The 90970-nt window shown below is 60.6% G+C and carries 92 protein-coding genes, 1 pseudogene and 1 riboswitch (1 of these 94 running past the window's edge); of the genes and pseudogenes, 32 read left to right on the forward strand and 61 right to left on the reverse strand.

The features are described 5' to 3' along the window. From LCM4573_RS10330 to LCM4573_RS10360, 7 genes are all read right to left on the reverse strand, one after another. Nucleotides 1-430, reverse strand: the 5' end (the start) of a protein-coding gene (locus tag LCM4573_RS10330; protein ID WP_407071724.1) for an acyl-CoA synthetase. The gene continues 1208 nt to the left of window position 1, outside the view; the window shows 430 of its 1638 coding nt (coding positions 1-430); it begins with the start codon at nucleotides 428-430; its stop codon lies beyond the left edge, outside the window. Then, on the reverse strand, nucleotides 427-1596 hold the full coding sequence (locus LCM4573_RS10335; RefSeq protein WP_071006185.1) for an acetyl-CoA acetyltransferase: 1170 nt from the start codon (nucleotides 1594-1596) through the stop codon (nucleotides 427-429). The genes LCM4573_RS10330 and LCM4573_RS10335 overlap by 4 nt, the downstream gene beginning before the upstream one ends. Nucleotides 1597-1615: 19 nt before the next feature. Next, nucleotides 1616-2497, reverse strand: coding sequence for an IclR family transcriptional regulator (locus tag LCM4573_RS10340; RefSeq protein WP_071006186.1), 882 nt, complete (start codon nucleotides 2495-2497; stop codon nucleotides 1616-1618). Between the two features lie 30 nt (nucleotides 2498-2527). Beyond that, nucleotides 2528-3547 (reverse strand): TRAP transporter substrate-binding protein, encoded by a 1020-nt coding sequence (locus LCM4573_RS10345; RefSeq protein ID WP_071006187.1) that lies wholly within the window; start codon nucleotides 3545-3547, stop codon nucleotides 2528-2530. Nucleotides 3548-3604: 57 nt separating this feature from the next. After that, nucleotides 3605-5446, reverse strand: coding sequence for a TRAP transporter large permease subunit (locus LCM4573_RS10350; RefSeq protein WP_116285435.1), 1842 nt, complete (start codon nucleotides 5444-5446; stop codon nucleotides 3605-3607). A gap of 333 nt (nucleotides 5447-5779) precedes the next feature. After that, entirely contained in the window at nucleotides 5780-6583 is an 804-nt protein-coding gene (locus tag LCM4573_RS10355) for an SDR family NAD(P)-dependent oxidoreductase (protein ID WP_116285419.1), read from the reverse strand. Between the two features lie 134 nt (nucleotides 6584-6717). After that, nucleotides 6718-8196, reverse strand: coding sequence for a S10 family peptidase (locus tag LCM4573_RS10360; RefSeq protein WP_071006288.1), 1479 nt, complete (start codon nucleotides 8194-8196; stop codon nucleotides 6718-6720). A 263-nt stretch (nucleotides 8197-8459) separates the two neighbouring features. On the opposite strand from LCM4573_RS10360, the gene LCM4573_RS10365 reads away from it, so the two are divergent. The 4 genes from LCM4573_RS10365 (at nucleotide 8460) to LCM4573_RS10380 (ending at nucleotide 12291) form a co-directional block, all read left to right on the forward strand. After that, the gene (locus LCM4573_RS10365; RefSeq protein ID WP_071006188.1) at nucleotides 8460-9371 is read left to right on the forward strand and encodes an ABC transporter substrate-binding protein; all 912 of its coding nucleotides are present in this window, start codon (nucleotides 8460-8462) and stop codon (nucleotides 9369-9371) included. 81 nt (nucleotides 9372-9452) lie between these two features. Continuing rightward, entirely contained in the window at nucleotides 9453-10616 is a 1164-nt protein-coding gene (locus LCM4573_RS10370; protein ID WP_071006189.1) for an ABC transporter permease, read from the forward strand. Further along, on the forward strand, nucleotides 10613-11551 hold the full coding sequence (locus LCM4573_RS10375; RefSeq protein ID WP_071006190.1) for an ABC transporter ATP-binding protein: 939 nt from the start codon (nucleotides 10613-10615) through the stop codon (nucleotides 11549-11551). The genes LCM4573_RS10370 and LCM4573_RS10375 overlap by 4 nt, the downstream gene beginning before the upstream one ends. Beyond that, nucleotides 11548-12291 carry an ABC transporter permease gene (locus LCM4573_RS10380; protein WP_071006191.1) on the forward strand — a complete coding sequence of 248 codons (744 nt, stop codon included), beginning with the start codon at nucleotides 11548-11550 and terminating at the stop codon, nucleotides 12289-12291. Before LCM4573_RS10375 ends, LCM4573_RS10380 begins: the two co-directional genes overlap by 4 nt. Nucleotides 12292-12310: 19 nt before the next feature. Here the strand turns inward: LCM4573_RS10380 and LCM4573_RS10385 are convergent, their stop codons facing one another. Further along, nucleotides 12311-13234: a pseudouridine-5'-phosphate glycosidase gene (locus LCM4573_RS10385; RefSeq protein WP_071006192.1), complete on the reverse strand. Its 924-nt coding sequence runs from the start codon at nucleotides 13232-13234 to the stop codon at nucleotides 12311-12313. A gap of 158 nt (nucleotides 13235-13392) precedes the next feature. Here LCM4573_RS10385 and LCM4573_RS10390 point away from each other — a divergent pair, with 158 nt between their 5' ends. Then, on the forward strand, nucleotides 13393-14004 hold the full coding sequence (locus tag LCM4573_RS10390) for a LysE family translocator (protein WP_071006193.1): 612 nt from the start codon (nucleotides 13393-13395) through the stop codon (nucleotides 14002-14004). Between the two features lie 39 nt (nucleotides 14005-14043). Here the strand turns inward: LCM4573_RS10390 and cml are convergent, their stop codons facing one another. Then, entirely contained in the window at nucleotides 14044-15231 is a 1188-nt protein-coding gene (gene cml, locus LCM4573_RS10395) for a CmlA/FloR family chloramphenicol efflux MFS transporter (protein ID WP_071006194.1), read from the reverse strand. Between the two features lie 345 nt (nucleotides 15232-15576). Between cml and LCM4573_RS10400 the strand changes: the two genes are divergently transcribed. Beyond that, the gene (locus LCM4573_RS10400; protein WP_071006289.1) at nucleotides 15577-16128 is read left to right on the forward strand and encodes a DUF922 domain-containing Zn-dependent protease; all 552 of its coding nucleotides are present in this window, start codon (nucleotides 15577-15579) and stop codon (nucleotides 16126-16128) included. 164 nt (nucleotides 16129-16292) lie between these two features. On the opposite strand, the gene LCM4573_RS10405 is transcribed toward LCM4573_RS10400, so the two are convergent. Continuing rightward, on the reverse strand, nucleotides 16293-17108 hold the full coding sequence (locus LCM4573_RS10405; protein WP_071006195.1) for an AraC family transcriptional regulator: 816 nt from the start codon (nucleotides 17106-17108) through the stop codon (nucleotides 16293-16295). A 202-nt stretch (nucleotides 17109-17310) separates the two neighbouring features. Between LCM4573_RS10405 and LCM4573_RS10410 the strand changes: the two genes are divergently transcribed. From LCM4573_RS10410 to LCM4573_RS10425, 4 genes are all read left to right on the forward strand, one after another. Continuing rightward, complete coding sequence (locus LCM4573_RS10410; protein ID WP_071006290.1) at nucleotides 17311-18003, forward strand: GntR family transcriptional regulator; 693 nt, start codon at nucleotides 17311-17313, stop codon at nucleotides 18001-18003. Nucleotides 18004-18156: 153 nt separating this feature from the next. After that, nucleotides 18157-19569 carry an aminomethyltransferase family protein gene (locus LCM4573_RS10415; protein ID WP_071006196.1) on the forward strand — a complete coding sequence of 471 codons (1413 nt, stop codon included), beginning with the start codon at nucleotides 18157-18159 and terminating at the stop codon, nucleotides 19567-19569. A gap of 89 nt (nucleotides 19570-19658) precedes the next feature. Beyond that, nucleotides 19659-20579 (forward strand): 5,10-methylenetetrahydrofolate reductase, encoded by a 921-nt coding sequence (locus tag LCM4573_RS10420; protein ID WP_071006197.1) that lies wholly within the window; start codon nucleotides 19659-19661, stop codon nucleotides 20577-20579. Nucleotides 20580-20668: 89 nt separating this feature from the next. Beyond that, on the forward strand, nucleotides 20669-21148 hold the full coding sequence (locus tag LCM4573_RS10425; protein WP_071006198.1) for a GNAT family N-acetyltransferase: 480 nt from the start codon (nucleotides 20669-20671) through the stop codon (nucleotides 21146-21148). A gap of 2 nt (nucleotides 21149-21150) precedes the next feature. On the opposite strand, the gene LCM4573_RS10430 is transcribed toward LCM4573_RS10425, so the two are convergent. The 11 genes from LCM4573_RS10430 to pcaD form a co-directional block, all read right to left on the reverse strand. Next, nucleotides 21151-22536 carry a M20/M25/M40 family metallo-hydrolase gene (locus LCM4573_RS10430; protein WP_071006199.1) on the reverse strand — a complete coding sequence of 462 codons (1386 nt, stop codon included), beginning with the start codon at nucleotides 22534-22536 and terminating at the stop codon, nucleotides 21151-21153. Between the two features lie 85 nt (nucleotides 22537-22621). After that, on the reverse strand, nucleotides 22622-23338 hold the full coding sequence (locus LCM4573_RS10435) for an ABC transporter ATP-binding protein (RefSeq protein WP_071006200.1): 717 nt from the start codon (nucleotides 23336-23338) through the stop codon (nucleotides 22622-22624). Beyond that, on the reverse strand, nucleotides 23319-24083 hold the full coding sequence (locus tag LCM4573_RS10440) for an ABC transporter ATP-binding protein (RefSeq protein WP_071006201.1): 765 nt from the start codon (nucleotides 24081-24083) through the stop codon (nucleotides 23319-23321). Before LCM4573_RS10440 ends, LCM4573_RS10435 begins: the two co-directional genes overlap by 20 nt. Further along, nucleotides 24080-25087: a branched-chain amino acid ABC transporter permease gene (locus LCM4573_RS10445; RefSeq protein ID WP_071006202.1), complete on the reverse strand. Its 1008-nt coding sequence runs from the start codon at nucleotides 25085-25087 to the stop codon at nucleotides 24080-24082. The genes LCM4573_RS10440 and LCM4573_RS10445 overlap by 4 nt, the downstream gene beginning before the upstream one ends. Then, nucleotides 25087-25950 carry a branched-chain amino acid ABC transporter permease gene (locus LCM4573_RS10450; protein WP_071006203.1) on the reverse strand — a complete coding sequence of 288 codons (864 nt, stop codon included), beginning with the start codon at nucleotides 25948-25950 and terminating at the stop codon, nucleotides 25087-25089. Before LCM4573_RS10450 ends, LCM4573_RS10445 begins: the two co-directional genes overlap by 1 nt. Nucleotides 25951-26018: 68 nt before the next feature. Beyond that, nucleotides 26019-27194, reverse strand: a complete 1176-nt coding sequence (locus tag LCM4573_RS10455) for an ABC transporter substrate-binding protein (RefSeq protein WP_071006204.1) — start codon at nucleotides 27192-27194, stop codon at nucleotides 26019-26021. 121 nt (nucleotides 27195-27315) lie between these two features. Next, the gene (locus LCM4573_RS10460) at nucleotides 27316-28386 is read right to left on the reverse strand and encodes a 3-carboxy-cis,cis-muconate cycloisomerase (protein WP_071006205.1); all 1071 of its coding nucleotides are present in this window, start codon (nucleotides 28384-28386) and stop codon (nucleotides 27316-27318) included. A gap of 6 nt (nucleotides 28387-28392) precedes the next feature. Then, entirely contained in the window at nucleotides 28393-29010 is a 618-nt protein-coding gene (gene pcaG, locus LCM4573_RS10465) for a protocatechuate 3,4-dioxygenase subunit alpha (protein WP_071006206.1), read from the reverse strand. A 1-nt stretch (nucleotide 29011) separates the two neighbouring features. Next, nucleotides 29012-29752, reverse strand: coding sequence for a protocatechuate 3,4-dioxygenase subunit beta (gene pcaH / locus LCM4573_RS10470; RefSeq protein ID WP_071006207.1), 741 nt, complete (start codon nucleotides 29750-29752; stop codon nucleotides 29012-29014). Next, entirely contained in the window at nucleotides 29749-30180 is a 432-nt protein-coding gene (gene pcaC, locus LCM4573_RS10475) for a 4-carboxymuconolactone decarboxylase (protein ID WP_071006208.1), read from the reverse strand. Before pcaC ends, pcaH begins: the two co-directional genes overlap by 4 nt. A gap of 10 nt (nucleotides 30181-30190) precedes the next feature. Continuing rightward, nucleotides 30191-30982: a 3-oxoadipate enol-lactonase gene (gene pcaD, locus LCM4573_RS10480; protein ID WP_071006209.1), complete on the reverse strand. Its 792-nt coding sequence runs from the start codon at nucleotides 30980-30982 to the stop codon at nucleotides 30191-30193. Nucleotides 30983-31075: 93 nt separating this feature from the next. Here pcaD and pcaQ point away from each other — a divergent pair, with 93 nt between their 5' ends. Beyond that, nucleotides 31076-32002, forward strand: coding sequence for a pca operon transcription factor PcaQ (pcaQ, locus tag LCM4573_RS10485; RefSeq protein WP_071006210.1), 927 nt, complete (start codon nucleotides 31076-31078; stop codon nucleotides 32000-32002). Nucleotides 32003-32010: 8 nt separating this feature from the next. Here the strand turns inward: pcaQ and LCM4573_RS10490 are convergent, their stop codons facing one another. Continuing rightward, nucleotides 32011-32343 (reverse strand): hypothetical protein, encoded by a 333-nt coding sequence (locus LCM4573_RS10490; protein ID WP_071006211.1) that lies wholly within the window; start codon nucleotides 32341-32343, stop codon nucleotides 32011-32013. A 145-nt stretch (nucleotides 32344-32488) separates the two neighbouring features. On the opposite strand from LCM4573_RS10490, the gene LCM4573_RS10495 reads away from it, so the two are divergent. Then, complete coding sequence (locus LCM4573_RS10495; RefSeq protein ID WP_071006212.1) at nucleotides 32489-33745, forward strand: glycerate kinase; 1257 nt, start codon at nucleotides 32489-32491, stop codon at nucleotides 33743-33745. A 31-nt stretch (nucleotides 33746-33776) separates the two neighbouring features. On the opposite strand, the gene LCM4573_RS10500 is transcribed toward LCM4573_RS10495, so the two are convergent. The 3 genes from LCM4573_RS10500 to LCM4573_RS10510 all read right to left on the reverse strand — a co-directional run bounded on the left by LCM4573_RS10500 (nucleotide 33777) and on the right by LCM4573_RS10510 (nucleotide 36656). Then, nucleotides 33777-34682, reverse strand: a complete 906-nt coding sequence (locus LCM4573_RS10500; protein WP_071006213.1) for a S1C family serine protease — start codon at nucleotides 34680-34682, stop codon at nucleotides 33777-33779. A gap of 202 nt (nucleotides 34683-34884) precedes the next feature. Then, nucleotides 34885-35418, reverse strand: a complete 534-nt coding sequence (locus tag LCM4573_RS10505) for a DUF992 domain-containing protein (RefSeq protein WP_071006214.1) — start codon at nucleotides 35416-35418, stop codon at nucleotides 34885-34887. Nucleotides 35419-35564: 146 nt separating this feature from the next. Continuing rightward, a complete protein-coding gene (locus tag LCM4573_RS10510; protein WP_338012580.1) occupies nucleotides 35565-36656 on the reverse strand; it encodes a helix-turn-helix domain-containing protein in 1092 nt (363 codons plus the stop codon). Between LCM4573_RS10510 and pobA the strand changes: the two genes are divergently transcribed. Continuing rightward, entirely contained in the window at nucleotides 36571-37740 is a 1170-nt protein-coding gene (gene pobA, locus LCM4573_RS10515; RefSeq protein WP_071006216.1) for a 4-hydroxybenzoate 3-monooxygenase, read from the forward strand. The genes LCM4573_RS10510 and pobA overlap by 86 nt on opposite strands. A gap of 9 nt (nucleotides 37741-37749) precedes the next feature. On the opposite strand, the gene LCM4573_RS10520 is transcribed toward pobA, so the two are convergent. After that, complete coding sequence (locus tag LCM4573_RS10520; RefSeq protein ID WP_071006217.1) at nucleotides 37750-38160, reverse strand: TIGR02588 family protein; 411 nt, start codon at nucleotides 38158-38160, stop codon at nucleotides 37750-37752. Nucleotides 38161-38172: 12 nt separating this feature from the next. Further along, entirely contained in the window at nucleotides 38173-39063 is an 891-nt protein-coding gene (locus LCM4573_RS10525; RefSeq protein WP_407071726.1) for a TIGR02587 family membrane protein, read from the reverse strand. Nucleotides 39064-39264: 201 nt separating this feature from the next. On the opposite strand from LCM4573_RS10525, the gene LCM4573_RS10530 reads away from it, so the two are divergent. Further along, nucleotides 39265-39831 carry a DUF1003 domain-containing protein gene (locus LCM4573_RS10530; RefSeq protein WP_083347387.1) on the forward strand — a complete coding sequence of 189 codons (567 nt, stop codon included), beginning with the start codon at nucleotides 39265-39267 and terminating at the stop codon, nucleotides 39829-39831. Nucleotides 39832-39840: 9 nt separating this feature from the next. Here LCM4573_RS10530 and LCM4573_RS10535 read toward each other — a convergent pair whose 3' ends face one another. The 8 genes from LCM4573_RS10535 to LCM4573_RS10570 all read right to left on the reverse strand — a co-directional run bounded on the left by LCM4573_RS10535 (nucleotide 39841) and on the right by LCM4573_RS10570 (nucleotide 47811). Further along, entirely contained in the window at nucleotides 39841-40611 is a 771-nt protein-coding gene (locus tag LCM4573_RS10535) for a DUF1194 domain-containing protein (RefSeq protein WP_071006219.1), read from the reverse strand. A gap of 149 nt (nucleotides 40612-40760) precedes the next feature. Beyond that, entirely contained in the window at nucleotides 40761-40919 is a 159-nt protein-coding gene (locus LCM4573_RS10540; RefSeq protein ID WP_071006220.1) for a YqaE/Pmp3 family membrane protein, read from the reverse strand. An 88-nt stretch (nucleotides 40920-41007) separates the two neighbouring features. Continuing rightward, nucleotides 41008-41514: a hypothetical protein gene (locus LCM4573_RS10545; RefSeq protein ID WP_071006221.1), complete on the reverse strand. Its 507-nt coding sequence runs from the start codon at nucleotides 41512-41514 to the stop codon at nucleotides 41008-41010. Nucleotides 41515-41597: 83 nt separating this feature from the next. Further along, nucleotides 41598-42395: a bifunctional hydroxymethylpyrimidine kinase/phosphomethylpyrimidine kinase gene (gene thiD, locus LCM4573_RS10550; RefSeq protein ID WP_071006222.1), complete on the reverse strand. Its 798-nt coding sequence runs from the start codon at nucleotides 42393-42395 to the stop codon at nucleotides 41598-41600. Beyond that, nucleotides 42392-43030 carry a thiamine phosphate synthase gene (thiE, locus tag LCM4573_RS10555; protein ID WP_071006223.1) on the reverse strand — a complete coding sequence of 213 codons (639 nt, stop codon included), beginning with the start codon at nucleotides 43028-43030 and terminating at the stop codon, nucleotides 42392-42394. Before thiE ends, thiD begins: the two co-directional genes overlap by 4 nt. Beyond that, complete coding sequence (thiM, locus tag LCM4573_RS10560) at nucleotides 43027-43833, reverse strand: hydroxyethylthiazole kinase (protein WP_071006224.1); 807 nt, start codon at nucleotides 43831-43833, stop codon at nucleotides 43027-43029. Before thiM ends, thiE begins: the two co-directional genes overlap by 4 nt. A gap of 52 nt (nucleotides 43834-43885) precedes the next feature. After that, nucleotides 43886-43981: riboswitch (TPP riboswitch) on the reverse strand. A gap of 71 nt (nucleotides 43982-44052) precedes the next feature. Further along, nucleotides 44053-46035, reverse strand: coding sequence for a malto-oligosyltrehalose trehalohydrolase (gene treZ, locus LCM4573_RS10565; protein WP_071006225.1), 1983 nt, complete (start codon nucleotides 46033-46035; stop codon nucleotides 44053-44055). Between the two features lie 75 nt (nucleotides 46036-46110). Continuing rightward, the gene (locus LCM4573_RS10570) at nucleotides 46111-47811 is read right to left on the reverse strand and encodes an alpha-glucosidase (RefSeq protein ID WP_071006226.1); all 1701 of its coding nucleotides are present in this window, start codon (nucleotides 47809-47811) and stop codon (nucleotides 46111-46113) included. A 124-nt stretch (nucleotides 47812-47935) separates the two neighbouring features. Between LCM4573_RS10570 and LCM4573_RS10575 the strand changes: the two genes are divergently transcribed. Together LCM4573_RS10575 and LCM4573_RS10580 are read left to right on the forward strand one after the other, a co-directional pair. Continuing rightward, a complete protein-coding gene (locus LCM4573_RS10575) occupies nucleotides 47936-48118 on the forward strand; it encodes a hypothetical protein (protein ID WP_071006227.1) in 183 nt (60 codons plus the stop codon). 10 nt (nucleotides 48119-48128) lie between these two features. Beyond that, nucleotides 48129-48341, forward strand: a complete 213-nt coding sequence (locus LCM4573_RS10580) for a hypothetical protein (RefSeq protein WP_071006228.1) — start codon at nucleotides 48129-48131, stop codon at nucleotides 48339-48341. 190 nt (nucleotides 48342-48531) lie between these two features. Here the strand turns inward: LCM4573_RS10580 and LCM4573_RS10585 are convergent, their stop codons facing one another. From LCM4573_RS10585 to LCM4573_RS10600, 4 genes are all read right to left on the reverse strand, one after another. Further along, the gene (locus tag LCM4573_RS10585; protein WP_071006229.1) at nucleotides 48532-49602 is read right to left on the reverse strand and encodes an HlyD family secretion protein; all 1071 of its coding nucleotides are present in this window, start codon (nucleotides 49600-49602) and stop codon (nucleotides 48532-48534) included. A 39-nt stretch (nucleotides 49603-49641) separates the two neighbouring features. Continuing rightward, nucleotides 49642-51351, reverse strand: a complete 1710-nt coding sequence (locus LCM4573_RS10590) for an MFS transporter (protein ID WP_083347388.1) — start codon at nucleotides 51349-51351, stop codon at nucleotides 49642-49644. Next, the gene (locus LCM4573_RS10595) at nucleotides 51338-51802 is read right to left on the reverse strand and encodes a MarR family winged helix-turn-helix transcriptional regulator (protein WP_083347389.1); all 465 of its coding nucleotides are present in this window, start codon (nucleotides 51800-51802) and stop codon (nucleotides 51338-51340) included. Before LCM4573_RS10595 ends, LCM4573_RS10590 begins: the two co-directional genes overlap by 14 nt. Nucleotides 51803-51945: 143 nt before the next feature. Beyond that, nucleotides 51946-52206, reverse strand: a complete 261-nt coding sequence (locus LCM4573_RS10600; protein ID WP_071006230.1) for a pentapeptide MXKDX repeat protein — start codon at nucleotides 52204-52206, stop codon at nucleotides 51946-51948. 187 nt (nucleotides 52207-52393) lie between these two features. Here LCM4573_RS10600 and LCM4573_RS10605 point away from each other — a divergent pair. From LCM4573_RS10605 to LCM4573_RS10620, 4 genes and pseudogenes are all read left to right on the forward strand, one after another. Further along, a pseudogene (locus tag LCM4573_RS10605) lies at nucleotides 52394-52943 on the forward strand (sigma-70 family RNA polymerase sigma factor). Nucleotides 52944-52957: 14 nt separating this feature from the next. Then, complete coding sequence (locus LCM4573_RS10610; protein ID WP_407071727.1) at nucleotides 52958-53584, forward strand: DUF1109 domain-containing protein; 627 nt, start codon at nucleotides 52958-52960, stop codon at nucleotides 53582-53584. Nucleotides 53585-53676: 92 nt separating this feature from the next. Then, nucleotides 53677-54909 (forward strand): peptidase T, encoded by a 1233-nt coding sequence (gene pepT, locus LCM4573_RS10615; protein WP_071006232.1) that lies wholly within the window; start codon nucleotides 53677-53679, stop codon nucleotides 54907-54909. A gap of 138 nt (nucleotides 54910-55047) precedes the next feature. Further along, nucleotides 55048-56637 carry an ABC-F family ATP-binding cassette domain-containing protein gene (locus tag LCM4573_RS10620; RefSeq protein ID WP_071006233.1) on the forward strand — a complete coding sequence of 530 codons (1590 nt, stop codon included), beginning with the start codon at nucleotides 55048-55050 and terminating at the stop codon, nucleotides 56635-56637. Here LCM4573_RS10620 and LCM4573_RS10625 read toward each other — a convergent pair. From LCM4573_RS10625 to LCM4573_RS10675, 11 genes are all read right to left on the reverse strand, one after another. Beyond that, nucleotides 56630-57190 carry an isochorismatase family protein gene (locus LCM4573_RS10625; RefSeq protein ID WP_071006234.1) on the reverse strand — a complete coding sequence of 187 codons (561 nt, stop codon included), beginning with the start codon at nucleotides 57188-57190 and terminating at the stop codon, nucleotides 56630-56632. The genes LCM4573_RS10620 and LCM4573_RS10625 overlap by 8 nt on opposite strands. Nucleotides 57191-57251: 61 nt before the next feature. Then, complete coding sequence (locus LCM4573_RS10630; RefSeq protein WP_071006235.1) at nucleotides 57252-58031, reverse strand: SDR family NAD(P)-dependent oxidoreductase; 780 nt, start codon at nucleotides 58029-58031, stop codon at nucleotides 57252-57254. Nucleotides 58032-58090: 59 nt separating this feature from the next. After that, entirely contained in the window at nucleotides 58091-58519 is a 429-nt protein-coding gene (locus LCM4573_RS10635; RefSeq protein ID WP_071006294.1) for an HD domain-containing protein, read from the reverse strand. A gap of 4 nt (nucleotides 58520-58523) precedes the next feature. Continuing rightward, nucleotides 58524-58898 carry a GFA family protein gene (locus LCM4573_RS10640; RefSeq protein ID WP_046796117.1) on the reverse strand — a complete coding sequence of 125 codons (375 nt, stop codon included), beginning with the start codon at nucleotides 58896-58898 and terminating at the stop codon, nucleotides 58524-58526. Next, the gene (locus tag LCM4573_RS10645; protein ID WP_071006236.1) at nucleotides 58895-61216 is read right to left on the reverse strand and encodes an FdhF/YdeP family oxidoreductase; all 2322 of its coding nucleotides are present in this window, start codon (nucleotides 61214-61216) and stop codon (nucleotides 58895-58897) included. Before LCM4573_RS10645 ends, LCM4573_RS10640 begins: the two co-directional genes overlap by 4 nt. A 114-nt stretch (nucleotides 61217-61330) precedes the next feature. Beyond that, nucleotides 61331-62050 (reverse strand): ABC transporter ATP-binding protein, encoded by a 720-nt coding sequence (locus LCM4573_RS10650; RefSeq protein ID WP_071006237.1) that lies wholly within the window; start codon nucleotides 62048-62050, stop codon nucleotides 61331-61333. Further along, nucleotides 62047-62796, reverse strand: a complete 750-nt coding sequence (locus tag LCM4573_RS10655) for an ABC transporter ATP-binding protein (protein WP_071006238.1) — start codon at nucleotides 62794-62796, stop codon at nucleotides 62047-62049. The genes LCM4573_RS10650 and LCM4573_RS10655 overlap by 4 nt, the downstream gene beginning before the upstream one ends. Then, entirely contained in the window at nucleotides 62793-63803 is a 1011-nt protein-coding gene (locus LCM4573_RS10660) for a branched-chain amino acid ABC transporter permease (RefSeq protein WP_244505297.1), read from the reverse strand. The genes LCM4573_RS10655 and LCM4573_RS10660 overlap by 4 nt, the downstream gene beginning before the upstream one ends. Before the next feature lie 26 nt (nucleotides 63804-63829). Then, nucleotides 63830-64690, reverse strand: a complete 861-nt coding sequence (locus LCM4573_RS10665; RefSeq protein ID WP_071006239.1) for a branched-chain amino acid ABC transporter permease — start codon at nucleotides 64688-64690, stop codon at nucleotides 63830-63832. 143 nt (nucleotides 64691-64833) lie between these two features. Then, nucleotides 64834-66009, reverse strand: coding sequence for an ABC transporter substrate-binding protein (locus LCM4573_RS10670; protein WP_071006240.1), 1176 nt, complete (start codon nucleotides 66007-66009; stop codon nucleotides 64834-64836). A gap of 305 nt (nucleotides 66010-66314) precedes the next feature. Beyond that, nucleotides 66315-67484 carry an ABC transporter substrate-binding protein gene (locus LCM4573_RS10675; RefSeq protein ID WP_071006241.1) on the reverse strand — a complete coding sequence of 390 codons (1170 nt, stop codon included), beginning with the start codon at nucleotides 67482-67484 and terminating at the stop codon, nucleotides 66315-66317. A gap of 483 nt (nucleotides 67485-67967) precedes the next feature. On the opposite strand from LCM4573_RS10675, the gene LCM4573_RS10680 reads away from it, so the two are divergent. The 5 genes from LCM4573_RS10680 (at nucleotide 67968) to LCM4573_RS10700 (ending at nucleotide 71600) form a co-directional block, all read left to right on the forward strand. After that, complete coding sequence (locus LCM4573_RS10680; RefSeq protein WP_071006242.1) at nucleotides 67968-68987, forward strand: LacI family DNA-binding transcriptional regulator; 1020 nt, start codon at nucleotides 67968-67970, stop codon at nucleotides 68985-68987. 73 nt (nucleotides 68988-69060) lie between these two features. Next, nucleotides 69061-70119, forward strand: coding sequence for an AI-2E family transporter (locus LCM4573_RS10685; RefSeq protein WP_071006296.1), 1059 nt, complete (start codon nucleotides 69061-69063; stop codon nucleotides 70117-70119). 82 nt (nucleotides 70120-70201) lie between these two features. Then, nucleotides 70202-70642, forward strand: coding sequence for a DUF2267 domain-containing protein (locus LCM4573_RS10690; protein WP_071006243.1), 441 nt, complete (start codon nucleotides 70202-70204; stop codon nucleotides 70640-70642). 24 nt (nucleotides 70643-70666) lie between these two features. Next, nucleotides 70667-71131 (forward strand): YbhB/YbcL family Raf kinase inhibitor-like protein, encoded by a 465-nt coding sequence (locus tag LCM4573_RS10695; protein ID WP_071006244.1) that lies wholly within the window; start codon nucleotides 70667-70669, stop codon nucleotides 71129-71131. A 43-nt stretch (nucleotides 71132-71174) separates the two neighbouring features. Further along, nucleotides 71175-71600, forward strand: coding sequence for a CBS domain-containing protein (locus tag LCM4573_RS10700; protein ID WP_071006245.1), 426 nt, complete (start codon nucleotides 71175-71177; stop codon nucleotides 71598-71600). 71 nt (nucleotides 71601-71671) lie between these two features. Here LCM4573_RS10700 and LCM4573_RS10705 read toward each other — a convergent pair whose 3' ends face one another. The 9 genes from LCM4573_RS10705 to LCM4573_RS10745 form a co-directional block, all read right to left on the reverse strand. Next, nucleotides 71672-73396: an ABC transporter substrate-binding protein gene (locus tag LCM4573_RS10705; RefSeq protein WP_071006246.1), complete on the reverse strand. Its 1725-nt coding sequence runs from the start codon at nucleotides 73394-73396 to the stop codon at nucleotides 71672-71674. 77 nt (nucleotides 73397-73473) lie between these two features. After that, a complete protein-coding gene (locus LCM4573_RS27210) occupies nucleotides 73474-73893 on the reverse strand; it encodes a DUF2160 domain-containing protein (protein WP_083347391.1) in 420 nt (139 codons plus the stop codon). Beyond that, nucleotides 73893-74708, reverse strand: coding sequence for a carbohydrate ABC transporter permease (locus LCM4573_RS10715; protein ID WP_071006247.1), 816 nt, complete (start codon nucleotides 74706-74708; stop codon nucleotides 73893-73895). Before LCM4573_RS10715 ends, LCM4573_RS27210 begins: the two co-directional genes overlap by 1 nt. 8 nt (nucleotides 74709-74716) lie before the next feature. Next, nucleotides 74717-75586, reverse strand: coding sequence for a carbohydrate ABC transporter permease (locus LCM4573_RS10720; protein WP_071006248.1), 870 nt, complete (start codon nucleotides 75584-75586; stop codon nucleotides 74717-74719). Between the two features lies 1 nt (nucleotide 75587). Continuing rightward, on the reverse strand, nucleotides 75588-76658 hold the full coding sequence (locus LCM4573_RS10725) for an ABC transporter ATP-binding protein (RefSeq protein ID WP_071006249.1): 1071 nt from the start codon (nucleotides 76656-76658) through the stop codon (nucleotides 75588-75590). 8 nt (nucleotides 76659-76666) lie between these two features. Continuing rightward, on the reverse strand, nucleotides 76667-77746 hold the full coding sequence (locus tag LCM4573_RS10730) for an ABC transporter ATP-binding protein (RefSeq protein ID WP_071006250.1): 1080 nt from the start codon (nucleotides 77744-77746) through the stop codon (nucleotides 76667-76669). Nucleotides 77747-77798: 52 nt separating this feature from the next. Next, the gene (glpD, locus tag LCM4573_RS10735) at nucleotides 77799-79352 is read right to left on the reverse strand and encodes a glycerol-3-phosphate dehydrogenase (protein WP_071006251.1); all 1554 of its coding nucleotides are present in this window, start codon (nucleotides 79350-79352) and stop codon (nucleotides 77799-77801) included. 43 nt (nucleotides 79353-79395) lie between these two features. Beyond that, complete coding sequence (locus tag LCM4573_RS10740; protein WP_071006252.1) at nucleotides 79396-80172, reverse strand: DeoR/GlpR family DNA-binding transcription regulator; 777 nt, start codon at nucleotides 80170-80172, stop codon at nucleotides 79396-79398. A gap of 109 nt (nucleotides 80173-80281) precedes the next feature. Beyond that, nucleotides 80282-80914 (reverse strand): LysE family translocator, encoded by a 633-nt coding sequence (locus LCM4573_RS10745; RefSeq protein WP_071006253.1) that lies wholly within the window; start codon nucleotides 80912-80914, stop codon nucleotides 80282-80284. 195 nt (nucleotides 80915-81109) lie between these two features. On the opposite strand from LCM4573_RS10745, the gene LCM4573_RS10750 reads away from it, so the two are divergent. Then, nucleotides 81110-82255 (forward strand): helix-turn-helix transcriptional regulator, encoded by a 1146-nt coding sequence (locus tag LCM4573_RS10750; RefSeq protein WP_071006254.1) that lies wholly within the window; start codon nucleotides 81110-81112, stop codon nucleotides 82253-82255. 44 nt (nucleotides 82256-82299) lie between these two features. Here LCM4573_RS10750 and LCM4573_RS10755 read toward each other — a convergent pair whose 3' ends face one another. Further along, entirely contained in the window at nucleotides 82300-83535 is a 1236-nt protein-coding gene (locus tag LCM4573_RS10755) for a Gfo/Idh/MocA family protein (RefSeq protein WP_071006255.1), read from the reverse strand. A 260-nt stretch (nucleotides 83536-83795) separates the two neighbouring features. Continuing rightward, nucleotides 83796-84461 carry a TetR/AcrR family transcriptional regulator gene (locus LCM4573_RS10760; RefSeq protein ID WP_071006256.1) on the reverse strand — a complete coding sequence of 222 codons (666 nt, stop codon included), beginning with the start codon at nucleotides 84459-84461 and terminating at the stop codon, nucleotides 83796-83798. Nucleotides 84462-84613: 152 nt separating this feature from the next. Between LCM4573_RS10760 and LCM4573_RS10765 the strand changes: the two genes are divergently transcribed. The 6 genes from LCM4573_RS10765 (at nucleotide 84614) to LCM4573_RS10790 (ending at nucleotide 90925) form a co-directional block, all read left to right on the forward strand. Beyond that, entirely contained in the window at nucleotides 84614-85903 is a 1290-nt protein-coding gene (locus LCM4573_RS10765; protein ID WP_071006257.1) for an ABC transporter substrate-binding protein, read from the forward strand. A gap of 71 nt (nucleotides 85904-85974) precedes the next feature. Continuing rightward, on the forward strand, nucleotides 85975-86862 hold the full coding sequence (locus tag LCM4573_RS10770) for a carbohydrate ABC transporter permease (RefSeq protein WP_116285421.1): 888 nt from the start codon (nucleotides 85975-85977) through the stop codon (nucleotides 86860-86862). Further along, entirely contained in the window at nucleotides 86855-87727 is an 873-nt protein-coding gene (locus tag LCM4573_RS10775) for a carbohydrate ABC transporter permease (RefSeq protein WP_071006259.1), read from the forward strand. Before LCM4573_RS10770 ends, LCM4573_RS10775 begins: the two co-directional genes overlap by 8 nt. Before the next feature lie 17 nt (nucleotides 87728-87744). Then, nucleotides 87745-88758: a Gfo/Idh/MocA family protein gene (locus LCM4573_RS10780; protein ID WP_071006260.1), complete on the forward strand. Its 1014-nt coding sequence runs from the start codon at nucleotides 87745-87747 to the stop codon at nucleotides 88756-88758. Then, a complete protein-coding gene (locus LCM4573_RS10785; RefSeq protein ID WP_071006261.1) occupies nucleotides 88751-89818 on the forward strand; it encodes a Gfo/Idh/MocA family protein in 1068 nt (355 codons plus the stop codon). The genes LCM4573_RS10780 and LCM4573_RS10785 overlap by 8 nt, the downstream gene beginning before the upstream one ends. Before the next feature lie 30 nt (nucleotides 89819-89848). After that, nucleotides 89849-90925, forward strand: coding sequence for an ABC transporter ATP-binding protein (locus LCM4573_RS10790; protein WP_071006262.1), 1077 nt, complete (start codon nucleotides 89849-89851; stop codon nucleotides 90923-90925). Nucleotides 90926-90970 lie beyond the last annotated feature (45 nt).

Consider the following 90970-nt stretch of genomic DNA (forward strand, 5'->3'; position numbering starts at 1 on the left):
TGAGAACCGCCTCCGCATGCTGCGGAAAGGATGCATTGCAGATCATGCCCGTCGCACCGCTTGCCTTGGCAAGATAAGCGACCTCCTCCGGCGTCTGCCGAAAATTGGTGGGCACCCAGACGGCGCCGATCCGGAAGCAGGCGAACATGGATTCGAACATCTGATTGCAGTTCTGCGACTGCACCAGAACGCGATCGCCCTTGGAAACCCCGAAACGCTCCTGCAATACGGTCGCCATGGCATCGATGCGCGCGTCGAATTCCGCCCAGGTCCAGGTCTTCTCCCCCCAGACGAAAGCAATGCCCTGCGGATCGCGTCGCATGGACTGGGTGACGAAGCGGGCGAGATTCATGACCCGGGTGGAGCGCGGCAAAAGTCCACCCTTCGGTTCCGCCTTACTCTCCACGCTGGCCGAGGCAATCATGTTCATTTCGCTCGCTCTAGGATCGAGACGTAGTTGGCGACCGCAGCACCACCCATGTTGAAGACACCGGCAAGCGAGGCTTTCGGCACCTGCATTTCGCCCGCTTCGCCGCAGAGCTGCATGGCCGCCATTACATGCATGGAAACGCCGGTCGCACCGACCGGATGCCCCTTGGATTTCAAGCCRCCGGAAGGATTGACTGGCAACCTGCCATTCTTTGCGGTGATGCCTTCCCGTATGACACGATGCCCCTCGCCGGGCTTAGCAAGCCCCATTGCCTCGTATTCGATGAGCTCGGCGATCGTGAAGCAGTCATGCGTCTCCACGAAGCTCAGGTCATAAAGCGACACGCCGRCCTCCTCCAGCGATTTCTGCCAAGCCAGGCGTGCACCGTCGAAAGCAATCGGGTCGCGACGCGACATCGCCAGGATATCGTTGACATGGTTGCGCGCCCGAAAAGCCACCGCCCGGTTCATGCCGGCCGCGACATCCGGATGCGCGAGCACGAGGGCCGCCGCACCGTCCGACACCAGCGAGCAGTCCGTGCGCCGAAGCGGCGGTGCGACATAGGGGTTCTTGTCGGAAACCGTATTGCAGAACTCGAAGGAGAAATCCCGCTGCATGTGGGCATAGGGGTTCTTTACTCCATTCGCATGGTTCTTCGCGGCGATCATCGCCAGTTCCTCGGAACGGTCGCCGTAGCGTTGGAAGTAATTGCTCGCGATCCGGCCGAACAGGCCGGCAAAGCCGCCCTCCACATCCGCTTCCTCTGCACGGAATGAAGCGGAAAGCAGTACGTCACCGGTTTCCTTGGTCGGTAGCGACGTCATCTTTTCCGCTCCGACGACGAGCGCGATCTTGCCGCGACCGGAAGCGATGAGGTCGAGTGCCGAATAAATCGCTGCCGATCCGGTAGCGCAGGCATTTTCCACCCGCATGGCAGGCGTATGAGTAAAACCATCTGCCGCCATGGCGACCAGCGCGCCCTGGAAATCCTGCTTGGTGAAGCCGTTGTTGAAAACCCCGACGAAAATGCCGTCGACATCCTTGGCGTCGATGCCCGCATGGGCGAGAGCCGGATTGACGACCTCCGCCATGAGTTCACGGGTGGTGGGCGCTTCGGATTTCCCGAATTTCGAATGGGCCCAACCGACGATCTGTGCCTGTGTCATGACCTTGTCTCCTTTTCGGCTAAACGCGTTCGGGCACTTTCCGTGCCGGCTGYCGCGACAATCTTCCGGCCGTAGCTCTCTCTGAATTGAACAAAGCCTTCAGCTTCCCCTGGATACGGTCGACCTCTATCCGCAGCAGGTCGGCAAGCTCGGCTTGCCTCGCAGGCCCCATGCGGCTGTCGATAGCGGCGATCGACAGCGCTCCGGCAAGACGGCCGTCGGGAAGCAGGATCGCCATACCGATCCCCCAGGAATTCGCAACCACGCGGCCCGGGTTGATCGCGTAGCCTGCCTCACGGGTACGGGCGACATCCTCAAGAAGAATAGCCGGCGAATAACCAGGATATTGCCGCGTTATGATTTCCTGGGTTCGTTCGATGATCGCCTTCACCTCAGCATCCGAAAGTGCCGCCAGCATGGCGAGCGACCCGGCTCCCACGCCGAGCGGGTTCTGGTCACCGGTGAGCAGCGCATGAGTCCGCACCGGGTACGTTCCCTCCTCACGATGCAGGCACACGGCATAATCATCGCGCCGCATCGAGACAAAGCTGGTATCCGCAGTGACCGACGAAAGCCGTTTCAGGCTCTCGCCGGCCATCTCCAGGAGACCGTGCCGACGCGAAGCCAGCATGCCGAGCACATAGAGTTCCCCGCCGAGATAGTAGCGGCGGGTCATCTCGTCCTGCTCGACAAGACGGGAGCGCATCAGGGCCATCAGCAATCGCCTCGCCGTGGGCTTGTTGAGGCCGCTGCCGACCACCACCTCGCCCAGCGTGACGCCGGTCTCGGCGCCACGCCCGACRATCGCCAGAAGCTGCAACGCTCTTTCGACGGCCTGCGCTCCCGAACCGGAAGCGATAGTACCCCTGACAGCCGACAGCTCTTCTATGCTGGCCTCCATATGCGCTTCCCGCGGTAATCGTCTTTCCGGTCACCCGAGCGACTTGCCGATCGCACCTTCCAGGATCGCCCAGGCTTCGTCGCCATATTTCGACTTCCAGTCGGCGTAGAAATTCGCCTCTTTCAACTTCTCCTGGAAAAGGCTGCCGTCCGGCGTGTTGAACGTCATTCCCTTGCCCTCGAGCTCCTTCTGGACCGAGGCATTCAGCCCCATGACATCCTTGCGCTGCAGTTCGGCAGCGGCATTGAAGTGCTTGGCGACGATCCCCTGCAGATCTTCCGGCAAGGCCTGCCATGCCCGGCGGTTCAGAAGAATCCAGAACCCGTCCCACATGTGGTTTGTCATCGAGACATATTTCTGGACTTCGTAGAGCTTGGCGGTGGTGAGGATCGCCAGCGGGTTTTCCTGACCATCGACGATACCTGTCTGCAGCGCCGTATAGGTCTCGGCGAAATTGATGCTGGCCGGTGCCGAGCCGAAGGCGGTGAACATGGAGGTCCAGAGCGGGCTTACCGGCACGCGGATCTTGAAGCCCTCGAGGTCCTTGGGTGTCTCGATCGGCCCCTTGGAGGAGGTGATCTGACGGAAGCCATTGTCCCAGATCTTATCGAGCGTCAGCAGTCCCTTCTTCTCGATTTCGCCGCGCACGTATTTTCCGAGTTCGCCGTCCATTGCCGGCCAGACCTGCTCATAGCTCGGAAACGCGAAGCCGACGCCGTTGAGAGAGGCATTGGGAACGAGCGTCGACAGGATGATCGGCGAAAGGCTGAACATTTCAACGCCGCCTGCACGCACCTGGTTCAGCATGTCGGTATCGGCGCCGAGCTGGCTCGAGGGGAAGATGTTGATCGCCATGCGGCCGCCGCTCTCCTCCTGGATCTTCGCGACGGCTTCCTGCGCCCGCACGTTCATGGGATGGGTAAGCGCCTGGTTGTTGGYGAATTTGTAGGTGAATTCGGCCGCATTGGCCGGCCGCGTGCGGATCGAAAATGTCGTGGCCACGCCTGTCGCGGCCGCGCCCATGAGTAGTGTTCTACGGTTGACGTTCATGAAATCCTCCTCCGATTTCAGTTGATTGGATTGACGTATGAAGCCTCGCGTTCCCCCTCACAAAAGGAACGTCGAGAAATAGGGAACGGCCGCGATCACCACGAGACCGATCATCAGCGCGCCGATATAGGGCCAGATCGCCTTCATGGCCTCGTCGGGCGAAACGTTTCCGATCTTGCAGGCGATATAGAACCCGATGCCGATCGGCGGAGCCATGAGGCCTATGTTCATAGCGGTCACCACGACCATGGAATAATGGATGTCGTTGATGCCGACCGAGCGGGCGACCGGGAACATGATGGGCGCCATCAGAACGATCGCCGGCAGACCTTCCAGCACGCAGCCGAGCACCATGAAGATCAGGATGGTGACGCCCATGAAGGTCATCCAGCCACCCGGAAGGCCTTGCACCGCCGCTACCAACTGCGCCGCGAAACCCGTTTGCGTGAGCGCCCAGGCCATGGCGGAGGCCGCACCCAGAATCATCAGGATCGCGCCGGAAAGAGCAGCCGTCTCAACCAGCATGGACCAGATCCGCCCACGGCTGATGCCGCCATAAAGTACGGCTCCTATGATCATGGCGTAAAGAACGGCGATCGTGGAAACTTCGGTCGCCGTTGCGATGCCTTCGCCGACGGCCGTACGGATGAGGAAGGGCAAAACAAGCGCGGGTGCCGCGACAAGGAAAACCTTCCAGATCAGCGAAAGAGGTGCACGTTTCACCCCGGCCATGGATTCGTGCCGGGATTTGAAGCGGGCGAGAACCGCGAGCACGAGAAGCAGCACCATGGCGATGGCAAAGCCGGCGGTGAAGAGACCGGCGATTGAAACGCCTGCCGCCGAACCCAGCACGATCAGCACGATCGACGGCGGTACCGTCTCGGCCATCGCCGCGCCGGTGGCGAGCAGCGCGATCATCTCCGGCGGCTTGTGGCCGCGCCGCTTCATTTCCGGAAAYAGCGCCGGAGCCACCGTCGCCATGTCGGAGACCTTGGAGCCGGAAATGYCGGACACCAAGAAGAGCGAACCGAGCAGCACGTAAGACATGCCGGCRCGTACATGCCCGAGCAGAGAGGCCAGGAATTCCACGATCGCCTTGCCCATGCCGGTGGCATCGAGAATGCAGCCGAGCAGCACGAAAATCGGTACCGAGAGCAGGATGATGCTCGACATGCCTTCATCCATGCGGCCGATCATCACGAAGATCGGCACCGATGTGCTGAAGGAGAGAAAGGCCAAGGTTCCCAACCCGAAACAGAAGGCGATCGGCACGCCGAGGACCAGGAAGAGGGCAACGAACCCAACCAGGAAGATTGGTATGTTCCAATTGCCGATCTGCTTGAGGGTGGGCGACCCCACCCACAGCAGTGCCGTCACTGCGGCGATCACCGCAACCGAAGTCAGGATCCGCTGGAAACTCGCACCGCGAAGAGCGTGGACGAGCGCCAGGATCAGCATCAGCGTGACGCCCACCGGAAGGGCCGAGGCACGCCAGCTCATCGGAATGTTGAGCGCGGCGGAGGTGATATAGGATTCCTCCATCGCATATTCGAAGGCCGGTCGAAGCATGGCGCCGAGAAAGACCGCGACCAGCAGCATGGAGAGCGTGCCCGCGAATTTCTGCATCCGCTCCGGAAACATGCCCACAAAGAGCGTCAGGCGAAGGTGTTCGCTCCGATCGACTGCCATTGCGGCGCCGAGCATGGCGAGCCAGAGGAAGGAAATCGACGCCACCTCGTCGATCCAGACGATCGGCAGCGAGAAGACGTAGCGCGAGATCACGCCCGTGAAGAGAAGCGCGATGATCGCCACCAGCAGCACCGCTGCGACCGCTTCCACCGGCCGCATCCATACGGAGCCGGTCTGCTGCGGCRCAATCCCCTCGAGCCCCGCCAGCATCGCCGCATCTTCGAACGGGTCGATCGTATTGTTGGCTGCCGTCACCTGCATATCCTCCTTGACGCGCATTTCTCACGCGCAGTGCAGGAAGACGTTCGACGGAATGGCATCGCCGATGGCGATGAACGCGTCACATGCCCTCCTCGGCACGCTCCGCCTTATCCTGCCCGACGTCCGGCTCCTCCTGCCGTCCGCTTGGTCCACGATATGGATCTTCTCTTCGCTCAGACATCGCAACTGTGCGCAACAGTGCGCTACATGGCAAGTCGGAAAATATCCTGGACGACAAAAAGTTTCAAAATCGATCCATATCGTGGAATTCTTTGAAAGACCTCAGCCAAGGCTACCGGAAACGGTAACATGCAGCCCGCCATCCACCGGCAATTCGATGCCCGTGATGTACTTCGCTTCATCGGATGCGAGAAAAACCGAGGCCCAGGCGATGTCCCACCCATCTCCCTGACGTTTCATGGGGGAAAGCGCATCGCGTTTCGCCTTCATCTCGTCCGCGGTGCCGTAATAGCCGCTGATCTGTTTCTGGATATGCGGAGTGTCCATTACCCCGGGAAGGATGGCGTTGGCACGGATGCCCTTGGCGGCATATTCCACCGCAATGGCGCGCGTGAAGTGGTTAAGCGCCGCCTTTGATGCATAATATGAAACGTAGGGATAGCCGGTCCAACGTATGGCAGCCAGCGACGAGATATTGATGATCGCACCGCCGCCTTGCCGCTCCATGATCGGCAAAACCGCCTTGCAGGTCAGGAACGCGCTCGTGAGATTGACGTCCATCACCCGCCGCCAGCTTTCCTCGGTCGCTTCCGCAGCACCGCCCGGCGCGTTGATGCCGACATTGTTGTGAAGCACATCGATGCGGCCGAAACGCTGCATTGTCGCTTCGATCACGGATGCTATCTCCTGCGACTTCGTGACGTCCGCTACGAGCGCAAGTCCTTCCCCGCTTTCGGATTCAATCACCTCCAGCGTATTGCGTGCCGCTTCGTGGTTGACGTCGACGCAGACGACCTTGCCGCCCTCGCGCGCATAGGCGACCGCCGCCGCCTTGCCGTTTCCCCAGCCGGGGCCAACCGAGCCCGCGCCGAATACCAGGACAACCTTGTCCTTCATGCGATCCATTTCGATGTCTCCTCCCATGCGTCCGGACAAGCCGGATCGGCGAGGAGCTTAGAAGTGCTCCTCGGGAGGGTCCATGCTCAATCCTGAACAGGCTTTGTTCGAAAACGATCAGATCGGTGCTGCGGTCGGCTTCCTCAATCCGTTGCCCTGGCCTCGTAGAACAGTCGCGCATCCACCGCAAAACTGCGGCGGGAAGCCGGATCGGTGTAGAACATATGGCCGCCGCGATAGACCTTGAGTTCGGCCCGTCCAGCCGCGAGATCGGACGGCAGGTGATCGATCACGTAGCGGCTCACGCCATAGGGTGTCAGGGCATCGCTGTAACCGTGCACCACCATTATCCGGAACGAAGGAATGACCGAGAGCAGGTCGCGCAGGTCTCCTGAAGCGCTCGCCATTGCCCGGCTGTCTCCACCCCGCCCACCGTTCCATTCCCAGCGGCGGTTCACCTCCTCATTGAGGAGCGTGTAGGTCACTTCGCTCGGAAAAACCAATTCATGGCGGGCGTAGTTGGCAAAGGCGGCGCCATAGGCGCGGGTGTAGCCATCCAGGATGGGATCGTCGTTCCGATTGTAGCCGGCTTCGGGATAGGCATCGGGAGCGCTGTAGGCCGCGTCGTAGGAGCTTGCAATCTGTCCGCTACCGGCTGCCTGCTTGGCATAAATATCGCCGACAAAGCCGCGTGTTCGAGCGACATCCTCTTTCGGAATGCCGGTGAGTTCCGAGATCCGGCTGTAGAAGCCGTCCGCGGCCGCTCCGGAAAGAGCAGGGCCCGCGAGTGAAACTAGATAATCGCCCATCGCGAAGCGCTCGGCCTCGCCTATTCTTTCCGGATTAAAGGCATTGGTGCGCTCCAGCTCGGCTGCCGCAAGGGAGGGCAGTTGGAGGGCCGCGGCCAGCGGATCATCCCCCGCGCTCGCAAGAAACYGGCCTTCGACCATGGGTGAGACCATGATCACGCCGCTGGTGAGAATGCCCTGAATGTTCTTCAAAGCCGTCGCGACCTTGGCCGCACGAAACCCGCCATAGCTCTCGCCGAGCAGGTATTTTGGCGCATCCAATCGGTTGTTCTTTTGAAGATAGAGGGCGATCACCTTGGCGAGGCTCTCGGCATCCTGTGTCACGCCGTAGAAGCTGCCCGCCGCATCATTGCTCGCCGCGCGGCTYCAGCCGGTGCCTACGGGATCAATCAGCACCAGGTCCGTGAAGGCAAGCCAGCTATCAGGGTTGTCCGATAGCTGCGGAGTGGTGCCGTCGTTTTGAGAGGGCCCGAAGTCCAGCACCCGAGGACCGACAAGGCCAAGATGCAGATAGGCGGAAGCCGCCCCCGGGCCGCCGTTGAACACAAAGGTGAGCGGACGGCCTGGTGACCGGTCCCTTGCGACATAGGCCGTGTAGAAAACCTTTGCGGTGCGGTTGCCATCCTGCCCGAAGAGATCGAGCGTGCCGGCCGTAGCCGTATAGGGCAGGTCGCCGGAAGCGATCTTCAGCACGTGATCCGTGGTGGAATCGGAAGGGATAAGATCGAAAATTCCGCTTGAAGCATTTCCCCGCTGTGGCTGCTCGCGCGCCTCCTGGGCCATTGCAGGCGGGATCACGAGAGCCAGCAACATGGCGGCGAGCGATAGGATACGGTGGAACTGCAAGCTCAACTCCTTTTCGGTATCAGCGCCTCCATAGCAATCTAGGGCGCCAAAGCGCCTCCGGAAAATTCAACTCCTATTGATCGGCGGATGAACAATCGGAAAGGAACTTAGCCATCAATCGCCAGAAACCCCTTTTCCTTTTCCCGAACCCCGCCACATATAGCAATTCATGCCCCGCAGGTGCCGAGGTCGCCAGGTCATAATGGGGAACGACAACGGAGGGTTCATCAATGATTTTAAAGACGAAGTTCATCGCTGCCGCCGTGGTTTTCGCCTTTTCCGTCGGCATGGCGAATGCCCAGGTCGTGGTCTCCTCGAAGATCGACACGGAAGGTGGCGTGCTTGGCAACATCATCCTGTCGGTGCTGAACGCCAACAATATTAAGACCACCGATCGCATCCAGCTTGGCGCCACGCCGGTGGTTCGCCAGGCGATCATCGCCGGCGAGATCGATATTTATCCGGAATATACCGGAAACGGCGCCTTCTTCTTCGAAAAGGCCGACAATCCCGCATGGAAGAACGCTGCGCAGGCTTACGAGACGGTCAAGACACTTGATTACGACGCCAACAAGATAGTCTGGCTGACGCCCTCGCCTGCCAACAATACCTGGGCGATCGCCATCCGCAAGGATGTAGCCGATGCCAACAGTTTGAAGACACTCACCGATTTCGGCAAATTCGTTGCCGGTGGCGGCGAGGTGAAGCTTGCCGCATCCTCGGAGTTCGTCAATTCCGCAGCGGCCCTTCCAGCCTTCCAGACGACATACGGCTTCRCCTTGAAACCCGAGCAGCTCATCACGCTTTCGGGTGGCGATACGGCGGCCACGATCGCGGCAGCCGCCAACCAGACGAACGGCACCAATGCCGCGATGGTCTATGGCACGGATGGGGGGATCGCTCCCTCCGGCCTCGTCGTCCTGGAAGACGACAAGGGCGTGCAGCCGGTCTATCAGCCGGCGCCGATCATCCGCGAAGCCGTTTTGAAGGAACATCCGGATATCGAAACCGTATTGAAACCGGTCTTCGAGAAGCTCGACCTCGTGACGCTGCAGGAACTCAATGGCCGCGTGCAGGTGGGCGGCGAACCGGCAAAGGCCGTCGCCGAGGATTTCCTGAAACAGAACGGTTTCCTGAAATAATTCTTTTCGACTTCACTTCACGCCGGGATAGGCCGGGACTATGAAAATACCCGGCCCACTTTCGACGTCAGAGGCAGCGGTTTGAAAGTCCCGTTCGACAAACTCGGCATCGTGATCGCTCTTCTGGCCGCCTACGGGGCGCTTGCGGCACCTTTTGCGACACTGAAGCCGAATCGCATCGTGCAGGGCGAAGCAAAGGCAATTCTCTCGGCGCTGCCGGGATGGGCGGGATGGGGCCTCGCCTTGCTCCTCCTCGCCGCCACCCTGATCGCGGTCCTGCGGACACCGATCCGGTCGAGGTTTTTTGCCGCCGCAGCGGTCCTCGTTGCCTTGGCGCTATCTATCGGGCTGGCCGCGACTTTTCTGACCCCGGAAGGCAACAGCTATGCACGCGTCTCGCCGGCCTCTGGTTTCTGGATACTCATCTTCGCCTTCGCGCTTCTGGCCACCGATGCGATCGCCCGGATGCAACCCCGGCCGCTGACGCGGGTTCTGGTCCTCATCATGGCCGCGATCGCGGTTACCGCGCTGCTTATGTCCGGAAGCTGGAACGGCCTGTCGATCATGAAGGAATATGCAAACCGCGCCGATGTCTTCTGGATCGAGGCCAGCCGCCATGTAACGCTGGCGATCGGCTCGTTGATTGCCGCGGTTGTCATCGGCTTGCCCCTTGGCATTCTCTGCCATCGTGTCGAGCCGCTGCGAGCCGCCGTCCTCAATACGCTGAACCTCATCCAGACCATTCCATCCATCGCCCTCTTCGGCATATTGATCGCGCCGCTCGGATGGATCGCCGCCAATGTTCCGGGAGCTGCCGCGATCGGCATTCGCGGCATYGGCGTGGCGCCCGCATTCGTCGCCCTCTTCCTTTATTCGCTGCTGCCGGTAGTGGCCAATACGGTCGTCGGTCTCGCCGGCGTGCCGCGCGAGGCGAACGAGGCGGCGCGCGGGATCGGCATGACCGATCAGCAGCGCCTATTCCAGATCGAGCTTCCGCTTGCGCTGCCCGTCATCCTCACCGGCATCCGCATCGTGCTCGTCCAGAACATCGGGCTCGCGACCATCGCGGCTCTCATAGGCGGCGGAGGCTTCGGCGTCTTCGTCTTTCAAGGTATCGGCCAGACGGCCATGGACCTCGTTCTGCTCGGCGCCGTCCCAACGGTGGCTCTCGCCTTCGCCGCCGCGGTCGTGCTCGACGCGCTGATTGAAATGAACAGCCGCATACCGAAAGGAAGGCCGGCATGATCGAGATCGAAGGCATCACCAAACGCTACGACGGCACCGCCGTGGTCGATGACGTCTCGATGGTGATCGAACCCCGCACGATTACCGTGGTCGTCGGCACATCCGGTTCCGGCAAGACGACACTTCTCAGGATGGTCAACCGCCTGGTGGAGCCGACTTCGGGCACGATCCGCATCGACGGCGAAGACAATAGGGCGATTCCCGGCCATGAACTGCGCCGCCGGATCGGCTATGCCATTCAGGGGCACGGGCTCTTCCCGCATCGAACAGTCGCGGAGAATATCGCCACAGTGCCGACCTTGCTCGGCTGGGAAAGAGCAAGGATCGACGCAAAGGTTGAAGAACTGCTCACGCTTTTCCAGCTTGATCCCGAAACGTTCGGACCACGCTATCCTCACGAGCTTTCCGGCGGGCAGCAGCAGCGCGTCGGCGTTGGCCGCGCGCTTGCCGCCGAACCGAATATCCTCCTGATGGACGAGCCCTTCGGCGCGCTCGATCCAGTGATCCGCTCGAAGGCGCAGGACGACCTGCTCGCGATTCAGAAACATTTCCGCACGACCGTGATTCTCGTCACCCACGACATGGACGAGGCCTTCCGCCTGGCGACAAGGATTGCGGTGATGGACAAGGGTAAAGTGGTGCAATATGGCGAGCCGGCCGAACTCATCCGGTCGCCGGCCACGCCCTTCGTCGAAACGCTGATCGGCGAGACACAAAGACCTTTCCGGCTGCTCTCCATCGCAACGGCAAGCGATGCGGCCGAGCCCGGCGAGGTCGAAGGCCCCGCAATCTCCGGAGAAACGAGCCAACAGGATGCGCTCGGAGAGCTCATCTGGACCGGCCGTGATGCGCTTCCCGTCGTCTCCGCAGGCGGCATTCCGATCGGTAAGGTAACCCTCGGCGGTCTGTTGAAGCGCGCAGCGAGGCTGCGATGAAACAGTGGCTGCCGACGATCCTGCGGGGGCTTCTGCTTCTCCTGCTGATCGCCTTCCTGGTGACGCCGGGAAGCTTCGAGCCGTTGCTGAAGCCGCTGACCCAGACCAACGCACCCGCCATCTACAATCAGGGCAGTCTGCTTTTGCTGACGATCCAGCATCTCCGCACCGTCTTCATCGCCACATTGGCGGCCATGGTTGTCGCCGTAATGCTGGCTATCCTGGTCACTCGCCCTTTCGGCTCGGAGTTCCTGCCTCTTTCGCGCAGCCTGGTGAACATCGGCCAGACATTCCCCCCCGTCGCGGTTCTGGCCCTGGCCGTCCCCGCTGTCGGCTTCGGCGAAAAACCGACGCTGATCGCGCTTTTCCTTTACGGCCTTCTGYCGATCTTCGAGAACACCCTGACGGCGCTCACCAATCTGCCGCGCTCCGTGATGGAGGCTGCGCGCGGCGCAGGCATGACCGACCTGCAGCGGCTTGCAAAGATCGAGCTGCCTCTATCGATTCCGGTCATTCTCGCAGGCATCCGGCTTTCGGTGGTCATCAGCCTCGCGACCGCCACGATCGGTTCGACGGTTGCGGCAAGGACGCTCGGGGAGGTCATCATTGCCGGGCTGCAATCGAACAATCTCGCCTTCGTGCTGCAGGGCGGCCTGATCGTCGGCGCACTTGCCGTCTTGATCTATGACGCACTGTCCGCGCTCGAGCGCCTGCTCGCGCGCCGGATGGGCTCCGCCTGAACAATCAGAACCGGTGATATCAGCCCTTCTTCAATGCCGAATAGGCGACGGCCATCTTCGCGGCGARCATCGCATTGTTCTTCACGAGTTCGATATTCGCCTTCAGGCTCTCCCCCTTGGAAAGCTCATTGATGCGGGCGAGCAGGAAGGGCGTCAGTTCCTTGCRGCCGATGCCACGTTCATCGGCCTCGCGCACCGCATCAGCTATCGTGCCATCAATGAATTCCGGCGCCAACGCGGCCTCTTGCGGGATCGGGTTGGCAATCAGCAGACCGGTGCCGGTACCGAGCCCATGATGCAGGTGCATGGCACGTGCGATCTCCTCCGGCGTGTCCAGCCGGTGATCCGCCTTATAGCCGCTTGAGCGGGTGAAGAAGGCCGGAAACTCATCGGTGCCGTAGGCGATCACCGGCACGCGTTGGGTTTCCAGATATTCGAGCGTCTTGGCGATATCGAGAATGGACTTCACACCAGCGCAGACGACTGCGGTGCTGGTGCGGCCGAGTTCGGTAAGATCGGCGGAGATATCGAAGGTCTGCTCCGCGCCGCGATGCACGCCGCCAACRCCGCCGGTCGCAAAGATATCTATGCCCGCCAGATCAGCGAGCAGCATGGTGGCGGAAACGGTCGTGCCGGCCGATTGCCTGCGTACCATCGCAACCGCCAGATCGCGGCCGGAAGCCTTGACCACATCCTTCGCCCGGGCGAGCGATTCCAGCTCGGCGCTCTCCAGGCCCGCTCTCAGCTCGCCTTCCACCACGGCCATGGTTGCCGGGACCGCGCCGTTCTCGCGCACCACCGCCTCGACCGCCAGCGCGGTTTCGAGATTGGCGGGATAGGGCATGCCGTGAGTGATGATCGTCGATTCGAGCGCCACGACCGGACCTCCGGCAGCAAGCGTTTCGGCGACTTCACGGCTGAGCTTCGGTTTCAGGAGGGTCATTCTCGATATTCCTTCGTCGTTTCGGCAGCCTGATAGCATGCCTGGGCGGCAAATGCGACGTGCATTCCCCAAGAGAGGGCCGCCTGCAATTTCGTTCAAGACCATTAGAGCTACGGCAACATATCGAGGAAGGAGTCGGCTACCAAAGGATCGTTGCTATGAGCCCTGAATTTCTCCTCACTTCTTTCATCGTCGTCGCCTCGCCGGGTACGGGCGTTCTCGTCACGCTGGCCGCCGGCCTTTCGCGCGGCGTACGCGCCGGCATTATCGCGGCGCTCGGCTGCACGCTCGGCATCGTGCCGCACATGATAGCCGCGGTCTCGGGGCTTGCCGCCCTGCTTCATGCAAGCGCGCTTGCCTTTCAGACGATCAAATATCTCGGCGTCGCCTACCTGCTTTTCATGGCTTGGCAGGTATTGAAGGAGAAGGGCGCCCTTTCGGTGGATGAGGAAACGGCTCCTCATTCGGCACGCCAGGTGATCGTCTCGGCAATTTTCGTCAATCTCCTGAACCCCAAGCTCTCGATTTTCTTCTTTGCCTTCCTGCCTCAGTTCATAGGACAGGACGAAACCGCTCCGCTGACGCGCATGACCGAACTCAGCCTGATCTTCATGCTGATGACTTTTGTGGTCTTCGTGGCATATGGTCTGTTTGCAGCGGCCATTCGCAGCCGGCTCCTGTCACGGCCGTACATCCTGACCTGGATGCGGCGAATCTTTGCCGGCGCTTTCGTGRCACTCGGCGCCCGGCTGGCATTTTCCGAGCGATGATTGGCGAACGGGCCGGCGCGAGGCCGACCCGGACAGTTCCTATCGTCTCGAAAGACGCGCCAAAGCGGCCAGTGTGATAAGCGCCATGACAGCGCAATAGCCGGCGAGYGGCCATACCGTATCACCGCCGAGCAGTACCACTGACAAAGTCCCGGCCACGCCGACGATTACGCTCTGTATGCAGAAGTAAAGCGCGACCGCCGTACCGGCCACGCTGCCGAACTCCCGAAGAGCGCCATTGGCCGCAACCGAGGTTGCAAAGACGATCCCGACAGCGATGATCCACATCGGCGGCAGGAAGCTCCAGAATGAAGGTTCTGCCAAACCTTGCCCGATGCCGAGAAGCAAGGCGCCGAGAAGAAGCAGCAGCATCCCGCGGGCAAGACTTCCCGCAACGCCCCATCTGCCGACAAAGCGCTTCGCGAAGCGGCTTGTCAGGATCATGACGAAAGCGGCGGTGGCGAAGGCCAGGCTGAAGCCGATTTCGGAAAAGCCCACTCGTCCGATCAGCAGTCGCGGCGCCGTCGAGAAGAACACGAAGAAGGAACCCATGGCCGCGCTGAAGCCCAGTGTATAGGTCCAGAAGGAGGCATTCGTGAGAATCCTCGCGAACGCCACGGTTTCCATGCCTTCACGCTTCGGCCGCGTCTCCGGCCAGTTGGGCAAGGCATTGAGCAGCGCGACTATTCCCAACAGGCCAAGGGTGGTGAAGATAGCCTGCCATCCGAACCGCTCGGCGATCAGCGCGCCGGCGATCGGCCCGAGAGCCGGGACGAAGGCCAGCATCGAACCCAGCAGGCTATAGATCACCGCGCCCTCCGGCCGTTCGGCATAGACGTCCCGCACGGTGGCGAAAGTCGCAACCAGGGCTGCCGAGGCGCCGATCGCCTGCAGGATGCGCAAGCCGAGGAACGTCGCGCCGGATGAGGTCATGGCCAGCAGAAAGGAGGCGAGAATGAAGAGAGCCGCCCCACCGAGCACGACCGGCCGTCGGCCGATCCGGTCGGAGAGCGGTCCGAAGACGATCTGGCCGAAGCCGAGCATGAGCATATAGAGGCTCAATGTGAGCTGCACGACGGTCGGAGAGGTGTGAAGCATGCCTGGCATGGCCGGCACGACAGGCAGGTAGATATCCATGGCAAGCGAGGCCAGAATATCGAACGGCGCTAACAGCAGGAGTGCTGCCGGCAGGGTATGATTCCAGGTTTGCGATTGTAAATTGGACACGATGGGAGATCCGCTTGAATGAATTTCATCCCGCGGCGATCTGCCACTTCATCGATAATTGGATATGAACCGGACAGAAGGCCGCAACAACAAGGAACTGTTGCTGCGGCTTATCTGTCTGACGACTTGGCACCCATTGAATGGCTCACATATCTAATAAAGCGACCGTTGCTTAGCAGTTCGGGCAGCCTTCGCCAACCCCGCGCATGAGTGGAGATCCCGTTACCTGACCGATTGAAGCAAGCCGGCGAGCCCGGTAATCTCCGCGCACGAAAATAGCCATTGGGGAAAATCCGCGTGACGCCTGCCTTTCCATTTCGCCTGCTCGTCGCCGGCTTTCTATTCATGCCGTCTCTCGCGGAGGCGCAGTGGCAGGCGGTGGAAAAGGTCAGCGCCTATGCGATCAAAGGTCAATCGGGAGCCGAACTCTATGCATCGATAGGCGAGCGCGGTCCGAATGTCGGAGTAGGCCGAGCGATCGCCCATACGAATTTCAAGCTCACATGGTCGAGGAAATACGAACCGCAGGATGATGAATCCTGCATCCTGGTCTCGGCGCGGCCGAACCTGATCATCACCTACACGCTGCCGAAAGCTCCTGGAAAACTGCCCGCGGCAGTACGCCAGAACTGGGAAACCTTCATCACCGGCGTTACGGCCCACGAGAAAGTGCACGGCGAATTCATCATCGACATGGTGCGGCAGATAGAGGCCGTCAGTGTCGGCCTGAGGGCCGAGGCAGATCCGGATTGCAAAAAGATCAGAACCGAACTCACCAAGCGGCTCGGCGAGCTTTCCGTTGCACAACGGCAGCGCAGCCGCGATTTCGACAAGGTCGAACTCAGCGAAGGCGGCAATGTCCACCAGCTTATCTTGCGGCTGGTGAACGGGTATTGAAGTGAGCAGGGCCTGACGAGGCTCGCGATCCCCAGCCCGAAACCCGGATGCGAGCCTCTGACCGCCGTCATGGCGGCTTCCGAAAGCCTAGGAAGGGCCGGCATGAAGGGTCAAATGAACAATTGGTAAGGTTCAGATCGACCAGTGCTCTGACGAGATGAACATCACCGCACCGCGTCAGCATAATTGCCCGGCGAAATCCCATAGGTGCGCTTGAAAATACGGGTCATATGGCTCTGGTCGGAAAAACCGCTTTCGGCGGCCGCCTGCGCAAGCGGCACCCCGCCGGCGATCAATCTGCGGGCAAGGGAAACCCGGCGCTGGATCAGATAGGCGTGCGGCGTAAGCCCCGTCGCCCGAGAAAAGGCACGCAGGAACTGGAATTGCGAAAGCCCACTGATGGCAGCGAGATGCGGCAGCGTTACCGGCCCGGCAGGGTCATCGTTCAGCTTTTCGAGCGCGATCGCGACGGCGGCGGGAAAGGCCGGCATAGGGTTCGATTTCTCTTGCATCACTCCGGCCAGCAGAGTGAGCAATAGTTCCTGTCGGCGCAGGCCGGCCGCAGCCGCCTCCTGACTGGTAACGGCTGCAAACAGCAGTCGGAAACCCTCCGCGGCTCGGCTGATACGCAGCACCGGATCGGGGAACTCGACAAGGGATTTCTTACCCTCGGTGATCTCCGTGGCCGCGTTCGCTATCAGGTTCGGTTCGAAATAGAGCATCCGCCAGGAGCGTCCGCGATCGCCGATCGGCGCTCCATCGTGAACCTCTCCGGGATTGACGGTGATCGTATCGCCCGGACCCGCCTCGACCTGACCGCGGCCGCTGGCGGAAACCTGCGCGCCGTGCTCGATCACTCCGATTCCGAACTGATCATGCGTATGCCGGGAAAAACGATGGTCCGACACCGCAGCCACCGCCTRCACACCGGTGATCACGCTTCGGAACAATCGAAATTCGCCTCGTTTCCCTGCCGGCATTCTGCGTATCCGTTTTCAGCCAGTATCGCAGCCGTGGGCGCCGTCCGCAATCTGCTTGCTGAGGACCGGTGCACACCTCCCTTCTCTGTATACATGCCGCTTGGCATTTGATGAGATACGGCTAAGATTCACTTGGACAGAACTGCCGGGAGTACGGGCATTGGACGATACGGCACGAACCACGCAGACGCTGCGGGCGCTGATGGAGCTGCGCAAGAAGATCATCAGCGGCGATTTCCCTGGTGGGACACGGCTTTTCGAAGTGCCGCTTGCCGAAGCGCTGCAAATTTCCCGCACTCCGGTTCGCGAGGTCCTGTCGCGGCTTGCCGAGGAGGGCCTGCTCGACAGGCTGGCAAATGGCGGCTTCGTGGTGCGCAGCTTCACCTTCGCGGATGTCGTGGATTCGATCGAGCTGCGCGGCGTGCTTGAAGGTACCGCGGCCCGCCTTGCCGCGGAACGCGGCGTCTCGGCGGGCGGGCTCGACCAGCTTCGGGAGGTTGAAGCCCGGCTTGAGGAATGCTTTGGTGATGAACCCGGCGATGTCGATTTCGAAGCCTATTCCGAACTGAACGCCAGGTTTCACACTTGCCTCGTGGAACTTTCGGGCAGCACCGTCCTCCAGCGCGAGATCGAGCGTGCCACCCGGCTGCCTTTCGCCTCGCCTTCGGCCTTTCTTTCGATTAGCCCCGAAGTTATGGCCTTCCGCAAGTCGCTTCACATCGCACAGGAGCAGCATCGGGCGCTGGTTTCGGCGATCTCCGCCCGTGAGGGAACCCGCGCGGAATTCATCGCGCGCGAACATGCCCGCATCGCCCGCAAGAACCTGGAATATGTCATGTTCGAGGATCCCGAACTGATCCTCCAGGTGCCGGGCCTCGTTCTCGTCAATACCTGACTCTGTCACCGGCATCACCTCTTAGCACTGTCTCGCCGATAGCGCCGACATCACGAACCGATCGTGATCGGCGCGCTCGATATTTGCTCTTGAAATTTCTCCCTTGATGGCGTCATGTATACATAGAGGAGTTTTTTTGGAGGAGGAGATATCGTGACGAGATCCAGTCTTTCCGAGATTATCGGGCAAAAAGGCAATGTCGTGCAGATGCTGCGAAACTCCCGCATCGGCATGTATGTATACCCGGTCGTTGCCCCGGAATTCACCAATTGGCGTGACGAGCAGCGCGCATGGCGCGAATCGGCTGTCCTATTCGATCAGTCGCATCACATGGACGAGGTGATTGTCGAAGGACCGGACGCCGCTTCGTTCCTCGATCATGTCGGCATCAACAGCTTCACGAATTTCGATCTCAATCGCGCCAAGCATTTCGTGCCGGTCACGCCGGCAGGCCATGTGATCGGCGATATGATCATCTTCCGCGAGCGGGAAGACAAGTTCGTGCTCGTCGGCCGCGCGCCGACCGCCAACTGGGTGCAGTTCCAGCAGGCGATCGGCAAGTGGAACGTGCGTATCCACCGCGACCCGCGCTCGCCCTCTCGCCCGGACGGCAAGGCGGTCTATCGCACCCATTACCGTTTCCAGATCCAGGGTCCGGATGCGCCAAAAATCTTCGAAAAGATGAACGGCGGCCCGGTTCCGGATATCAAGTTCTTCCATGTCGACTGGATCAAAGTGGGGTCGAAGCGCGTGCAGGCGCTGCGCCACGGCATGGCAGGAGCGCCCGGGCTCGAAATCTGGGGGCCATATGCGGATCTGGAATACATCCGAAGCGTCATTCTGGAATCGGCCCGCGAGGCGGGCGTCGATCTCCATCAGGTCGGCAGCCGCGCCTATTCTACCAATACGTTGGAATCCGGCTGGATACCTTCGCCCCTGCCGGGCATCTATACCGGCGACGGCATGATGAAGGAATATCGCAACTGGTTGGGAGCCGACAGCTATGAAGCAACGGGCGCCATCGGCGGCAGCTTCGTCTCCGATAAGATCGAGGACTATTACGTCAATCCGTTCGAACTCGGCTACGGCTTCTACATCGACTGGAAATCCGAATTCATCGGCAAACCGGCTCTGGAAAAGCTGAAGGGTGCTAAGAACCGCAAGAAGGTGACTTTCGAGTGGAATGCCGAGGATGTGGTCAACGTCATCGCATCCGCCTTCCGTCCGGGCGAGGATCACTACAAGTGGATCGATTTCCCGCAACCGAACTATGCTTCGACCAGCGCCGACATGATACTGCGCGATGGAAAGATGGTCGGCATGTCGATGTTCAACGGCTACAGCTACAATGAGCGCTGCATGCTGTCGCTCGGCGTGGTCGATGACGACGTCCAGATCGGTGACGTTCTGACGCTCGTCTGGGGTGAGCCGAACGGCGGCACCGAGAAGACTTCCACCGAAAAGCACAAGCAGGCGGAAATCAGGGTACGCGTTTCGCCGACGCCCTATGCCCGCGAGGCCCGTGAAAGCTACGCCGAAAGCTGGCGCACGAGGAAGGCAGGCTAGCCGACCACGGCGCGCGGGAAGCGTCTTGCGCGCCGCTCTGCCCGGTGTCTTCGGGCGGATCCTCCACGACTGGTCAACAGGGGTATCGCATGGGAATGACAAGTCTCTTCCGCAGCGAGGGTGACGCTGCGCCGAAGGCCGGTGATCTTTGTGCCTTTCTGGCCGGTTATTCGATCGAGGTCATGCCTCGCACCGCAGCCAGGATCGAGGACTTTCGCCAGCTGCTTCCAGCCGGCACCCGCGTCTATATCGCCCACATCGCCGATACGCCGATCGACGACATGGTCGCTACCGCAAGGCGACTGACGGACGAAGGTTTTCATCCGATGCCGCATTTCCCGGCGCGCAACATACCGGATACCGGCACACTGGAAACCTGGATTCGACGCTACCGGGAAGAAGCAGGCRTGGAACAAGCGCTGCTCCTCGGCGGCGGATCGGCCGAACCGGTTGGCATGCTCGACAGTTCGATCGCCATGATCAAGACGGGACTTTTCGATCGTTACGGGTTCAGACGCCTGCATGTCGCAGGCCATCCGGAAGGTAATCGGGATATCGATAAGGGTGGCGGCACCGCCGGGACGGATGCCGCACTGCGCTGGAAGCAGGCCTTTTCCGGGGAGACAGCGGCCAGCATGGCGATCGTTACTCAGTTCGCTTTCGACGCCAGGCCCGTCATCGCCTGGGCCGAGCGGATCGCGGCCGCAGGCATACGCCTCCCGATCCATGTCGGCGTCGCAGGACCGACCAAGCTTCAGACGCTTATCAAATTCGCCATCTCCTGCGGTGTGGGCCCGTCGCTCGGCGTCCTTCAAAAACGCGCACTCGATTTCCGCAAGCTGCTGCTTCCTTATGGGCCGACCGATTTCCTGAACGACCTCGCCAGCTACCGCGCGTCCAACCCCGCAAGCCTGATCGAGCAGGTCCATGTTTTTCCCTTGGGCGGCATCCAAGCAAGCGCCGAATGGATGAACGAACATGCGGCTGCGGCGAGAAGAATGGCGTTATGAAAGAGGGCCGCATACGGGGCCCAAAGATGTCTTGACAGCCGCCGACACCTTTCGCATGACCTCTGGCGATCCAGCTAAGCGGAGGCATCATGGCACTTATCATACGCGAAGCCGTTCCGGCCGACGCCGCGACCATCCTGCGTTTCATCCGCGAACTCGCAATCTATGAAAAGGCCGAGCACGAGGTTGCCGCGACGCTTGAGACTGTGACGTCATCCATCTTCGGCGAAGGCTCGGTGACGCGCGCGCTTATCTGCGAGAGTGATGGTGAACCTATCGGAATGGCGGTCTGGTTTTTCAGCTATTCCACCTGGCAGGCAAGGAACGGGCTTTATCTCGAGGACCTCTATGTCACGCCGGATGCTCGCGGTCTCGGGGCCGGCAAGGCTTTGCTTAAAAAGCTGGCGCAGATCGCGCTCGATAACGAATGCGGCCGCTTCGAATGGAGCGTGCTGGATTGGAACGAGCCGGCGATCCGTGTCTACGAGGCGATCGGCGCCGAGCCGATGAGCGAATGGATACGCTACCGACTCTCCGGCGAAACCCTGGAAGCATTCGCGAACACCTGAGATCACTTGCCGCCCCCGGAGGACCGTTCTCCGAGCTTTGCAAGCAGGGCCGCGCCCGTTCTGATCCCCTGGATGAAAAGCTCTATCTTCAGGTTCTCGTTCGGAGCATGGTTCGCCTGGTCGGCATTGGCATAAGGAACCACAAACGAGGGGATGCCCAGAATCTTGGTGAAGGCGTAGTCCGGCAGGCTGCCACCGAGGGAAGGATAGAGCAGCGGCTCGACGCCGCGCGCCGCCTTGATCGCGTCCTGGATAATTCGGCCGTAGGGCTTGTCCATCGGTGTCTTGGAAGGAAGCATGCTGTTCGACGGCACGAATTCCACGTCCGGTGCATGGCGCTCCACATGCGCCCTCACCTTCTCGTAGACGTAGTCGGGCGTCAGGTTTTCCACCAAACGGATGTCGCACTTTGCAACGGCTTCACAGGGGAGAACCGTTTTGCTGCCCGGCCCGCCATAGCCGCCGTGAAGCCCATTGATCGTCAGCGTCGGCTGGAACATCAGCCGCTCGTAATAGCTTCGGTCTACCGGCTCATCGAGTTCCGCGATACCGAGATCGGCCTTTATCTTCGAAAGATCGAGCGGAAGGCTGGCCATCGCCTCGCGTTCGAGTTCGGTCGGCGRCACGACAGGATCGTAAATGCCCTCGATGGTGATCTCGCCCTTGTCGTTCTTCATCGTGGCAAGCAGATGCACGAGCTTCCAGATCGCGTTCGGCATCACGCCGCCGAAATTGCCAGAATGCGCGTCCCGCCGGCCCGTCTTGCTGCGCAACTCGAACGAGGCGACACCCCGCACGCCATAGGTGATGATCGAGCGATCGCTTTCATGCAGCGCGCCGTCCGCCGTGACGACGAAATCCGCCTTCAGCTTCTCGCCGTGTTCCCTCACGAAATCGGCGATCTGCGGACTGCCGATCTCCTCCTCGCCTTCCAGCAGGAAGATGACGTTGCAGGGAAGCTCCCCGGCGATAGCCAACCAGGATTCGATCGCCAGCAATTGCGCAAAATGCTGGCCCTTGTTGTCCCCGATGCCGCGGGCATAGATGCGGCCATCGCGGATTTCCGGTTCGAAGGGCGGACTCATCCACGCGTCCAGCGGCTCGGGCGGCTGTACGTCGTAATGGCCGTAAAGCAGCACCGTCGGCTTCTCCAGCGATTTCATGAGCCGGCCGAGCACCATCGGATGGTTTCTGGTGGGGATCACTTCCGTTTCCATGCCGAGACGTTGCAGCATCTCCACCAGGCGTTCGGCGGCTTCCGCGATACCGATATTCTGCGCACTGATACTGGGATGGCGGACATAGTCCATGACCCGACGAACGAAGCTTTCGCGGTTCTCATCGATATGCGTGAAGATGCGTTCGACATCGGTCTGCGGCGCGCTCATCGGGAATCCTTCGGCTCAGGCAATGGTGCAAAGTACAAACTGAGCCGAGGCGAAGTAACCCGTCAAGCCATGTGAACCGAACGGCTCAATGCAGCCCGCCGACACCGAGGAACCGCTCGACCGCGACGTGATCGGCGGAAAGCGCCGCCGGCGTGCCGGACCAGGCGATACGGCCGCGCTCCAGCACGATGACATTATCGGCAAAATCAAGAGCACTCTGAATGCGCTGTTCCACGAGCAGGATCGTCATGTCGCCGGATTGCGCAAGCCGCGAAAAAGCCGCCATCAGCTCCTCGCAGATGACGGGCGCAAGCCCTTCCAGCGGCTCGTCCAGCAGAAGCACCGTCGGCTGCCCGAGGATGCTGCGAGCCGTGGAAAGCATCTGTTGTTCGCCGCCGGAAAGCTGGCTGCCCAAGTTCTTTCGCCGCTCCTTGAGCCGCGGAAACATGTCATAGGCTTCCTGGATGGCATCCTTCGGCCGGTTCTTCAGCCCGACGAAGAGGTTCTCCTCGACCGTCAGCGTCGGGAAAACGTCTCTGGTCTGCGGCACATAGCCCAATCCCAGAAGCGCCCGGGCGGCACTCCGCTCTCCGGAAATGTCGCGGCCACCGACCCGGATCTCGCCCGCATAGCGGCGCGTCTGGCCGGCAAGCGTGGCAAAAAGGCTCGTCTTGCCCATGCCATTGCGGCCCAGCACGGCAAGCCGAGAACCCGCCGGCACCGAAAAGGATACGTCCTCGATCACCCGCGTCGGACCATAACCGGCTGACAGGCCTTTGACCTCAAGCGGCGCGGCTGACATTCGCATAACTCCCCAGATAGGCTTCGCGCACGCGGGCGTCCTGCGTCACGTCCTGCGGCGACCCGTCAAAGATGACCGTGCCGGCGGCAAGCACGATCACCCGCTTGGCAAAGCGGAAGACGAGATCCATGTCGTGCTCGATCATCAGCACCGCGAGATCGCCCGGCAGCTTGGCGAGCGCGTGCTCGATGCGTGCCGTCTCGCTCTGCGGCACGCCGGCTGCGGGTTCGTCCAGCAGCAGCACCTTGGGCCTCAGCGCCATTGCAAGGGCAATCTCAAGAAGCCGCTGCTGACCATAGGCGACCTCGCGGACCTTCAGGTGAGAAAGCTCGACAAGACCGAGCAGGTCGAGGATTTCACGCACCTCGTCCATGACCTCCGGCATGCCGGYGTAATGCCCTATCACTCGGCCAGAACGCTTCTCCCGCTGCAGCACGGCAAGCGCCACATGCTCCTCCGGCGTCATGTCGTAGAAGAGACGCGTCACCTGGAAGGAACGAACCAGTCCCATGCGCACGCGGCTCGTGGCGTTCGCACCGGTGATGTCCTGGCCCGCCAGCCGGATATCGCCGGACGTGGGCTTCAGGTGCCCGGTCACGAGATTGACGAAGGTCGTCTTGCCCGCGCCGTTCGGACCGATCAGCGCCACCCGGTCACCCGCCGTCATCGAAAGCGACACATTATTGGTGACCGCAAGACCGCCGAAATTCTTGTTGAGGTCACGGACTTGGAAGAGCACGCTCATTTGCGACCTCCCTTGAAGCGGCCGAGGACAGCAGCGCCGGAGCCGTAGAGCCCTTTTGGCGCGAAAAGAACGACCGCGATGAGCAGGGCCCCGACCATGGTGAGCCAATGGAAGGGATTGGCCGCTGAAACGAGGTCCTCGAACCACATGAAGACCACGGTTCCGATCATTGCACCGTAGAGAGACCCGGTACCGCCCAGTACCAGCATGACCAGCGACTCCGCCGAAAGCGTGAAGGAAAGGCTGTCGAGGCCCACGACTTGGGTCGAGATCGCCGTCAAGGCGCCGCCGGTACCGGCCACGACCCCCGAGATCACATACATGCRCAGCAGCACGGATTTGACCGAGGCACCCATGGCCGAAATGCGGATCGGGTCTTCGCGCACGCCGCGGGCCAGCATACCGAAAGGAGAACGGACCAGCATACGCAAGCCAAGGAAAACCAGGATCAGCAGAACCAGCCCGTAAATATAGGCGGTGCGGCCCCAGAGATCGAACTGGAACATGCCGAGCAGCGCGTCGGGTGCGATCCCGGCAAGGCCATCGCTGCCACCCGTCCAGGCGGATGCTTTGTTGGCAGTCTCGTGAAAAAGATGGATGACGGCGATCGACAGCACGAGTTGCGGCAGACCRTGAGCACGCAGGATGACGAGGCCGGAAACCAAGCCTGCCAAAGCTCCGGCGACGGCACCGACCACCGTCATCGTCAGCGGCTCGGTAATGCCGAAATGGACGGCCGCGATTCCCGCCCCATAGGCGCCGGCACCGAACAACGCCGCATGACCAAGCGTGGCGACGCCGCAATATCCGGTCACCAGATCGATCGAGAGCACCAGCAGCATGATCGCGATGATGCGTGTCAGCAGCGCGAGGTTGTTCGGGAAAAGGAAGTATCCGATGATCCCGATCGCGACGATCGCAACGAGGCCGATCAGGCTTCCCGCATCGAATTTTCTGCGGACAGGAAGATTGGCCGTGGCGCTGTCATTCATGGAAACCGCCATTACTTGAGCCTCCCCGCCAGACCGCGCGGGAAGATCGTCACGATCAAGATCACCGCCAGGTAGAAGAAGAACTCACCATATTCCGGCGCAAGATAGCGTCCGGTCGTATCAATCGCGCCGAGCAGGAGGCAGGCGATCAGGGCTCCCGGAATGGAACCTGCGCCACCGACAGCGACCACCACGAGGAAGGTCACCATGTAGCGGAGCGCATAATAGGGCTCGACCGGCAGGAGTTCTGCGCCGACCACGCCGCCGAGAGCTGCAAGGCCGACGGCCACGGCAAAGCTGACAGCGTAGACCACCTCGGTACGCACGCCGAGCGCCGCCGCCATGGCAGCATTATCGACCGCTGCGCGAAGCTTGATCCCGAAGGCGGTGCATTCGATGAGGAACCAGAGCGCACCCGCAACGAGGAGGCCGCAGAGAATCGCAAAAATGCGATGGGTCGCGATCGACCGGAACCCGAGGTCCGCCGAACCCTGCAGGGTCTGAGGCAGGGGAATGGTCTTCAGCGTCGGACCGAACAGGAAATTGGCGATCCCGATGATGCAGAAGGTGATGCCGATCGTCATCAGCACCTGGGTCAGCTCCGGCGCGCCATAGATGCGGCGGTAGAGAAAGCGTTCGACTGGAATGGCGACGATGATCGTACCGATCACCGCGATCAGGGTTGCGATCGCATAGCCGAGCCCGAGGTCACGGGCGGCATAGGAAGCTAGATAGCCACCGATCATGGCAAAAGCGCCATGGGCAAGGTTCACCACCCGCATCAGGCCCATGGTCACCGAAAGGCCGATCGATATCACAAAGAGCACCATGCCATAGGCGAGTGCATCGATGGCTATACTGAACACCGTCTGCATGGTGGTCCTCCTCTTACGCGAACGCGAGACCGGTGGCCCGATCCCGCGTCCGTTGCCTTGCGTGCGACTTACTTTTTAACGAAAGCGAGACCCGGATCACCCTGCTTTTCGAATGTCTGCACTTCCTTGTTGATGTATTTGCCGTCCGCATCTTTCACGACCTCACGCAGGTAGATGTTCTGCGTAATGTGGCGGCTYTCCGGATCGATCGTCACCGGACCGCGCGGGCTCGTCCAGGAGAGGCCCTTGACCGCCTCGACGGCCTTTTCCGCGTCCTGTTCGCCTCCGGTCGCTTCGATCATCTTGGAGATGACATACATGCCATCGAAGGCACCGACCGAGGGAAAGGAAAGCTCGGCCGGATTGCCGATCGCCTTGGTCGCAGCCTCCACGAAGGTCTTGTTTTCCGGCGAGTCATGGGAAACGGAATAATGGAACGTGGTCTGCAAGCCGAGACCTGCATCGCCAAGCGCCGGCAGGTCGGATTCCTGCGTGAAGTCACCCGGTCCGAAGAACTTGATGCCGGCCCCTTTCAATCCGTTTTCGTTGAATGCCTTGACGAAGCCGAGCGTGGTGGGGCCGGACGGCAGGAAGGCGAAGATCGCTTCGGCGCCGCTGTCTCTAACACGCTGCATGATCGGCGAGAAATCATTGGTCGAAAGCGGCATGCGGATCGCCTCGACCACGGTGCCACCCTCTTTCTCGAAGGCCGTCTTGAAGGCGTTTTCCGCATCGATTCCCKGGCCGTAATCGCTGACCACCGAAATCACCTTGCTGACACCGCCTTCCTTGGCAACCTTGGCGATCGGCGAGGAGGTTTGCCATGTGGTGAAAGACGTCCGAACGACATAGGGGCTTGCCGTGACGATCGCCGAGGTCGCGGCGTTCATGATGACCATTGGCACGTTTGCCTGCTCCAGCAGGGGCGTGGCAGCCATTGCGTCCGGCGTGAAATAGAAGCCTGCGAGATACTGGACCCCTTCGCGCACCACCAGTTCCTGCGCCAGCGCCTTGGACTGGGCGGGATCCGCCTGGGGCACGTCACGATAGATGACCTCGATTTCGTCATCTCCGACCTTGTTGCCGTTGATCGCGAAATAGGCGTCGATACCTGCCTTGAAGTTCTTGCCCTGCAGCGCGAACGGACCCGAAAACGGACCGACAACCCCGACCTTGATAGTGTCGGCATAAGCCGCGCTCGACAGAACGGCAGCCGCGATGGTAGCGGCGACAAGCCTTTTCATGAAATCCTCCCTTTTATCGAAAGCCCTGACAGGCTCCCTGTGTCAGCGCATCTAGGTATAGTGTGCCCATACGAAACGGTAATGTAAAATGAAATGCAATCGCCCAAGCATATCCTGGTGGTTATGATTTCGAACCGGTACGCCCAAGGGATCGGATATTTCCGGTCAACTCCGCCACAAGGCGCAGAGAGGCGCCGGCAGCGGCCGCCATCGGCGGCAGGATCAGCCATTCGAGCGTCCAAGCAGCACCCGAGCGTTCCTGCTCGTGCACCATGGCCTGATGCATTCCGGAAAGTTGCACGGCATTGAAGCGGGCCAGCGTCACCAGCACCTCGGCGGCGACCGGGTTCTGCTTGTGCGCCATCGCTGACGAGCCACCTCCACCGACAAGCTCTATCTCGGCACCGAGCTCCGCAAGAAGCGCGATATCCTGTCCGAACTTGCYGAGGCTGCCGGTAATCAGGGAAAGAATTCCCGCGAACTCCGCCAGCCGATCGCGCTGGCTTTGCCATTGCACGGTGTCACTCAGGGCAAGTTCTTTCGCCAAAGCGGCCCGAACGAGATCAGCCTTGTCGCCCAGTTTTTCCAGCGTACCCGCCGCGCCGCCGAACTGAACCGAGAAACCCCCGCTTGCCGAAACGCCTGTCAGCCGCTCCCGGTGGCGTACCAATGGATCACGCCATGCCCGGATGCGATCGGAAACCCTGATCGCGATTGCGGCCTGCATGCGGGTGTAGCCCGTCAGCTCCTGACCGCCATATTTCCGGTCGAGTTCTTCGAAAGCGTCTTCCAGCCCGGCAAGATGCTCGACGAACACTCCGCTGACCCGCTTCAGCCGCAGCATCAACGCGGTGTCGATAACGTCCTGGCTCGTGGCGCCGAAATGCACATGAGGTCCGGCCTCGTCGCCGGCGGCATCACGCAATTGCCGGACCAACTCGGGAACGACGACACCATCCCTGCCCGCCCCCTTCCGCAGCGCAGCCATGTCGGGTTTGAAATCCGCACAGACAGCGGCGATCCTCTCCGCTGCGGCTACCGGAATGAGCCCGGCCGCGGCCTCGCTGTTGGCAAGCGCCAGTTCGAAGGCGAGCATGGCCTCGATCTCGGCTTCCGCGCTGAACAGCCGCGCCACCTCGTCGTTACCGACGAGGCCGGAAAGGAACGGATGCTCGAAAGCCAAAATACTCATGATCCCTCAGACATCGAAGAAAATGGTTTCGTTCTCGCCCTGAAGATGGATGTCGAAGGTTACGGTATCTCCATCCCTCTTGCCGATCAGGGTGGGAACGCGCACCCGATGCTCGATGCGGGAAAGGATCGGGTCCTCCGCATTGGCCGCTTCTTCGTCGGAGAAATACATACGCGTGTTGAGCCCAATATTGATGCCGCGCGCAACGATCCAGAAATTCACATGCGGCGCCATCAGGCGGCCGTCGCGGAAGGGTACACGCCCCGGCTTGATGGTTTCGAACACGAATTCGCCGGTCGCCATGTCTCCGGGGCAACGAGCCCAGCCGAAAAAGTTCGGATCCGCCTTACCGCGGATTTCCGACGGGCTGTTGTAAAGGCCATCCGCATCCGCCTGCCAGATTTCGATGAGCGCGTCCTTGAGCGCCGTCCCGGCACCGTCGTAGACATGGCCCCTTATGGTGATCCGCTCGCCTCGGGTTTGATCGTTGATCATAGACCCGGAACCGAGATCAGCCTCGTAGACGCCGTGAATACCGGTGAAATTCGGCGTGCAGCCGATATGGACATAAGGACCTGCTGTCTGAGAGGCGGTTTCCTTGAGATAACCGAGCGGCTGGACCATGTCAGTTGCCCTCCATGCGGTTCTCGAACAGGGTCGAGCGACGGCCCCGCAACACGATGTCGAACTTGTAGGCGCGCATATCGTGCGGAATGGTCGCGTTCATGTCGAGCGGCGCGATCAGCTGTTTGATCGCCTCCTCATCCGGAATCGTCTTCACGATGGGACATTTCCAGATCATCGGGTCACCCTCGAAATACATCTGCGTGATCAGTCTCTGCGCAAAACCGTGACCGAAGATGGAGAAGTGGATATGCGCCGGGCGCCAGTCATTGACTCCGTTCGGCCAGGGGTAGGCGCCGGGCCTGACCGTCTTGAACCAGTAGAAACCGTTCTCGTCGGTAATCGTGCGCCCGAAACCGCCGAAATTCGGATCGAGCGGCGCAAGATAGGTTTCCTTCTTATGGCGATAACGCCCGCCCGCATTGGCCTGCCAGAACTCCACCAGCGTGCCGCCGACCCCAATGCCACGCTCGTCCAGCACCCGGCCGTGCACCAGGATGCGTTCGCCGATCGGACCCTCGCCCGGCTTCGCATAGTTGGCGAGGAGGTCGTTGTCGAACTCGTTGATGATGTTGTGGCCGAAGACGGGGCCGGTGATTTCGCTGATTGTGCCTTCCAGCGATATCAGCGCCCGCTGCGGCGAGCGCAGCACGGTCGTCTTGTACCACGGCGTATAGGCCGGCGGATGCATGTCCCGGTCGCGGGCGAAGAAGGGCGTGGTTTCAGGCGGCATGTTTTTCATTCGATCTCTCCCCCGGCCACGTTGCGGGCTCCTTGCTTCGCCTCCATCTCGGCATAGGCGACCTTTGCTATCTTGAAGGCATGATTGGCTGCCGGAACGCCGGCATAGACTGCCACATGCAGCAGAGCTTCGCGGATATCGTCCTTTGTCGCACCCGTATTGACGGTGGCGCGCACATGCATGGCCATCTCGTCATATTGCCCGAGCGCGGCAAGCAGCGCGATCGTCACCATTGAACGCTCACGCTTTGTCCAGTTCGGGCCGGACCAGAGCGTACCCCATGCGCCTTCCGTTATGAACCGCTGGAACGGACCGTCGAAATCGGTTTCTCCCTCCAGAGCCCGGTCCACATGCGCATCGCCCAGCACGGCGCGGCGGGTCACCATGCCCTGCCGGTAGCGTTCGGAGCCTGCGGAAGAATCGGCCATGACGGTACCCTCAATTCAGCTGACTGGCAAAGCCGCGGATGACCGCGGCGAAGGCAGCCGGCGCTTCCACGCAAGGAATATGCGCCGCACCTTCGATGATTTCGTATCGAGCGCCGGGAATGAGATCGGCAAGCATCCGGACCAGTTCCGGCGGCGTCGAGCCGTCTTCACGACCGACGACACAGAGCGTCGGGACGGCAATGCGGCGCGCTGCTTCAGTGAAATCCGCATCCCGGATCGCAGCACAAGTGCCGCTGTAACCGAGTATCGGCTGACGTGTCAGCATGTTGCAATAGCCCTGATAGGCGGCATTGCCCGCATTCCGGAAAGGCTGCGTGAACCACCGCGCCATGATGTCCTCCAGAATGYCGCCTATGCCATCGGCTTCGACGGCGGAAATGCGCTTGGCCCACATTTCGGGCGTACCGATCTTATGCGCGGTATCGCAAAGCGCCAGAGCCTTCACGAGGTCCGGGCGGGCCGCATAAAGCCCCTGCGCAATTAGTCCCCCGACAGACAATCCGCAAACGATCACCCGTGAGAGCTCGAGATGATCGAGCAGCCCGGCGAGGTCTGCGACATGGTCGTCGATCGAGTAGGGCGGGTTGCCGAGATCGCTCAAGCCATGGCCGCGCTTGTCGTAGGTCACGAGCGTGAAGTCATCGGCGAGCTTCGGCAGCACATGGTGCCAGATCCGGCTGTCGGTTCCGAGCGAATTCACGAAGACGATAACGGGCCTCGCCGCATCGGTCCGCTGGATATCGTAATGGATGACGATGTCGTTGATGCGTACAAACTGCATTGTCGCCTCCTCCGATCTGTAAGATTGCAGTATCGATCCGGTTAGGTAAAATGATATTTCATCCCGAGTTTCTTAACTGCAAGGTTATGGGTTTTGATCGACTCCCGCGTCAAGTTTCGACATCTGCATACATTCGTCGAGGTTGCGCGCCAGAAAAGCGTCGTCAAGGCAGCAGATCTCCTGAATATCAGCCAGCCGGCCGTGACCAAGACGATACGGGAGCTGGAAGAGGCGCTCGGCGTTGCGGTTTTCGAGCGGGAAGGGCGTGGAATTCGGATAACCCGCTACGGTGAGGTCTTCCTGCGCCATGCGGGCGCGGCACTGACAGCGCTCCGGCAGGGAATCGACTCCGTTTCGCAGGAGTTGTTTGACTCCGCGCCACCCGTGAGGGTCGGGGCGCTGCCGACGGTTTCCACCCGCATCATGCCGCGCGCCATGTCGCTGTTCCTTGAGGAAAGAACCGGCAGCCGCATCAAGATCATCACCGGCGACAATGCGGTGCTGCTCGAACAGCTGAGGGTCGGAGATCTCGATCTCGTCGTCGGACGGCTCGCCGCACCCGAGCAGATGGCAAGCTTCTCCTTCGAGCATCTCTATTCCGACCCCATCGTCTTTGCCGTCCGGGCGGGCCATCCGCTTCTAGCAGGCAAGCGCTCGGTTTTCGAAGGCTTGGCCGACTACCCCATCCTGATGCCTACGCGCGGCTCCATCATCCGACCGATCGTGGAGCAATTCCTGATAGCCAACGGCGTCGCGAGCCTGCCTACCCAGGTCGAAACCGTCTCGGATGCCTTTGGCCGAGCCTTCGTCAGAAAAACCGATGCGATCTGGATCATTTCCTCTGGCGTGATCGCGACAGACGTGGAAGACGGAATGCTCGCTATGCTGCCGATCGACACCAGCGAGACCAAGGGGCCGGTGGGGTTGACCATTCGGGCGGACGCGACCCCCTCGATGCCGCAGACGATCCTGATGCAGACGCTGCGGCAGGCCGTCGAAGAGATCATGCCCATGAGGTGAAGCATGCCTCAAGYGGCGCTGAGTTCGGGAAATTTCTGCCGCAGCTCCTCGAACGAACCGCAGACCGCTTCATTGGCCCGCAGCGTGACGGAGATGTTGTCGGCCACATTCAAGGTTTCCTGGAAGTGCACGGGCATTTCCTCTCCGCTCTGGCGCACCAGCATCGCTTCCTTGCGGAAGCCATGTTTCAACAGCCAATCGCGGGGCGCGGTTAGACTGACAGCAACGTGGAAAGCACCATCATCTTCCTTACGTGCCTTGAGCTTGTAAGTAACGGGCGACCTTTCGCCACCAATGTCGATCTGCCCCGGATAACCGACCTCCTTGAGATGTTCAGGCATGGTCCTGTTTCCTCCATTCCTTGAGAACATCAAGGAAACCGGCGCTCGTTCGCTTTGTTCCGGCCGCAAAGCCGGCGAACGATCAAGACCCGTTGACGCCCGTTATCCCGCGTGATGAAACGGACAGCCAGAGGGGAGTGCCGGAATGGAAGACAGAAAATTTCTGGAAGCGCTGTTTGCCGCCGCGGTGAAAGCCGCCGACCCGCTGACCGGCATCCGCAGGCACTTGCCGCAACCGCCGAAGAACGGTCGCACAGTTGTGATCGGCGCTGGCAAGGGAGCCGCCCAGATGGCCGCCGCCCTCGAAAGCGTCTGGTCCGGCCAGCTCTCGGGTTTGGTGGTCACACGCTACGGCTACGGCTGCCAAACCAGGGATATCGAGATCATCGAAGCTTCGCATCCGGTTCCGAACACAGCCGGCCTTGTCGCCGGCAAGCGGCTCATGGAAGCCATCTCCGACCTGTCGGAAGACGATCTGGTGATTGCGCTCATCTGTGGCGGCGGCTCGGCACTCCTGCCCGCCCCTCCCGACAGCCTGATGCTCGATGATGAGATTGCGCTCAACGAGGCGCTGCTCGCTTCGGGCGCGCCGATCTCTGCCATGAATGTCGTGCGCAAGCATCTGTCGACCATCAAAGGCGGCCGGCTCGCCGCAGCAACCAAGGCACGAGTGGTCAGCCTCATTGTTTCCGACATTCCTGGCGACAATCCTGCTTTCGTCGCCTCCGGTCCGACCATCCCGGACGGGACGACCAGGCATGACGCGCTGGCAATCGTCGAGCAATACGGGCTGAAGCTTCCCAAAGCGATGATAGCGCACCTGCAGTCGCCGGCAGCCGATGCACCGCGGCCGGACGACCCGGTCTTCTCCCGCCACGAATACTACGTCATCGCCTCGGCCGCCGTTTCTTTGGAGGCGGCAGCCGAAGTGGCGCGGACTCATGGGATAGCACCCTATATCCTGTCGGACTCGGTGGAAGGCGAAGCGCGCGACGTAGCGCTGGTGCACGCCGCGATCGCCCGCGAAGTGGCCTTGCGCGGCCGGCCATTTGCCAAGCCGGCGGTTCTGCTCTCCGGCGGCGAAACGACCGTGACCCTCAGGAGCAAGGGAGGCAGGGGAGGCCGTAACGGTGAATTCGCGCTCGCCTTGGCACTTGCCGTCGATGGTCATGAGGTCACCGCGCTTGCCGCCGATACGGACGGCATCGACGGCTCGGAAACCAATGCCGGAGCGTTTGTTGATGGCACGACCGCGCGCCGGCTACGCGCCGCCGGCCTCGACGGTCGCAAGCTACTCGACGCCAATGACAGCTTTTCCGGCTTTTTTGCTATCGGCGACCTGTTCGCCACCGGCCCCACAGGCACGAACGTCAACGATTTCAGAGCGATTCTAATCAGGTAAGGCAACACGCCGGCATCTGGCCGGAAAACAGCTATTGCAGGTGCGGCTTCTTCAGAAAGTCGTTTCTGTCGGCCGACTTGACCCGCAACCACGCCTCGCGTCCATTGCGCACCACTCGCATCGGAATTTCCGCGCCCGCCGGGCCGCTCATCCAGATCTTGCGGTAGAAGTCGGCCAAGCCGTCCACTTCCCCATCGCGGATTTCAGAAATAATGTCGCCGCTTTGCAGGCCCGCTTGCTCCGCCGGTCCGCCCTCGGTCACGCTCATGACGACGACCTCGCCGTTGCTTTCCGCGGAAAAGGCGCCGAGCCAGGGCCGGGGAGGCTTGTCCACCCGCCCCCGATTGAGCAGATCGTCGAGTATGGGCTGCAACAGGTTGATGGGCACGATCATGTTGAYGTCGGCTACCTCTCCCGCCTGGCTCATCTGCAGGCGAAGCGATCCGATGCCGAGCAGCTTGCCCTCATCATCGATGAGAGCCGCGCCTCCCCATGAAGGATGGGCGGGCGCAGTGAAGATCGCTTCGTCCAACAGGTATTCCCAGTATCCCGCGAATTCCTGCTTGGCCACGATGTAGGCCCGTACGAACTGGCCCATGCCGTCCGCCAGCAACACGGAATCGCCAAGTCCAGCTTTCGAGGAGTCGCCGAGCTTGAGCGCCGGCAGATCGAGCGGGGCAAGCGCCTGCACCAGTCCGAAGCCGCTCTCCTGGTCATAGGCGAGTGCGTGGGCAGGCACGACCAGCCCGTCACGCCGCGTCAGCCAGACCTCCTCGGCCTCGGTAATGAGATAGCCGATCGTGAGCACCAGCCCATTTTCCCGGATAACGACGCCGCTTCCTTCCCGTCGCGTGCCGAGCGTGCCGGCAGTGAAGGCATCTTCCGGGATTGTTGAGCGCACGGCCACGACGGACCGCAAAATTCTCTCGGTATCCATGATGAAATCCTGATGAACCGCGTATCGGGCTCGAATGAATTCAGAGGCCGAGGCGGCCGGTCATCGTTCTGTCTGTCTCGAGTTTTCTCCCTACAATTATGGAGCCCGATGGCCGGGTGCAAGGTCAGTGGGGTTGCCGAGCTGGGACGAAAGCAAGCAAGCCGCGTTTCCACGGCTTGCTTGCGAGCGGCTTGGCCGCCCGTCAGTTCACCGAAGTCAGCGTCATGGAGGTTCCAGTCGCCGCAATGTTGAGGCCGAGCTGACCGGTCACGCTGACCGTCTGAAGATGGATCGAACCGGACGTGCCGCCGACAAGCACATTGGCCCCAACGCCCGCACCCACCGTAGCCTCGGCAGTCGCTCCCTGGTAGAGGCCGCTCAGCGAGCCATGATGATAGCCTGCGGTCGGTGCGAACACGGCCCAGATCAGCCTCGTGCGCGTGGTGAAGCCGAGATCAATACCCATCTTGCGGACAGCGCCCGTATAGTGGTCGATAGGCTCACTACCCATTGCCGAGCGGAAGGCGCAGTCGGCTTCCTTGGCGGAACCCAGCACGTAGCCCACACCGGAACCGATCGTGCAATCCAGATAGCCGATCCGTACTCCGCCGCGCTGATCCGGCTCTTCGGCGAGCGGGATCGAGTCGCGGCGGGAGATCACGTCGGCCGCAAAGGCTGCTCCGGCGCTGGAGAGGATCGGCAGGGCGGCAATCGCTATGGCAAATATCTTTTTCATCCCTGTACTCCTTTGGTGTTTGCCGCCCGTCGATTCTCTCGTTGCGAGCAGCCGGGCAGCGATGAATAACGGATGTGGCGGAAGAATGATCCATTTCGCCGGGAACACGATTTGTCACGGCGAATGATCGCAATGTGATGCCGCCTCTATCGCGCCGACTCCACCTGCCGCAGTTTTTCTCGCTCCATTTCGCGATATTCCCGCGGCGTCAGCCCTGTCCGCTTGCGGAAACAACGGGAGAAATAGGCTGCATCCGAAAAGCCGAGATTGTCGGCGATGCGCTGTATGCTGTTGGGCGTGAAGACCAGAGCTCGTCGGGCCTCGTCGATGACACGCGCCATGACGAGGTCATGAGTGCTCAACCCCGTCACCTCGCGGACTATGCGGTTGAGATGCGTTGGTGAGACATTGAGGAGCTTGGCATAGGCCTCGGCAGGCAACTGCTCGCGGAAATGCCGGCCGATGAGATCCTCCAGGGCCTCGACCCGCATCTGGTTGACGTCACGCGTCTCCTCTCCCCCTTGTGGAACGGCGGCACGGCGCAGAAGCAGCAGAACTGAGACGAGGTGGGCCTCGATAAGGTCGTTCCGGCCCCTGTGCCGCCCGTCGAACTCCTCCAGGATGCGGCTGAAGGTCTCCGCGAGATAGGATGTGTCGGAAGCCTCCGGATCCAGGACGACCAGCCGCGGCGACGCCAGCCAGTCTGCCGACCGTCTCGAAAGACCCGACGTCAGCCTGAGCTGATCGGCGACGACGGTGATCACCATCCCATCGACATCGCGCGAGAAACGGAAGCCATGGCTGATCCCGGGCGGAACCAATGCCACGCAGGGCGGTCGGAACGGGAGGGTCTCGCCTCGCAGGAGAGCATCGCCCGATCCGTTCCGAATGTACAAGAGCTGAAAGAAGCTGTCATGCCGATGCAGACCGATCTCCCATTGGTACAAGCTGCTGCGGGAGGCGATAGTCTCGCAATGCATCCAGAAATCCGGCTTCCGAGCACGGCGCTCACCATAAAGGTCGTAAGTAGGAACCGACAAAACCATGCTATACTGCCCACCAAAATGTTCGTTTTGTCCCATTAATTGCGCAAAAAGTCCATTCTGACGCGTCCGCTGTCCGCTAGCATGAGGAAGAACTAGGGAGGTTCTCATGCGCACCAAAGTCGCGATAATCGGCTCCGGCCCGTCAGGCCTGCTGCTCGGACAGCTACTGACCAATGCGGGCATCGACAACATTATTCTGGATCGCGTCAGCAAGGACTATATCCTCGGTCGCGTGCGGGCGGGCGTGCTGGAAGAAGGCACTGTCGGCCTGCTCGACCAAGCGGATGCCGGTGCGCGCATGCATGAGGAAGGGCTTCCCCACGATGGATTCTCGCTTGCTTTCGATGGGCGGGACCACCGCATCGATCTCCATGCGCTGACGGGCAAGCGCGTCATGGTCTATGGACAGACGGAACTCACCCACGACCTCATGGACAAGCGCGAGGCGACCGGCGGGGTCAGCATCTACGAAGCCGCCAATGTTACCCTCCATGATTTCGATGGCGGCAGTCCTTGCGTGACCTACGAGAAGGACGGCACCACCCGCCGCATCGATTGCGACTTCATTGYAGGCTGCGACGGCTATCACGGCATCAGCCGCAAATCCGTGCCCGAAAGCGCACTTCGCATCTTCGAGAAAGTCTATCCTTTCGGCTGGCTCGGCATTCTTGCCGAGGTGCGGCCCGTCAGCCCCGAGTTGATCTACGCCAATCATCCGCGGGGCTTTGCGCTCTGCTCGATGCGTTCGCACACCCGCAGCCGCTATTACATCCAGTGTCCGCTCGACGATAAGATCGAGAAATGGTCGGACGATCGGTTCTACGACGAACTGCGCCGCCGCTTGCCGGCCGAACACGCCGAAGCCATGGTGACCGGCCCCTCCTTTGAGAAATCGATCGCCCCGCTTCGCTCCTTCGTCGCGGAGCCCATGCGTTTCGGCAGGTTGTTCCTGGCGGGCGACGCCGCTCACATCGTTCCCCCCACAGGTGCCAAGGGGCTCAATCTTGCGGCCAGCGACGTACATTATCTTTTCGAAGGCCTGCGGGAATATTACCGAGAGAAATCAGCAGCCGGCCTCGACGCCTATTCCTCGCGGGCTCTCAAGCGGGTTTGGAAGGCCGAGCGCTTCTCTTGGTCGATGACGACCATGCTGCACCGTTTTCCGGATACCGGCGAGTTCGGTCAGAAGATCCAGGAAGCCGAACTCGACTATCTTGTCCATTCGACTRCCGCTTCCACGGCACTCGCCGAGAATTACGTGGGCCTCCCATATTGAAAGAGCACATCAGGGATCGATGTAGCCTATCGTCCGGATCCTGACTTCCCTGGCACCGGGATCCTGCGAAAACAGGAGAGCCCCGGAGGACTTCGATTCAGCCGGCACATAGTCGAAGGTGACCTCCGCATCTTCGGCCACTTCCCCGCCGTCGACGATTTCGCCACGTACCACAACGGCAGCCGCAGTGGTGGTTGCGCGATTGGCGATGTCGAACTCCACCCGGTAGCCATCCGCGGCCGCGCCGCGCCCGGTAACCTCTATCGAAAATTCGGGCGGCGCGCCGTCCTCCATCCACGCCTCCTTGGCGATCCAGGCGATCATCAGGAAGACGATGAGCGCTGAGACGATCCCCGTTACCCACTCCACCCAGTGCGGCTCATGAGCTTCTGTGTGACGGTTCTTGGCTGTGATCGTCATACGGGTTTTCCATCAGAGGATAAGGCGGGCGGCCGCGGCGCCGATGGCGCCGGGAAAGGAAAGCACGATCACCGACATCAGCATCTGCGTCGGAGCGGCGTCTTCGAGACGCTGGAAGGTCCACAGCACATAGATACTGATCAGGACGGCAACCATGTAGCCGGGAAATGTGAAGCGGAAGAATGCATGCCACCACGGCGTCTCTTCCGATAGCTCATGGCTTCCCTTGAATGCCACGGCATAGACGAACCCATGCATGATGGCGATCGACAACAGGATCAAGCCCAGCGCATGCAGCGGCGTCATCTTGTAGGAGATGAGGATGATTTCCTCCGTCGGCGCGACGTTGAGACTCAGAAACAGTGCGCCGACGCCCATCAGGAAAAGCTCCCGGCCATAGCTGGTCGACATTTCGTTCGGCACGATATCGTGGTCCCCCTTCTTTTCCGCCTTATCCTCCTGTTCCTCGTCATCGTTGCGATGCGAACCGAGCTGCGAGCGACCGAGCAAGGCGCCGATACTGGCAGGCACCGCCTGCACGGCTACCTTGCCGATGACTTCCGAAAAGGGTACCTCGGCTGTGATGTTGCCAAGCAGGAACAGAACTACGGTGCTTATGACGATGGCGATCGCATAGGCGATCATCGCGTCGCGAAAAGCTTCCCGCCAGGTGAAGGTCTGTTCGAAGCCTATACGATGGGCGAGCAGAACGAGGAGCGGAATATTGACGAGAAGCAGCAGTAGCAAGCGCGAGCGGCCGATATAGAAGCCGAGGTGCCAAAGCTCCATGGTCATCAGCATAGGAATGCCGAAGATCATCGCTCCGGCAGCACCGCGCCCGAGGCCTATCGGGAAGTGACGGCTTCGATGCCTCTTCTCCACGCTCCTTCCGGGCTTGGCCATCGTCATTGATCCACATGTCCTCCGGCCAGTTACGAACCGTTTCTTCCGCAAGGAAGATAGGTGGRCTCGGTCGATTGACCAGAATGATTGCACCGCGCGTGAACGCCTGCAGAAACTCAGAGGAACGGAGTTCCGAGCAGATCACGGGAACGCTCGTCCGTGGCGATCGTTAGGGATGGCTTGTGACTTTCCCGGTGACGCATGGACCTGCTCTCGCCTCCCTCACCCCAACATCACTCTTCCGAGGAAAACGGAAGCAAGGACGCGCTGAGCGGCRCTCTCGACCGCAACATTCAGGCCCTGCTCGAAAGACGTGCACGGGATGCCGGAAAAGCCTCGCTGGAGGAACGGGTAGCCGACCGCATCACCCGCTTTGCCGGCAGCATGACCTTCGTCTACGTGCATGTCGCGATCTTCGGGCTCTGGATTCTCGTCAATCTCGGTTTTTTACCTATCGTTTCGATTTTTGATCCCTCCCTGGTCTTGCTCGCCATGATCGCCTCGGTGGAGGCGATCTTCCTTTCCACCTTCGTATTGATCAGCCAGAATCGCATGGCGGCGGCCGATGATGAACGGGCTGACCTGAACCTTCAGATTTCCCTGTTGCACGAACATGAAACGACGCGGTTGATCGCCCTCGTCTCCAGGCTGGCACGAAAGCTGGAAGTCGATGTCGACGAGGATATCGACGAGCTGAAGCATGACGTGCTGCCGGAGAAGGTTCTCGATAAGATCGAACGAAAAAAAGGCGGCAGGGATGGCCAGTGAGGCAAGACGTCAGCGGTCGAGAAAGTCCTGCCACATGCGTTCGCCGATCGTACAATCAAAGGACGGATCGGCAGCGACCCTTCTCACCTCGGGCTGGGGCGTCAGGCCGCTGATCTCCAGTACCAGTTTGCGCCGGACCGCGACAGCGAAGTCCTCGATCTTGTGAACCGGCAGCACAAAGGCACCCGGCCCGCCGATGACGCAATCGCCGTAATATTTATCGAGGCCACCTGGCGTTCCCGATGGGCGCAGCATGATCGCCAGGCCATTGATGACGATACCCGCCTCGATCGCTTTATCGCGTATCGGAACCACCGGTTGGCCGATATTGTTGGGGCCGTCCCCCGAAACGTCGATCACCTGTCGCATGCCTTCGAAGGAATTGGCGACGATCATCGTCGTACCTTGGGCTATCGCTACAGAGATGGAAGTGCGGCGCTGAGTGGAGATCGGCCGCGCCTCGAGCCTGGCCGCGAAAGCCGCCGCATCCTCCTCGTCTTCGATCACTTGCCAGTCGATGACGGAATCGGGGACGACCTCGCCCGCCCACTCGAAATAGCTGATGGCGATCTTGCCGAGCAGCCCGTTCTTTACCGCATCTATGAACTCCCGATGCCGCAGCGCCTCGACATAGCCCTCGCGTTGGATACGGACTTCTTCGAAATCCATGGAGCGGGAGGTATCCACGGCAAGGACGAGCTCCACATCCACTTGCCCCCCAGCCTGCGCGATTACCGGCCCCGAGGAAAGACTCATGAGTATCGCGAGTGTTGTAAGCATGGGCGATCCAATCACTGCGTTGAGTTCGTAAAAATGTAACACAGGATGGAACGACGGCGAGACTCCGCACCGAAGGCAGCTTCAACTTTCGGTGATTGGCCTTTCAGAAAACCCAGCCCTATTGCCGGACCGCTCCCGAAACAACCGGCTCATTTCCTCAGGATTACCCAGAGAGCGTGCACGATGCCTGGAAGCCATCCGAGCAGGGTCAAAAGGATGTTCAGCCAGAAGTGCAGCCCGAGGCCAACCTGCAGGAAGACGCCGAGCGGCGGCAGGAAAATGGCGAGAAGGATGCGGATGATATTCAAAATAAGCTCCGGAATGAATTGTTTCGCGCCGTCAACGTGCCGGGAAGGCTATGGTTTCATCGGGCGTGATCAGCCTGAGGCATCCTGCTCACCCGCTGACATCGATGCGGCTCGTCACGACCGAACTACCGGTTTCCGGATCGCGATCGATCGTCTGTAGCCGCACGCGATTATTGCCGATCTTTTCAATGGTCATGTTGGCGGYACGATCACCATTCACGGACTTGGCCCAACGGACAGCAAGGTTGATGGCATTGCCCTGCCTTCGCCCCGAGAGCGAAGACGCCAATCCTCCGGGACCGACATAGGTGCCGCTGTAGCGTTGTTGACCGGAGACCCGAAGATCCGCGGAAATGCTGCGCCGTACCACCAGCAGGCCGCGGCAATTCCCCTGCATCGACAGCGAGGATGAGCCCGCAGCGAAGGTGAGATTGCATCTCACATTGATCGGATTGGCGCCGATCCTGGTCAGCACCATGCCCCTGCCGTTCCAATTGCCTTCGAACGACTTGAGAAAATCGCTTTCCGTCGCAAACCCCAGTGACGGCCACAGCATGACGACGGCAAGAGCGCCGGAAAGACGGCAAAGACGCATGATCAGAACCCCATCGCGTTGAATTGTCTTCGAACGCGAGGCGCCTTCCGAGGTTCCATGTTCAGCCGGGAATGGACGAGCCTTCACCACATCGCATGAAAATGCTGTACCGGGCCATGGCCCGAACCGACCGTAAGTGTGTCCGCCTGCGCAATGGCACCGGAGAGATATCGCTTGGCAATCGCGACAGCCTCGGCCGCATGAGCTCCCTTGCCGAGTTCCGCGGCGATCGCACTCGATAGGGTGCAGCCGGTTCCGTGCGTGTTGCGGGTCGGGGCTCTCCGCGCCTCGAACCAAGTCAGGCCATCGGCATTTGCCAGGACATCGGGACTTTCGGCACCAGACAGATGGCCGCCCTTGATCAGAACCGCGGCGGGCCCCAGCGCGCGCAGGCGCTCCGCCTGTACAGCCATATCCTCGCGGCTTTCGGCGACTTCCTCGCCGAGCAGCGCCGCCGCCTCTGGCAGGTTCGGAGTCACGATCGTTGCAAGCGGCAGCAGCTTGCGGGTAACGACCGCGACGGCATCGCTCGAAAGTAGCGGTGCGCCCCCCTTGGCGATCATCACCGGATCGAGCACGATCGGCATGTCACGGGTAGATGTCAGCGTATCGGTCACGGCTTCTGCGATCGCTGCATTGGCGATCATGCCGATCTTGACCGCATCGACGCGAATATCTGCAAAGATCGCCCGTAACTGATCAGCGACGAAGTCGGGCGGCACGGCATGTACCCCGCTTACCCCTTGTGTGTTTTGCGCCGTCAGCGCCGTCAGCACCGCCATGCCGTAGGTACCCCGCGCGGAAAACGTTTTGAGATCTGCCTGAATGCCGGCGCCGCCGGAAGGATCAGAGCCGGCGATGGAGAGAATATTGCGGATCATTGACGTGCCTTTTGGATTTCAAGCATCAGGCGTTCGGCGGCGGCCTTCGGGTTCGGCTGGCCGCAGATGGCGGAAACCACCGCCACGCCATCGGCCCCAGCGGCAAGCGCCGGAGCGACATGCTCGGCCTTGACGCCGCCGATCGCCACGGTTGGAATGGGTGAAATGCCCACGAGCTTCCTCAACCCGTCGAAACCGATGGCTGGGGCATGTTCCGGTTTGGTTGAAGTCGGAAAAATGGGGCCGATACCTGCATAATCGGCAAAAGCCGCATCGGCCGGAACAGCATTCTCGCCGGTCTGCACCGACAGGCCGAGGATCATGTCCGGACCGATCAGCGCGCGAGCGGCCTCTGCCGAAATATCATCCTGTCCGACATGCAGGCCCTCGGCGCCGATCGCGATCGCCGCTTCGACGTCATCGTTGACGATCAGTGGTACGCCGGTTCCGGCAAGAGCCACCTTCAGCGCCTGGCCGGTATCGATCATTCTGCCGGTATCGGCTTGCTTGTCACGAAGCTGCACCATGGTCACCCCGCCCGAAACCGCAAGGCGCGCCGTTTCCACCATGCCGATCGCCTGGCAGAGATCGGGATCGAGAACGAGATAGAGTGAGAGATCGAAGCTTTTCTTCATGCGGAGGTAATCCTGGCTCTTACGTCCAGCGTCTCGCCGGTGAGAGCGGAAAGCTGATCGAGTAAAAAAGGCGAGAAGGAGCCCGGGCCCGAAGCCTTCTCGGCCGCCTCCTCACCGGCGACGGCGAAGGTCGCGAGCGCAGCAACGGCCGCATCGAAAGGATGCTCAGGGGCCACCGCAGCAAAAGCTCCGACGAGGCATGTGAGTGAGCAGCCCAGCGCGGTAACCTTCGGCATGAGAGCCGAACCGCCGGCGATCCGCACCGCGTCGCGGCCGTCGGTGATGAAATCGACCGCGCCGGTGACCGCGACCGTACAGCCATGTTGCTTCGCCAGCGCGCGAGCCGARCCTTCCGCGACGTCGACGCTATCGCCGCTGTCCGCGCCCTGGCCGCTCGCCGGCCCGCCCCCTAGCGCCATGATCTCGGAGGCATTGCCACGGATGATGGTCGGCTTCAGCGCAACCAGTTCCGCCGTAACGCTGCGGCGAAAGCTGGTGGCATAATGCGCGACCGGATCGAGCACCCAGGGCTTGCCGGCCTTCCCGGCTGCCGCGGCAGCCTTCTTCATGCCGCCGATCCAATCAGCGGAAAGCGTGCCGATATTGATCGTCAACGCCGCGGCGATGCCTGCAAATTCGCCTGCTTCTTCCTCCGCGCTCACCATGGCGGGCGAAGCGCCCGCCGCGAGCATCACGTTGGCCGCGATATTCATCGCCACGTAATTGGTGATGCATTGCACGAGGGGATTGGCGGCGCGCATGGTCGTCAGCAGCTGGCCCGGTGTGAGTCTTGTCCTATCCATTCTCGCCCTTCTTCATGAGGAGGGGCGGCGCGGGACACGAACATCCTTTGGGGATAAGGCCCGAACGACTCCCTCCGCCAGCATGATCTGGTTCAGGTTCAAAGGGTGCTTCTCAGCCCGGCTTTGCCGGACGCCCCTGTCTGCCGATAGGTCTACAGCAAGTGGGGTGCGTGTCACAAGCTGTTTGCGACGATGTAGAGCTTTGCCGCATATCAGGCCTCAGCCGCTCTTTTCCTGCTTGACGCCGGATAGGCGCAACTGCCACGCCCGCATTTGCCTAGGATTTGGCTTCGGCCGAAACTCGCCATGCGTGGCCGCGAGAAGAAGGGCGCAATCACCCGTCAGCGTCCAATGGTATTGCAGATCGATCGGACGGACGCCACTGCCACCATAGACAGGGTCCTCGCTCGACCAGACGACTCGCCATCGCATGTCTTCCGGAGGCGCAAGAAGCGGATCGGGCAGGCTCGTGATCATCAGATCCTTGCCGAAATTGATGAGCAGCAATCGTTCGTCGGCGGCGTTGTTGCAAAGGTAACGCAACAGGAAGGCGGTGTCAGAAAGAATGCTGCCGTCTACCCTGCTTCTGTTTGGATCGAAGGCCGGCTGCTCACGCCTGATATTCAGAAGATCGCGATGGAGAGCGACGACGTGGGCGTTCTTCTTCCAATCGCTCCAATCCAGCTTCGAACGCTCGAACGTACCCGGATCGCCGGGAACGGGCATGTTGCGGGCGAAGTCCTCCCCTCTGAGGCTGGGAAATTGCTTCAGGGATTCGATACGTCCCCGGCGGACGGTTTCCAGAAGCTCGTCTCCCTGGTCGGCAAAATAATGGAATGGGCTCGAAGCACCGAACTCCTGTCCTTGGAACAGCATCGGCGTCTGCGGTCCGAGCAGCAGCAGGGCCGTCATGGCCCTTATGCGTGCAGGGGAGGTCAGCATGTCCATACGCAGGCCGGTGCCCGAATTGGCGATCTGGTCGTGGTTCTGCAGGAAATGGATGAAGTTCGCAGGCCTGAGGTCCAGGCCCGGACGGCCACGCGGCCCATCCTGCCAGTCGTATCTTTGGCCTTGAAAAAGATAGCCGTATTTGGCCGCGGAAACGAACTCCTGCGCTCTTCCCCGGTGGTCGTGATAATACGCCTCGTTGCGGCCCGTCAGCGCCACCATCGCGGCATGGTGAAAATCGTCGTTCCAGAGCGCATCGAGTCCATGGCCAGAGTTCTCCGGCGACCGCACCAGCCAAGTGTCCTGCGGCTCGTTTTCCGCCACCAAGTAGATTTGGCGTTTTCCAGCGGCGGCACGTGCCTCCCGTACGATAAGCATTATCACGTGGTCTTCGCTGGAGTCGAAGAGCGCCTGCGTGGCGTCGATCCGCAGCCCGTCGAAGTGAAATTCGTCGATCCAATAGGCCGCGTTCTTCGAAACAAACTCTCGGACTGCGGCGCTGCCCGGACCATCGAAGTTGATCGAAGCGCCCCATTCGTTGTGATGACGGTCGGTGAAATAGTCGGGGGAGAACTCGCCGAAGCGCTCGCCGCAGCCAAAGTGGTTATAGACGACATCCAGGATGGCACCGATCCCGAGGCGGTGAGCGGTATCGACGAAAGCACGAAGATCGTCCGGTTCGCCATAAAGATGGGTCGGCGCATAGGGCAGCACGCCATCATATCCCCAACCGAAAGTACCGTTGAACTCGTTGGCGGGCATGACTTCGAGGCAGGTGATGCCGACATCCTTCAGTTTTTCGAACTTCGAGGCCGCCGCGGTCCAAGTGCCTTCGGCTGTGAACGTGCCGATATGCATCTCGTAAAGAACCTGACCTTCAGGCGAGACGCCTCGCCAATCCTGATCCTGCCACCGGTAAGCTGTGGGATCCACAACCATGGAGGGTCCGGCAGGGCCTCGAGGCTGAAAACGCGAGGCTGGATCGGCAAGCAATTCATCGACACCATCCAGCTTCAGGCGGTAGAGCGTGCCGGCCTTCATGCCGGATACATGCAGCGAAAAATAGCCACGTTCCTCGGATGCCATGGCGTATTGGTCCCCGTGTTCGAGCACAACGGAGACCTGCTTGCGAACCGGAGCCCAGACACGGAAGGAAACGCCTCCGTCTAAAAGCTCCGCACCCACCGGATAACGACGCCCCARGCAAGAATGATCGGAGCGTTTCCGGTTGGCGGACTTTGACAAGCTGCTCATGGCAGTTCCGGTGTTGAAGCGGCGGATGTGTTCGGAACGGCTAACGAACAGCTGACGAAACGCAAAGTTCCTCTCCTATTTCGCCGGCGCCTCGCAGAGAATGGCAAAAGCCTCGTAAGCTCGGAGTTCAACACCCTCCGAGAGTTCCTCAACCGGCGAGTAGTTGCTGATGAGGCACTCGCCCGAAATCTGCAATTCGCCTGGAATGGTCAATGATATCGGCCGTGGCGTGAAGTTGGCCACCACGACCAGCCGATCCCCTTTCAGGGTGCGGGAATAGACGAATATGTCCGGATGCTGGTCCAGCCATGATTGGTAGAGGCCATAGACGATGACCGGATGTTTCTTCCGCAGTTCGATCAGTTTGCGATAGTGATTCCAGACCGAGTTTTCATCCGTCATCGCACTCTCGGCATTGATCATTTCATAGTTGGCATTGACCTCGATCCACGGAACGCCGGTGGTGAATCCTCCATGCGGGGCCGCGCTCCATTGCATGGGTGTGCGGGCATTGTCGCGGCCGTTCTCGTTGGCGCCCCGAAGAAAGTCTTCCGGCGAGTAGCCCGCCTCGACATGCAGCCGGTGCATGTTCAGCGTCTCGATATCCCTGTATTGCTCGATCTTGGTGAAGGGCACGTTGGTCATGCCGATTTCCTCCCCTTGATAGATAAAAGGAGTGCCCTTCATCAGGTGCAGCACGGTGGCCAGCATCTTGGCTGATTCAATATGATAACCGGTGACATTGCCGTATTTGGAGACGGCGCGCGGCAGGTCGTGATTACCCCAGAAAAGCGAGTTCCAACCGTCCTCGGAGAGCGCATATTGCCACTTGCTGAGCACGGATTTTAGCCGCACCAGATCGAAAGGTTTGGGGCGCCACTTGCCGAACTTCGCGTCCCACTGTTGGGTGACGTGCTCGAACTGGAAGACCATGGAGAGTTCGTGGCGATCCTTGCCGGAGTAGAGCAATGCGGAGCCAGGCGTCGCGCTCCAGGTCTCCCCAACGGTTAGCACGTCCCGGCTGCCGAAGGTTTCGCGGTGCATTTCCTGCAGATAATCGTGCAGGTGCGGGCCGTCCTTGACGATCTCCTGATCGACCTTTTTCCCTATGTAATCGATGACGTCCATGCGGAAGCCGCAGATGCCGCGCTCCAGCCACCAGTTCATCATCTTGTAGATTTCGGCACGAACCTTCGGATTTTCCCAGTTGAGATCCGGCTGGCGGCGAGAGAACATGTGCAGATAGTATTCGCCGGTTTCCGGATCGAGCGTCCAGGCGGGGCCGCCGAAGGAAGATCTCAGGCGGTTCGGAAACCCGCCATCCGCACCTGGCTGCCGCCAGATATAGAAATCGCGATAGGGATTATCGATCGATTTTCGCGCCTCGACGAACCACGGATGCTCGTCCGAGGTATGGTTTACCACGAGATCGAGCAGGACGCCGATGCCACGGCGTCTCGCTTCCGAAACGAGGTGATCGAAATCGGCGAGCGTGCCGAATTCCGGAGCGATGTCCTGGTAATCGGAGATATCGTAGCCATTGTCGTCCATCGGCGAGGCATAGATCGGCGACAGCCAAATCACGCCGACCCCGAGCTCCTTCAGATAGTCGAGCTTCGACGTGATGCCGGGAATATCTCCGATGCCGTCGCCATTACTGTCGACGAAGCTGCGGGGATAGATCTGATAGACGGTCGATGTGTGCCACCATTTGGGCTCTACCGAAACCCCTTGCTCTATCAGATGGGCTGCGGGCTGATCGCTGAACTGGTCCATCGGAAGCCTCCCTCAACTCTCTGGCTCGAACGCCCAACGGCTGTGGGGGTTCCTGGATTTCCGGAACATTGGCGGTCTGTGCCGGTTAGGTTGGGAGAACCATAATCACCAAAGGAGGTCCAACATGAGCAGCCGACTCCCTCCAACTCCCCCCGAAAACCTGAGCCACAAAGGCTCCGGCGAGCAGAGCCATAAGACAGACGAACGGCAGGGCAAATCGCATGCAGCAAACGATCCCGCCAAGCAGGGTCAGCAGGGCAACACCAAGATCAACACCACCCATCAGGGTTATCAGCAGGACCGCTGAGGAGGTTTTAATGTCGACATCCGAAAAGACGCCGGCCAGCATCCGCCAAGGCGGGCCCGGCGCCTCTCATGAAAATGCGAAGGAGCCTCTGAAGATCAAAAAACCGCCGGCCGATTCCGACCGCCGCTCTCAGAGCCGGGTTTCCGGAGGCGGCGGCGAGCGCGACAGCCATCATACGCATGATGCAGAGAAGAAGGGTGGCGGCACCCGCCCCGCCCATTAGTCGCATGGGGAATTCCTGAAAGACGTTGCTTTCCTCGCATTCGTCGGCTGGACAATTTTTTCACTAGCCCGACGAGATGTTTGAAAGTCGGCATCGCTGACCAAGAAACAGCAAACGCCCCGCGCCGATGTGCTGAACAGGCGCGGGGCGTACTCCGTCCAAATACTTCGCTGACCGTTGGTGGCAACAGTCAGTTGGCGGCCGTTCGAGCCGCAGCCGCATCGCCCTGCGCGAGGTCCACGCTTGCGACCACCGACATGCCGGGAACGAGCCTGTCGGTGAAGGGCTGCTGCGGTTCTATGGCAATCCGGACGGGAATGCGTTGGGCAACCTTGGTGAAATTGCCGGTCGCATTGTCCGCCTTGATGACGGAGAATTCCGAACCCGTGGCCGGCGCGAAACGTTCGATATGGCCTGTGAAGGCCTGATGGCCGAGCGCATCGACGGTGAAAGTCACCTGCTGACCGGGCTTCATGCCATCGAGCTGAGTTTCCTTGAAATTCGCCACCACCCAGACCCGATCGGGCACCACGGAGCCGATCTGAGTGCCGACGGAAACATATTGCCCGAGCCGCCCGGTCACCTCACCCAACGTGCCGTCCTGAGGCGCGACGATGCGCGTATTCTGGAGATCGATTTCAGCCAGCCTTACGGCCGCCCTGGCGCTCTCGACATTGGCTTCGAGCGAGCGCCGGCTGACGACGATGGTGTTGAGGTCCTGCTCCGCCACCAGCGCGGCAGCTTCCGCCTGATGAACGGCAGCCTGCGCCTGGTCGAAAGCGGCCCGGTTCTTCTCCGCTTCGCTTTGGCTCGCGATGTTCTTTTCCAACAGGCTTTCGGTGCGCGCATGGGCAGTGCTGGCCGCCTGCAAGGCTGCCTTGGTGCTTTCGATCGCGGCCTTGGCGGAGGCGATCTTGGCTTCCCCCGACTTGCGGCTCTGCTCCGAGTTGGCCAGCGCCGCTTCAGCGGCTGCAAGGGTGGCCTTCGCCTGCTCCAGCTTCTGGGTATAGATGCGGTCATCGATCCTGGCGACGAGATCGCCTTTTCTGACCTTCTGATAGTCCTGGACGGGAACCTCGACCAGATAGCCGGCGAGCTGCGGGCTGAGAAGCGTCACCTGGCCGCGCACATAGGCGTCATTCGTCATTTCCACCGATCCGTGGAAGGGTGGCAGGTTCCAGGCATAAAGGACGACCAGTATGCCGGCGGCGCCGATGAAGAGAGCGATATAAGTGGCTATGGAGCGAAAGATCTTGGTCATTGCAGTTTCTTCTTGTTCTTGTTGTTCTTGCGTGTGGTTTCAAGCGCTGGCTTGAGCGGGATGCCAGCCGATCCGCAATCGTTCGCGATTGCGCCAGCCGACATGGATAATGAGGCAGGCAAGCGCGAAGAGTGCGAGATAGAAGGTCAGAAGGAACGAGTCGTTGTAGGCTAACGCATAGGCTTGCTGCGATACCTGTCTGGAAAACGAGGCGGTGCCCTGCAGCGTCTGCTGGCCCGGATCTGCCAGAACCTTTCCATAGGCCCCGCCGAGCTGCTTCAGCCTGGCGGCGACGAGCGGATCGGCAGACGCAAGCCGCGCGACCAAGCGGAAGGAGTGGAATTGCTCCCGCCATTGCACGAATGTGCCGTAAAGCGCGCTGCCGAGATAACCTCCGACCTTCTGTGTGGCGAGGAAGACCACGAGGAAGGAGAGGATGTAGTTCGGTCCGCGCTTCAGCGCCGCCCCCATGCCCACGGCAAGCGCCGGTGGCAGGAAGAGACCGCTCGCGAAGGTCACCAGCGCTTGGCTCAGATACATCTGCTCCGGCCGGGTAAGAATGGTCGAGCGGCTGTCCATATAGCTGCCGGCGGCAATCAGGATCAGCGAGACGGCGTGGATCAGCGATTCCCGGCCGGGCTTCATGAAGGCGGCACATGTCATACCTGCGACCAGGGCAGCGATCAGCATGACCCAGTAGAGCCCGGCCATCTGTTCGTTCAGCATGCCGACATTGCGCAAGAAGTTGACCGCGCCGCTCGACTGCTCCGACAACGCTATGCGGAAGACCATCAGAACGCCGGTAAAATGCAGGATCTCGCGCGAGGACAGCCACCGGATATCGACGAGATGGTTCTTGCGATTGAGCTCGATGGCCGCGAAGATCGCCGAGGCCGCAATCCCGATGACGATCAGCCAGGCGAGCCAGTCCGCCTCAACCCACCAGTAGGTCCGCCCCACCGTGAGTGCCACGGCAAAGGAGCCGAGTCCGATCGCAAGGAAGACATAGCTCACCACGTCGAGCGTGCTGATGACCTTCGCCCTCGGCGGCGAATTGAGCGGCAGAAGATAGACGAGACCGAGCGAAATCATCGCAAGTCCCATCTCGACCCGGTAGAGCGCATGGTAGTCGCCGATATCCATCAGGGCAGGCGAGATGAGGCCGGTAACCGGCGTCRCAAGAGCCGAGGCCGTAAGCGCGATGCATATGCCTATGTTCATCTTTCTTGCGGGCGGCAAGGGCTCCAGGATGTAAAGGAAACCGAGCGAGGTCATGGGCGCTGCCGCCACGCCTGCGAAGAAGCGCAGCATGAGCGCGCTGTGATAGTCGTTRACCCAGAAATGGGCGAGGCAGACGAGGAGGTAGACGACGATCGCCACTTCCGCGAAGTTCCTCAACCCGTACTGGGCTCTTACCTTGAAGAGCAGCAAAGTGAGGCTGGCGTTCGGAAAGAGGTAAACGGCCATCAGCCAGGTCGCTTCTACCTGTGTCAGGTCCATGGGACCGGCGATCTGCTGCAGGTTCGTGGAGAGGAAGCTCATGCCGAGGCCCTGGGTAAGGGTGATCAGCGCGCCGGCCAGAATATAGGCGATGGTCAATGAGAGAGGCTTCGGGACGAAGGCTGGTGGCGCCGCAGGTGCAGCAGGTGCAGCGGGCTCGGGAACGGCAGAAATCGCTTCGGCGGGCTTTGCCCGCCGTTCACCGTCATCCCGTTCATCCGTTGCTTGCGAAGCTTCACGCAGAGACATCGACAATCTCCAGATCGGCGATGTTGGCTGCAATGGTTTCGATAAGCGCGATGGAAGCACGCAGGCCCTCTTCGTCGATATCGGCGAAGATCCGCATGCGCATGCGGTCGGCGATCGACTTCACGAGTGCGGCCTGCTCCTCCCCATGTGGGGTCAGAACGATGAGCTTCACGCGCCGGTCATTGGGATCGGGACGCCGTTCGATGACGCCGTTTTCCTCCATGCGGTCCAGAAGCCGAACCATGGTGGCCTGCTCGRGCTCCATCTCGCAGGCGAGTTCGCTCTGGGTCATGCCCTGCTTCTTGGCAAGCCTGAAGAGGACGCGGGCACGCGGATAGGTCAGTCCATGCGCCGTCACTTGCTGGTTGAAGGCCGTATGGATCTTTCGGCTCGCCTTGTTGATCGATTCCAGAAATTCGGAAGAGAGATTGTCGCGTTTCATCGTGGGCATAATGTTAGTGCGCTAAGTTTCCTTATCAGTTAATTAGTACACTAAGCTTCTGCTTGCAAGGGCATTGACGAGAAATTCCGATCATAGGGAAGGCTGCGAATGAGGAAGCGGCCGCGGAACGGAATCCCGCGGCCGTAGCTCTATCAGTTCATGCTATCGCAGGCCTTGGCCATTTCGGCCTTCTTCATGCTGTCCTTTTCCATGTCGACCTTATGCATGCAGTCGGCCTTGTCCTCCTTCATGGAGCCAGACTTCATGGCATCGGATTTCATGGAGTCCTGCTTCATCATATCGGATTTCATTGCATCGCCGCTCATGTTGTCTTGTGCCTGGGCGGCACCGGTGGCGAGCGAAAGGCCGGCAGCAAGAATGCATGCTGCGGAATTGACGACGAGCTTCCTCATCGGGCTTCTCCAAGTTAGTCAATAGACGTGTCCGCCAGCGGAATGCCGAAGGTTCACAGCCATCCCTTCGCTGTGGTTGGAATCCCGTTACAGTTTCACGCCCATGTGATACGGATCGCGGAGGAATGATTTTTTGCCGGCTTGTGTAACCGGTCCGCGTCTTTCCACGAATGTCCGATGAAACGGCATGGCAAACGCAAATTCGGAACAAAGTCTGAAGCAGCTTATGCTTCTCTCCCTCGACGGGGATGAGGGGGCGTATCGGCGTTTGCTTCACTCCCCTGCGCACCCTGCTCATAGCCTATTACGGCCGCAGGATGGGCGGCGGGACGAGAGCGGACATGGAAGACCTGGTGCAAGAGACATTGCTGGCACTGCATTCCCGGAAGGCGACCTATGACCGGGAGCGGCCTTTCACGGCCTGGTTCTTTGCCATCGCCCGCTACAAGCTGATCGACCACCATCGCGGGCGCGGCGGCCGGGCTGCAGCGGAAATTGAACTCGCCGGGGATGTCGAAGATGACTTCAGAGAAGAAGCCGTAACCGCACGGATGGATGTGGAGCGGCTCCTCGAAAGCCTTCCGGCAAAGCAGCGGGAATTCATCCGCCAGGTAAGGCTGGAAGGCCAGTCGGTCTCCGACACAGCCGATCGCTACGGCCAGACGGAATCGGCGATCAAGGTCGGCATCCACCGGGGCATCAAGGCCCTTTCACAAAGATTGCGAGGCGATGCGTGAAGCGGACGGATGACATGATCGAGGCTCTCGTGCGCGACTTGCGGCCCACGCCGCGCCGCGCGTTCGAACGCCGGTTTGCCCTGGGCGTACTTCCGGCGCTTGCCGTTTCGCTTGTCCTCATGCTGGCGATCCTGGGACTGCGCGTCGACATGGCTCAAGCAGTGATGCTGCCGGCCTTCTGGATCAAATCCGCCTACAACGCGCTGCTTGCACTGGCCGCCTTCATCACAGCTCATCATCTTGCCCGTCCTGACGGATCGCAAGGACGATTCTTCCGTATCGCCGCGCTGATCGTGGCCGCAATGGCCGTGGTTGCCACCATGCAGCTATTGTCTTCTCCCCGAGAAGCTTATCCGATCCTCATCTTCGGATCGTCGGCGCTGCATTGCCCTTTTCTGATCCTGGCCTTCGCCCTTCCCATGCTTGCGGCGAACCTTTGGGTTCTTCGCGGTGCCGCACCGACTGATCTCAAGCTCGCGGGCTTTATTGCCGGCATTGCCTCGGGTGCGGCGGGCGCCTGGGTCTATTCTTGGTTCTGCACCGAGAACGGCATGCCCTTCGTGCTGATATGGTACTCGCTGGGGATATTGGTGACCGGCCTGATCGGTGCACTCGTCGGCCCGAGGCTGCTCCGCTGGTGAGGCTCCTTCGCCAGACGCGACCAGATTGTCATTCACTCGGGCTCTTCTTCCCGCTAAGGTCCGGGCTCTCGTCCTTTGTCCCGGATTTCACAATGACCGATAGCGTTCTCGACCGTTTTCTCCGTTATGCCGTCATCGATACCCAATCCGATGCACGGTCGAAAACTCAGCCCTCGACCGAAAAGCAGAAAGCGCTCGGCAGGCTTCTGGTGGCGGAACTGCTGGCGATCGGCCTTTCCGATGCTCATCTCGACGAGCATGGCTATGTCTACGCGACCATTCCTTCCAATACGAACAAGCAGGTGCCGATCATCTGCTTCTGTTCGCATATGGATACCGCGCCGGATTTCACCGGTACCGGCGTGAAGCCACAGGTCGTGAAGAACTACCAGGGCGGCGACATCCGCCTACCGGGCGATCCGGAACAGATCATCCGTGTCAGTGACCACCCGGAACTTCTGAACCAGATCGGCAACGACATTGTCACGACCGATGGAACGACACTGCTCGGCGCCGACGACAAGGCAGGCATCGCCGAGATCATGGCAGCGGCCGAGTTTCTCATGAACAATCCGGATATCGAGCACGGCACGATCCGCATTCTGTTCACCACCGACGAGGAGATCGGCCGCGGCGTCGACAAGGTCGATCTCACCAAGCTCGGCGCCGAATTCGGCTACACTGTCGATGGTGAAACCGCCGGCACGATCGAGGATGAGACCTTCTCCGCCGATGGCGTGGAAATCTCCATCAAGGGTGTCGCCATTCATCCGGGCTTCGCCTTCGGCAAGATGGAGAACGCGATCAAGATCGCCGGCGCGATCATCGATCGGTTGCCGAAGGAGATCGCACCCGAAACCACCAAGGACAGGGGAGGCTTCATTCACCCGACCGATCTCCGCGGCTCGATGGAAAAGGCAAGCCTGAGCTTCATAATCCGGGATTTCACCGAACAGGGCCTTGCCGAGAAGGAGGCCCTGCTCGAGCGGATCACGAGAGAAGTGATGACGGCCTATCCGGGCTCCTCCTTCACTTTCGAGGTCAAGGAGCAGTATCGGAACATGAAAACGGTCCTCGACCGTCATCCAGAAATCGTTGAAAWCGCTATCGAGGCAATTCGACGCGCAGGCATGCAGCCGGTGCGCGGCAGTATCCGCGGCGGCACGGACGGCTCCCGGCTATCCTTCATGGGGCTGCCTACGGCCAATCTCTTCGCCGGTGGCCATGCCTTCCACTCGCCGCTCGAATGGGTGAGCCGGCAGGATATGGAAAAGGCAGTCAAGACTCTGGTCGAACTTGCGAGGGTCTGGGCGGAGCGCGCCTGAACCCCTCCGCCAGGCTTGAAGCCGGCGCCTTGACGCCATATGTAGAGTTCATCCGCAGTTTCAACAGGATGTGACGCATCATGGATTTCACCCCGACAGCAAAGCCGCTTCGCCTTGCCATTGGGAACTTGCCGATCCATGCCTGCATCCATAACTCTTTCCGATCTTTCCTGGTCCACGCCTGACGGCCGGCCGCTCTTCACCGATCTTTCATTGAGCTTCGGCGCTGAACGTGCTGGCCTGGTCGGTCGCAACGGCGTCGGAAAGACCACGCTTCTGAAGCTGATTACCGGCGAATTAGCACCGCATTCCGGCACGGTATCCGTATCGGGCAATTTGCATGTGCTGCACCAGAGCGTTCAGGTTTCGCCGGAGGCGACGATCGCCGATCTCTTCGGCGTGCGCGATGCGCTTGCCTTGCTTGGCCGCGCCGAAAAGGGCGAGGCAACAGCCGAGGAATTGACCTCGGCGGATTGGACGCTGGAAACGCGCATGGCCTCGGCGCTCGCGCGGATCGGTCTGGATGCAGAAATCCACACCCCGCTTCTCGCCCTTTCGGGCGGCCAGCGTACCCGCGCCGCTCTTGCCGCCGCCATCTTTGCCGAACCGCAATTCCTGATACTCGACGAGCCAACAAACAATCTCGATCGTGGTGGCAGGCGGGCGGTGATCGACCTCCTCGCCGACTGGTGCAGCGGCGCAATCGTCGTCAGCCACGATCGGGAACTCTTGGAAACCATGGACGCCATCATCGAGCTCACGACACTGGGGGCGAGCCGCTATGGCGGCAACTGGAGCGCTTATCGCAAGCGCAAGGCTCTGGAACTTGCCGCAGCCGAACACGATCTGGCGGAGACACAAAAGCGGGTGACGGAAGTCATACGCAGCGCGCAGGAGCGGGCCGAGCGCAAGGCGCGCAGGGACAGTGTCGGACGCAAGAAGGCGGCCAAGGGCGACATGCCGCGCATCGTTGCGGGCGGACTGAGGCGCCGGGCGGAAAACACGAGTGGCGACAATGCCCGTCTTGCCGAACGCCGGCAAGATCGTGCCCTGGAAGACGTCGCCGCCGCGCGGGAGAAGATCGAGATCCTTCAACCGTTCTCCGTCAAGCTGCCGCCGACGGGATTACCCGCGAACAAGACGGTGCTGTGGATCGACGATATAACGACCGGCTACTCGCAGGAGCAGCCGGTATTACGCCACCTTTCGCTGGAAATCACCGGGCCGGAGCGGCTGGCCGTTACGGGACCGAACGGTTCCGGCAAGACGACGCTGCTGTCGCTCATCACAGGAGCGCTGCAGCCCTTCGAAGGCGCCGTGCGGGTGATGGTGCCATTTTCCATGCTCGACCAGCGCGTCAGCCTGCTCGACACCTCCCTTTCCATCCGCGACAATTTTCGGTTGCTCAATCCGGATGCGGACGAGAACGCCTGTCGCGCAGCCTTGGCCCGTTTCATGTTTCGGGCGGATGCCGCTCTGCAAACGACCGGAAGCCTCTCGGGCGGGCAACTGCTGCGAGCGGGTCTGGCCTGCGTTCTCGGCGGCCCACATCCACCCTCCCTGCTCATTCTCGATGAGCCGACCAATCATCTCGACCTCGATTCGATCGGGACGGTCGAAGCGGGATTGCGCGCCTACGACGGCGCACTGATGGTCGTCAGCCATGACGAGATGTTTCTGGAGGCAATCGGCATCACCAGACGCTTCGAACTCACTCCGGTTACTTAGCCGGCGAATTGGCAAAAGCCTGCGTGGACAACAGGTTGACGCCGGCGGCTTCGAACTCCGCGTTCTTGCGCGCGATGATCCTCTCGGCTGCCTCTGTCGGCTGATCCACGGTACTGTGCGCATCCGAGACAACCGTGACCTTCAATCCGCGAGCATGCGCGCCCTTGACCGTCGCCGCCACGCAGAAGTCGCTCTGCGCGCCGACGAGAATAACCTCGCCAGCCTGCTGGTCGTCGACCCACCTCGCGAAGTCCGGATTGCTGAAGGCATCGCCCACGCTCTTTCCGAAGGTCGGCTCGTCATCTCCCTGGCCGAGCGCCGGCCAGACCGGCCAGCCCGGTGCGCCGGGAGCAAGCGGATCGCCATCCGGCCCGTCATGACGGATGAAGGCGACCTTGCGACCACCGCGTCTTGCCCAGTCGATGAGCCCGCGAACGCGGACGGCAAGCGCATCGGCCTCGTGCACCGGCGGCTCGGCAACACCATCGAACATTTCGGTCTGGAGATCGATGACAATGAGCGGGGCTCGTTCGGTCGGCAGGCGCGATGACATGGATGGACGCTCCGGAAAAATGGMAATGCACCACGATAGAGCGTTTCAGGTGGAATGGAAATTATCTGAGCAGGCCTTGCCCGCCATCGACGAAGATGGGAGCGCCGGTCACATGCCTCGAACGCTCCGAGGCGAGAAACAGGATGACCTCGGCCACATCTTCACTCTCCCCTGCCCTCCCACCCGTGATCGGAATATCGCCCTTCGGAAACTGCACCGGCACGGCGGTTTCCTTTCCGGCGCGCAAGATCGTATTGTCGTCGATATTGGTATCGATCGCGCCCGGACAGACGGCATTGACGCGGATTCCATGCTTGCCGAGTTCCAGTGCGAGCTGCTGGACGATCGCCACCTGCGCCGCCTTGGTTGCCACATAGGCCGTGGCACCCGGCGTGTTGAAGCTGCGATTGCCGTTGATCGACGATACGACCACCACCGAACCGCCCTGTTTCTTCAGATGCGGCACAGCCGTATGGAAGGTGAGATAGGTACCGCGCAGGTTGACCGCGATCGTCTGATCGAACTCCTCCGGTTTCAGATCATCGATCGGCGCCCAGACCCCGTTGATGCCTGCATTGGCGACGACGATATCGAGCCGTCCGAATTCGCCCGCCAGTCTCTCCAGCGCCTCGCGCATCTCGGCTTCATCCGAAACGTCTGCTTCGAGCACCAAGGCCTCACCGCCTGCCCGCTTGATCTCGTCGGCAGTTTTCTCGATCTCGCTTCTGGTTCGCCCGAGCACGCCCACCTTCGCACCTGCCGCGGCAAGCTTGACGGCGGCTGCCTTGCCGATACCGGAGCCGGCGCCCGTTACCAGAGCGACTTGCGACCGAAGTTCCATAAGCGATCCTTCCTGTGCTTAACGGGGACATGCTTCGTCAAACGAACGGCAGGAAAAGCTCAAGGTTCCGGATATTCTTGCCTGAGAATGCGCAAGCCCTCGGTGAATTTCGAGCCATCGCCGCCCATCCGGAGCGTTTGCGAAAGATTGTCGGTCAGGTCGGCCCGCTTCACCGGCCGGGCGAGCGGGTTGGCGATCGAACGCCGCACGAAGGCGAAATAATCCTCTCCATCGCGCTTGCTCATGGCATCGACCGCTTCGACTATCCTTTCCGGAAAACCTTCCCGCCGCAGCCGGTCGAGTGTCCAGCCGGAGCCCTTTTCCACGACATCATGGAGCCAGGCGACGAGCCTTTCGTCATCCCCTTTCACGCTCTCCGCGACACGCCGAACGTGCTCGATGAACGGCTCGCCGGTCTTGCTCGACTGGCCTCGATGCGCCTCGGACGCGATGGTGGTCGCCTTTTCGATCAGGCTGTTTGGCGACATGGCATCATGTCCGGTCTTCATCGAATTGCTGAACCGGCAGCGGCTGCAGCCAGTTTTCGCGACGCTTCACCCATATTTCATAGGTCGGCTCGAGATCCGTCGGCGCCATGTCCAGGGAGCCGACACGGATTTCCACCTCGTCGCCTCCGCCGGCATTGAAAACGCGCGACCCGCATTCGGGGCAGAAGCCGCGTCCATGGAAATACTTCACCTCCCCCGTGCTTTCGAAGGCCTGGCGTGGCCAGATGCCGAAGGTCACGAAGCTCGATCCGCTTTCCTTCCTGCAGTCGGCGCAATGGCAAAGACCTAACCTCAGCGGGGCATCCCTGACGGCATATCTGACCTTGCCGCAGAGACAGCTTCCAGACCGGATAATCATGAGACGACTGACCTCCCGAGCTTTGCTTCATCTTTTCCTTCTCCGGCGGCAGCTATCCGCACCGGTACCGATTTCGCCGCCGGCACCTTGCTYTTTTCCGCATGCTGCCAGAGCGGGACCAGCACATTGCATTCCGGATAATAGGCTGCGCAGCAACCCTGCGGCACATCGTAGGGTACCGCCCGAAGACCGGAAATGGAGCGCGCGACGTTGTCGGTAGAAACCGTTTCCACCGTCACGTCGGCGCCTTCTGATATGCCGAACCGCGTCATGTCCGCCGGATTGAGGAAAATCACCATGCGCGTGCCTTCGACACCACGGAAGCGGTCGCGATAACCATAGACGGTGGTGTTGAACTGGTCGTTGCTCCTGAGTGTGATAAGCCGCAGCACATTCTGTTGCGTGCCGCTGTCGAAGCTTGCCGAAAGCGCCTTTGGAACCTTGAAGTTTGCCTTGCCCGTTTCGGTTTTCCATTCACGCTTGCGGGCTGGCAAAGGCTTCTCGAAACCGCCTGGAGTCCACATGCGCCTGTTGAAATCCTGAAACATATCGGGCCAGGTGGCTTCGATCGCATTCCGCACCTTTCCGTAATCCGCAACCCATTCGTCCCAAGGCACGAGAGGATTGGTTGGCAGCGTTGATTTCGCAAGTTCCGCGATGATCTTCGGCTCGGAGAGCAGGTGCTCGCTTGCCGGTTGATAGCGCCCTTTCGAAGCGTGAAAACAGGCCGTGGAATCCTCCGTCGTCACCACCTGCGCACCGGTTGCCTGCTCGTCCCTCTCCAATCTTCCAAGACAGGGTAGCAGATAGGCCACATCCCCATTGAAGAGATGGCCACGGTTGACCTTCGTCGCCACCTGAACGGTAAGCCGCATCCTCGGCCAGGCTTCCTCCATCGGCCCTGTGTCGGGTACCGCCCGCAGAAAATTGCCGCCGAGACCGATGAAGGCGCGCACCTCGCCGTCGAGAATGCCGCGACAGACATCCACGGTCGTCATGCCGTCCTCCCTTGGCGGCTCGAAACCGTAAAGCTCGGCGAGTCTATCGAGGGGCACCAGGCTCGCTTTTTCCGCAATCCCGACGGTGCGCTGCCCCTGCACGTTGGAGTGGCCGCGAACTGGGCAGATACCGGCACCGGGCTTGCCGATATTGCCGCGCAAAAGCAGTAGATTCACCAGCATCTGAACGCTGTCCACGCCGAGCCTGTGCTGAGTAAGCCCCATGCCGTAGACGGCCATCACCGCATTGGCGCGGCCATAGATCGCGGCGGCCTCTTCCATTTCGTCACGCGTGAGCCCGGCTTCCTTTTCGAGCACGCCCCAGGACTGCTCCTCGACAAACGCTCTGAACGCATCGAAGCCGTGGCAATGCTCGGCAATGAAGGCATAATCGAGTATACCGCCGGACGCCGCTTCGCGCTCGAAGAGCGACTTGCAAGTCCCCAGCACCGCCGCGATATCGCCACCCGCCTTCACCTGGTAGTAGCGATGGCTAATCTTCGTCTCGCCGCCGGTCAGCATCTCTATCGGATGCTGAGGATTGGTGAAGCGCTCCAGCCCTCGCTCCTTCAGCGGGTTGAACGTGACGATGACGCAGCCTCGCCGCGCCGCCTCCTGAAGCTGGTGCAGCATACGCGGGCTGTTCGAACCCGTATTCTGTCCAAAGAAGAAGATTGCGTCGGCGTCCTCGAAATCGTCGAGCCTGACCGTGCCGACCGGCTGGCCTATCACCTCCGGAAGTGCCACCGAGGTCGTCTCGTGACACATGTTGGAACTGTCCGGCAGGTTGTTGTTACCATAGAGCCGGGCGAGAAGCTGGTACATGTACGAGGCTTCGAGCGACGCCCTGCCGGAGGCATAGAAGACCACTTTCTTGGGCTCACTTTCGCGGAGCCCTTTAAGCTCCCGACCGATCTCCTCGAAGGCGCTTTCCCAGGAAACAGGCTCGTAGATATCGAGCAGATGGTCATAGCGCATCGGATGCGTCAGCCGTCCGGCAGCTTCCAGACTGTAATCGTCCCAATTCCGCAGTTCTGAAACGGTATGCGCGGCGAAAAACTCCGGCGTGGCGCGCCTGGTCGTCAGTTCCCAGAAGGTTGCCTTGGCGCCATTTTCACAGAATTCCGCCGGATGCGGATGGGCAGGCTTCGCCCAGGCGCAGCTCACACAGACGAAGCCCTTCGGCTTGTTCTGGCGCAGGAGCGCATCGATGGTCGAAATACGCGTCCTGCTGCGAACCGCATTGCGGAGGAGAGATTGAACTGAGCCCCAGCCGCCGGCGGGCCCCTTATAGTGCTTGATATGAATCTGCGAGGTCATCGCGGACTTTCCTCTCAAGGGCCGGAGCTTTCCGGATGCTTCAAGGAATAATCACCGCGATCCCACTTGGTTCCCGCCCGGCTTATCCAGCGCCCGCGCGAGCAAGCTCGCCGATCAGTGCCGGATGCCTTTCTCCACCCCCAGATGCTGRCTGAGTACCGTTTCGTCAGCGAGAAGGTCGGCGCTGGCGCCCCGATAGACGATGGCCCCGCGGTCGAGGATCACCGCTTCGTCCGAAAGCGGCAGCACCTTACGTGCCTTCTGCTCAATGATGATGGCGGACATCCCCTCCCCTTCGACGATGCGTCGGATGGCAGCCAGCAATTCATCCACGATGATCGGAGCAAGCCCCTCCAGCGGCTCATCCAGCAGCAGAAGTTTCGGATTGACCATTAGCGCTCGGCCAACCGCCAGCATCTGCTGTTCGCCGCCGGAAAGCTGATTGCCGAGATTTCTGCGCCGCTCCTTGAGCCGTGGGAACATCGCATAGACCCTTTCCACCGACCATGTGCCTGGACGCGCGATCGCCGTCAGGTTTTCCTCCACGGTCAAGGATTTGAAGATGTTTCTCTCCTGCGGCACCCAGCCGATGCCGGCAGCGGCGCGCCTGTCGGCCCGAAGCTTGGTGATGTCGCGGCCCATCAGCCGGATCGTTCCGGAGTGATATGTGGTCAGTCCCGCAAGCGTATCCACAAGCGTCGTCTTGCCGGTACCGTTGCGGCCCAGCAGCGCCAAGGTCTTGCCTTGAGACAGGCTGAAACTGATGGCCGAAAGGACGCTCGCTTCTCCGTAACCCGCGACCAGTTTTTCCGTAACAAGTACGGGTTCGCTCATACGTTTTCCCCCAGATAGACGGCCTTGACGCGCGGATCGGCGGAGATTTCCGCAACAGTGCCTTCCGTGAAGATCGCGCCTGCCACCAGCACCGAGATGCGGCTGGCGAATGAGAAGACCAGGTCCATATCGTGTTCGATGAGAACCACAGTGACATCCGAAGGCAGATCGGAGACGATCGCTAGAACCTCATGACGCTCGTCTTCCGGCACCCCGGCCGCCGGCTCGTCCAGAAGCAACACGCGCGGCTTCGAGGCAAAGGCAAGCGCGATTTCCAGGAGCCGTTGCTTTCCATAGGGAAGAGTGCCCGTCCGCTCCCCCATGACTGAAGCAAGCCCGAAGCGATCGAGCAAGGCGGCCGCCTCGTCCACCACCTTGCCGTAACCTGTGATGGACCGCCAGAGATTGTGACCGATGCCCTCGCGCTCGGCGATCGCCAGTGCTGCGGTTTCCAGCGGCGTGAAGTCAGTGAAGAGCTGGTTGATCTGGAAGGTGCGGGTCAGGCCCCGTTTCACACGCCGGAAGGAGGCGAGCGAGGTGATATCCTCACCCTCCAAAAAGACCTGCCCCTCGGATGGAGGCTGAACGCCGGTGAGCAGGTTGATGAGCGTAGTCTTGCCCGCACCGTTCGGACCGATCAGCGCGTGGCGCGCACCCCGCTCCACCTTCAGACTGACGTCGTTGGTGGCGAGAAAAGCGCCAAAGCGGCGTTTCAACCCTTTGGTTTCGAGAACGATGCCGGTCATCGGTCTGCCTCCTTCCTCGAGAAGCGCTCGGGCAGGTACTCGATCCAGCGGGCAAGCCGATCCCGGCCGGTCAGCACCATCGCCACGAGAATGAGGCCGATCCAGAACATCCAGTATTGCGGCGTGACCACCGACAGCCAGTCCTTCAGCAGCGTGAAGATGATCGCCCCGAATATACCGCCATACAGATACCCGGTGCCGCCAATGACGAGGACCATCAGGAGGTCGGCGGACCGGTGAAAGGCAAGCACATCCGGAGAGACGAAGCTGGTCGTCTGGGTAAGCAGCGCGCCCCCCATGCCGGCGAAGACGGCGGCCAAAGTGTAAACGGCCACGATGCGCCGTCTCGCCGGTACGCCCACCATGCCGGCGCGCATCGGATTGCCCTTGATCGCCTTGAGGGAGAGGCCGAAAGGCGAGAATGCCAGTCGTCTGGCGATCATGGTAACAAGGAAGAGGACGACGAGGCAGTAGATGTAGCCGTTGCGCCCGAAGAGATCGAACTCGAAGATGCCGAGGATCGGACCGACAGTGAAGCCGCCCAGGCCGTCCGCGCCGCCCGTCAGCCAAGCCATCTGGTTGGCGACCTCCGCCATCATCAGCGCAATGCCGAGCGTCGTCATCAGCCGTGTCAGGTCGGAGCCCCGCAAAATGAGAAAGCTCGTGAGGAACCCGAGTACACCGGATGCAAGCCCCGCCACAATCAGGCCGACGACAGGCTCGGCGATGAAATGCAGCGCAATGAGACCGGCGATATAGGCGCCGAGCCCGAAGAAGGCGGCATGCCCGAGCGAAACTATTCCGGCAAAGCCCAGCACAAGGTCGAGAGAGACGGCAAACAAGGCCAATATGGCAATCTCGGTCAGGATCAGAAGTTTCGTCGGCGCCACGAAGATCGCAGCTACAGCCGCAACCCACACCAAAATCTCGTAGAACCTGATGCGATTGCGCCGCTTCATGAATTTCGCCGCGCGACCCTCCGCAGTTGCGGCGGAAGATGCGGTCATTGCCGTGACGTCCTGCGAAATGGCGTTCATCGTCCGGCCCCCCGCGCGAAGAGACCGTTCGGGCGGATAATCAGCATGATGATCATCAGCGCATAGATCACGAATGGGCCGATGGCCGGCACGTAATATTTTCCCGCAACATCGGCGATGCCGAGCAGCATGGCCGCGAGGAACGGGCCGGAAATGGTCGACGTGCCGCCGACCGATACAACGATCAGGAAGTAGATCATGAACGTGAGCGGAAAATTCGGGTCGAGTCCGAGGATTTCCGCTCCCATGGCGCCCCCGAGGCCGGCAAGGCCGGAGCCAAAGGCAAAGGTGAGTGCGAACACGAAGGAGACGTTGATGCCGAGYCCCATCGCGACGCGCCGGTCATCGACGGCGGCGCGAAGGCGGCTTCCGAAGCGCGTCCTGGAAAGGATGAGCTGAAGAGTCACGGCAAGCACGGCGCAGACGACGATGGTGAAAAGCCGATAGCGTCCTATCCCGGCCCCGAGGATTTCCATGCGCCCCGAAAGCTCGGGGGGCAGGTTGATGAGCTGCTGTTGCCCGCCCATGAAGTAATCGGCGGCGGCGACCGACATGAAGACGATGCCTACGGAAAACAATACCTGGTCCAGGTGACTCCCCTGATAGAGCCAGCGATAAAGCGTCCGCTCCAGGATCGCTCCGATGACGGCGGTCGCCAGGAATGCCGCCGGCAGGCACCAGTAGAACGAGATGCCGTAACGGTTCATCATCACGACGGTAATGTAGCCTCCAGCCATGGCAAACGCGCCATGGGCCAGATTGATGAAGTTCATCAGACCGAGCGTCACCGTCAGCCCGCAGGCCAGAATGAACAGCAGCATTCCGTACGCGATACCGTCGAACAATATTGTCAGCATTGGCTCTTCTTCTGAAGCGCCCGCCGTTCTGGGTCGGGCAAGCGTTAACTGGCAACCGCATCCTGCCTCGCCTTCCGATAGTCGAGGAAAGACAGGAACAAATCAGGCTGGCGAGGAACTCCTTCGCCAGCCCATCCCGGTGACTACTTGGCTTCTGCCTTTTCCGGGTCTTTCAGTGCTGCGAAGGTCTCGAACTCCACATTGTGCAGCTCGCCATCCACTTCCTTCACTTCGCGCATGTAGATGTTCTGGATGATGTCGCGGGTTTCCGGATCGATCGAGACCGGACCACGCGGACTCGTCCAGGAGAGGCCTTTCACCGCCTCCATAAAGCCCGGACCAGCTGTGTCACCCTTGGTCTTCTCAAGCGCGGCATAGATCAGCGCCATGCTGTCATATCCCCCAACGGACATGAAATTCGGCCGCATGCCGTTATTGGCCTTCTCGAAAGCGTCGACATAGGCCTTGTTTTCCGGGCTGTCGTGGGCCGTCGCATAAAAATGGCCGGTGATCGTGCCGAGTGCGGGCTTGCCCATGCTGTTCAGGATGTCGTCATCGGTAACGTCGCCGGTGGCGATGAGCTTGATCCCGGCTTCCGCCAGGCCGCGATCGGCGAACTGCTTCATGAACAGCGAGCCGACGCCGGAAGGCAGGAAGACGAAGACCGCATCCGGCTTGGCATCGCGCACGCGCTGCAGGAAGGGCGCGAAATCGGGATTCTGGAGCGGCACGCGGACAGCCTCGCTGACCTCGCCACCTTTCGAGGTGAATTCCTTGGTGAACCACTTCTCGGCATCGAGGCCGGGGCCGTAGTCGGAGACGAGCGTCACCACCTTCCGGATGCCGTTCTGAGCCGCCCAGGTTCCGACGGGAAGCGAATATTGCGGCAGAGTGCCGGAAGTGCGGGTGATGAATTCCGACGCCTTGGTAATGGCCGCAGTGCCGGCGGACGTGACGACCATGGGAACCTTGGCCTGGGTGGCGACCGGGGCAACCGCCATGGCAAGCGGCGTCAGCCCACCGCCGGCAAGCACCTGCACCCCTTCATTGACGACCAGTTCCTGCGCAATGCGGCGTGTCTGGTCTGCGACGCCGGCGTCGTCGCGGATGATCAGCTCGACGGTCTTGCCGGCGACAGTGTTCCCTTTCATTTCCATAAAGGTCTTGGCGCCGGCGGAAACCTGCCGGCCGGTGGATGCGAACGGGCCGGTCATCGGCAAGATGAGGCCGACCTTCACCACCTCCTGCGCCGCCGCCGGCAGGGCGCCTGCCAACGCCATCACCAGGCTCGCTGCACCGAGCAACATTCCTCTCACCATGAATTCCTCCCTCCCAGGTTTTTGATAGGCTTGCGACTGGTGCCGTTCATAAGAAGCGGCGCAGCCAGGCTCGCATCTTCACTTCATCCCGCTTGTGAACCACCCCCGTAAAGCAAGCTCTCCGGCGTGGCGTCTGCGGCATTCCTCCTCGATCATTCCTCTGCGATCCCGCCTGAAAGCATGCCAGATCCTAGCTCTGCCGCGTTCTCGATGTTTCATCATATCGCCAACCACGGCTATAAGTTCTCGCTATAGCAGGGATTCGGCCCATCGATCCGCCCGCTCGAYGGCACGAAGGGACCGTCTCATTTGGCAACGACATTCGGATCGCGAATCTTGGGATACGTCGCGAACTCGACATTGTAGAGTTCGCCATCCACTTCCTTCACTTCGCGCATGTAGATGTCCTGCACGATATCGCGCGTGGCCGGATCGATCGCGATCGGTCCCCGTGGGCTTATCCACTCCATGCCTTTCATGRCTTCCATCAGCTTCGTGCCATCGGTATCCCCACCGGTCTTCTCCAGAGCGGCATAAGCCAGATGCATGGCATCATAGCCGCCGACCGACATGAAATTGGGACGCATATTGTTGGTCTTGCGGACTTCCGACACGAAAGCCTCGTTTTCTGGGCTCTGGTGATTGGCCGAGTAGAAATGTCCGGTGATGACGCCCTTGGYGGCAGGACCGATCCCGTTCAGAAGGTCATCGTCAGTCACGTCACCGGTAGCGATCAGCTTGATGCCGGCCTCCGCCAGGCCGCGATCGACGAACTGCTTCATGAACAGCGAGCCGACGCCCGAGGGAACGAAAACGAAGACCGCATCCGGCTTGGAATCGCGCACACGCTGAAGGAAGGGGGCAAAATCCGGGTTCTGGAGCGGCACGCGCACGGCCTCCACGATTTCCCCGCCTTCTTTCTTGAACTGATCGGTGAAGCCCTTCTCGATATCGATGCCGGGACCGTAATCGGAAACCAGCGTCACCACGCGTTTCAGGCCGTTCTGAGCGGCCCAGGTGGCGACCGGCACGGCCGATTGCGGCCCAGCCATGCTTGTCCGCACGTAGTATTCGGACTGCGGCATGATCGCCGACGTCGTGGCTGAGGTGATGATCGCRGGGATCTTGGCCTGATTGATGACAGGTGAAACGGACATGGCAAGCGGCGTCAGTCCGAAGCCCATCAGCATCTTCACGCCTTCATTGACCACGAGTTCCTGTGCGATGCGCCGCGTCTGATCCGCGACGCCGGCATCATCCCGCAACACCACTTCGATCTTCTTACCCGCGACCGTATCGCCCTTCAGCGACATATAGGCTTTGACACCGGCGTCCACCTGTCGCCCGGTCGAAGCGAAGGGACCTGTCATCGGCAGAATCAAGYCGATCTTGACGGTTTCCTGGGCCAYTGCCGGTAAAGCCACGAAGCCGGCAAGCGCAATGCCAGCTGCCATCAACCCTCTTCTCGTTACCATTTCTGCTCCTCCCTGAGCTTAAGTGGCGCCTCTTACGCCCGGCGACCTCCTGCGCCGAGCTTATTCAATGCTATTTCACGATGGCACTGCCCGTTATGACGGCAGGTTTCTCGCTATTGTATACATTCTATCTCTTTCCGGAGCTTGTTGGAGCACGAACATCCGGGTCCGCACTCTCCGAAGCCTCCGCCACTCCTTCGAAATTTAAAGCAGCACCTACATCGATCAAACGTACACGCATGACCGCGACCTTCCTCCTCTTTCCCGGCTTCAAGGTAAGGCCTGTATACAAGAAGTGTCAATATGAAGCCGCCCAAGAGGCAGCCAGCGGGCGCTCTTGCAAAATCCTCGAGAGAATCGCCTGGACGCTCTATTCGATTTTCATTTTTTCCTCACATCGGCTATCCCGCTAAGTCGGAACATGATGCGGTGATCGGGCGGCGTTGCTCATCAGACATTTCATGGCCTGACAGGCGGGTTCACATGGGCGATCGACCGAAGATCAAGGACATTGCAGAACTGGCGGGCGTCTCCGTCGCCACGGTTTCCCGGGCGCTCAGCGATAGCGATCTGGTGACCGAGGAGACCCGCAGGCGCATTCACGAACTGGCGCGCCAGATGGATTACCGTCCGAATGTCAGTGCCCGTAATCTCCGCACCCGTAAATCCCAGGCCGTACTCCTCGTCGTTCGGGATGTCGGCAATCCGTTCTATCTGGACATCCTGAAGGGGGTCGAAGCGACAGCGCGCGAGGCCGGCTACGCGGTATTGATGGGAAATACCGAGAACGATGCCTCCCGCGAGGCCGAATATTTCAACATGCTGCGTGACGGGCATGCCGACGGCATGATCCTGATGACCGGAAAATTGCCCTCCGCAAGCGAGGAGACGATGCGTTTCCGGGCCGACCTTCCGGTGGTCGTCGCACTTGAACTCGTTGGCGACTCAAGCTTTCCCCATGTCCAGATCGACAATGTTGCCGCCGCGCGCGAGGCGGTCGAACATCTCATCACGCTCGGCCACACGCGGATTGCGCACATCACCGGCCCCGTTCCCGAGATCCTGAGCGTTCACCGCAGAGAAGGCTATCGGCAGGCGATGCGCGAGTCTGGTCTGAGGATCCCCGAGGGCTACGAGGTGCGCGGCGATTACCTCCTGGGAAGCGGGCAGGAATGCTGCCGCAGACTTTTCGAGCTACTCGAACCACCCACGGCAATTTTCGTCGCCAATGACGAGATGGCCTACGGCGCCGTGCACGAGTTGCGTAGATTGGGCCACAACGTGCCCGAAGATGTCTCCGTCGTGGGCTTTGACGATCTCTACTTGAGCAAGGCTTTCTATCCGCCGCTGACGACTGTCAGCCAGCCGCGCACCGAAATCGGCCGCACGGCAATGACACTGCTTCTGAAGATATTGGCAGGCAGCGAGAACGGCTGGCGGGATCCCGTAGTATTGCCCACCACACTGAAGATCCGCGGCAGCACAGCGGTCCCTCGAAATTGACTTCCGCCAAGCGGCCGGAACGCATCGTTGAATTATGCCGTTATCCGAGCGTTTCGCGATCGGAGGCATCGGAATGCCCGTGCAGCATATCAGCTTCTATGTCCTCCTCATTCTGGTGACGATCGCCTTCATTGCTGTCATCTTGCCCTTCTACTCCGCTGTTTTCTGGGCTATCGTGCTGGCGATCATCTTCTTTCCGGTCCATGCGCGGATCGAAAACTACCTCGGCGAACATCGGAATGCCGCCGCGGCGCTCTCCGTGCTCATGTGCCTCTGCCTCGTCATCATTCCGGGACTGGCGATTCTGAGTTCGCTGATCCAGGAGGGAAATAGCCTTTATCAGCGCGTCAGCAGCGGCGAGATCGATCTGGGCAACCTGCTCCGGCAAGCAGAAGAGATCCTGCCCCTGTTCGTTCGCGAATGGCTTCATTCGCTGCAGGTGAATGGTTTTGCCGCCCTGCAGGAGCGGCTTTCCTCGGCCTTCATGCAGGGCGGGCGCTTCTTCGCCGGGCGTGTTCTGACGATCGGCCAGAACACGTTGCAGTTCTTCGTCACCTTCGGGGTGATGCTTTACATGCTCTTTTTCTTTTTCCGCGACGGTCGTTTTCTCGCCCGCACCATCAGGCGCGCCGTTCCCTTGAGCGAAAAGCATACCCGGCAGTTCGCCTCGAGGTTCACCTCTGTTATTCGCGCCACGATCAGAGGCAATATCATCATCGCGGTCATACAGGGCATGATCGGTGGGCTCGCCTTCTGGACCCTCGGCATCGAGCCGGCCCTGCTATGGGGCGTGCTGATGACTTTCCTCTCCTTGCTTCCGGCTGTCGGAGCAGCACTCGTATGGGTTCCCGCCGCGCTTTATCTCGCTTTGGCCGTTTCCTGGATCAAAGCCGCCATTCTGGTGTTCGTCGGCATCTTCGTCATCGGCCTTGTCGACAACCTTCTGAGACCCCCGTTGGTCGGCAAGGAGACCAGGCTTCCGGACTATCTCGTACTGATCTCGACGATCGGCGGCATATCACTACTGGGCATAAACGGCTTCGTCATCGGGCCGCTCGTCACCGCTCTCTTCATAGCTGCCTGGGGCATCTTCATCGAAGAAAGGGGACCGGAGGAGATCACCCGCGACTAAGCCTTCGGCAAAACAAAAACGCCAAGGAACCATGCCCTGAAAAGGTAGTTCGACGGGTAAAACATCGTGATGGAGGTGAGTCATGAGTGCTACGGGTATTCAAGTCTTCGACAAAACCCTGCAGATCACCAATACCTGGCTGGACGATCTCATGGAGGATCACGGACCGGACCGCCAACTTGCCTGGCACATGCTGGGTGCCGTGCTGCATACACTGCGGGACAGGCTGCAACCCGATCTCGCCGCCCACCTGTCGGCACAATTGCCGCTCTTGGTGCGAGGCGCTTATTACGACCGCTACGAACCCTCCAAACAGCCGACCCGCTCGCGATCGCTGGATGAATTTCTTTCTCAGGTGAACGAGGAACTTTCCTTCTCCCGTCCGGTGGATACAAAGGAGGCGGTACGCTCCGTATTCCGGGTGCTCTCCCATTACATCGATCCGGGCGAAGTCCGCAAAGTTCGGGCTGCCCTACCGCAGGACGTACAGGCGCTCTGGCCCGATCCGGAAAAACTGCACTGAATTCTACAAGCCAGGGAGAGAAAGATGGGTCTCACTCTGATTAGTCCGGCATTCGCGGAAGATGCGCAGATACCGGAGAAATACACGCGTCTCGGCAGAAACCTCATGCCCCCCCTCAAATGGAGCGGCGCACCGGCCGAGGTGAAAAGCTTCGCCCTCGTCATCGAGGATCCGGACGCACCGAGCGGTACTTTTCGCCATTGCGGCGTGTTCAACATCCCGCCGAACTGGAGTGAGCTGCCGGAGAGCGCCGATACCGCTCCGGGCGGAGGCCCTCGTTTTTCCAGGAACGATTTCGGCAACGCCCGTTACGACGGGCCGCAGCCGCCCAAAGGCCATGGCATCCATCACTATCACTTCCGGCTTGCAGCGCTCGACGTGCCGAAGCTCACCGTGCCGGATGCCGCCGGGATAGAGATAATGTGGAAGGAGGCCCGCAAGCACGCGCTTTCCGAGGCGTCACTCACCGGAACATTCGAAGTTCAATAACATTGAAGGCATGCTCGACAATTCAACAAGGGAGGTGTCAGCCATGAAAGTTTCGGAAATCATGTCCCGCGATGTCCAGATCGCGAACCCTCAGCAGACGATTGCCGAAATCGCCCGGATAATGGCGGATCGGGAAATCGGGTTCTTGCCGGTGGGAGAGGATGATCGCCTGGTTGGAACGATCACCGACCGCGACATTGTCATCCGTGCCGTCGCCGATGGTCTCGGAGGCGAGACGAAGGTGCGCGAAGTGATGTCCCGCGACGTCAAATACTGCTTCGAGGACGAGGATGTCGACGAGGTCGCGCATAACATGGGCGATATCCAGGTCCGGCGCCTTCCGGTGGTCAGCCAGGAGAAGCGGTTGACCGGCGTCGTTTCCATAGGCGACGCGGCACTCGCCGAGACCGCTGCCGCCGGCATGGGCTTGAAAGAAGTCGCCCGGCCCGGCGGAGCGCATGCGCATTAACGGGTTGGCGGCAGCCAGTCCCGACCGCAGATGGAAAGGCCGGGAAACCTATTCCCGGCCTTTCCATCACATCAGTTCGACTGCCAGCTCTTCACCAGCTCGTCGTAATTGACCGTGATCGGCTTTTCCTTTTCGTTCTCGATCTTGAGCTGCGGCGCCAGATTGCCTTTCGCCACGGCATCCTTGTTCCAGTATTCAAGATCATGCTCTTCCGCGAGCTTCGGTCCGATATCACCCTGGACGCCCGCCCGTTCGAGGCGCTGAAGGACCTTTTCCTGCTCTTCGCAGAGCGAGTCCATGGCCTCCTGAGGGGTTTTCGCCCCCGATGATGCGTCGCCGATCGCCTGCCACCAAAGCTGAGCGAGTTTTGGATAATCCGGCACGTTGGTTCCGGTCGGCGACCATTGGACGCGCGCCGGCGAGCGATAGAACTCGATCAGGCCGCCGAGCTTCGGCGCCCGGTCGGTGAAGCTTTGATGCCGGATCGTGCTTTCGCGGATGAGCGTCAGCCCGACATGGCTCTTCTTCACATCCACGGTCTTCGACGTGACGAACTGGGCGTAGAGCCAGGCCGCCTTGGCACGGTCCACGGGCGTCGATTTCAGGATCGTCCATGAACCCACATCCTGATAGCCGAGCTTCATGCCGTCCTTCCAGTAAACCCCGTGGGGCGACGGCGCAAAGCGCCACTTCGGCGTGTTGTCCTCGTTGACGACCGGAAGCCCCTCCTTGACCATGTCCGCGGTGAAGGCCGTGTACATGAACATCTGCTGGGCGATTTCGCCCTGGGCCGGAACCGGACCGGATTCGGAGAAGGTCATGCCCTGGGCCGAGGCCGGCGCATAGGCTTTCATCCAGTCGAGATATTTCTGGATCGCATAGACGGAAGYGGGACCGTTCGTGTCGCCGCCCCGCGCCACGCAGGAGCCGACGGGACGCGACTTCTCATCCACCTTGATGCCCCACTCGTCGACGGGCAAGCCATTCGGCAGGCCCTTATCGCCATTGCCGGCCATCGACAGCCAGGCATCGGTGAAACGCCAGCCGAGCGACGGGTCCTTCTTGCCGTAGTCCATGTGCCCATAGACCTTCTTGCCGTCGATCTCGCGTCCGGTAAAGAATTCGGCGATGTCCTCGTAAGCCGACCAGTTGACCGGCACGCCGAGGTCGTAGCCGTACTTCGCCTTGAAATCCGCCTTGTTCTTCTCGTCGTTGAACCAGTCGTAACGGAACCAGTAGAGGTTCGCGAACTGCTGGTCGGGAAGCTGGTAGAGGTCTCCATCCGGTGCGGTCRTGAACTTCAGGCCGATGAAGTCCTGAAGATCCAGGCCGGGATTGGTCACGTCCTTGCCCTCGTTCGCCATCCAGTCCGTCAGGCTGCGTGCCTGCTGGTAGCGCCAATGCGTGCCTATCAGGTCGGAATCGTTGACATAGGCGTCGTAGACGTTCTCACCGGACTGCATCTGCGTCTGCAGCTTCTCGACCACATCGCCTTCGCCGATGAGATCGTGCGTTATCCGGATACCGGTGATAGCCGTAAAGGCCGGCGCCAGCACCTTGGATTCGTATTCATGCGTGGTAATGGTTTCCGAAACAACCTTGATGTCCATGCCCGCTAGGGGCTTGGCGGCGTCGATGAACCATTGCATTTCCTGTTCCTGTTCGGCGCGGGAAAGCGCCGACATATCGCCGACTTCCTTATCCAGGAACTGCTTGGCCTCCTCCATGCCGGCGAAGGCCGAGCCGGTCATTGCCAGCAGCATGGCTGCCGTCGTTGTCATAAGATGCCGTCGCATAGCTAACCTCCCAGTTTGCGAGTGCATTTCTTTAAGCCGGCTGCCGGAGCGGTTCCGGCAGCCGCATTGGCTTTGCCTCATACGAAGCGGAATACGCCGATCGCGTAGACCACCGACAGGGCGAGAGCCCACCACAGGCTGGGCCCTCCCAGGCCCAGCCATGCGAGATGAATGAATGCCGCCCCGAGCAGCGACACGAACAGCCGGTCGCCGCGCGTCGTCTCGAAGCGCAATATGCCTATGCGCGGCGCTCCGCCGGGCCTCGCATATTCCCAGACACCCATCAGCGCGAGCAGCGCGAATATGGTGAGGAAGAACATGGCCGTCGGAAACGACCATGCCATCCATCCGCCGGGCACCAGCGGCGCGAACCAGTCCCGCTCGCCGTCCTCGACCGGCAGTGAGATGGCAAGCGCTGCGGCGGCAAGGCCGTAGACGAGAAGAACTGCCGCAAGGGCAATGGGCCAGCGCCTGTTGCGATTGGGTATAGTGGCCATTACACCCTCCCCAGGGCGAAACCCTTGGCGATGTAGTTGCGGACGAAATAGATCACCAGCGCACCGGGAATGATGGTGAGCACGCCGGCTGCGGCCAGCACCCCCCAGTCGAGCCCGGAAGCGGAGACCGTCCGCGTCATGGTTGCGGAGATCGGCTTGGCGTCGGTGGTCGTCAGCGTGCGGGCGATGAGGAGTTCCACCCAGGAGAACATAAAGCAGAAGAAAGCCGCCACCCCGATTCCGGAGGCAATCAGTGGCATGAAGATCTTCACGAAGAACCTCGGGAAGGAATAGCCATCGATATAGGCCGTCTCGTCGATCTCCTTCGGCACGCCAGACATGAAGCCTTCCAATATCCAGACGGCCAGCGGCACATTGAACAGGCAATGGGCGATCGCGACCGCGATATGGGTATCGATCAGCCCGAAGGCGGAATAGAGCTGAAAGAAAGGCAGAGCGAAAACCGCGGGCGGCGCCATGCGGTTGGTGAGCAGCCAGAAGAACAGGTGCTTGTCGCCAAGAAAGCGGTAGCGAGAGAAGGCATAGGCTGCCGGCAGGGCCGCCAGAACCGAGATGACCGTGTTCATCACCACGTAGATGATGGAATTGATATAGCCGTTATACCAGGAGGGATCGGTGAAGATCACCCGGTAGTTCCGGAGCGTGGGGTTCTGCGGCCAGAGCGAGAATGCGCCGAGGATTTCCGAATTCTCCTTGAAGCTCATGTTGATGAGCCAATAGATCGGCAGGATCAGGAAGAGAATGTAGATCGTCGGGATCAGGAAGCCGAAGCGGCTGCGGGTTTCCATGTTCATCCCCCTCCTCAGCCTCTCTCGGCATCGCCCTGCGTCATGACGGTGTAGAACACCCATGACAGCAGCAGGATGATCAGGAAATAGACGATCGACATCGCCGCCGCCGGCCCGAGATCGAATTGCMCGACCGCCATCTTCACGAGATCGATGGAGAGGAAGGTGGTCGAGTTGCCCGGCCCGCCGCCGGTGACGACGAAGGGTTCGGTGTAGATCATGAAACTGTCCATGAACCGAAGCAGCACGGCGATCAGCAGCACCCTCTTCATTTTAGGCAACTGGATGAAGCGGAACACCGACCAGCGCGAAGCTCCGTCGATCTTGGCCGCCTGATAGTAGGCGTCCGGGATGGAGACGAGGCCGGCATAGCACAGCAGCACCACGAGGCTCGTCCAGTGCCAGACATCCATGACGATGATCGTCGCCCAGGCATCGGACGCATCCTGCGTGTAGTTGTAGTCGAAGCCGAGATTGTTCATCGTGCGGCCAAGGAGCCCGATGTCGACACGGCCGAAGACTTGCCAGATGGTGCCGACGACGTTCCATGGGATGAGCAGCGGCAATGCCATCAGCACCAGGCAAACAGGGACCCCCCAGCCCCTTTTCGGCATGTTGAGAGCAATCAGGATTCCGAGCGGCACCTCGATCAGCAGGATGACGAGGGAGAAGATGAGATTGCGAACGAGCGCATCCCAGAAGCGGTCGGATTCCAGGACATCGGTAAACCAATCGGTCCCCGCCCAGAAGAACTCGTTGTTTCCGAACGTATCCTGCACCGAGTAGTTGACGACCGTCATCAGCGGGATCACCGCCGAGAAGGCCACCAGCAGCAGCACCGGCAGCACCATGAACCAGGCCTTGTTGTTCCAGGTCTTGTCCATCTCAGCTCTCCATTCCCACCCGCCAGGAATCGGCGAAGATTCCGATCGCGTCGCGCCTGAACGTCACGCGCGGCTCGGCTGGTATTGTCCGACCTTCCGGAATGACGATCGACAGCGCGTGGCCGCAGAAGGTGGCACGCACGATCTTCTGCCGTCCGATATCCTCGACCTTGTTGATGGTGACCGGCATGCCCACACTGTCAAGTTCGACGAATTCCGGCCGGATTCCGAGCTCCAGCCTGCTGGCGCCGTTGATCTTCGGAACTCCCGAGAGCGGTATGGCCTGATCTCCCACGCTGGCCCTCGTTCCTTCGATGGCGACGGGCATCAGGTTCATCCCCGGCGAGCCGATGAAATAGCCGACAAAGGTATGGCGAGGTCGCTCGAACAGTTCCGCCGGTGTGCCGATCTGAACGATCTGCCCGTCATGCATGACGACGACCTTGTCGGCGAAGGTGAGCGCCTCCGTCTGGTCATGCGTGACATAGACCATGGTGAAGCCGGATTGCCGATGCAGCCGCTTGAGCTGCGAGCGCAGCACCCATTTCATATGCGGATCGATGACCGTCAGCGGCTCGTCGAAAAGGATGGCGTTGACATCCGCCCGCACCAGCCCGCGGCCAAGCGAGATCTTCTGCTTCTGGTCGGCGGTCAGTCTTTGCGCCCGCCGTCCCGCCATTCCCGCAAGATCGGTCATTTCGAGAATTTCGGCGACGCGCTGCTTCACCTGCGCCTCGGGAACATGGCGGTTGCGAAGCGGGAAGGCGAGATTGTCGAACACGGACATGGTGTCGTAGACGACGGGAAACTGGAAGACTTGCGCGATATTGCGCTCCTGCGTCGAAAGACCGGTGACGTCGGCACCGTTGAACAGGATGCGCCCCTCCGAGGGCTGCAGAAGCCCGGAAATGATGTTGAGAAGGGTCGTCTTGCCGCAGCCGGAAGGGCCAAGCAGCGCATAGGCGCCGCCATCGTCCCATTCGTGGTGAACCTCCTTGAGAGCATAATCCCCCGCCGCGGCGGCCTTCGCGCTGTAGRCATGGCGGATATGTTCGAGGTTGATGCGTGCCATGACCGCCCCTACTCCTGCCGCGCGAGCGCCAGCGAACGCCCCGTCTGTTGGTCGAATGCCATCAGATGCGACGTATCGATATGGACGTCGATCGGTTGGTCCGGATCGATGTTTTGGATGCCGGGTGTCAGCATGACCCATCGCGCCCCCGCAAAATCGAGATGGATGAAGCTTTCCGAACCGGCGATCTCCGAGACGAGCGTGCGCGCGGATAGCCGTGTCGTCGCTCCGGCATCGGGCTTGAGAAAGAGATGGTGCGGTTGGATCGCCACGGTAACCGGCCCCTCCGGAATACCCTGGAGATGCCCTGGCACCGGAATGGCGATCCGCTCGTCGAGGAGGAACCGGTCCCCCGATCGAACAAGGTCGATCGTGTTAAGCGGCGGATCGGAAAAGGTCCGGGCGGTGATGAGATCGATGGGTTCGCGATAGACCCGGATCGTCTCGCTGAACTGCGTCACCCGGCCTTCGCTCAAGGTCGCTGTATTGCCGCCGAGGAGAAGCGCTTCCGAAGGCTCGGTCGTCGCATAGACGAAGATTGCGCCGGATGCCGCGAAGATCTTCGGCAGCTCTTCGCGCAACTCCTCCCGAAGCTTGTAGTCGAGATTGGCGAGCGGCTCGTCGAGCAATACCAGATTGGCATTCTTGACGAGTGCGCGGGCTAGCGCTGTCCGCTGCTGTTGACCGCCGGAAAGGTTGAGAGGAGTGCGGTCGAGATAAGGCGTCAGCCGCAGGAGGTCCGCGGCCTTTCTCACCTCCCGATCGAGGGTTGCGGCATCCTTGCCGGCGATGCGCATTGGCGAGGCGATGTTCTCGTAGATCGTCAGAGCCGGGTAGTTGATGAACTGCTGGTAGACCATCGCGATGTTGCGCTTTTGTACCGGCACGCCGGTCACATCCTCGCCATCGAAGAAGATCGAGCCGTTGGTCGGCTTGTCCAGGCCAGCCATCAGCCGCATGAGCGACGTCTTTCCGGAAAGCGTCGGCCCGAGCAGAACGTTCAGCGTTCCGTGCCGCAATATCAGATCGGTCGGGCGAATATGGTATTCGCCACCCACCATCTTCGAGACGTTACGCAGTTCGAGCATTGATTCCTCGGGCCTCCTCCAACCCTCGGCTCTGCATGGAGATGGGAACGCCTCAGGCGGCGCGCCGAACCCCCGCCATGTATTCCTCCAATCCCGCGGCCTCCTCCGCCGACAGGAACAATCCCTGCTTGGTGCGACGCCAGAGGACATCCTCCGCCGTCTGCGCCCATTCGTTTTTCATGAGYCAGAGCACTTCGGCCTCGTAAAGCGTACCACCAAAATAGCGGCCGAGCGCTGTATTTGTCGTCGCCGAACCGAGGATGTCCGCGGCCCTCGCGCCGTAAMAGCGGACGAGACGCTCTGCATGGGTCTCCTCGACGAATGGGTATGACGCCCGCAACGATCTTACCTGCGCGGGATAGCCATCAACCGGAAATTCGCCGCCAGGCAGCCGGCTCGTTGCCGTCCATGGGGCTCCCTTTGCGCCAATCGCCTCGGCGACCCGCTCCAGCGCATGTTCCGCCAGCCGGCGATAGGTCGTGAGCTTTCCCCCGAAGACGTTGAGCAACGGAGCGCCTTCGCCCTCGTCGAGCTTCAGGACATAATCACGGGTCGCCTCCTGCGCCTTCGAGGCTCCGTCGTCATAAAGGGGGCGGACTGCGGAATAGCTCCAGACGATATCCTCCGGCTTCACCGGTTCGGAGAAATACTCGCTCGCCGCATCGCAGAGATAACGGATTTCCTCCCCGCTGATCTTCGCATCCTTTGGGTCCCCGACATAGTCGCGGTCAGTCGTGCCGATGAGGGTGAATTCCCGCTCGTAAGGAATGGCAAAGATGATGCGGTTATCCGGGTTCTGGAAGAAATAGGCGCGCGGATCGTCGAATTTCCGGCGCACGACGATATGGCTGCCCTGGACGAGCCGCACATTGTGAACGCCATTGCGGCCGAAAGTGCCCGCTAGAACCTGATCGACCCACGGACCGGAAGCATTGACCAGCATGCGCGCCTGATGGACGTTGACCGCGCCACTCGCGGTGTCCTTTACCGAGATCGACCAGAGACCGCCTTCACGGCGCGCGGAAACGACCTTGCTGCGCGTGAGCACCGTTGCGCCGCGGTCGGCCGCATCGCGGGCATTCAGCACCACCATGCGCGCATCATCCACCCAGCCGTCGGAATATTCGAATGCCTTGCCGAAGACGGGCTTCAAAGGCCGGCCGGCCGGATCGCGCCGCAGATCGAGCGTGCTCGTCGCAGGCAGCAGCTTGCGGCCGCCAAGGTGRTCGTAAAGGAAAAGCCCGAGCCGGATCAGCCATGCAGGCCGGATGCCGCCTTTCTGATAGGGCAGCACGAAACGCAGCGGCCAGATCACGTGCGGCGCCATGGCCCAGAGCACCTCCCGCTCCATCAAGGCCTCACGCACCAGGCGGAATTCATAATGTTCCAGATAGCGCAAGCCGCCGTGAATGAGCTTGGTGGCTCCGGACGAAGTTCCGGACGCGAAATCGTTCATTTCCGCTAGAGCGACGGCATAGCCGCGTCCCGCGGCGTCGCGGGCTATCCCGCAGCCGTTGATGCCACCGCCAATAACGAAGATATCGTAAACCGAAGACGCCACAATCCCTCCCTTCGCACCAGCCGGGTGCGAAAGCGAAACTGACATCCATTAGAAACGAAAGAATATGAATGTCAATCGAACCTTCGAACTACGCCTCGTGAACTTTGCCTGTTTCGATCAAGGCGACGTTACTCTCAGCGCAAACACGTCTTATGGAGGTGACCGGACAGTGGTCCGTGATGAAGGTGTTGACCTGTGAAATACGACCTATGCGGACCGGAGCGGTCCTTTCGAACTTGGTGGAATCGGCCACGAGGATGACATGCCGCGCATTGGCGATGATGGCCTGTGCGACCTTCACCTCGCGGAAATCGAAATCCAGGAGCGATCCGTCCGTGTCGATCGCCGAGACGCCGATCACCGCATAATCGACTTTGAACTGGCGGATGAAATCGACCGCTGCTTCCCCGACGATGCCGCCGTCCGAGCCTCGAACCACCCCGCCGGTAATGACCACTTCGATCGACGGCACCGGCCGCAAGCGGTTGGCCACATTGATGTTATTGGTGATGACCATCATCTCGTGATGATTGGCGAGAGCCTCCCCCACCGCTTCCGTGGTCGTGCCGATATTGATGAAGAGCGACGTGTTGTTGGGGATCAGACCGGCTGCCGCAGCACCGATCGCCTGCTTTTCCGGCGCGGCAATCTGCCGGCGCGCCTCGTATTGCATGTTCTCCRTGCCGCTCGGGAAAACGGCGCCCCCATGGATGCGGTTGAGAACCTGCCCTTCGCACATCTCGTTGAGATCCTTGCGGATCGTTTGCGGCGTCACGGAGAACCGGACGGCAAGATCCTCAACGACGACACGGCCGCTGGTCTTTGCGAGTTCGAGGATCTCCATCTGCCGATGCGTGAGATACATGCCGGACTTTCATTATCGTTTCGATGTTTTCGTATTTTGCATGATGCTGCAAAATATCGAAACCATCCAGAGCGTATTTGGGATTTTCCGCACCGGGCAACCGACGCGATCAGAAACCAGGCCGGATTTCCAGGGAGTTCATGATCGAGGAAACCGCAAAGAGGCAGAGGAAGCCCGCCGCAGCGACACGGAAAAGGCCTTGGCGGCGCAATATGGCCGCTCGGGCCGGCGGACGTGAAAGGATCGTTGCAACCAGGAAATACCAGGTGAGATTGGCGAGACAGATGACGAGCGCCAGCATGAAAACCATGGCGGGTGTGCGCAGTTCGAACCAGGGGCCGGCAAACATGCTCGCCGCRAAGGCAGGCGTAAACGGCGACGACATGGCGGTCATGGCGCCGGCAACGACCAATGTGCGCGATCCCCTGCATTCACACGACCGGCTTGCCGGGTAAAGAGGCATCCTGATCATGGCTGCCGCCATGCATAAAAGCACGACCGCGCCCGCCTGCTGCAGAAGCATTGGAGACAGGGCGGAAAACAGGCTTCCGCTCGCCAATCCCAATAATGCCACCACGCCGCCCGTCCCGGCACCGATGCCGAGGATGAAAGGCAGGGTCCGGGCGATCCCGTGAAGCGCCGCCAGGCTGCCGGTCGCCAGCATGATCGAGCCCGGCGTCACCATGACGAGCGCATAGGCGAACAGAAACTGAAACATGGCGCTCGATGGCGCGATTGACATGACGCCTCCTCCACGGTGTCCGAGGACCCGGCCTTACCCGCATTTTCGGCTGTCCCCCGCCGGGTCCTGCCGGGCACCGCAAGCCAACCATGGGTCTCACACTTGCGCATCAGCCGTTTGGAGGAGAAATTACGGAGTTATCCGGCCCTCGCAGCAACCTGAGCAAGAGCAGAGGGGCAGGGATGGAGGCCGATCATGAGCAGCCGACTGCCCGAGCATCAATTCTCCGAACTGATCGGAATGATTTACGACTGCACCCTCGACCCATCCCGATGGGAAGCGACGATCGCTGCCATCAAGGACGTGTTCCAGGGAGAATCGGTCATTCTTTCACTCAACGATTTACGCACCGACCGTCTCCTGATCGACAAGAGCGTCGGATGGACCCCGGAATGGCGGCAGCGCCGCGACCGGCATCTGGCGGAAATCCATGCGCGGCTTTCGGAATGGCTGGCGGTATCGCCTTCGCTCGACACGCCTTTCATCGCCTCCCGCCACCTGTCGCAACAACACTTGGCCAACTCCGCCTACATGAAGGAAGTGCTGGCGCCGCTCGGGATCGCGGACGTCATGCATATTTTCCTGATGCAGACGCCCACGCATGTTTCCGAACTCGTCGTCATGCATCATCAAAGCTACGGCATCGCCACCGAACGGGAAATCGAGCTCGCAACACTCCTGCTGCCGCATCTGAGGCGCGCGGTAACGATCAGCCGGGTTCTCGAGGCCAAGGAAATCGAGAACAATCATCTCGCCGGAGCGCTCGATGCTCTCGATTGCGGCGTCGTGCTCACCGACAGAAACGGAGCCATTCTTTATCCGAACCGCACGGCCGAGAAGATGCTGCGCAAGGGCAATACCCTGCAGGATATCGGCGGCGTTTTGAGAGCGCGCAATCCTGCCGCTTCGCGGGAACTCAGAACCGCGATAAAGCTGGCGGCGGAAGATGAGACGGCAATCGGCGCGACCGGCCTTGCCGTACACCTCAATGCACCCAGCGAACAGCCGATCGTCGCCCATGTGCTGCCGATGGCCGGCAGCGACCGGCGCAGGGACATGCGGCCGGACGCCGTTGCCGCGATCTTCATCGGCACGCCGCCGGATGAAGGAACTGCTGCCGATACGATTGCCAGGACATTCCAACTCACCCGGGCGGAAAAGCGTCTTCTCGTGAGCCTTCTCTCCGGGCAGACGCTTGCCGAAGCCGGGCAGTGTCTCGATATCGCCCCGAGCACTGCGAAGACGCATCTCGCCAGCATCTTCTCAAAGACCGGCGTCTCCCGACAGGCTGAATTGATGCGGCTTGCCATGCAGGTGCTGCCGCCTGCCAGATCGCCGTAATGGCTGATCGCGGCCCAGGACCAATCAATTGGTCCAGGCATTTCTCACGCCGGCAACGGCTGCACCTGCGTTGCTCCACCCCTCAGCGAACTTTCCAGAGCCGCGACGCCGCAAAGCACGGACATGGCGCCCGCGCGCGAACCCGCACGCTGGCGCAACCGATCGTTCGACCCCGGCTTGAAGATCATGTCGCGCATGCGGTTGTCGCCGCCATAGTGCCCGCCGGGCTCGTGCGGCACCCAGATGCGCTCCACGCTGCCACCGAAACTCTTGACCAGCAGGATTTCGTCCGCCGGCGGTTCGGTCCAGGGCTGCTTTTCATATTGCCGCATCTCGATGCGGCCACGATGACCGTTGAACGCGATATGGTGGCCCTCGATCGGCATATAGGTGTTGAGCGAATAGGAAACCTGCACGCCGCTGGCATAGCGGATCGAGGCCGTCATCGTATCTGGAATGTCGATCTCCTCGCGGAAGACGCAGGCGTCACGAAAATAGCCGTCCACTTCGGATGGTTCCTCGTAGAGCGTATCGAGGAAGGGATCGTCCGAGAGGTCGAAATAGTAATCGCATTCCCCCTTGTGCGGGCAGGTGCGACAGCGCTCTCCGCGGAACGGGCCGTTGCGGCCGTAATGCAACAATTGGCCGAAGCCCTTCACCTCCACCGGATCTGAATCCAGGAACCAGTTGAGCAGATCGAAGTGATGGGTGGCCTTATGTACGAACAGGCTGCCTGAGCGGTTCGTGAAGGCGTGCCAACGGCGGAAGTAGTCGGCACCGTGCTGATTGTCGAGATACCAGTGAAAATCTACCGAGGTAACCTTGCCGATCGCACCCTCGTCGATCAGTTCCTTGATGCGGGCAGCCGTCGGCGAGAAGCGATAATTGAAGGACACGTCGACACGGCGCCCTGTGCGGGCCTCCGCCTCGCGGATGCGGGCGATCTTTTCCGGCGTGGTCGCCATAGGCTTTTCGCTGATGACGTCGGCGCCGGCTTCCAGCGCTCGCACGATGATGTCGTCATGCGTGTCGTCCGGCGTGCAGACGATCGCGAGATCCGGCTTCACCTCGGCCATCATGCGGTCGAAGTCCTCGTAGAGCGGAGCGGATGAGCCGATCATCGTGCGCGCGCGCTCCGCCCGCATCAGGTTCACATCGCAGATACCGACCAGCTCCACGAACTCGTCCCATCCCGCCAGAAGGTCGCGCCCCCACATGGTCGTGCCGCGATTGCCTGTGCCAACCAGCACGTAGCGCTTTCGCTTGTGAATCTTGGACATGCCGTTTCTCTCTCCCTCGAAATCACTCAAAGACCTGGCCGAACCGCTCCACGACCGCTTCAGCCTCGTTGATCGGTCCCCTCCCCCAGACGGCCAGCTTCAGCGACGTCACCTCATCCCAATCTTGTAACCATTTGGTTATTTCTGAATAGCAAAGGCGGTTTCTGTCAAGCCCATTTCGCCCCTCTCTGTCCGGCAATGACTTGAGCTGGAACAGGCGCTGCGGCAGGCAGCATGTCGCAATAGATTGAGACTTAAGCTTATTGGGGCCTGACGCTCGCCAGAACCGTATCGGCGATATGCTGACCCCATCGGTCGAGTTCGTCCGGTGCGACCAGATCGCGCTGGAAGATCGTCGACAGAGTGAACCGGTTCGAAAGATAGAAACAGCTCAGCGATGCGATCGTCAGATAGACGTCGATCGGATCGAGCCCGCTACGGAACTCCCTGCTTTCCGCGCCGCGCCGAAGCACGTCCGCAAGCTCGGAAATGAAGTTGGAATGCAGCTCCAATATGCCTTCCGACCGGCGAAGATAGCGCGCCTGATTGAGATTTTCGGTCGCCAGAATGCTCAGGAACTCGGGATGATCCAGAAAATAGTGCCAGGTGAAGAGCGCCAGCTCCCGCAGACCGTCGCTGGGTGCCCGCTTCGTCAGATCGAGCCGATGTTCCGCATGGCGGATATGCCGGTAGGCGTCCTCCAGAACCGCGAGATAGAGCGCATCCTTGTCACCGAAATAGTGATAGATCATCCGCTTGTTGGTGCCGGCCCGGCGCGCTACGACATCCACCCGGGCACCGGCCAATCCCTTGGCCGCCACCTCCCGGCGCGCCGCTTCCAGAATGGCGGCGCGCGTGCGCTCCGGATTGCGCGATTGTGTCGCCTTCACCCGGCGCGATTCTTCCTTGCCGACGGCTTCACTCATCCCGACACAGCTTCGCTCTTGCCCTAGATCTTGCCTGCGGCGACCGCTTGACAATGACGTTGATCAATGTTCCCATGTAACCAAATAGTTATAAAACGGCAATAGTCGTTTGCTCTCATCATCAATTGGCATCAACACGGGAGGGTTTGCCAATGTCCATGATGTTACACAGGCGCAGCGTGCTTTCCGGAGGTTTGGCGGCCCTTTCGCTGGCCACACTCGGCGGCGGTTCCGCGGTAGCGCAGGCAGCCCGGCTGCGCATGCTCTGGTGGGGTTCTCAAGAACGAGCCGACCGCACCAACAAGGCCATCGCAGCCTACAAGGAAGTAAAGCCCGATCTTACCATCGATGGGGAATTCGCCGGCTGGAGCGATTACTGGCCGCGGCTCGCCACACAGGTTGCGGGACGCAATGCCCCGGACCTGATCCAGATGGATTATCGTTACATCTTCGAATATGCCCGGCGCGGCGCGATTGCACCTCTCGACGATCATCTCGGCAAGGGCCTCCAGATCGAGGACTTCGGCCAAATGAACATCGATTCCGGCCGGGTGGACGGAAAGCTCTATGGCATCAATCTCGGCGTCAACTCGAGCGCTGTATTCTTCGATGCCGCCGCCTGGGAAAAATCCGGCGCCACTCCCCCAGCCATGGGCCAGACCTGGGAGGAGTTTGCCGAGAACGCCACCAAGATGAGCGAAAACAAACCGAAACCCGGCTATTTCGCCACGGCCGATTCCAGCGGCCTCGAACCAAGCTTCGAGAACTGGTTGCGGCAGAATAAGAAATCGCTCTATACGCCTGACGGAGGCCTTGGTTACGAGCCGAAGGACGCCGCAGATTGGTTCACCATGTGGAGCAAGATGCGTGAAGCCGGCGCCTGCGTTCCCGCCGATGTCCAGGCGCTCGATCAGCTGAACATCGAGACGAACCCGCTGACGACCGGCAAGGCTGCGACCGCCTTCGCCCATTCCAACCAGTTCGTCGGCTACCAGGCGCTCAACAAGGCGAAACTCTCTGTCACTTCCTATCCGAAGATCAGCAAGGATGYGCCGTCGGGCCATTACCTCAAGCCGTCCATGCTGATGAGTGTCGCCAATGGAAGCCAGGGGATCGAGGCTGCGGTCGGCTTCATCAACTTCCTTGTCGCCGATCCGAAGGGCATCGATATTCTCGGCGTCGAGCGCGGCGTTCCGGCCTCGGCCTCCATGCGCGACCAGCTGACCCCGAAGCTCGATGAAGTCAGCCAGAGCATGGTGAAGTTCATTGCGGATATCACTCCGGAGGTCGGCGACCTTCCGCCTGCCCCGCCGCCCGGCGCCGGCGAGCTCGCCTTCGTGCTGACCCGCACCAGTCAGGAAGTGGCCTTCGGAAACCTGACGCCCGCGGAAGGCGGCGAACGCCTCGTCAAGGAAGCCGAAACCGTTCTCAAACGGAAGTAGGGTTCATGGCCTTCCGCTCCCATACCCTTGTTGAGGAGAGCCGTGCTGCGGCTCTCCCGAGAAAGGGAGGCATGCGACGCATTTTCGATCGCAATATCCATGCCTATGTTTTTCTGCTGCCTTGGCTGATCGGCTTCTTCGGCCTGACGCTCGGTCCGGCGCTCRCATCGCTTTATCTCTCCTTCACCAATTACGACCTCCTGCAATCGCCGGACTGGGTGGGCGCCGCCAATTACGTGCGCATCGCCACCGCCGATCCGAAGTTCGCAGCCTCGATGAAGGTCACTTTCCTCTACGTCCTGCTTTCCGTGCCCCTGAAGCTCGCCTTCGCGCTTCTGATCGCCATGGCCTTCAATCGCGGCATCAGGGGGCTGACGCTCTACCGCGCGATTTTCTATCTGCCCTCGCTACTCGGCTCGAGCGTCGCGATTGCGGTTCTCTGGCGCCAGCTCTTCGCCGCCGACGGGCTTGTCAACATGGCGCTCTGGCAGCTCTTCGGATATGAAGGTCCGAGCTGGATCTCGAACCCGAACTACTCGCTCTATACCCTGGTCATCCTGTCGATCTGGCAATTCGGCTCGCCGATGATCATCTTCCTCGCGGGGCTCCGCCAGATTCCCGCCGACATGTACGAAGCGGCCGAGATCGATGGCGCAAGCAAGGCGCGGCAGTTCTTCCGCATCACCCTGCCGCTGCTGACGCCGGTCATCTTCTTCAATGCCGTGATCCAGACGATCGAAGCCTTCAAGGCATTCACGCCGGCCTTCATCATCTCCGAGGGCACTGGTGGTCCGATCAATTCGACGCTGTTCTATACGCTCTATCTCTATCAGGAGGCTTTCGGCTTCTTCCGCATGGGCTATGCCTCGGCGCTCGCCTGGGTGCTCGTCGTCATCATCTCGCTATTCACCGCCTTCTCGTTCCTGAGCGCGCGCTATTGGGTGCATTACGATGACTGATGCCGTCACCTCTTCGCGCCCATCTTCGGGCCGGCGTTCACCGGTCCGTTCCGTTCTTCTGCACGGTGCCTTGGTCCTCTTTTCGCTCGCCATGCTCTATCCGATCCTTTGGATGATATCCGGATCGCTGAGACCGCAGGAGGAACTGTTCGGATCGTCCTCGCTGATCCCCTCTTCGGTGGATCTAGGCGGATATATCCGCGGCTGGACCGGGTTGCAGGTGAGCTTCGGACAATTCTTCTGGAACTCGCTCTTCATCGCGGTACTGGCCACCATCGGCAATGTCGTGGGCTGCTCGCTGGCAGCGTTCGCTTTCGCCCGTCTGCGCTTCAGAGGCCGGAACTTCTGGTTCGCGCTGATGCTCGGCACGCTGATGCTGCCCTATCATGTCGTCCTTATTCCGCAATACATCCTCTTCCTGGAACTCGGCTGGGTGAACACCTCGCTGCCGCTCATCGTGCCGAAATACTTGGCGACCGACGCCTTCTTCATCTTCCTGATGGTGCAGTTCTTCCGCGGCATCCCCCGCGAACTCGACGAGGCGGCGGTGATGGACGGCTGCAGCCCCTTCCGCATCTATTGGAAGATCATGCTGCCGCTGTCGCTTCCGGTGCTGGCGACGGCCGCGATATTCTCCTTCATCTGGACCTGGGACGATTTCTTCGGGCCGCTCATCTATCTGAACGATATCAACACCTATACCGTCCAGCTCGGCCTCCGCTCCTTCGTGGATTCGACCGGCAGCTCCGACTGGACGGCTCTCTTTGCCATGTCCAACCTCTCTCTCGTCCCCGTCTTTCTGTTCTTCCTCTTTTTCCAGMGCCTTCTAATCGAGGGTATTGCCACCACCGGTATGAAGCGCTGATAACCAAGGTGCCGCCTATGAAACCTGTTCGCTTTGCCGTCGTCGGCATCAATCACAATCATATCTACGGCCAGGTGAACTGCCTTCTGAACGCCGGCGCCGAATTCGTCGGCTTCCATGCAAAAGAAAACGACCTCGTCGCCGAATTTTCCGCCAAATATGCCGGAGTGCCGCGTGCCGTTGACGAGCGGCGTCTGATCGAAGACCCCACGATCGATCTGATCGTGAGCGCCACCATTCCCGGCGACCGGGCCGGCATTGCGCTTGCGGCCATGCGCGCCGGCAAGGACGTCATGGTCGACAAACCCGGCATGGTGACGCTTGATCAACTCGCCGAATTGAGAAAGGTGCAGGCGGAGACCGGACGAATCTTCTCCGTGCTTTATTCCGAGCACTTCGAAAACCGCGCCACGGTAAAGGCCGGCGAGCTGGTCGCGGCCGGCGTCATCGGCAAGGTCGTCTCGACGGCAGGCTTCGGACCTCACCGCATGCGCCCGTCGACGCGCCCTTCCTGGTTCTTCGAACGGGAGCGTTATGGCGGCATCCTGGTGGACATCGCCTCCCACCAGTGCGAGCAGTTCCTCTTCTTCACCGGTTCCAACACCGCCGAAATCCTCTCGGCGCGGGTAGCAAACCGCGCGCATCAACAATGGCCGGGCGTCCAGGACAGCGGCGATATCCATCTGGCGACGGCAGGTGCAAATGGCTTCATCCGGGTCGACTGGTTCACCCCGGAAGGCCTGCCTGTCTGGGGCGACGGGCGCCTGTTCATCACCGGCACGGAGGGCATGATCGAGCTCAGGAAATATGTCGATGTTGCCGGTCGTCCGGGCGGCGACCACCTGTTTTTGACCGATGCCAAGGGCGTCAGCTATATCGACTGCTCCGATACGCCGCTGCCCTATGGACAACAGCTCCTCTCCGATATTCGCGATCGTACGGAGACGGCTATGCCGCAGGCCCGCTGCTTCGCCGCCATGGAGATCGCCTTGAAGGCGCAGGCGCTCGCCGAAGGCAAAGCCAATGGCTAAGCGCTACAAGGTTGGCATCATCGGCTGCGGCATCGGCCGGCTGCATATGGTCGAGGGATATCTCCCCCACCCCGACAAATACGAGGTCGTGGCGCTTTGCGACCTTGATGAGGCGCGGCTGAACGCCATGGCCGACGAATTCGCCGTTCCGCGCCGGACCCGGTCTTCGGATGAGCTGATCGCCATGCCGGATCTCGACATCATCGACATCTGCACGCCTCCGGCGATCCATACCGCGCTCATTTTGCAAGCACTCGCCGCCGGCAAGCATGTGGTCTGCGAAAAGCCRCTCACGGGTTCGCTCGCCGAGGTAGACGAGGTGATCCGCGCCGAGGAGAAGGCAGCAGGCATGCTCATGCCGATCTTTCAATACCGCTATGGCGACGGGGTGGCGAGCGCCCGCCATATCATCGAAAGCGGTATTGCCGGCAGGCTCTATGTCGCAACCGCCGAGACGCTTTGGAAGCGGGATGCCGTCTACTACGACAATCCCTGGCGAGGACGCTGGGCGACCGAGCTCGGCGGCGTGCTGATGACCCACGCCATCCATCTGCATGACATGATAACCTATCTGCTCGGTCCGGTTCAGAAGGTCTTTGCCCGCACCGTGACACGGGTGAACGCGATCGAGGTTGAGGACTGCGTTTCCGCGAGCCTCCTGATGCAGGATGGCGGCCTCGTCTCGGCCACCGCCACGCTCGGTTCGCAGGAAGAAATAAGCCGGCTCAGGATCGCGTTTGAGAACGTCACCTTCGAAAGCTCGCATGAAGCCTATTCGCCCGGTGACGGCCCTTGGCGGATCATTCCTGCAAATGCGGAAATCGGCGGCAAGATTGACAAGCTGCTGAGCGAGCGACCGCTGGTCGGGCGCCGGTTCAACGGGCAGATGGAGGCCTACCATCAGGCCTTGGAGACCGGCGCGCGACCGCCGGTGACCAGCCTCGACGCCCGGCGCTCGCTGGAGCTGGTAACGGCCATCTACCATTCGAACGATACAGGAACGGATGTGATGCTGCCGATTACGGCGGGACATCCGAAATATGCGAGCTGGCGGCCTTGATGAGATGTGCAGCCGGATGGAGGGGATTCAATGGCAGGCAGCATAGCGCTCGAGAATATCGTCAAGCGTTTCGGGGCGTTGACGATCATTCACGGGATCGACCTGCAGATTGAGGCGGGCGAGTTCGTCGTCTTCGTCGGGCCATCGGGCTGCGGCAAGTCCACACTCTTGCGCATGATCGCCGGACTGGAGGAGATTTCCGGTGGGGATCTGCGGATCGATGGCGAAAGGGTCAACGAAACGGCTGCTTCCAAGCGCGGCATCGCCATGGTGTTCCAGTCCTATGCGCTCTACCCGCACATGAGCGTTTACAAGAACCTGGCTTTTGGCCTGGAGACGGCCGGCTACAGGAAGCAGGAGATCGAAGCACGCGTCCGCCGGGCGGCCGAGACCCTGCAGATCGCACCGCTCCTCGACCGCAAGCCGAAGGCCTTGTCCGGCGGCCAGCGCCAGCRTGTCGCGATCGGACGCGCCATCGTGCGTGAGCCGAGGATCTTCCTGTTTGACGAACCTCTTTCCAATCTGGATGCAGAATTGCGCGTGCAGATGCGAGTCGAGATCGCCAAGCTCCACCAGACGCTTGGCAGCACGATGATATACGTGACCCATGATCAGGTCGAGGCCATGACCATGGCCGATAAGATCGTCGTTCTGCGCGAAGGCCGCATCATGCAGGTCGGCCGTCCGCTCGACCTCTACAACAATCCCGCCAACCAGTTCGTCGCCGGTTTCATCGGCTCACCGAAGATGAATTTCCTGGATGCCCGGTTATCGGAGAAGGATCCCTTCCGCCGTACGATCGAAGTCGCAGGGCAGGAAATCGTTCTCGACCGGCCTCTATCGACAGAGGATGACGCGCCTCTCTCCTTCGGTTTGCGGCCGGAGCATTTGAGTATTGCGGGAGGTGGCGTCTCACTGGGTAATTGGATTGTTCAGCTTGTCGAGCACCTCGGAGGCTCGACGGTTGTCTATGCCGGCAAGGAGAGCGGTGAAAGCCTGACGCTCATGCTGGATGGCCAGCGCGGAGTACGGATCGGGGAGAGTATTCCGCTTGTTTTCGATCTCTCATCGCTTCATCTTTTTGGCGTCGATGGTCGACGGTTGTGAGGCGGGATTAGAGACGTAGCAGCTCTTCCTCGCCCGCAATAATGC

This window comes from Rhizobium sp. LCM 4573 (assembly GCF_001854865.1).
Taxonomy (GTDB): domain Bacteria; phylum Pseudomonadota; class Alphaproteobacteria; order Rhizobiales; family Rhizobiaceae; genus Neorhizobium.

Coding starts and splice junctions, on each gene's coding strand:
- LCM4573_RS10355 (WP_116285419.1), bottom strand. CDS start 6,583: ATGGATCGCATGAAGGACAAGGTTGTCCTGGTATTCGGCGCGGGCTCG.
- LCM4573_RS10730 (WP_071006250.1), bottom strand. CDS start 77,746: ATGCTCGAACTGCGTAACGTCTCGAAGATGGTGGGTGGCGAATACCAT.
- LCM4573_RS10760 (WP_071006256.1), bottom strand. CDS start 84,461: ATGAGTGAAGCCGTCGGCAAGGAAGAATCGCGCCGGGTGAAGGCGACA.
- pcaG (WP_071006206.1), bottom strand. CDS start 29,010: ATGGTCCAGCCGCTCGGTTATCTCAAGGAAACCGCCTCTCAGACAGCA.
- LCM4573_RS10525 (WP_407071726.1), bottom strand. CDS start 39,063: ATGGCCAAGCCCGGAAGGAGCGTGGAGAAGAGGCATCGAAGCCGTCAC.
- LCM4573_RS10375 (WP_071006190.1), top strand. CDS start 10,613: ATGATCGAGATCGAAGGCATCACCAAACGCTACGACGGCACCGCCGTG.
- LCM4573_RS10570 (WP_071006226.1), bottom strand. CDS start 47,811: ATGGACCAGTTCAGCGATCAGCCCGCAGCCCATCTGATAGAGCAAGGG.
- LCM4573_RS10635 (WP_071006294.1), bottom strand. CDS start 58,519: ATGTCGCCAAACAGCCTGATCGAAAAGGCGACCACCATCGCGTCCGAG.
- LCM4573_RS10715 (WP_071006247.1), bottom strand. CDS start 74,708: ATGAACATGGAAACCCGCAGCCGCTTCGGCTTCCTGATCCCGACGATC.
- LCM4573_RS10495 (WP_071006212.1), top strand. CDS start 32,489: ATGGAAGACAGAAAATTTCTGGAAGCGCTGTTTGCCGCCGCGGTGAAA.
- LCM4573_RS10575 (WP_071006227.1), top strand. CDS start 47,936: ATGAGCAGCCGACTCCCTCCAACTCCCCCCGAAAACCTGAGCCACAAA.
- pcaH (WP_071006207.1), bottom strand. CDS start 29,752: ATGAAAAACATGCCGCCTGAAACCACGCCCTTCTTCGCCCGCGACCGG.
- LCM4573_RS10505 (WP_071006214.1), bottom strand. CDS start 35,418: ATGAAAAAGATATTTGCCATAGCGATTGCCGCCCTGCCGATCCTCTCC.
- LCM4573_RS10620 (WP_071006233.1), top strand. CDS start 55,048: ATGCCTGCATCCATAACTCTTTCCGATCTTTCCTGGTCCACGCCTGAC.
- LCM4573_RS10610 (WP_407071727.1), top strand. CDS start 52,958: ATGATCGAGGCTCTCGTGCGCGACTTGCGGCCCACGCCGCGCCGCGCG.
- thiD (WP_071006222.1), bottom strand. CDS start 42,395: ATGATCCGCAATATTCTCTCCATCGCCGGCTCTGATCCTTCCGGCGGC.
- LCM4573_RS10580 (WP_071006228.1), top strand. CDS start 48,129: ATGTCGACATCCGAAAAGACGCCGGCCAGCATCCGCCAAGGCGGGCCC.
- LCM4573_RS10780 (WP_071006260.1), top strand. CDS start 87,745: ATGAAACCTGTTCGCTTTGCCGTCGTCGGCATCAATCACAATCATATC.
- LCM4573_RS10400 (WP_071006289.1), top strand. CDS start 15,577: ATGCCGTCTCTCGCGGAGGCGCAGTGGCAGGCGGTGGAAAAGGTCAGC.
- LCM4573_RS10690 (WP_071006243.1), top strand. CDS start 70,202: ATGAGTGCTACGGGTATTCAAGTCTTCGACAAAACCCTGCAGATCACC.
- LCM4573_RS10750 (WP_071006254.1), top strand. CDS start 81,110: ATGAGCAGCCGACTGCCCGAGCATCAATTCTCCGAACTGATCGGAATG.
- LCM4573_RS10670 (WP_071006240.1), bottom strand. CDS start 66,009: ATGGTGAGAGGAATGTTGCTCGGTGCAGCGAGCCTGGTGATGGCGTTG.
- thiE (WP_071006223.1), bottom strand. CDS start 43,030: ATGAAGAAAAGCTTCGATCTCTCACTCTATCTCGTTCTCGATCCCGAT.
- LCM4573_RS10600 (WP_071006230.1), bottom strand. CDS start 52,206: ATGAGGAAGCTCGTCGTCAATTCCGCAGCATGCATTCTTGCTGCCGGC.
- LCM4573_RS10685 (WP_071006296.1), top strand. CDS start 69,061: ATGCCCGTGCAGCATATCAGCTTCTATGTCCTCCTCATTCTGGTGACG.
- LCM4573_RS10510 (WP_338012580.1), bottom strand. CDS start 36,656: ATGTTGTCGATGCCCGCATTGGTCAGTAGCTGTCCGAGCAGCAGGCCT.
- LCM4573_RS10625 (WP_071006234.1), bottom strand. CDS start 57,190: ATGTCATCGCGCCTGCCGACCGAACGAGCCCCGCTCATTGTCATCGAT.
- LCM4573_RS10435 (WP_071006200.1), bottom strand. CDS start 23,338: ATGTCAGCCGCGCCGCTTGAGGTCAAAGGCCTGTCAGCCGGTTATGGT.
- LCM4573_RS10655 (WP_071006238.1), bottom strand. CDS start 62,796: ATGACCGGCATCGTTCTCGAAACCAAAGGGTTGAAACGCCGCTTTGGC.
- LCM4573_RS10660 (WP_244505297.1), bottom strand. CDS start 63,803: ATGACCGCATCTTCCGCCGCAACTGCGGAGGGTCGCGCGGCGAAATTC.
- LCM4573_RS10630 (WP_071006235.1), bottom strand. CDS start 58,031: ATGGAACTTCGGTCGCAAGTCGCTCTGGTAACGGGCGCCGGCTCCGGT.
- LCM4573_RS10680 (WP_071006242.1), top strand. CDS start 67,968: ATGGGCGATCGACCGAAGATCAAGGACATTGCAGAACTGGCGGGCGTC.
- LCM4573_RS10695 (WP_071006244.1), top strand. CDS start 70,667: ATGGGTCTCACTCTGATTAGTCCGGCATTCGCGGAAGATGCGCAGATA.
- LCM4573_RS10520 (WP_071006217.1), bottom strand. CDS start 38,160: ATGACGATCACAGCCAAGAACCGTCACACAGAAGCTCATGAGCCGCAC.
- LCM4573_RS10450 (WP_071006203.1), bottom strand. CDS start 25,950: ATGCAGACGGTGTTCAGTATAGCCATCGATGCACTCGCCTATGGCATG.
- LCM4573_RS10410 (WP_071006290.1), top strand. CDS start 17,311: ATGGAGCTGCGCAAGAAGATCATCAGCGGCGATTTCCCTGGTGGGACA.
- pcaC (WP_071006208.1), bottom strand. CDS start 30,180: ATGGCCGATTCTTCCGCAGGCTCCGAACGCTACCGGCAGGGCATGGTG.
- LCM4573_RS10700 (WP_071006245.1), top strand. CDS start 71,175: ATGAAAGTTTCGGAAATCATGTCCCGCGATGTCCAGATCGCGAACCCT.
- LCM4573_RS10535 (WP_071006219.1), bottom strand. CDS start 40,611: ATGCTTACAACACTCGCGATACTCATGAGTCTTTCCTCGGGGCCGGTA.
- LCM4573_RS10640 (WP_046796117.1), bottom strand. CDS start 58,898: ATGATTATCCGGTCTGGAAGCTGTCTCTGCGGCAAGGTCAGATATGCC.
- LCM4573_RS10755 (WP_071006255.1), bottom strand. CDS start 83,535: ATGTCCAAGATTCACAAGCGAAAGCGCTACGTGCTGGTTGGCACAGGC.
- LCM4573_RS10425 (WP_071006198.1), top strand. CDS start 20,669: ATGGCACTTATCATACGCGAAGCCGTTCCGGCCGACGCCGCGACCATC.
- LCM4573_RS27210 (WP_083347391.1), bottom strand. CDS start 73,893: ATGGCCACTATACCCAATCGCAACAGGCGCTGGCCCATTGCCCTTGCG.
- LCM4573_RS10585 (WP_071006229.1), bottom strand. CDS start 49,602: ATGACCAAGATCTTTCGCTCCATAGCCACTTATATCGCTCTCTTCATC.